At 38.6% G+C, this 115,343-nt stretch carries 111 protein-coding genes and 1 tRNA gene; 39 read left to right on the top strand and 73 right to left on the bottom strand.

Annotation, left to right across the window (positions count from 1 at the left end):
* Nucleotides 1–443: 443 nt before the first annotated feature.
* The 6 genes from FC093_RS17550 to FC093_RS17525 all read left to right on the top strand — a co-directional run bounded on the left by FC093_RS17550 (nt 444) and on the right by FC093_RS17525 (nt 12,548).
* Nucleotides 444–1,424: a dihydrodipicolinate synthase family protein gene (locus tag FC093_RS17550; protein WP_137263112.1), complete on the top strand. Its 981-nt coding sequence runs from the start codon at nt 444–446 to the stop codon at nt 1,422–1,424.
* Nucleotides 1,425–1,474: 50 nt separating this feature from the next.
* Nucleotides 1,475–2,656, top strand: a complete 1,182-nt coding sequence (locus FC093_RS17545) for a sialidase family protein (protein ID WP_137263111.1) — start codon at nt 1,475–1,477, stop codon at nt 2,654–2,656.
* A 290-nt stretch (nt 2,657–2,946) separates the two neighbouring features.
* Nucleotides 2,947–6,327, top strand: a complete 3,381-nt coding sequence (locus FC093_RS17540) for a SusC/RagA family TonB-linked outer membrane protein (RefSeq protein WP_137263110.1) — start codon at nt 2,947–2,949, stop codon at nt 6,325–6,327.
* 194 nt (nt 6,328–6,521) lie between these two features.
* Nucleotides 6,522–8,171, top strand: coding sequence for a SusD/RagB family nutrient-binding outer membrane lipoprotein (locus FC093_RS17535; RefSeq protein ID WP_137263109.1), 1,650 nt, complete (start codon nt 6,522–6,524; stop codon nt 8,169–8,171).
* Nucleotides 8,172–8,348: 177 nt separating this feature from the next.
* Nucleotides 8,349–10,508: a ligand-binding sensor domain-containing protein gene (locus FC093_RS17530; RefSeq protein WP_137263108.1), complete on the top strand. Its 2,160-nt coding sequence runs from the start codon at nt 8,349–8,351 to the stop codon at nt 10,506–10,508.
* Between the two features lie 876 nt (nt 10,509–11,384).
* A complete protein-coding gene (locus FC093_RS17525; protein WP_137263107.1) occupies nt 11,385–12,548 on the top strand; it encodes a glycoside hydrolase family 43 protein in 1,164 nt (387 codons plus the stop codon).
* 68 nt (nt 12,549–12,616) lie between these two features.
* Here FC093_RS17525 and FC093_RS17520 read toward each other — a convergent pair whose 3' ends face one another.
* Complete coding sequence (locus FC093_RS17520) at nt 12,617–13,507, bottom strand: diacylglycerol/lipid kinase family protein (protein WP_137263106.1); 891 nt, start codon at nt 13,505–13,507, stop codon at nt 12,617–12,619.
* 71 nt (nt 13,508–13,578) lie between these two features.
* Here FC093_RS17520 and surE point away from each other — a divergent pair, with 71 nt between their 5' ends.
* Complete coding sequence (surE, locus tag FC093_RS17515; RefSeq protein ID WP_137263105.1) at nt 13,579–14,313, top strand: 5'/3'-nucleotidase SurE; 735 nt, start codon at nt 13,579–13,581, stop codon at nt 14,311–14,313.
* A gap of 485 nt (nt 14,314–14,798) precedes the next feature.
* A complete protein-coding gene (locus FC093_RS17510; protein WP_137263104.1) occupies nt 14,799–15,179 on the top strand; it encodes a LytR/AlgR family response regulator transcription factor in 381 nt (126 codons plus the stop codon).
* A gap of 489 nt (nt 15,180–15,668) precedes the next feature.
* Here FC093_RS17510 and FC093_RS17505 read toward each other — a convergent pair whose 3' ends face one another.
* Complete coding sequence (locus FC093_RS17505; RefSeq protein ID WP_137263103.1) at nt 15,669–16,640, bottom strand: acetyl-CoA carboxylase carboxyltransferase subunit alpha; 972 nt, start codon at nt 16,638–16,640, stop codon at nt 15,669–15,671.
* A gap of 102 nt (nt 16,641–16,742) precedes the next feature.
* Between FC093_RS17505 and FC093_RS17500 the strand changes: the two genes are divergently transcribed.
* The 4 genes from FC093_RS17500 to FC093_RS17490 all read left to right on the top strand — a co-directional run bounded on the left by FC093_RS17500 (nt 16,743) and on the right by FC093_RS17490 (nt 19,267).
* Nucleotides 16,743–16,816: transfer RNA gene (locus tag FC093_RS17500), tRNA-Asp, on the top strand.
* A 249-nt stretch (nt 16,817–17,065) separates the two neighbouring features.
* Nucleotides 17,066–18,292, top strand: coding sequence for a site-specific integrase (locus FC093_RS17495; RefSeq protein WP_240743348.1), 1,227 nt, complete (start codon nt 17,066–17,068; stop codon nt 18,290–18,292).
* A gap of 53 nt (nt 18,293–18,345) precedes the next feature.
* Entirely contained in the window at nt 18,346–18,822 is a 477-nt protein-coding gene (locus FC093_RS23830) for a DUF4365 domain-containing protein (protein WP_170971140.1), read from the top strand.
* 7 nt (nt 18,823–18,829) lie between these two features.
* Nucleotides 18,830–19,267, top strand: a complete 438-nt coding sequence (locus FC093_RS17490) for a DUF4365 domain-containing protein (protein WP_170971139.1) — start codon at nt 18,830–18,832, stop codon at nt 19,265–19,267.
* A 141-nt stretch (nt 19,268–19,408) separates the two neighbouring features.
* Here the strand turns inward: FC093_RS17490 and FC093_RS17485 are convergent, their stop codons facing one another.
* A complete protein-coding gene (locus tag FC093_RS17485) occupies nt 19,409–20,008 on the bottom strand; it encodes a LexA family protein (protein WP_137263101.1) in 600 nt (199 codons plus the stop codon).
* 139 nt (nt 20,009–20,147) lie between these two features.
* Here FC093_RS17485 and FC093_RS17480 point away from each other — a divergent pair, with 139 nt between their 5' ends.
* From FC093_RS17480 to FC093_RS17465, 4 genes are read left to right on the top strand one after another with little or no spacing between them, the layout of a single operon-like run.
* The gene (locus FC093_RS17480) at nt 20,148–21,182 is read left to right on the top strand and encodes a cyclic GMP-AMP synthase DncV-like nucleotidyltransferase (RefSeq protein ID WP_137263100.1); all 1,035 of its coding nucleotides are present in this window, start codon (nt 20,148–20,150) and stop codon (nt 21,180–21,182) included.
* Nucleotides 21,183–22,898: a ThiF family adenylyltransferase gene (locus tag FC093_RS17475; protein ID WP_137263099.1), complete on the top strand. Its 1,716-nt coding sequence runs from the start codon at nt 21,183–21,185 to the stop codon at nt 22,896–22,898.
* Nucleotides 22,828–23,379: a Mov34/MPN/PAD-1 family protein gene (locus FC093_RS17470; protein ID WP_240743347.1), complete on the top strand. Its 552-nt coding sequence runs from the start codon at nt 22,828–22,830 to the stop codon at nt 23,377–23,379. The genes FC093_RS17475 and FC093_RS17470 overlap by 71 nt, the downstream gene beginning before the upstream one ends.
* Nucleotides 23,380–23,431: 52 nt before the next feature.
* Entirely contained in the window at nt 23,432–24,577 is a 1,146-nt protein-coding gene (locus tag FC093_RS17465; RefSeq protein WP_137263098.1) for an SAVED domain-containing protein, read from the top strand.
* Nucleotides 24,578–24,717: 140 nt separating this feature from the next.
* On the opposite strand, the gene FC093_RS24660 is transcribed toward FC093_RS17465, so the two are convergent.
* The 5 genes from FC093_RS24660 to FC093_RS17440 all read right to left on the bottom strand — a co-directional run bounded on the left by FC093_RS24660 (nt 24,718) and on the right by FC093_RS17440 (nt 29,840).
* Nucleotides 24,718–24,876: a DUF4365 domain-containing protein gene (locus FC093_RS24660; RefSeq protein WP_394347977.1), complete on the bottom strand. Its 159-nt coding sequence runs from the start codon at nt 24,874–24,876 to the stop codon at nt 24,718–24,720.
* Nucleotides 24,877–25,080: 204 nt separating this feature from the next.
* The gene (gene mobC / locus FC093_RS17455) at nt 25,081–27,069 is read right to left on the bottom strand and encodes a conjugal transfer protein MobC (protein WP_206106609.1); all 1,989 of its coding nucleotides are present in this window, start codon (nt 27,067–27,069) and stop codon (nt 25,081–25,083) included.
* Between the two features lie 21 nt (nt 27,070–27,090).
* Nucleotides 27,091–28,338: a relaxase/mobilization nuclease domain-containing protein gene (locus FC093_RS17450; protein WP_137263096.1), complete on the bottom strand. Its 1,248-nt coding sequence runs from the start codon at nt 28,336–28,338 to the stop codon at nt 27,091–27,093.
* The gene (locus tag FC093_RS17445; RefSeq protein ID WP_137263095.1) at nt 28,326–28,715 is read right to left on the bottom strand and encodes a plasmid mobilization protein; all 390 of its coding nucleotides are present in this window, start codon (nt 28,713–28,715) and stop codon (nt 28,326–28,328) included. Before FC093_RS17445 ends, FC093_RS17450 begins: the two co-directional genes overlap by 13 nt.
* A gap of 180 nt (nt 28,716–28,895) precedes the next feature.
* Complete coding sequence (locus tag FC093_RS17440; protein ID WP_170971138.1) at nt 28,896–29,840, bottom strand: toprim domain-containing protein; 945 nt, start codon at nt 29,838–29,840, stop codon at nt 28,896–28,898.
* Between the two features lie 156 nt (nt 29,841–29,996).
* Here FC093_RS17440 and FC093_RS17435 point away from each other — a divergent pair, with 156 nt between their 5' ends.
* Complete coding sequence (locus FC093_RS17435) at nt 29,997–30,287, top strand: hypothetical protein (RefSeq protein ID WP_137263093.1); 291 nt, start codon at nt 29,997–29,999, stop codon at nt 30,285–30,287.
* A gap of 75 nt (nt 30,288–30,362) precedes the next feature.
* On the opposite strand, the gene FC093_RS17430 is transcribed toward FC093_RS17435, so the two are convergent.
* The 13 genes from FC093_RS17430 to FC093_RS17370 all read right to left on the bottom strand — a co-directional run bounded on the left by FC093_RS17430 (nt 30,363) and on the right by FC093_RS17370 (nt 44,845).
* The gene (locus FC093_RS17430; RefSeq protein WP_240743345.1) at nt 30,363–30,845 is read right to left on the bottom strand and encodes a JAB domain-containing protein; all 483 of its coding nucleotides are present in this window, start codon (nt 30,843–30,845) and stop codon (nt 30,363–30,365) included.
* A gap of 319 nt (nt 30,846–31,164) precedes the next feature.
* On the bottom strand, nt 31,165–31,482 hold the full coding sequence (locus FC093_RS17425; RefSeq protein ID WP_137263092.1) for a MutS N-terminal domain-containing protein: 318 nt from the start codon (nt 31,480–31,482) through the stop codon (nt 31,165–31,167).
* Between the two features lie 71 nt (nt 31,483–31,553).
* Nucleotides 31,554–32,594 carry a DUF932 domain-containing protein gene (locus FC093_RS17420; protein ID WP_137263091.1) on the bottom strand — a complete coding sequence of 347 codons (1,041 nt, stop codon included), beginning with the start codon at nt 32,592–32,594 and terminating at the stop codon, nt 31,554–31,556.
* Between the two features lie 123 nt (nt 32,595–32,717).
* Nucleotides 32,718–33,125 (bottom strand): single-stranded DNA-binding protein, encoded by a 408-nt coding sequence (locus FC093_RS17415; RefSeq protein ID WP_137263090.1) that lies wholly within the window; start codon nt 33,123–33,125, stop codon nt 32,718–32,720.
* A gap of 29 nt (nt 33,126–33,154) precedes the next feature.
* Nucleotides 33,155–33,364 (bottom strand): hypothetical protein, encoded by a 210-nt coding sequence (locus FC093_RS17410; protein ID WP_137263089.1) that lies wholly within the window; start codon nt 33,362–33,364, stop codon nt 33,155–33,157.
* 49 nt (nt 33,365–33,413) lie between these two features.
* Nucleotides 33,414–33,671: a GIY-YIG nuclease family protein gene (locus FC093_RS24655; RefSeq protein WP_137263088.1), complete on the bottom strand. Its 258-nt coding sequence runs from the start codon at nt 33,669–33,671 to the stop codon at nt 33,414–33,416.
* Nucleotides 33,672–34,262: 591 nt separating this feature from the next.
* Nucleotides 34,263–34,958: a M48 family metallopeptidase gene (locus FC093_RS17400; protein WP_137263087.1), complete on the bottom strand. Its 696-nt coding sequence runs from the start codon at nt 34,956–34,958 to the stop codon at nt 34,263–34,265.
* Nucleotides 34,958–38,185: a type I restriction endonuclease subunit R gene (locus FC093_RS17395; protein WP_137263086.1), complete on the bottom strand. Its 3,228-nt coding sequence runs from the start codon at nt 38,183–38,185 to the stop codon at nt 34,958–34,960. Before FC093_RS17395 ends, FC093_RS17400 begins: the two co-directional genes overlap by 1 nt.
* 3 nt (nt 38,186–38,188) lie before the next feature.
* On the bottom strand, nt 38,189–39,757 hold the full coding sequence (locus FC093_RS17390) for a DUF6119 family protein (RefSeq protein WP_137263085.1): 1,569 nt from the start codon (nt 39,755–39,757) through the stop codon (nt 38,189–38,191).
* Nucleotides 39,758–39,760: 3 nt separating this feature from the next.
* Nucleotides 39,761–41,074, bottom strand: a complete 1,314-nt coding sequence (locus FC093_RS17385) for a restriction endonuclease subunit S (protein WP_137263084.1) — start codon at nt 41,072–41,074, stop codon at nt 39,761–39,763.
* Nucleotides 41,064–42,443, bottom strand: a complete 1,380-nt coding sequence (locus FC093_RS17380; RefSeq protein ID WP_137263083.1) for a Fic family protein — start codon at nt 42,441–42,443, stop codon at nt 41,064–41,066. The genes FC093_RS17385 and FC093_RS17380 overlap by 11 nt, the downstream gene beginning before the upstream one ends.
* Before the next feature lie 4 nt (nt 42,444–42,447).
* Nucleotides 42,448–44,013, bottom strand: coding sequence for a type I restriction-modification system subunit M (locus tag FC093_RS17375; protein ID WP_137263082.1), 1,566 nt, complete (start codon nt 44,011–44,013; stop codon nt 42,448–42,450).
* A 262-nt stretch (nt 44,014–44,275) separates the two neighbouring features.
* Nucleotides 44,276–44,845: a restriction endonuclease subunit S gene (locus FC093_RS17370; RefSeq protein WP_170971137.1), complete on the bottom strand. Its 570-nt coding sequence runs from the start codon at nt 44,843–44,845 to the stop codon at nt 44,276–44,278.
* 285 nt (nt 44,846–45,130) lie between these two features.
* On the opposite strand from FC093_RS17370, the gene FC093_RS24650 reads away from it, so the two are divergent.
* The 22 genes from FC093_RS24650 to FC093_RS17260 all read left to right on the top strand — a co-directional run bounded on the left by FC093_RS24650 (nt 45,131) and on the right by FC093_RS17260 (nt 62,025).
* The gene (locus FC093_RS24650) at nt 45,131–45,376 is read left to right on the top strand and encodes a helix-turn-helix domain-containing protein (RefSeq protein WP_137263080.1); all 246 of its coding nucleotides are present in this window, start codon (nt 45,131–45,133) and stop codon (nt 45,374–45,376) included.
* Between the two features lie 88 nt (nt 45,377–45,464).
* Nucleotides 45,465–45,905 (top strand): Crp/Fnr family transcriptional regulator, encoded by a 441-nt coding sequence (locus FC093_RS17360; RefSeq protein WP_170971136.1) that lies wholly within the window; start codon nt 45,465–45,467, stop codon nt 45,903–45,905.
* Between the two features lie 269 nt (nt 45,906–46,174).
* Nucleotides 46,175–46,414, top strand: coding sequence for a helix-turn-helix domain-containing protein (locus FC093_RS24645; protein ID WP_170971135.1), 240 nt, complete (start codon nt 46,175–46,177; stop codon nt 46,412–46,414).
* Between the two features lie 78 nt (nt 46,415–46,492).
* Nucleotides 46,493–47,062, top strand: coding sequence for a Crp/Fnr family transcriptional regulator (locus FC093_RS17350; RefSeq protein WP_137263078.1), 570 nt, complete (start codon nt 46,493–46,495; stop codon nt 47,060–47,062).
* Nucleotides 47,063–47,154: 92 nt separating this feature from the next.
* Nucleotides 47,155–48,453 (top strand): hypothetical protein, encoded by a 1,299-nt coding sequence (locus tag FC093_RS17345; protein WP_137263077.1) that lies wholly within the window; start codon nt 47,155–47,157, stop codon nt 48,451–48,453.
* Between the two features lie 476 nt (nt 48,454–48,929).
* Complete coding sequence (locus FC093_RS17340; protein ID WP_137263076.1) at nt 48,930–49,418, top strand: hypothetical protein; 489 nt, start codon at nt 48,930–48,932, stop codon at nt 49,416–49,418.
* A 170-nt stretch (nt 49,419–49,588) separates the two neighbouring features.
* Nucleotides 49,589–49,927 (top strand): DUF4134 domain-containing protein, encoded by a 339-nt coding sequence (locus tag FC093_RS17335; RefSeq protein ID WP_137263075.1) that lies wholly within the window; start codon nt 49,589–49,591, stop codon nt 49,925–49,927.
* Between the two features lie 10 nt (nt 49,928–49,937).
* Nucleotides 49,938–50,252 (top strand): DUF4133 domain-containing protein, encoded by a 315-nt coding sequence (locus FC093_RS17330; RefSeq protein ID WP_137263074.1) that lies wholly within the window; start codon nt 49,938–49,940, stop codon nt 50,250–50,252.
* Between the two features lie 3 nt (nt 50,253–50,255).
* Nucleotides 50,256–52,712 carry a TraG family conjugative transposon ATPase gene (locus FC093_RS17325; RefSeq protein WP_137263073.1) on the top strand — a complete coding sequence of 819 codons (2,457 nt, stop codon included), beginning with the start codon at nt 50,256–50,258 and terminating at the stop codon, nt 52,710–52,712.
* Between the two features lie 24 nt (nt 52,713–52,736).
* Entirely contained in the window at nt 52,737–53,123 is a 387-nt protein-coding gene (locus tag FC093_RS17320) for a hypothetical protein (protein ID WP_137263072.1), read from the top strand.
* A 34-nt stretch (nt 53,124–53,157) separates the two neighbouring features.
* The gene (locus tag FC093_RS17315) at nt 53,158–53,829 is read left to right on the top strand and encodes a conjugal transfer protein TraI (protein WP_137263071.1); all 672 of its coding nucleotides are present in this window, start codon (nt 53,158–53,160) and stop codon (nt 53,827–53,829) included.
* A 51-nt stretch (nt 53,830–53,880) separates the two neighbouring features.
* Entirely contained in the window at nt 53,881–54,525 is a 645-nt protein-coding gene (locus tag FC093_RS17310; RefSeq protein WP_137263070.1) for a hypothetical protein, read from the top strand.
* A gap of 7 nt (nt 54,526–54,532) precedes the next feature.
* Nucleotides 54,533–55,162: a TerB family tellurite resistance protein gene (locus FC093_RS17305; RefSeq protein WP_137263069.1), complete on the top strand. Its 630-nt coding sequence runs from the start codon at nt 54,533–54,535 to the stop codon at nt 55,160–55,162.
* A 12-nt stretch (nt 55,163–55,174) separates the two neighbouring features.
* Nucleotides 55,175–56,437, top strand: coding sequence for a conjugative transposon protein TraJ (gene traJ, locus FC093_RS17300; protein ID WP_137263068.1), 1,263 nt, complete (start codon nt 55,175–55,177; stop codon nt 56,435–56,437).
* A 2-nt stretch (nt 56,438–56,439) separates the two neighbouring features.
* Nucleotides 56,440–57,063, top strand: a complete 624-nt coding sequence (gene traK, locus FC093_RS17295; RefSeq protein ID WP_137263067.1) for a conjugative transposon protein TraK — start codon at nt 56,440–56,442, stop codon at nt 57,061–57,063.
* Between the two features lie 11 nt (nt 57,064–57,074).
* Nucleotides 57,075–57,512 carry a hypothetical protein gene (locus tag FC093_RS17290; protein ID WP_137263066.1) on the top strand — a complete coding sequence of 146 codons (438 nt, stop codon included), beginning with the start codon at nt 57,075–57,077 and terminating at the stop codon, nt 57,510–57,512.
* A 10-nt stretch (nt 57,513–57,522) separates the two neighbouring features.
* The gene (gene traM / locus FC093_RS17285; RefSeq protein WP_137263065.1) at nt 57,523–58,812 is read left to right on the top strand and encodes a conjugative transposon protein TraM; all 1,290 of its coding nucleotides are present in this window, start codon (nt 57,523–57,525) and stop codon (nt 58,810–58,812) included.
* 19 nt (nt 58,813–58,831) lie between these two features.
* Nucleotides 58,832–59,650 carry a conjugative transposon protein TraN gene (traN, locus tag FC093_RS17280; protein ID WP_137263064.1) on the top strand — a complete coding sequence of 273 codons (819 nt, stop codon included), beginning with the start codon at nt 58,832–58,834 and terminating at the stop codon, nt 59,648–59,650.
* A gap of 31 nt (nt 59,651–59,681) precedes the next feature.
* Nucleotides 59,682–60,476: a hypothetical protein gene (locus FC093_RS17275; RefSeq protein ID WP_137263063.1), complete on the top strand. Its 795-nt coding sequence runs from the start codon at nt 59,682–59,684 to the stop codon at nt 60,474–60,476.
* Between the two features lie 34 nt (nt 60,477–60,510).
* Nucleotides 60,511–60,780: a helix-turn-helix domain-containing protein gene (locus FC093_RS17270; protein ID WP_137263062.1), complete on the top strand. Its 270-nt coding sequence runs from the start codon at nt 60,511–60,513 to the stop codon at nt 60,778–60,780.
* 341 nt (nt 60,781–61,121) lie between these two features.
* Nucleotides 61,122–61,415 (top strand): hypothetical protein, encoded by a 294-nt coding sequence (locus tag FC093_RS17265; protein ID WP_137263061.1) that lies wholly within the window; start codon nt 61,122–61,124, stop codon nt 61,413–61,415.
* A gap of 67 nt (nt 61,416–61,482) precedes the next feature.
* Nucleotides 61,483–62,025, top strand: coding sequence for a ceramidase domain-containing protein (locus FC093_RS17260; RefSeq protein ID WP_137263060.1), 543 nt, complete (start codon nt 61,483–61,485; stop codon nt 62,023–62,025).
* Nucleotides 62,026–62,036: 11 nt separating this feature from the next.
* Here the strand turns inward: FC093_RS17260 and FC093_RS17255 are convergent, their stop codons facing one another.
* From FC093_RS17255 to FC093_RS17005, 52 genes are all read right to left on the bottom strand, one after another.
* Nucleotides 62,037–63,338 (bottom strand): efflux RND transporter periplasmic adaptor subunit, encoded by a 1,302-nt coding sequence (locus tag FC093_RS17255; protein WP_206106608.1) that lies wholly within the window; start codon nt 63,336–63,338, stop codon nt 62,037–62,039.
* Nucleotides 63,339–63,343: 5 nt separating this feature from the next.
* Nucleotides 63,344–64,591 carry an efflux RND transporter periplasmic adaptor subunit gene (locus FC093_RS17250; RefSeq protein ID WP_206106607.1) on the bottom strand — a complete coding sequence of 416 codons (1,248 nt, stop codon included), beginning with the start codon at nt 64,589–64,591 and terminating at the stop codon, nt 63,344–63,346.
* 6 nt (nt 64,592–64,597) lie between these two features.
* Nucleotides 64,598–65,860, bottom strand: a complete 1,263-nt coding sequence (locus FC093_RS17245; RefSeq protein ID WP_137263059.1) for a TolC family protein — start codon at nt 65,858–65,860, stop codon at nt 64,598–64,600.
* Between the two features lie 9 nt (nt 65,861–65,869).
* Nucleotides 65,870–67,807 carry an efflux RND transporter permease subunit gene (locus FC093_RS24400; RefSeq protein ID WP_137263058.1) on the bottom strand — a complete coding sequence of 646 codons (1,938 nt, stop codon included), beginning with the start codon at nt 67,805–67,807 and terminating at the stop codon, nt 65,870–65,872.
* Nucleotides 67,804–69,090 carry an efflux RND transporter permease subunit gene (locus tag FC093_RS24395; protein WP_137263057.1) on the bottom strand — a complete coding sequence of 429 codons (1,287 nt, stop codon included), beginning with the start codon at nt 69,088–69,090 and terminating at the stop codon, nt 67,804–67,806. The genes FC093_RS24400 and FC093_RS24395 overlap by 4 nt, the downstream gene beginning before the upstream one ends.
* A gap of 3 nt (nt 69,091–69,093) precedes the next feature.
* Nucleotides 69,094–69,366 (bottom strand): heavy metal-binding domain-containing protein, encoded by a 273-nt coding sequence (locus FC093_RS17230; RefSeq protein WP_137263056.1) that lies wholly within the window; start codon nt 69,364–69,366, stop codon nt 69,094–69,096.
* Between the two features lie 51 nt (nt 69,367–69,417).
* Nucleotides 69,418–69,873, bottom strand: a complete 456-nt coding sequence (locus tag FC093_RS17225) for a heavy metal-binding domain-containing protein (protein WP_137263055.1) — start codon at nt 69,871–69,873, stop codon at nt 69,418–69,420.
* A gap of 31 nt (nt 69,874–69,904) precedes the next feature.
* Nucleotides 69,905–70,270, bottom strand: a complete 366-nt coding sequence (locus tag FC093_RS17220; RefSeq protein ID WP_137263054.1) for a heavy-metal-associated domain-containing protein — start codon at nt 70,268–70,270, stop codon at nt 69,905–69,907.
* Between the two features lie 146 nt (nt 70,271–70,416).
* On the bottom strand, nt 70,417–70,803 hold the full coding sequence (locus tag FC093_RS17215; RefSeq protein ID WP_137263053.1) for an HYC_CC_PP family protein: 387 nt from the start codon (nt 70,801–70,803) through the stop codon (nt 70,417–70,419).
* Nucleotides 70,804–70,886: 83 nt separating this feature from the next.
* Nucleotides 70,887–72,869: a heavy metal translocating P-type ATPase gene (locus FC093_RS17210; protein WP_137263052.1), complete on the bottom strand. Its 1,983-nt coding sequence runs from the start codon at nt 72,867–72,869 to the stop codon at nt 70,887–70,889.
* An 8-nt stretch (nt 72,870–72,877) separates the two neighbouring features.
* Nucleotides 72,878–73,492, bottom strand: a complete 615-nt coding sequence (locus FC093_RS17205; RefSeq protein ID WP_137263051.1) for a hypothetical protein — start codon at nt 73,490–73,492, stop codon at nt 72,878–72,880.
* Between the two features lie 10 nt (nt 73,493–73,502).
* Entirely contained in the window at nt 73,503–74,726 is a 1,224-nt protein-coding gene (locus tag FC093_RS17200; RefSeq protein ID WP_170971134.1) for an efflux RND transporter periplasmic adaptor subunit, read from the bottom strand.
* 5 nt (nt 74,727–74,731) lie between these two features.
* Nucleotides 74,732–79,003, bottom strand: a complete 4,272-nt coding sequence (locus FC093_RS17195; protein ID WP_240743344.1) for a CusA/CzcA family heavy metal efflux RND transporter — start codon at nt 79,001–79,003, stop codon at nt 74,732–74,734.
* A gap of 137 nt (nt 79,004–79,140) precedes the next feature.
* Complete coding sequence (locus FC093_RS17190; protein ID WP_137263049.1) at nt 79,141–79,455, bottom strand: DUF6660 family protein; 315 nt, start codon at nt 79,453–79,455, stop codon at nt 79,141–79,143.
* 120 nt (nt 79,456–79,575) lie between these two features.
* The gene (locus FC093_RS24465) at nt 79,576–79,797 is read right to left on the bottom strand and encodes a GDCCVxC domain-containing (seleno)protein (RefSeq protein ID WP_137263048.1); all 222 of its coding nucleotides are present in this window, start codon (nt 79,795–79,797) and stop codon (nt 79,576–79,578) included.
* A gap of 44 nt (nt 79,798–79,841) precedes the next feature.
* Nucleotides 79,842–80,129, bottom strand: coding sequence for a hypothetical protein (locus FC093_RS17180; protein WP_137263047.1), 288 nt, complete (start codon nt 80,127–80,129; stop codon nt 79,842–79,844).
* A 274-nt stretch (nt 80,130–80,403) separates the two neighbouring features.
* Nucleotides 80,404–80,982, bottom strand: a complete 579-nt coding sequence (locus FC093_RS17175; RefSeq protein WP_137263046.1) for a hypothetical protein — start codon at nt 80,980–80,982, stop codon at nt 80,404–80,406.
* Between the two features lie 172 nt (nt 80,983–81,154).
* Entirely contained in the window at nt 81,155–81,928 is a 774-nt protein-coding gene (locus FC093_RS17170) for a cytochrome c3 family protein (protein WP_137263045.1), read from the bottom strand.
* Complete coding sequence (locus FC093_RS17165) at nt 81,925–82,686, bottom strand: hypothetical protein (protein WP_137263044.1); 762 nt, start codon at nt 82,684–82,686, stop codon at nt 81,925–81,927. Before FC093_RS17165 ends, FC093_RS17170 begins: the two co-directional genes overlap by 4 nt.
* Nucleotides 82,687–82,691: 5 nt before the next feature.
* Complete coding sequence (locus FC093_RS17160) at nt 82,692–84,527, bottom strand: 2Fe-2S iron-sulfur cluster-binding protein (protein ID WP_137263043.1); 1,836 nt, start codon at nt 84,525–84,527, stop codon at nt 82,692–82,694.
* Between the two features lie 125 nt (nt 84,528–84,652).
* Nucleotides 84,653–84,805 carry a hypothetical protein gene (locus FC093_RS23825; protein WP_170971133.1) on the bottom strand — a complete coding sequence of 51 codons (153 nt, stop codon included), beginning with the start codon at nt 84,803–84,805 and terminating at the stop codon, nt 84,653–84,655.
* 749 nt (nt 84,806–85,554) lie between these two features.
* Nucleotides 85,555–85,920, bottom strand: a complete 366-nt coding sequence (locus tag FC093_RS17155; RefSeq protein ID WP_137263042.1) for a DUF1622 domain-containing protein — start codon at nt 85,918–85,920, stop codon at nt 85,555–85,557.
* 83 nt (nt 85,921–86,003) lie between these two features.
* Entirely contained in the window at nt 86,004–87,215 is a 1,212-nt protein-coding gene (locus FC093_RS17150; RefSeq protein WP_137263041.1) for a family 1 glycosylhydrolase, read from the bottom strand.
* 129 nt (nt 87,216–87,344) lie between these two features.
* Nucleotides 87,345–87,704: a DUF6799 domain-containing protein gene (locus FC093_RS17145; protein WP_137263040.1), complete on the bottom strand. Its 360-nt coding sequence runs from the start codon at nt 87,702–87,704 to the stop codon at nt 87,345–87,347.
* A gap of 78 nt (nt 87,705–87,782) precedes the next feature.
* Nucleotides 87,783–88,013 (bottom strand): SHOCT domain-containing protein, encoded by a 231-nt coding sequence (locus tag FC093_RS17140; protein ID WP_137263039.1) that lies wholly within the window; start codon nt 88,011–88,013, stop codon nt 87,783–87,785.
* Nucleotides 88,014–88,158: 145 nt separating this feature from the next.
* Nucleotides 88,159–88,788, bottom strand: coding sequence for a hypothetical protein (locus FC093_RS17135; protein ID WP_206106606.1), 630 nt, complete (start codon nt 88,786–88,788; stop codon nt 88,159–88,161).
* Nucleotides 88,789–88,886: 98 nt separating this feature from the next.
* Nucleotides 88,887–89,198 (bottom strand): DUF6799 domain-containing protein, encoded by a 312-nt coding sequence (locus FC093_RS17130; protein WP_137263037.1) that lies wholly within the window; start codon nt 89,196–89,198, stop codon nt 88,887–88,889.
* Between the two features lie 156 nt (nt 89,199–89,354).
* The gene (locus tag FC093_RS17125; RefSeq protein WP_137263036.1) at nt 89,355–89,774 is read right to left on the bottom strand and encodes a hypothetical protein; all 420 of its coding nucleotides are present in this window, start codon (nt 89,772–89,774) and stop codon (nt 89,355–89,357) included.
* Between the two features lie 77 nt (nt 89,775–89,851).
* The gene (locus FC093_RS17120) at nt 89,852–90,361 is read right to left on the bottom strand and encodes a helix-turn-helix domain-containing protein (protein ID WP_170971132.1); all 510 of its coding nucleotides are present in this window, start codon (nt 90,359–90,361) and stop codon (nt 89,852–89,854) included.
* Nucleotides 90,362–90,472: 111 nt separating this feature from the next.
* A complete protein-coding gene (locus FC093_RS17115) occupies nt 90,473–90,871 on the bottom strand; it encodes a hypothetical protein (protein ID WP_137263034.1) in 399 nt (132 codons plus the stop codon).
* A 212-nt stretch (nt 90,872–91,083) separates the two neighbouring features.
* The gene (locus tag FC093_RS17110) at nt 91,084–92,157 is read right to left on the bottom strand and encodes a class I fructose-bisphosphate aldolase (RefSeq protein WP_137263033.1); all 1,074 of its coding nucleotides are present in this window, start codon (nt 92,155–92,157) and stop codon (nt 91,084–91,086) included.
* A 23-nt stretch (nt 92,158–92,180) separates the two neighbouring features.
* On the bottom strand, nt 92,181–94,280 hold the full coding sequence (locus FC093_RS17105; RefSeq protein WP_137263032.1) for a copper-translocating P-type ATPase: 2,100 nt from the start codon (nt 94,278–94,280) through the stop codon (nt 92,181–92,183).
* A 112-nt stretch (nt 94,281–94,392) separates the two neighbouring features.
* Entirely contained in the window at nt 94,393–94,998 is a 606-nt protein-coding gene (locus FC093_RS17100) for a DUF305 domain-containing protein (RefSeq protein ID WP_137263031.1), read from the bottom strand.
* A 328-nt stretch (nt 94,999–95,326) separates the two neighbouring features.
* Entirely contained in the window at nt 95,327–96,040 is a 714-nt protein-coding gene (locus tag FC093_RS17095; RefSeq protein ID WP_137263030.1) for a DUF305 domain-containing protein, read from the bottom strand.
* Between the two features lie 185 nt (nt 96,041–96,225).
* The gene (locus tag FC093_RS17090) at nt 96,226–96,804 is read right to left on the bottom strand and encodes a helix-turn-helix domain-containing protein (RefSeq protein WP_137263029.1); all 579 of its coding nucleotides are present in this window, start codon (nt 96,802–96,804) and stop codon (nt 96,226–96,228) included.
* Between the two features lie 87 nt (nt 96,805–96,891).
* On the bottom strand, nt 96,892–97,833 hold the full coding sequence (locus FC093_RS17085; RefSeq protein WP_137263028.1) for a DUF4396 domain-containing protein: 942 nt from the start codon (nt 97,831–97,833) through the stop codon (nt 96,892–96,894).
* 16 nt (nt 97,834–97,849) lie between these two features.
* Entirely contained in the window at nt 97,850–100,177 is a 2,328-nt protein-coding gene (locus tag FC093_RS17080; RefSeq protein WP_170971131.1) for a multicopper oxidase domain-containing protein, read from the bottom strand.
* A gap of 47 nt (nt 100,178–100,224) precedes the next feature.
* Entirely contained in the window at nt 100,225–101,253 is a 1,029-nt protein-coding gene (locus FC093_RS17075; RefSeq protein ID WP_137263026.1) for a DUF2231 domain-containing protein, read from the bottom strand.
* 270 nt (nt 101,254–101,523) lie between these two features.
* Nucleotides 101,524–101,763, bottom strand: coding sequence for a four-helix bundle copper-binding protein (locus tag FC093_RS17070; RefSeq protein ID WP_240743351.1), 240 nt, complete (start codon nt 101,761–101,763; stop codon nt 101,524–101,526).
* 154 nt (nt 101,764–101,917) lie between these two features.
* Complete coding sequence (locus FC093_RS17065) at nt 101,918–102,601, bottom strand: DUF305 domain-containing protein (RefSeq protein ID WP_137263024.1); 684 nt, start codon at nt 102,599–102,601, stop codon at nt 101,918–101,920.
* Nucleotides 102,602–102,698: 97 nt separating this feature from the next.
* Complete coding sequence (locus FC093_RS17060; RefSeq protein WP_170971130.1) at nt 102,699–103,313, bottom strand: DUF305 domain-containing protein; 615 nt, start codon at nt 103,311–103,313, stop codon at nt 102,699–102,701.
* A 72-nt stretch (nt 103,314–103,385) separates the two neighbouring features.
* Nucleotides 103,386–106,226: a multicopper oxidase domain-containing protein gene (locus FC093_RS24255; protein ID WP_137263022.1), complete on the bottom strand. Its 2,841-nt coding sequence runs from the start codon at nt 106,224–106,226 to the stop codon at nt 103,386–103,388.
* Nucleotides 106,227–106,435: 209 nt separating this feature from the next.
* Nucleotides 106,436–106,897: a heme-binding domain-containing protein gene (locus FC093_RS17050; RefSeq protein ID WP_137263021.1), complete on the bottom strand. Its 462-nt coding sequence runs from the start codon at nt 106,895–106,897 to the stop codon at nt 106,436–106,438.
* Nucleotides 106,898–106,900: 3 nt separating this feature from the next.
* Nucleotides 106,901–107,512 (bottom strand): DUF3347 domain-containing protein, encoded by a 612-nt coding sequence (locus tag FC093_RS17045; RefSeq protein WP_137263020.1) that lies wholly within the window; start codon nt 107,510–107,512, stop codon nt 106,901–106,903.
* Nucleotides 107,513–107,594: 82 nt separating this feature from the next.
* A complete protein-coding gene (locus tag FC093_RS17040) occupies nt 107,595–108,077 on the bottom strand; it encodes a DUF3347 domain-containing protein (RefSeq protein ID WP_206106605.1) in 483 nt (160 codons plus the stop codon).
* A 77-nt stretch (nt 108,078–108,154) separates the two neighbouring features.
* A complete protein-coding gene (locus tag FC093_RS17035; RefSeq protein ID WP_137263019.1) occupies nt 108,155–108,628 on the bottom strand; it encodes a hypothetical protein in 474 nt (157 codons plus the stop codon).
* Nucleotides 108,629–108,790: 162 nt separating this feature from the next.
* Nucleotides 108,791–109,003 (bottom strand): heavy-metal-associated domain-containing protein, encoded by a 213-nt coding sequence (locus tag FC093_RS17030; protein WP_137263018.1) that lies wholly within the window; start codon nt 109,001–109,003, stop codon nt 108,791–108,793.
* A gap of 179 nt (nt 109,004–109,182) precedes the next feature.
* Nucleotides 109,183–109,836 carry a class I SAM-dependent methyltransferase gene (locus tag FC093_RS17025; protein WP_137263017.1) on the bottom strand — a complete coding sequence of 218 codons (654 nt, stop codon included), beginning with the start codon at nt 109,834–109,836 and terminating at the stop codon, nt 109,183–109,185.
* 182 nt (nt 109,837–110,018) lie between these two features.
* A complete protein-coding gene (locus FC093_RS17020) occupies nt 110,019–111,194 on the bottom strand; it encodes a porin family protein (protein ID WP_137263016.1) in 1,176 nt (391 codons plus the stop codon).
* Between the two features lie 135 nt (nt 111,195–111,329).
* Nucleotides 111,330–113,762, bottom strand: a complete 2,433-nt coding sequence (locus FC093_RS17015) for a heavy metal translocating P-type ATPase (RefSeq protein WP_137263015.1) — start codon at nt 113,760–113,762, stop codon at nt 111,330–111,332.
* A gap of 93 nt (nt 113,763–113,855) precedes the next feature.
* Entirely contained in the window at nt 113,856–114,908 is a 1,053-nt protein-coding gene (locus FC093_RS17010) for a sialidase family protein (RefSeq protein WP_137263014.1), read from the bottom strand.
* Nucleotides 114,909–114,910: 2 nt separating this feature from the next.
* Complete coding sequence (locus tag FC093_RS17005; RefSeq protein WP_394347975.1) at nt 114,911–115,291, bottom strand: helix-turn-helix domain-containing protein; 381 nt, start codon at nt 115,289–115,291, stop codon at nt 114,911–114,913.
* Nucleotides 115,292–115,343: the final 52 nt, after the last annotated feature.

Genomic DNA, 115,343 nt, shown 5'->3' with positions numbered 1-115,343 from the left:
TAATTTAAACAGCAACAGTAGATAATAGGTTGACAATTTTGATTTTACAATAAATAATCAAGTATAATCAATTTTCTGTAATAAACCTATAAACTGCAGGATTAAGAGCAGTTTCTTAACTACCGGTTAAGCCTTCAGCTTAATAAATTGTGCATCTTATCATTAAATTTTCTCTTTAAAAAACGGAATAAATGATCGCTTTAAAAGTGTGCTAATATCCTATAATAATAAGCAAAGAAAACGGAATGTTTTGCTTACCTCCTGTGCTATTTTTGTTAGGGATTAGCTTGTTGCCATAATTGAAAGAACTATATTCATAGAGAATATTCAGCGTTAAATATTCCAGACAAACTGCATCAAAAAAACGAGTATTATCGCAGGTCTCGTTAAACGGGCTTTGTACAATTACTACATAAAATGCTTATCTGTAAATAGCCTTGTATATGAATCCGGATGAGAAGAAATTAGTTCCTGTAATGATTACACCGTATAATCTCAAGACTAAAATAGATAAAGATGCGGTACGCAAACTTGTTGAATTTTATATAGCAGCAGGTGCCAAAGGTCTTTTTACCAATTGCCTTAGCAGCGAAATGTATAGCATAAGTGAAGATGAAAGATTGGAGCTTACACGAAGTGTTGTAAAATCTGCGAAAGGCCGTGTTCCCGTGGTCGCTACAGGCTCGTTTGGATTAACCATAGAAGATAAAGCAGAATTTGCAAGGAAGATTTACGACACAGGCATTAGCGCAGTTGTATTAATAACAAGCCATTACGCCAATGTAGAAGAGAGCGATGAAATCCTGCTTAGAAATTTTGAGAAAATGTTGCACCTTACCGGGAATATTCCGTTAGGTTTATATGAATGTCCTGCACCTTATAAAAGGATTATATCGTCTTCTGTTTTAGAAAGTTTAATAACAACAAACAGGTTTTTTTTTCATAAGGATACTTCCATTGAACAGGATTATATAAAAGCAAAACTTGCTGTGATTAAAAACAGTCCTGGGTTTGAGTTTTTTGATGCACATACACCCAATGCTCTGTTTTCCATGCAGTCGGGAGCAAAAGGAATGTCGTGCATCGCTGCAAATTTTTATCCTGAAGTAATAGCATGGATGTGTGAACATGTAAATGACCCGGACAAGCAGGAAGAAGTAAAGTGGCTGCAATCGGCGTTAACAAAGGCAGATCCTTTAATTCATATTGCTTATCCCCTGAGTGCAAAATATTTTCTCAGGAAAAGGGGAGTCCCGGTAAAGACGATCAGCAGGGCACATGTACTTGAGCTTAGTCCTGCTCAAAAGCAAAACCTGGACAACTTGTACGATAGCTTCAATGACTGGTGTGCACGTTTAAAAATAGCACAGGTGAATATAGAAGACGCTCTGCTGCCGGGCGGAAGACTGGATGCTGCTATTTAACCAACTATATTTCCAAATAGCTTTAAACAACCAGTTCTAACAATTGCCTAATGAAAAAAATCGTTCTCTTATTTTTTCTTTTTATAAACTTTTTGTCAGCCCCGGCACAAGAGAGGCAACCTGTACAAACAAAGAATGCACAGTTGATTTTTCCTATGCAGGAAAAACATGTTCATGGCAGCAGTATTGTTAGTTTACCTAACGGCGATCTGCTGGTTGCATGGTTTTATGGCAGTGGAGAGCGAACTGCAGACGATGTAAAAATTATGGGAGCAAGATTAAGAAAGGGAAGTTCTGAATGGAGTCCTCCTTTTGAGCTTGCAGATACATATGGTCTTCCGGATTGTAACCCGGTATTATTCTTAAATGCAAAAGGAAAATTGTTTCTTGTTTGGATAGCTGTTCAGGCAAATCGCTGGGAACATGCTGTTTTACGTTTCAAAACATCTGTTGATTATGATGGAGATAAAGCACCAACCTGGAACTGGCAGGATGATATTTTAATAAAACCTGATGAACGTTTTGCTAAGGAAACAGAAGCAAAATTGAAACAACTTCCGGAACAAGGTAGCGGCTGGTCTGCGTATGCGCCACCTTATGACGAAATGATCATTGAAGCAAGTAAAGACCTTGCAAAAAGAAGCACCGGCTGGATGACGCGCATTCATCCCCTTATCTTAAAAAATGGCAAAATAATTCTGCCTTTATACTCTGATGGTTTTAATATGTCCTTAATGGCAATTTCGGATGATGATGGCGCAACCTGGAAACCTTCGCTGCCTGTTGTTGGCAGAGGCCCTATTCAGCCGGCACTTGCTCAGCGAAAGAATGGAGATATTATTGCCTTAATGCGGGACAGCGGTGATGAACCAAACAGGGTGCAAACAAGTACGTCGAAGGATAGTGGTGCATCGTGGTCTGCTGCTATAAAAACAGATATTCCCAATACAGCAAGCGTAGAAGTTTGTGTTTTGAAAGATGGAAGATGGCTTTTTGTTGGCAACGATATCGAAGGTGGCAGATACAGGCTTTCGCTGTATGTGTCCAATGACGAAGGAAAAACATGGTCTAAAAAGTATACGCTTGAAAACGAAGAAAAAGGCGCAGGAAGTTTTTCATATCCAAGTGTTATACAAACTTCGGATGGTCTTGTTCATATCACCTATTCTTATCATAAAGAGCATGCAGGCAAATCAATCAAATATGTTTGCATAGATGTAAAAAGTCTTTAAGCAACCAGAAAGATGATAGCCATAATGAAAGTGAATTTATTAAAAGAAATTAACCATGATAATATTATACAATAAGATGCTAATGCATTGTATAAATTTTATAATTTATTAAATTAAATTTGTTTTGATGACAGAATCGTTCAGGTAATTTAGCAATAAACAACTGCAAGCGAAATCAGAAACATAGAGCATCTTAGCCATATATACCATAGGAACTGAAGATTTTGAGCATCGGGAAATTGATCAGTCACAGCAATATCTCTTTTCAATAATAAAATATTAATCAGCTTATGAGAACACAAACCAGGCTTTCCCGCTTTGTTGCGTCCTGCATCTTATTATGCTTTTTTACAGCATTATCGCTGCAGCAATCAACAGCCCAAGAAACAAAGAAAACGGTAAGAGGTTCGGTAAGAGATTCCACAGGTGCTGTTGAAGGCATAACCGTTGTTGAAAAAGGCACTTCCAACACGGTTGCTACTAATAAAAATGGTGAATTTACCATCACTGTTTCCGGCGCAAACCCAACACTTGTTTTTCAGGCTGTAGGTTATCAAACACAGGAAATTGCTGTTGGTAACCAAACCACTATAAATGTGGAATTGCAGTCATCTACCAATCAACTCTCTACCGTGGTTGTAACAGCACTCGGACTTACACGAAGTAAGCGTTCACTCGGTTATTCGGTTGCTGAAGTAAAGTCCGAAGACCTGGTGAAGGCTGCCAATCCCAACTTACTTAAATCCTTGGATGGAAAGGTAAGCGGTGTTAACATTGTTAGCTTAAGCAGCGATCCTACCTCTTCTGTGTTGGTGAATATTCGTGGTACTACCACCATGCCTTCACTTAGCAGTGGCGCCGATATTTCTGTAAGATCGCAGCCTTTATATGTGATTGATGGAATACCGGTGGGAACCCAAACTTTTACACCAAAAGATGGTGTTGACTTTGGTAATATTCTGTCACAACTCAATCCCGAAGATATAGAAAGTGTAACCGTCCTGAAAGGCGGAAGTGCAGGTGCATTATACGGTGCAGAAGGTGGTAACGGCGTTGTCATGATTACTACAAAATCCGGCCGTGGTGGCAAAAGGGGGTTAGGCGTTTCTTATACGGCTTCTTCAGTTTGGGATCAGCCTTACCAGTTTATTGAGGAACAAACGTTGTATGGACAGGGTGAAAGGGCTTTTGAATGGCAGTACGACAACACCGATACCTGGGGACCAAAACTGGATGGGAAATTTACTTCGGATTATTGGGATGTGCAGGCGCAGGAATGGAAGACCGGACCGATGCTTTCATCGCATGAAAACAGGCTGAAAACTTATTTGCAAACCGGTAATACTTTAACTAATAATATTAATGTATTTGGTAATTATGATAAAGGTTCGTTCCGTTTATCGTTATCAAAAATGGATAACAAAGGAGTAATGCCAAATACCAAAACAGATCAAACAGGCATTACTTTCAACAGCGATTATTTGCTCACAAAGAATATCAGGGTTTCTGTAAACGCAAGCTATATAAGAACCTATTCGCCCAATAAAGCAAACAGCGTTGGTTCCAACAGTGTTATCAATAATTTATTATTCAATTTCCCAACTAATCTGCAGCCGCTTTCTCAAATGAGAAATTACTGGCTGGATGGTAATGAAAACATCCAGCAGAATGGTGCTATTATGAAAGATAATGGTGTTGACGTGGATACCGATAATCCCTGGTGGACAACCTATGAAAAAATACATCGCTTTACCCGTGATAATTATTTTGGCAAACTGCAGTTAGACTGGCGGTTATCAAACGCATTTTCTTTAATGGTTCGCACAGGCATGGAGAATGTGCGTGAAGATTATGAACTGAGGCAATCATGGGGTAAAACCAACATGAGCGATAAGTTTAATATTGGCGATGGTCAGTATGTTACCGGAACGAACAACAGTTTGATGGTAAACTCCGATGCCATTCTTACTTACAACAACAATTTTGGTAAGTTTTCGGTGAATGTTTCTGTTGGTGGAAATTATGCGTACACCAATAACAACAGTCTTGAAAACACGGCCGGCAAACTTTCCACCCCGTCTATTTTCACTTTAACCAATGCCATGCCGGGGCAGTTGTATGTTTCTTCTTCCAGTTGGGGAACGGGCCAATCTTACAGTGCCTATGGAACTGCAACACTCGGTTATGCCAATCAGCTTTATCTCGATGCTACAGGCAGAAACGACTGGAAAGGGATTTTAAGCGAAGAAAAAATACATTATTTCTATCCCTCCGCATCGTTAAGCTGGGTTGCTTCAGAAACATTCAGCCTTCCCAAAGTTTTCAATCTTGTAAAACCGAGAGTTGCCTGGGCTGATGTTGGCAACGGTTTAACACGTCGTCGTTCTGTAGATACTTATACTTATGATGCCAGCGATTGGGGCGCTATAAAAACGGTAAGCATTAATGCTTCCTTGGTCGATCCATTTATAAAGCCGCAGCATTCAGTAACAAAAGAAGCAGGTATTGATGTGTGGATGTGGAATAATCTGCTGCGATTTGATTTCACTTATTTTATCAAGGATCAGAAGAACCAGATTGATAATATCCCTACCGTTGAAGGAACAGGTTATAGCGGTGTGTTAACCAATATTGGTGATGTGAGAAACAAAGGTTTTGAATGGGGATTAACACTGAATCCGGTCCGTTCAAAAAACTGGAACTGGGATGTTTCTGCAAGCTTTACACACTACAAAGCAACCATTACAAGACTATCTGATAAGTTTGCTCCCAACGGATATGTATTCGCAGATTATGATGGAAAAACAAGGGTAAAAATTGCAGTGGGCGAAGAGATTGGAAATATTTACGAACAAAATCCCATCATGAAAGTCAAGACTGGCAAATATGCAGGCATGTATTTGTTAAACAGCGAAGGTGGAGAGTTTCAGGTATCAGGTGATGAAAGCGACCGTGAAAAGTTAGGCAACTTTAATCCCGATTATATTTTGGGATTGAATACTACCCTTCGTTACAAACAATTTGCATTAAACCTGGTTGGAAGTTTTCGCCAGGGCGGCGAGTATATTTCCGTCAACCAGCAATATCTCGAATCAAACGGCAGAGCATTTACTACTTTAGGTTCAGGACCAAACAATCCATGGTGGACAGGTGGACGTGATTCCGAGCATGGCGGTCTCCCCTGGCCGGCTGAAGGTTCCAGCCAGTATGAAGCCATCAATAATAATAATGATGGCCAACGCTCCGACTGGAACGATGCCAGCTATGCGCATGGTGTTTTTGTAAGACCCGACTTTACAGGTGAAACGCCAACCGATGCTGATTACATTGTTAACGGCGCTGATCCCAACAATACGTTCTATCAAATTCCTTACAATAGTTATGGCGATGTTATCTGGGATTTTTCCCGCACAAGAACATTCGATGCGACCAATTTTAAAATGCGGGAAATTTCGCTTTCCTATACTTTACCCGGTAAATTGATAAGCCGTTACAGGCTTAATAACCTGGTCGTATCTCTGATAGGAAGAAATGTATTTCAATGGAATGCTTCCGGCAGGAATGAGGATCCGGAGTCTGCTTTTACAGGTGTAGGAACCAACCAGGGAGTTTTAAGAGCGACCTTGCCAAGCATCCGTTCTTATGGAGTAAAACTGGCAGTTCAATTTTAATTTTTAATTAGGGTAAAAATTGAAATAGGAAACCGGACATTACTCATCTTACGAGCGGTAAAATGCAGGTTACATCCGACTTTTAAAACAATAAAAAATTTTCAGATGAAACGGAGCATGGCAAATCTTTAACATACAGAGAAATAAAAGATGCGAAGTTCCATCTGACCTATAAAACAATAAAAAATTTTCAGATGAAATCTTTTTTAATAAAAACATTCGTCCTGTTAGCCATTATTGCAGTTGCCTCCTGTAGTAAAGATGCTTTACGGAATGACGATATTCTAAGACAACTCGATGCGACCGAGTCGGTAAATGATCCCTTCCTTTTATCATCCATTATTAAAAATACGACCCTTTTTTACCAGGAAAGAGGTTACGAGAACAGTAAATTACCCGGCGCTGTTCAATATATGGAAAGAAATTTCCAGGGCGGCGATAATTACTATGATGGTTTTAAAACGCCTGCCGATGATCTGTACGCTGCAATGGATATTTTAAAACTGGTTGATGGTGCTATCGGTTTGGCAGATAAAAGAGGTTCGCTTTCGCACAAAGGTATTTTTACCATTTTCAGAGTGTTGCTGTTTTCCTTTATCACTGATTTTTATGGAGATATTTATTACTCCGAAGCGCTGAAAGGAAGAGAAGGCATCCTTTACCCCAAATACGATAAGCAGCAAGATATTTATACCGGTTTATTAAACGAACTGGATCAGGCCAACACATGGATAGCACAGGGCACAGAAGAAATTTCTTCTTCTTATGATCTGATGTTTGGCGGACAAAAAATTCAATGGCAAAAATTTGCAAACTCATTAAAGCTTCGCTTGCTGATGCGGGCTTCTAATAAATTGGCAGATGCAGGCACGCAAATGCAAGCAATTTTAAATAATCCTGCTACACCCGTTTTTACGGAGGCAGGCGATAATGCATCCATCAGTTATATTGGAACAAATGCAGATAATTCGTGGAATGGCGGCACATTGAACTGGGAAGGCAATGAAGAGTTTGATAAGAGAAGACCGGCAAAAACACTTGTTGATAAATTAACGGAATACAACGATCCGCGATTGCAGGTTTGGATTGCACCGGTTGAACAACCCTGGACAAGCGATCCTGCACAAAACGGTGTTTCGCTTGCTATAACCGATCCTAACGGGTTTAGTTATACTTCTACCTGGGAATATATTGATCGCAGTAATCCTGCCATTGCTGCACAGGCTTCAAACATTTTGGATTCAAATAAATTGTATGTTGGCTTTATAGCAGGCATGCCCGGCGATTATAAAAATGGTAACGGTCATTATAACACGCAGGATGGTGGTGTGGTTGGCAATTTCAAAGTGTCCAAATTTTCGCAGCTCTTCCGGCAAAACAGCCATCCTTTACTAAAAGCGATGATCATGAACAGTGATGAGGTGCAGTTTATTTTGGCCGAAGCTGCTGCAAAAGGCATGATAACCGGTGATGCAGATGCATACTATCGCAAAGGCATTACTTATTCCATGCAACGCTGGGGAATTGCAGATACTGAGATAACTACTTATCTCGCACAACCATCTGTTACATTGCCTGCAGATGAAGCAGGAAAACTGGCAAAAATAGCCGATCAAAAATGGCTGGCTTTATTCCTTGTTACTACAGAAACATATCTCGATATACGCCGTACACAATTGCCTTATATTTTCAAAAACGGCAACCTTTCTACTTTCGAGTTCCCATTACGTTACCGTTATCCGGGCAATGAATTAGGCCAAAACAAAGACGCTTACGATGCCGGCGTTGCAGACCTCGTTCCTGCCGTGGATGATGAACATTCAAAGATGTGGTTGTTACAATAAAAATGTAAGCTGCAAGCGTCGCGAACGATGAGCTGTAAGTGTTTTTTCATAGCTCATGGCTCAGCTCGTGCCTTTACATCAGTACAGGTGTGCGACGCAACGGAGTTTAATACTTGTACAAAAGCCAGGTACAAAAAAATGCAAGATTTATAAACCATTTATAAAATCAAGCTACGCATGTGGAAATCTTTTTCTGTTTGTTTATTATTTCTTTTTTCTGTTCTTGTTTCTTCTGTTGCATTTGCTGAGCCTGACACGCTTTTTAAACAGGCCATTTCTGTAAAATATGAAATGCCCGAATCGCTACAGGGAATCACTTTAAAAAAAACAGTAACAGATTACAATGACATTGTGTATGTGCTGGCAGAAAATGGGCTGTACAAAGTGTTTGATAAACAAGTAGCAAAAGACATTCGTTATACACCGCTTGCAAAAAAAATTCCGGTTGATATTGCAGTGCAGGAAGGCGCAAAGCATTTGTATTATTTATATGAAGATGAAGTGCTCACGAATGGTTATGCAGGTGTTCCGTTTTCAAAGCTGCCGAAAGGAAAATACTCCATGCTGGCAGTAGCTGCGAATGGAAATATCCTTTTAACAGGTAAAGATGCAGCCGATATTTTTACCGGTGATAAATGGATACATCTTACCAAACCAAACGTTGATTTTTTATTGGTAACAATAAATGACGGTGTTTTTTATGCGCTTAGTAAACAAGCTGTTTATAAATTGGATGGTAATAATTTCAAAGTACTGCACAAGGGCAACGATCTGCATTCCATGAGTTTTAAAAAGGATGAAATTATACTCGCTACTTCACAAGGTTATTATGGTATTAGCAACAAAAACGGTGATACGTCTCTTACGCTTCAAACAAAAGTGCCGGTTGAAAATATCAATTGCTTGAGTACGGTAAACAATACAATTTGGGCGGGTACAAACGAAGGCGCTTATATGCGTCAACCCGAAGGAAGTTATCATTATTATGCTTCAAAAAGATGGCTGAATGAAGACAAAGTGATAGGCATAACTTCAGACAGTAAAGGCAATGTTTACCTGCTCACACCCACTGGATTGAATAAAATTGAATTCATCTCGCAAACACTTGCCGAAAAAGCAAAATATTTCCAGGATGATATAAGACAAAGACACATTCGTTATGGCTTTATTTCGAATATTACTTTCACCGTTCCAGTCGATATAACCACTTCACAACTTACCGATACAGACAACGATGGCTTATGGAGTTCTTTTTATCTCGGCAGCCAGGCATTCTGCTATGCGGTTACAAAAGACACGCTGGCTAAGCGTTATGCCTGGGAAGCGTTTGAAGCATTTGAAAGACTTATTTCCATTAACCCGTTAAAAGGTTTTCCGGCAAGAACCTTTGAAAGAATTGGTTTCAAACATTCTGATCCTGAACGCTGGCACGAATCACCTAATGGTCAATGGGAATGGAAAGGAACCACGAGCAGCGATGAATTTGTGGCTTATATATGGGTAGCTGCAGTGATGAATGAAATGACTGCAGAAACAGCTGCGGAGAAAAAAAGAGTAGCAAATTTTATGGATAAAATTCTCACCCACATTATTGATAACAATTATTATTTTATTGATGCAGATGGCAAGCCAACCATGTGGGGCAAATGGAATCCCGAATACATTAATTCATTTCCTTCAACCGTTGGCGATAGAAAACTCGGCAGCACAACTATTATTGCGGGCTTGCAGTTGGGATATGCTTTAACAGGAAAAGAACTGTATAAAAAAGAAGCATTAAGATTAATGAACGATCATGGTTATCTTAAAAATATTCTTGTTCCCTGCGAAAATCTCAAGCCTACAAAAGTGGTGTTATCTGAAGGCGTTGTGGTGGGCGAAGACTGGAATCACTCGGATGATGAAATGGCTTTTTTAACCTATTGGGTGTTGTATAATTATGCTTTTAACGATCAGTTGAAAAAGCAATATGCGGATGTAATCCGTGACCATTGGCAAATAGAAAAACCAGAAAGAAATGCGTTATGGAATTTGATAAGCTTAGGCACTTCCGGTGCTTTTGATAAAGAATCAACGCTTTGGCATTTGCGTGGCTTTCCAATGGATCTTATTCGCTGGAATATAAAAAACTCGCATCGTAAAGATATTGTTTTACTTCCACCAAATTTTCGTGAACAGCGTACAAAAGAATTGTTGCCGCCGGATGAAGTTCCCATGCATCGCCATAATACCAATGCTTTTATACTCGATGGCGGTGATGGTGGAAAAGAGGAATTGGCAGGCGATGAATATTTGTTGCCTTACTGGATGGCACGCTATCTTAAAGTGCTGGAATAGTAAAAACCAGTTTGATCTTAGTTTTGAGATATATTTAATTGGTGCAGGAATAACCTTCCTGAAGTAAAGTTTATTGTCTTTTTTGTTTTCTTGTATTGGTTGTTTTTCTTTCTGAATAATTCTCCTTTGAGTTCCAGCCTGTGTGTGCATCAAGTATTATTCGGCTATTGTTTTTTTACCACTTTATACCATTTGTTTGTCGGCAAGTGATAAGTTATAATTATAGGCATTTTGCCATGCCTGTCTTCAACCATCTCCGACACACTTCGCACGCAAGAATAATTTTACATGTCACCTGGCTAACATCAAAATATATCAACCGTATTCAGGATGAACTGCCGTCACCAACCAATGACAGAATTTGCTTACTAAATACAGCCAGCTTTTTTCAGGTCGGGTCAATTAACAGGCAATTTGATGCTTTCGGGTGGCTTTACAACCTTCAGATTTATTAGGTTCAGTTACCCTTTTTTGATGCAAAAACAATAGAAGGATATTCCTTAATTATTCAATGGAAAACCAGTCTTCCCGGAGGACGATTGTTCGTTTTTATTACATTTTTGTTATCTTCTTTAGCCTTAATGCTATATCAATTAAAGGTTGTTTAAATTCTATACGAATCAGGAACCGCTAAGACCTAAAGAAAAGAACCTGCCTGAATGAAGACGGGGTTACACGAAGTATGCTTTATCATTCTTTGTGCCCTTAGCGCCTTTGTGGGTAAAGCAATTATTTCTAAACAGCTTCTTAGACTTAAATAGTACCACATGCGCTTTTAAACTCACGGCTTACCGCCGAGGATTCTTACTGGTAACTAGTGCCTGTTTGAATGCGGTATTAGCCTACATTTGTTTTTTACGAAATACAATGGCCATTATGAAAAATATCCTGCTTTTTTTATTCTTTTTCATAGAAATTTCTTTGCACGCGGCGATAGCTCAAACAACGCAACGTGTTGCTAAGGTCAACGCTACTTTTTCAAATCCATTGGACGTGCAGTTTGGTGACCCTTTTGTGTTGTATACGGGCGATATGTATTACATGTATGGTACCGGAGGCGGAGCAGATAAAGGATTTGCCGCTTATTCATCAAAAGATATGGTGAACTGGAAGCGTGAAGGGCAGGTATATTTTCATGACAATAAAAATGGCTGGAGCGACCCGGCTGCCAACTGGGGTGGTGCGTATTGGGCGCCTGAAGTGTATGAGGTAAAGGGTAAATTTTACCTGTTTTACAGTGCGCAATGGAAGGAAAATCCAACCCATGAAGCGGAGAATTTCCGCATTGGGGTGGCAGTAGCAGATAAGCCTACCGGTCCATTCATTGATTTAGCCAATAAACCTGTTTTTGACCCTGGCTATCCCACTATTGATGCCAATGTGTTTTTTGATACGGACGGCAAAGTTTATCTGTACTACTCCCGCGTAGCTTACAAACACCCGGTGGAAAGCGAAATTGCTGATTGGGCACAAGAAAAAGGCTGGTATAAGGAGATTGAAGAAAGCTGGGTATATAGTGTTGAACTCAGACCTGATTTTTCCGGCGTCATTGGCGAACCGGTTTTGTTGCTGCGCCCGCCCGTTCATCTCAGCGACAAACAGGCAGAATGGGAAAGCCGGTCTGTAACAGCCCACGAAGTGAACCGCCGCTGGACCGAAGGTTCTGTTACGTTTAAAAAAGAAGACACGTATTATATCATGTATTCCGCCAACTACTTCGGTGGTCAGTATTATGCCGTTGGTTATGCCACTGCTACATCACCTTTAGGTCCTTATAAGAAAGCTGCCAATAATCCGGTGCTGCAGAAAAATACAGATAAAGGTGGTACCGTAACCGGTACGGGGCACAACAGCATTACATACTCACCGGATGGCAAAGAGATGTTTTGCGTTTATCATGCAAGAACTACCAAAACAGGCGACGAAAGAGTGGTATTTATTGACCGCATGCAGGTGAAGGATGGAAAAATAACCGTCTTTGGACCTACCACCACACCGCAAAAGCTTCCCTCGGGTGTAAGGAAAATTATTAATGAATGATGTGTTTTTAATACTTTTTATTAAAGCAATTCCCGCATACTTTGATACGCTACGGTAAAGACGGAAAGTTAGGGCGCCAAAAACTCCAACAAACCTGGCTTTACTTCAATTGCTACTTCTGCTTTATCTTTAATTTTTAAAACCTCATCGTCTGCATGTACATGCGTTCCATCCCAGTTTAATGTTACGTTCTTTGCTTTAATTGTTTTAAAGTCATAGTTCTCTTCGTTGCCACTTACTTTATCGGAGATGTAAGCAGCAAACTTTTCTTTATCCTCTTCCGGCAGCAGCACTACTTCCATTTCACCATCACCGGGATCGCCATTTTGCGACAAAAAAAGATTAGGGCCGATAGAGCGTATATTCATTACTTCTGCAAGTAAAAATTTCCCCGAATAATCCTTCCCGTCTATTATCAGGTTACATTTTTTTGGTTCGTACGAAAGGGTAATGTTGTGTAGTTCATGCAATGCCGTTTGTATACGCTGTTCCGGCGTGTCTGCTGATGTTTCTTTTTTCATTACCTGCATGAGGTAAGGAAACAACCCATAGCCAAAGCTCTCAAGAAAAAAGGAAGCATCCTTTACATTACTGATCTTACCTACATCATACTTTTTTATTTTTCCCTTGTGCCACGATTGAATAATAGCTTCTGTACTCCCTGTAATTTGTAAGGTTTTACTGATGTTATTTGCTGTGCCCATAGGCAACAGGGCAATAGGAAATGTTTTATCCAGTACTTTTCTATCTAATAATTCTTTGGTTATTTTTCTTACGGTGCCATCGCCACCGGCAACTATTACAAAATCAACATCCTTTTCAAAGTTGTCCCAAAACCATCCTTTTACAGATGAATACCTGCATTCAAAACCGGCAGCTTCAATTTGCGAAACCAGTTCCTCTTTACCATGACCTTCGTCACCCGCTTTGGGATTATGAAACAGCCTTGCAACTTTCATAGTGGGATCTTTATATCTTGGGTTTTAAAATCATACCAATTTATCTGGCATGAAAATACGGGAGAAAAATTATGAAAATACTTATTTCAAACGATGATGGTATATACAGCCCCGGTATCGCTGCATTGGCTAAGTCAGCTTTAAAATTTGGACAGGTAACGGTTGTAGCACCCGATGTGGAACAATCTTCTATGGGGCATGCAGTTACCCACTCCAAACCTTTGTCTATAAAAGCCGCACCCATAAAATTTGAAGGCATAGAGGCTTTTCGTGTTAATGGCACACCGGGCGATTGCGTGGCCTTAGGTACACATATACATGCCAATACAGATGTAGTATTGTCGGGTATTAATATGGGGCCCAATTTGGGTAATGGTATGTGGCATTCCGGCACGCTTGCGGCTGCGAAGCAAGGTGTTTTGCTAGGGTATAAAGGCATTGCATTCAGTACCCTTGTTGGTAAATCAGAACCTGATTTTGATAAGCTTGTCCCTTTTGTAGAGCAATGTTTAGAGCTGCTGTTAAAAACGCAGGGAAAAGGGCTGTATAATGTAAACCTGCCTGAAAACCCCAGAGATATTAAGTGGACGAGGCAGTCGGTAAGATTTTACGATGGTATTGTAATGCCCGGAACGGACCCATTTGGCAGGAAACATTACTGGTTTAACGTAAGACCATTGGAAGCTGCTGAAGAAGGTTCAGACAGGTGGGCGTTCGAAAATGATTTTGTATCTATCACTCCTTTATGCCTTGACTTAACCGATCATGAACAGCTTAGGAAAGTGCAGGAGCAACAACCACTGTAAATGATTATAAATATTCTCTGTATAAGGCGATATTCTTACCTGTACTAATACTTTAGCCGGTTATATAGCTTGTAACTGCGCCTCAGAGTAGTTGCCATCACTATCTATATGCCATTCATCGGTTGTTTGAAGATCCGTGTGAAATGAGGGCGTTGATTTCTGCTTTTTACTATGTATTTTAACAGTTAGAACTTTCCGGATACATCAAAATAAACTTCATAGGTTTCAGATAAAAAAATTCATGCTTCACGCTTTTATTTTCATCCTTCACTATTTATTTAATCTACGAAATGTGTCGCACTCATCCATTGTATTTTCCGCTCACGTAGAAAAGCCATTACCTTTTGTTAAAGCAGTTAATTTCACAATATAAATAGCTGACCTGTTACGCACCATAAGCAGCATAAGAAAACGCCCATTATTAACGTCTTAAGTGATGATAAAAGAAATGTGATAAAATAGAGAAACATTAAATATTAAAGAAAATGATGACCACTCTAATGAATGAGAAAGACACAAAAAAACGTACCCGTATCCTGGTGAAAAAAGGGGTGGAATATATCTTGCTAAAACTAGAAGACGTAGTCTTTTTTTACACCGAAGAAAAACTGGTATTTGCTATAGATAAAATGAAGCAAAAGTATGTAGTAGATAAAAACCTGAGCATGCTGGAAGCTGGGCTTGACAATACCGTATTCTTTCGTGCAAACAGAAAGTATATTGTCAATATCAATTTTGTAAAAGGCTACAAGCCCTACCAGAAAGTAAAGCTGATAGTGGATATGACGCTGCCCGATTTGAACCACTCAATAATTGTAAGCCAGGAAACGGCGCCCTATTTTCGCAAATGGATTGCAGAGATGTAAAATAAAAAAGTAAGAACAGCAACGTTCTTACTTCCTATATAATTCTCATGTGCTTTTAAATAAGTACAACGGCCGCTATTTCTATAGTGGCCTTTTTATTTTTGAGAAAGTTGTTGCAATATACGAAATTGTATATATAAAAAATAAAAGATAAATTTTTATAACCGGTTTTCAATGTCAGGTAATTGATGCTTTCAGGAAAAGTTTGAAGTTTAAAACATCGCCTTTAACATTGAAAATTTGTACTTGCTAAAATAGAAGAATAGAACCACGAAAATTCAATAAGACGAATTCATCTGTCGGCAGGCAGTATTACATCAAGTACCTTTTATTCTTACTTGTGCCGCTCTGTATTCCTGGTATCTTCTCGGTTCCAAATACTTAACTTTTAATCAGCTTCTGATTGTTGTTGAGGTTAATCATTCCAGCTTGCTACAATAATATAGTGTAAAGTTTATGCCCCTTTTCAGAAAGCTATACATCCATAACCTATTCTTCCCAAAAACCCATTTTTCCAAACTTTTCTATGCGCTGTTCAATACGCGTTTCTGCGGGAATATCTTTTACTTCATTCAGGTTGCGTATGATGGCTTCTTTAAGCAGTTGCGCAGCTTCGTCGTAGTTCCAGTGTGCGCCACCTTCCGGCTCGGGCACTATTTCATCCACTAGTCCAAAGCCTTGCATGTCTTTGGAAGTAAGCTTCAATTGCTCGGCGGCCACTTCTTTTTTCTCCCAGCTACGCCAGAGAATAGAACTACAGTTTTCGGGCGAGATAACGGTGTACCAGGTGTTTTCCATCATTAGCACGCGGTCGCCTACGCCAATACCCAATGCGCCGCCGCTGGCACCTTCGCCAATAATCACGCAAATAACCGGTACTTTAAGGCGTATCATTTCGTAAATGTTGCGGGCAATAGCTTCGCCCTGTCCGCGCTCTTCAGCTTCCGCACCTGGGAAGGCGCCCGGCGTATCTATGAGTGTAATAATAGGTTTGTTGAATTTTTCAGCGAGCTTCATCAGGCGCAGGGCTTTGCGGTAACCTTCGGGATTGGCCATTCCAAAGTTGCGTAGTTGCCGCAGTTTGGTATTGGCACCTTTTTGCTGACCAATAAACATCACCGTTTGCCCGTCCAGTTCAGCAAAGCCGCCCACCATTGCTTTATCATCTCTTACATTACGGTCGCCGTGCAGTTCTATAAAGCTGGTGGACATTTTTTCAACATACTTGAGCGTGTAAGGGCGGTCGGGGTGACGGCTGAGCTGTACCCGTTGCCAAGGTGTGAGCTGCCCGGTTATCTCATGCCTTTTTTCAAGTATCGAATGTTCCAACTGCTGGAGCGTTTGTTCATAATTAATCTTTGGATTTTTGGCCGCCAGCTTTTTAGTCTGGTCTATTTGTTCGTATAATTCTTTAATAGGTTGTTCAAAATCGAGAAACTGTCTGTTAGGATATTGCGGCATAATCTGATTTAGATAAAAGACAAAAGTAAAAATAAAGGCAGAAAGTTTTGCTAAGAAAAATTGTTTCCCCTTATATTTGCACCCCCGAAAGGGAAGAAAGGAGGATCGGTAGTTCAGTTGGTTAGAATGCTGCCCTGTCACGGCAGAGGTCGCGGGTTCGAGTCCCGTCCGGTCCGCAACATTGATATCAAATCGTATTAAAAGCTCACAAACTTATTGGTTGTGAGCTTTTTTTGTTTTCTGCCCTTATCAAAAAGTATCAAAAGAACTCAATCGGAAAGTGCTCTATTCGGTTACCCGAAAATTATTTGGTTCCGGGTAACCGAATTGCGCTGAAACGTAGGCCAGGTAAGCAGTCCAGCAAATGGACATCTTGACCGGCATATACTAACCATTTATTTTTAACCTCAAAAGATAAGGAGGCAATGATGGACACGAAATTGAGTATTCTTTTTTACAGCAAAACATCAAAACAAACCAAAGACGGGCTTACACCAATTTACCTGCGTGTTACTATTAATGGAGAGCGGTTTGAGCAAAGTACACAACGTTATATTTCATCGAGGGCATGGTCCAAAGAAGCGGGGCGTGCAAAAGGCAATTCAGAAGAAGCGAGAACGATCAATTACTTCTTAGATAGTTTAAAACAAAAAGTGTATGATTATCAAAGGGAAATCATACTAGACAATGAGCCTTTTAATCTTCAGGCATTTAAGAAGAGATGGTTAGGTATCAAAGAGCGGACTTATACTTTATTGGAAGTATTCAAGGAGCATAATACGCAACTGTTTGCACTGATTGGAACTGACTGTTCAAAAGCGACCTATTGTAAATATAGAACTACCTATGACCATACTGCGGCTTTTATACAATGGAAGTATGGTATAAAGGATATGGAGATAGCCAAACTCACTTACTCCTTTATTACAGATTATGAATTTTACCTAAAGAGTAAACAGAAGTGCAATCATAATACAACCATCAAATATCTGAGTAACCTCAGAAAGATTGTAAATGTTTGTATCAAAAACGGGTGGTTAGCCAAAGATCCCTTCTTTGGTTTTAAGATGTGCAAGAAAGAAGTAATCAGGGATTTCTTGAGAGAAGATGAAATACAGACATTACTTTCCAAAGATTTTAAGAATGACAGGCTAAATCAGGTAAGAGACATTTTTGTTTTTAGCTGCTTTACAGGGCTTGCCTACATTGATGCGAAACGGCTCAAGCGATCTAATATCTCCGTTGGCATTGATGGTGAGAAATGGATTTTTACTAAAAGAAAGAAAACAGATGCTCCTACACGCATTCCCTTGTTGCCAACCGTACTTCATCTTATAGAACATTATAAAGATCATCCACATTGTCTCAACTCTGGCAGCTTGCTTCCGGTGCCAAGCAATGCAAAGCTAAATGCTTACCTAAAGGAAGTGGCTGATATATGTGGTATAGATAAGCATCTCACTTTTCATATCGCACGCCACACATTTGCTACAACAGTCACGCTCAACAATGGGGTGCCTATTGAAACAGTAAGTAAAATGCTCGGTCATAAAAGTTTAAAAATTACACAGATTTATGCAAAAATTCTTGATCGTAAGGTAAGCGATGATATGCAGGCTTTGCGCAAAAAGTTTGGTGGTAATGGCGGTTGAATAAATTGGTACGCTTACTGAAGATGGGCTTAATGCCACAATGAAATGGAAATATGGGGAATGTTATAGGCAAAAGAGGTGAAAGTATTTTCTCAACCATAATCAGCCGGTATGTTGATCCGGCTGGTTTTTTATTAGATCCTACTTTCTTGGGTGAGAAATTTCCTATAGTGGATTTTTATGTGCATTTATTGAATTACAACATTAAGAAGGCGTTTTTCTTTGCCAGCGTTAAGACTACTACCCTTGGGTATACTGCCGATAACACAAAGCTGAGGATAACTGTTGACAAAGCAGCACTTGCGGAATTAATCAAGTATCCTGTACCTGTTTATCTATTTGGAATTGACGAAAATGAGGAAGTTGGCTTCTTTATCTGTGCAAATCACATGGATACAAATAAGAATTTGAGCGGGATTCCAACCCTGTTTCCAGTGAATGCCATTAATATTGCTCTACTTTGGAAGGAGGTGGCTAATTATTGGAACAATAACAAAGAAATCACGAAATTTGTATCACACTTCAATTAATCAGCAAATGGAGAACAGAAAAGATTTTAATGAGTGGCGGGCTGAAAAATTAGGCTATGTTTATTTCTCACGAATCAAAGATTTAATCATCACAGGGTCAAATGCTGATGATACATTCTTTGATTACCTGATAGATGTTGGTGAAAGCGGAAAACAAACCGGAAGGTTGTTTGGTGTTAAAGTAAAAGCATTGAACGGCACGTCTATTGACATTCAATCTATAATTAAGCAATATCAGCATACATCATTTCCAATGCTACTTATTGCATTCGATAATAAAACAGACCAAGGCTATTTTACATGGATTAAAGAACCTAAAGTGGATGGTCGTTTACTTTTGGATTTCAAGACAAAAGATTGGAACAAATTAGACAATAGCTCATTAGACAAAATAGTTTGTCAAGTAAAAGACTGGTATATACATCAGTCAATACCTTTAGAGTAAAGATCTTCAAATTCTTTGTTACTGCTTTCATTGTGCATATAGAATGAAGTCACTTACACAACTCCGTCTCTATAAATTACTCAGCTGTTTTATAACCATTGTTCTTGCGTTGTTGGCTATATATCTGTAGCAAAACATACTTTATTCGTATTGTAATGTGTTCTTTACAATACCTTCAATCTTCAAATCCTCTTCTGCTATGAAAGGATGATACTCTTCACTGTTAAGTGAATGTAGAATAATATTTTTTCCAGATTTAATAAATTGCTTGATTAATACCTTCCGATTATTGACGCACACAACTATTTCACCATTTTTTGCATGATTCTGCATCTGTGCAATTACTAAATCACCGTTCTTTATTTTAGGTTCCATTGAATTTCCCTTAGCTTCAACAATAAATGCTTCTTCAGCAGGAAACTTTAATAAGCGGGAGGCAATAGGTATTCTGTCGATTGGATTACAGGAAAGCATAGTACCATCAGGACCACATTGAGCCAAGCCATACTTGTTAATGTAGACGATCGCTTTCTCAGGATCGTCCATAATAATATAATCTTTTGAGTTATTTGGATTCCTCTTTAAATATCCCTTCTTTTCTAACTGTTGCAAGTGATGATGTACCACACTTGGAGAGGCAAGCTCAAGTTGTTCCTGAAGTTCACGCATTGTAAGAGGAAATTCAATATTCCCTTTTAGAAGCTTCAAAAGCTTTTCTTGACTGCTATGCAAATCCTTCATGTAGCTAAGTTAAGTGGGATAGAACAAACCATAGAACATGTGAATAAAATGTGCAATCTATGTACATAAAAACATGTTCCACGAAAGATAGTAATCTTAAATTTGTTCTACGATATCTTCTATAATTAAAACTTTAAAAATGGGTAAGATAGTACAAGATCAATTTATCAAGTTTCACAAAAATATTAGGCTTGATATGGATGATCACAGAGATGTTATTGCAAAACGAGATATGTTGATTGAAGAAGTAAGAGCGTATCTAAAAAAGATGTGCGACGAAAAGAAAATTAAGTTGATTCGTTTTGAATCGTTTAATCAGGGTAGTTACTCTATGAGTACAGGTATCAAACCTATAAAAGACGAACATGACTATGACATCGATTGTGGTTTACTATTCGAGATCGATAAAGATAAATATACTTCAGTGCAAGTAAAGCAATGGGTATTTGATGCTTTAGACAGTAACCAGTTTAGAACAGTGGAGTGGAAAAAAGCTTGTATAAGGGTGCAATATAAGCAAGAGGGCTTACCTAGATTTCATGTCGACTTTGCATGTTACTCCAACGCAAATAACGACGGCAAAGTATATCTGGCGAAAGGCAAGCCAAAGTCCTTGCTAGAAGATAAGATATGGGAAGTATCAGATCCTAAGAAGTTGCGTGATTTAATAAACAACCGGTTTTCGGATGATGAAGAATGTAGTCAATTTAAAAGAGAAATCCGTTACATGAAAAGATGGAAGGATAAACAATTCTCCAGTAAGGATGGCAAACCGACAGGAATTGCCTTTACAGCTTTGGCTTACAACGGATTTGTTCCGAGCATCAAGGATCAATTTTCCTGGGCAGTCGATATAAATGATTTAAAAGCAACCAAAGACTTCGTAAATTATGTTTTAAATCAGTTCGGCTGGGATGGTAGGATCCGAGTGAGTTTGCCTGTCCCTCCCGGCAACGATTTATTTATTAAAATGACTGATCAGCAGTGTAAAACCTTCAAAGAAAAACTGGAGTCTCTTAAAGATTCACTAATTGCTGCTGAAAAAGAAGCTGATCCGCACGAAGCTTGTGAAATTTTAAGGAAACAGTTTGGTGATGACTTTCCCGTTCCGCCCAAAGAAGATACCGGTCAAAGTCGTAACAGAGCTGTTGCAGGAACCTCTGAATCTGCTTAAATGGAGAAGGAGAACTTTTTAAATATCCTGCAACAGTCAGAGATTCTTACAGACGTGAAGGAATCAGTATTGCCAGCTCTATCTGCAAGAGGGCTGGCTTTCGGGTTTTCTGGTACAACGGAAGTAGCAGGTTATGAAGTTCATATTTGCATTGGTGCATCGACACACTTTCCGCTTCGCGAACCGATCTTTTTTCTCCTAAATCACAAAGATTTTGAGAAGATCCCTCATGTTGAGGAAGATGGCTATATATGTTATACAAATGATGATAGTCTGGTTTTAGACATTGGAAATGCTGAAGGAATTATACGTGAAAGTTTTGAGCTTGTGAGGCAAACTATCATAAAAGGTTTTTTAAAACAGAACCTGAATGATTTCTACAATGAATATGAGGCATACTGGGCGAAATTAAAGAATCAGACAATAGTTTATACTAACATTTTAGTGGCTGATGAAGTAAAAGGGGTTAAATATACAAGGGTTAGAGAAGCGAGACATTTATTTGCTTCGTCTGATGAGGCAGAGCGAATAAACAGCTTTCACAGATTGTTTAATTCCAAAAACTCTCCACCGCAGTTTCAAAACGGATTATTCATTCCTCTTCTTCCAAATGCTAAAGTTTTTATACCGGAAGGAAATACATCTTTAACCATTGATACGATTAAGCATTTGATAAGCCATCACACATCAGTAGATAACAAGGAGCGAATAAATAAGGCATTAGCCAAAACAAAGATAGACGATTTGATTATTTTTAGCCTTCCCCAACCTAATGGTAAATTTTCATTGTTCGGTATTCGTTTAAAAGGTATCAATCACAGGATACATCCATTATTGAATGCTGATACGAATACGACAATCACACCTTTGCGCGTCCGGCATCTTGATCCAGAATATATGCTTGCAAGAGGAGGGACAGGGCAAACCTTTTTGTCAAAAAAAGTTCTTGTTATTGGAGGCGGTTCCGTTGGTAGTGCTGTTTGTGAAGAAATAATAAAGGCAGGTATTCTAAGTGTAGATATAATAGATAAAGATACTATAGAACCTGAAAATTGCTACAGGCACAACTGTGGTTATAAGTATATTTCTCTCAAGAAAGCAGAAGCAATTAAGACGAAATTAGAATCCTATTACCCTCATTGTAAAGTAACTGCATTTAGCATGTCGATTGAGGATGGGTTCAACAAAAGAAAAATTAATTTGCAACAGTATGATGCTATTATTGTGGCTACCGGCAATGGCACTATCAACCAATATTTAAATGAGGTATTCAGGGCTCAGATACCTGGAATACCTATACTGTTTAGTTGGCTGGATCCTTATGCCATCGGCGGTCATTGCTTACTGACTAATATAACTGATAAAGGATGCTATCAGTGCTTATATCAAAATGGCAGCTTACACAATACAGCTTCATTTTCAGCTCCAACGCAACCAAAAAGCTTTTCAAAAAGTATATCAGGATGTAGCAGCATGTACATTCCTTATGGATCATTGGATGCTTTACAAACAGCCATTTTAACGGTACGAAAGCTCCTGGACGTTTTCCTGAAAAGAGAAGAACAAAATGCGATTTTTTCCTGGAAAGGCAACCCTGATTTATTTCTTTCAGAAGGCTATAACCTGTCTGCAAGATTCCATCAGAATGATGAACAACTTAACTCAGCAAAATACCTTTTTTTACAACCAAATTGCAGAGTCTGTGGTAACAAATGAGCCAATTTTTAATTTAACCAATGGAGGTAAAATCAAACTATCAAAAAGTGCAGTGTACTTAATTAATAAATTAACACAATATGAAGCTCGCTCCCCTGAATCTGGCGGAGTGTTGTTAGGAAGATTTATAAAAGATTCAAAGAACATTGTTGTTGATAAGGTAACGACTCCAATGAAAGGCGACAAACAAACGAGATATTTATTTAAGCGATTATCTCCATTGCATCAATTGATTATTGATTCAGAATGGAATAAAAGCAATGGCACTTGTAATTACTTAGGAGAATGGCACACCCATCCTGAGTTAGTTCCTACGCCTTCAGGGATCGATATAAGAGATTGGAAAAGAAAGCTCAAAACAGATACCTTTTCAAGCCGATTTCTGTATTTCATAATAGCAGGAACCAGAAGCATAAATATGTGGGAAGGTGACAGACGTACAAACGAAATTCGAGGGTTGGAACCAATCAGTGATATATAAGAAGTATTTGCCTACTTATGATTACAAAACGAATATTATTTAAACTATTATTATGGCAAAAACAAATCGGGGAAGTATACCCGAAACGGTAAAATTACAGCTATGGGTAAAATCCGCAGGCAGGTGCGAATTCAAAGGTTGCAACAAACCAGTATGGTATAATGGTTTGACGTTAAGTGCTGGAAATTTTTCTGAAGTAGCACATATTATTGGTTACAGTAAGTCTGGCCCCAGGGGGACTGATAAATCGCACGAACTTCAAAAAGAATTTTCCAACCTTATGCTGCTTTGCTATGACTGCCATAAAGAGGTTGACGACAACCCTGATAAATATCCAGCCGAGCTATTAAGAAAATGGAAGCAGGAACATGAAGGCCGCATAGAAATTCAAACCAGCCACCCAGAAGACATACATAAATCCACGGTATTGACTGGCTCCATCAACATAGGTGATAGAATAACGCCTATCAATTTTGAAGCCGTCAGGAATGCCATGTTTCCTAAATATCCAACCGACTTTAAAGGCATTAAAATAGAAGAAACAAACTTCGATAGATTTGCTGAAAAGGCAGACTGGCAATCATTTGCAGAAAGATGTATAAAAAGGAGATTAGTAAGAGAACTAGAACAAGGAACCGACGACGTCAGGGTTAAACATCTTTCCGTTTTTGCAATTGCACCAATGCCTTTACTCATTTATCTGGGAAGGTGCATTGGAGATACAATTCCATGTGATATTTATCAGTCTCACCGAAATATTGCTAATACCAACAAAACCTGGAATTGGCAGGAAGCTGATGATTCTACAACATCCTTCGAAATCAGTTCTCTAAAACAATCAACAGGAGAAAAAGTACTACTTAAGCTGGCTATAAGCGACACCATTGGTGAAGATAAATATGCCTGTTTATTAGATGATAGTGTCTCAGTTTATGAAATTACGGTTGCCGAACCTAATCCGCATTTTGCTAAATCAAAGAAACATCTCGAGCTCTTCAGCTATGAGTACAGAAAGCTTCTCAATCAAATACAAGCTAAACATGGTAGAAATTGTAAAATAACAATCCTTCCTGCAATACCACTTTCTTTCGCGTTGGAGTGTGGCAGAGTTTTACTACCAACTAAAGACCCGCAAATATTTGTTTGCGAGTACTATACAGATGGTAAGGGTTTTAAAGAAGTTTTACAAGTAAATTAGGCAAAAAATTATTTTGATTAACACTCTTCTCGATATAAAATAGTTGGTAAAAGCAAGCTCTGAAAACTCCTATTCGGGTGATACTCTTATAGCGTGATAGTCAGTATCAAGGAATTGTTTATCCTCTTGCAAGTAGGCTGCTATATTTGCCAAAAAGCTTTCTTCAAATCTGGGGCATATACAATGCCAATTATTGGATTTATGGGGTTGTACCAATAAGCAAGGTGCTGTTTGTTAACTGGTATTTTGTAACCTTTTGAATCTTTATAACTACTGCCACTCTTGATTTGAACAAACACTCCCCCAATTGATTGCTTTATTATCAATAAGAAATTCTATATAGCAATTATTTCCTCGATCATTTTCCAAAGCAATAAATTGGAATATAGGATTCTATTTTGTACAACGCCCTGCACATAACGGATACCTTCAAATTCTGTTTTGAGATTCAGAGTACGATTTATCATTTACTTTTGTCTATAATTAAATAATTCTATTTGTTTTCAATTTTTTACAACAACTAGATTTACTTTCGCCGGATCATTCAAAATAGCTTCCATCTCACTTTCAAGAATATCTTGCACATCTTGTTTTATCTGCTGATAATTGCGTTGTACAACTGCATTATCCACGTGTTTAAAAGCGGGTATTGGCTGAAAATTTGCCCCTTCTTTTTCTAATGCTTTATGGTCATTCACTACCTTACAATGGAAAGCTTTTAAATCAATAACAGTATCTGGATTGTCCGCTACAATGCCTACAAATTCACCACTCGACAAGCCGGAAATAACAGAAGGAGGCACTGCCTGTTCTAATTGCTTTGAACGGCTTACAGAAGTATCACTGGCATTAATAGAAATACTTTCCTTATCCTGCAGAATGCGGCCAAATTTTTCTGATAAAAACTTAGCGGTATCGCCGCTTACCTGGCCAGAAATGACATTGCCCATGATATTCATAACCACTTCTGCCTGTTCGCGGGAATACTCATTCTTCAGTTGGCTGTAATCCTGCACGGCAATGGTAGTAGCCACCTTGTTAGAGCGGGCAGTAGCAATCAGATTATCAATGCCTTTAAAAAAGATAGTCGGGAATTCATCAAATATCAAACTGCTCTTTAGTTTATCCCGTTGGTTTACCAGTTTCGTCATGCGTGAAATATAGAGCGAAAGCACGGCACCGTATACTTCCTGTTTTTGAGGATTATTGGCAAGGCAAACAATCTTTGGTGCTGCAGGATTATTAATGTCCAACGTAAAATCATTGCCTGTCATCACATAGTATAAAATGGGCGAAGCAAGCCGTGCCATGCCGATTTTAGCCGCATCAATCTGGCCTTCCAACTGCTCCATGGAGTTACTTAAATAAGCCGAAATAAAGGGATTGATATAGGCTTCAATTTCCGGTTCTGTTCTAAGTATAGTAAACAGCTTTTCATGGTCGATCTGCATCAGTTCAATAACATGCGGTAAGGTGCAGTATTCGCCCGCTTTATATTTGCGTAGATACCAGATGACCGCCGTTACAAAATTAATAGGAGATTCAATGAAAAACTCTCCCTGCTTCCTTATCCAGGAACGGTTTAGTCCAAGTAGAATCGTTCGTGCCGATTCTACTGCATCTGTAATATCTTTCATGTCTTCGGGATGCAGCGGGTTACAACGGTGGCAACGGTTCAAATCATCGAAGTTGATGATGTAAAAACGGGGCTCAATAGTGTACCCATTTTTATGCTTCAGCAGGTGGTTGTAGGCAATACGGGTAAGGTCGTCATACTTAAAGTCATAAATGAATAGGCTAAAGCCTTTTTCAATGTGCTGCCGGATAATGTGTTGAATGATAAAATAAGACTTGCCGGAACCCGGAGAACCCAATACCAGCAAGCCACGCATAGGATTTATAAAGTTTATCCAGCTTTTACGTTCCTTTCCCTTCAAATTATATTTTGCAGGCAGGTTAATGGAGTATTCATTCTCTAGTAGCCGCTCCTCCTGCGGAAAGGTTTCATTCAGCTTGTTAAATACATCAGTGGATAATTTTACTTTAATTATTCTTGTTAATAGACCGCCACCGGTAAGTATCAAAATGTAGCCTATAACGGTGCAGGTAATATAAGTAATGGACTGGGTAGTAGCGGAGCTAAATATGCTAAAACATAATGCACTGGTAAAATAGATTATCCATCCAAGGATAAAGTAAGCAAAAGCTTTTTTGTAACTCATCTTTTCACTTTTGCGCCCTTTTACTCCAACCAGTGAAAGGAGTAAAAAAGCTGCCGCAATCCACTTTGATTTATAGAAGGAAGTAAACAATCCGGTATGTGCCAGATTACCCAATATCCTATCTCCAATCGGTGCCGTACAATGCCATTGTTTGAATGCAGCATAACAGTAAAAATAGCAGTGCAACAACACCAATACTATACTAATCATTCTTGTTAAATCAATTACTTTTCTCAATCCCTGTTCATTCTCGCCTGTATTCATCGACATACGCTTTAATTTGTTAGGTTATTAATTGAATTTTGGTTTCTTCCGTTTGCGTTTCTGATCCTGTTTCAATTCATTGGCAACCGGCTCTGTTTCCTGCTCGGCTAATGATTGTAAAACATCCGATACCGGCTTGTTTGAAATGGTAATAACGTTGGATGAATTTGAAACCTGCTGATGTACCTGTAACGACTGTTTTTGCTGCTCAGGTTGCGTAATCTCTCCACTGCATCTTTGCTGTATGGTATTTGCACTGTATTGCTTTCCTAAATCACTGCCGTTAAATACGCATTTGTTTTGGTGGTCTATATAGGTCAAACCATAGATGATGCCTTTGTCATTTTGCCTGAGTATTAACTGAATGCGCTCTTTCATTAACGATTGTTGCAAGCTGTAGATACTTTGTGTCGGAAGCTTTAAGAACGAAAGATCAATAGCATTCTTTACTCTTTGCTTGTGCCGTTGCCTGGTTGCATCATTTTGCGGAAATCTTGCCTCTATAGATTTTAGCGTAGGCTTGTTATAAATGAGACTTGCTTTGATTGGCACGCCGATCTTTTCACCCCTGTCATTCAGTATGCGATAAACCAACCCTTCGTTCTTATAAATTCTTGACCCTTCACTTCCTCTGTCTGCCACTATATGGTACTGTTTTAGTATTGCATTCAATTCCGCAAAGGAGGTGTATTTATAGTGAGGCAGTACCCCATCCAATACATTCGTAATTGCCCGTTTGGTTTCGCTTTTTCCATACTGTACTTTTTGCACGTTCACAGGCTTCAATTCATAACCTGTACGTGACTTGCTGAGTGCTCTTACCAGGCCAAATTCTTTTTCTATTTCCTTGCTGGCTTTCATGGAGCGGTTCTGTCCTAAATTGTGCAGTTCAATACGTTTCCCGTTTTCCCTGATGTTGGTCGTAACAATATGCAAATGTGGATGCCCTGCATCGTAATGCTGGTACACCAGATAAGGCTGTTCACCAAAACCAATTTCTATCATGTACAGGTCTGCTATTTCTTTTAATAATTCCTTGCTCAACTTTTCGGAAGGATCAAAATTCAGTGAGATGTGAACACTGTTTATTTTAGTCTGTTGGTTGAGCATTGTGAGCTTTTCCAGGCGGTTTATTTTGTCCTTAAATGAGAGCCATTCTGTGTCCTTTGGATAGTTAGCCGAATGGATGCATTCAGCCACTTTTTGCTTCACCTTATTTTCATTGTAATGGAGCGCATTTCTGAGGCTTCCGCTGTTATGAACTATTGCAACCATTTGTCGGAAATTTGAGCTATTTTTTGTTTTATGTTTTCCACTTTTTCAAGCAACATTTTTCTTGTTGTTTCATAAAGCAAAAGCCATGATTTAAATTCATCTATTTTTTGTAATGTGTGTAGTTTTTTTACTGCCTGATTAAAGTTGTTTTCAACATTGTGCAGCTCATTTCGTAAGCGAATCATTTCTGCCATAAAGGCATCGAGGGATTGGTTGCGCTGATTTATGGTAACCACTTTATCGAGCAGAATTCGCCTTGCGTATTCACTTAGTTTGCGGCAAGTTGATGCCTCAAACTTTTTGTGAATCTTATTGTATTCTTCTTCTTTCAACCGGATATGCAGCCATTTGGAATGGTTCTTTTTTGTTTCGCTCATCACTTATCTTTTACACAGTTTCTAAATTCTTTTAAAGTTTATACGCCCAACGACTTCGGAGTGAACGGGCGGACAGAAGCCGGTTGTGTGATACAATCGTACTTCTGGCAGATTGCGCAAAAGAGGCAATCCGAAGCCTTTTGCATCATCTGGAATATTCCTTTTGATTGTCTGTACTCTTTAATCAGGTTGCCCAATACTGTTTTCGGTAGTCTGCTGTATGTTATTACAGTTTGTTTGTGGGGCTAAGTTTTTAGGTATGCCAAAGTTCATCAGCCATTCATTAAGATCTTTGTTACGATGGTATAGATGACTTTCATCCTGTATATGGCTTCCCAATAAAAGAAGTTCCAAGGTGCAATTTTGTCCTTTTGTATCACGGTCTAAAAAGAGATGTACCTGATTATAATTCTTTAATAAAGGTTTAGCCTTGTTTAAAAATGAAAGTGAATTCAGAATTAAACAATCTTCAATTAAGTATGCTGAATATTTGTAAATTGTTAGGTAGGAAAGAAAGTCAAAAAAGCCTTCAAATACTACCAACTTTTGCTCTTTGCCTTCAATTGTTGTGATGCCTTTTGGCTGGCTGCTTCCTTTGAAAAATTGGTTGCGTAATTCGTAGCCATTTGCATCGTTTTTAAAGCCGATAGCGTAATATTTTTTCTTGTACAACTCAAACATTACTTCTTTGCAAAATGACTGTGCAACTTCAGAATCAATTTTTCTATGTTTTAGATAGTGGAATAGGACCGGAGAAGAGAGCTTTTCTACTTTCAAAATTGTAATTAATCCTTCCTCTAACTTTTGGCGTTCAGGAGGTAAAATATGTGGTTGATGTTGAAGAGATGTGAGCGGTAGTTGTTTCAAAAACTCACTTACAGAACACTTAAAATATAATACACCAAAGTCAATTAAATTACCTCCACGCCCTTCTCCGAAGTCATACCATTTGTTTAATGCTCTGTTTACTTTGAAAGAGGCCGTGCGTTCATTACGGAAAGGCGAAATATACCAGTAATGTTGCCTGCTGATTCTTTTTGGTTCAAAGCCTAATGATGCTAAATAATCTACCATGTCCCTGCTTTTTACTTCCGCACAGGTGAGCGGTTTGTTGCTGATGTTCATTGTCCACATTTTTCTTATTCACAAATCAGATTAACAGGTGTGAAAGTAGAATGTGAAGTGAACAATGACCTATTCAAAAAATGAAGAGGATATGCCCCATATTCCTCTATATTTTTACCATCGTGAAAATGATTTTGTGAAATAAAATTTTGACTTATGCTATCAACAAAAGACATCGCCATTGTGTATGAAACACTGCTCATTTCTCCAGGTATGAATGAATCGGTAAAAGTTGCGCTGAACATGCCAAGGAAAAATATATTATTGCTTGCCAAAGTGATTGAACTGGGCTTGGCAAATAAAGAAGGAGGAGGGGGCGAGCAAACAATAGTAAATATTGCCAGCAAGGAAACACTTATCGAATTAAGTGCATTATCGGATGAATTACTAAACAAAGCAGGCTTGCAGGAAATGAACAGTAAACTGATTGCATTATCTGCTAAGTGATAGCTTGCAGTTTGAATGAACAAAAAAATAGCAGCAAGCTTTCTAAATCTACTTTAAATAGCTTGCTGCTTTAATTTACATCCATCCTTCATCAGCAAAGGAGTAATAACCGTCTTTGGAGATGATTAAATGATCCATTACTACTATCTCCAGCAGTTTCCCACCTTCCTTAATTTTTTGAGTAAGCTGTTTATCCTGAATGCTCGGATTTAAATTGCCGGAAGGATGATTATGAGCTAAAATGATATGGCTTGCTGCTACTTTTAAAGCGGCTATGAAAATCAACTTTGGATCGGCTACTGTGCCTACAAGTCCACCTGTAGATATTTCGTAAATGCCTAATACTTTATTAGCCCGGTTGAGCAATAAAATTTTGAACTGTTCAACAAATTCAATCTTATTTTCATCCCAGTGTCTTTTCAATAGCTCATATACCTCTTTTGAAGTACTTACCTGTAATCTTTCAGTAGCTTTTATTTTGGTTTTATACACCAGTTCTACTTCACTTACCTGCATACCCTCTTGTGCTGTGCAAAGGCCTTCCATAATCTTTTTCATAGTTTTAAATTTTATTATGGTGCACCATCAGCCCCGGCGCAATAAAGGCAAAGGAGGAACGGAATAAATGTTCAATGCCACGCAAAACTTATCCTGTTAAGGAAGCAATGGGTTTATGCCGGAAATTCCCTTGCCGCTTCAGCAGCGCCGTGGGCTAACTTTGTAGCAGAATAAAGGAAGAAACCAATAACTTTTTAGTAAGGTTTATTTGAAAAAACAAAAGACTCAACCAGCGGTTGCCTTCTGGCTATCTTTTCTTTGCCAAGCTTTCTTTTAGGAAAAGAAAGCGGCTCTGTACAGAGCCGCTTTCTCACTTCAACTAACTTACCCCTTTTAGTTTAAAGTATAATGGCTCGCCTAATGCAACCCGGTAACCTGCTTTTACCAGCTTTGGCAACAGCCAATCTGTATAATAGTATGGCAGACGGCAGGTAATTCTTTCTTCGCCGTCTTTAACAGGTTCTATGTTTAACAAACCGGCTACTATTTCGGCATCGCTACCAAAAGTGTAGTATTCGTTTTCGTGTCTTACTAAAATAATAGCATCCATATATTTCATCTTGATATGTTGCCATGCAAGAAAGCTGTTATTACGCAGGTTGGCTTCTCCATCCTTGCTGATGATATTTATGGTCATGTTTTTTGATTTAAGTGGATTGATAAATAAGTTTAAAGGGAGCAGGTATAATTCCCTGCTCCTCTATTATCTTAATTCAACAAAAATGCATCTGCACCTTTGCTCGCGTAAGCGGTGCATAGGTTAAAGGCTGCCTGTGTTCTTGCCTGACCAGTACCGCCAAGTAATAACGACTTCATTTTAGCCTCCTTGTCCTTGTAGTTCCGCACATTTTGAAAGTATCCTGTTACACCATTATAGGCGCCAAACAAAGTGCCTCTTGTGGTTTCTAACTGTTGTGTTTCATTGCCCAAAGCATATTCATAGGCATGATTGCAGGTGTTGAGAAAATAGGTAGATAGTTCGTCTTCTCTTCCTCTTTGAATGTTTTGTAATACCTCCTTATTGGGTATCAATGCAAGCTGGATTAATTTGTACACTTCTTTATCAGTAATGCGCACCTTAGACCAGTTATTAAAGATGGTTTCTAATTGAGAGGAAAGGGTGTTGGTAATGCCCATTAGTTGATGCGCCTGTTCTAATTTTTGCTTTGCATTATTGGTATGGCGTATCTTAACGCTGTTGCTTTTATTCCTCAGCGCAGCATTGAGCGTATTGTTGCAAACGATACGAATGGGAGTAAAAGCGGCTGTGATGCTGCCGGTGCCATCATGCGAGGTCGTAAGAAACAAATATTGTTCAATCAAATCCTCCCTTCCAACAGTGATGTAGTTGGGCAATTTAGCAGTTATGAAGATACGTTCTCCTTTGCCTAATGCACCGGCTGTTTCGTACAGTATGCCCTCACCTTGTACAATAGCATCAAAAAAGGTAAACGCATCTCTGTTTTGTACTACTTCATATTGCTTACCCACAACTCCCAAAACAGCCTGTGTATCGGTGCGTACCGTAGCAAAGTGTTCGGGTACTATCAAGTCTGCATTGCCGTTATGCTTGTTGACAGTGAAGAGCCCTCTTTTCTCTACCTCAAAATCCAATCTTGCAAACTCCAATGCTTGTTTGCTGGTAGGGTAATCTTTTACAATTTTACCTAAGCCATGCCAGGGCTTTTCCTGTACGGAAAAGAAGCTGTGTTGATTTGTTGCTTCGTTAAAATGAATGTTATGTGCCATAGTATATTGCCAAGCTTTTATTTCTATCCCGCAGGCGGTCCTGCTGCGGTTTTGTTGGTTGATAATTAAATGATTAAGAAATGTGTTTTATAAGGGTTGAGGGCTGACGAAAAGAAATAGTAATTAGAACGGGATATCGTCCTCCGGTTCCATTTGTGCAACCATATTTTCAACTGGTGCTTCTGGCTTAGCTTCCTCACTATTTCCATGCTGTTTTTTACTGCTGGAACCATGTACTTTAATGCTGTTGCAATGAAGGTTCAAAGAGGCTTTGGGTTCGTTATCTGTACCTATGTAAGCTCTAATGTACATCCTGCCACTAACCTCAACTATGGTACCTTTCAAAAGCTTTGCTGCTACGCCTGTACTTTTCCAATAGCTGCAAGACACATATAAGGTAAATTCTTTACCTTCTGCCGCACCTTTTGGACGGTGGTAATCATTGATGGCAATGCTAAAGTTTACCACTTGTCTTTCGTCGGGTAATGCTTTAATAACTGCATCCGCTGTTAATCTTCCTGTGAGTTCCATAATTGTATATTTTAATTGTGAATAAATGATTATTGATTAGTGAATAATGAAAGTTCTGATGGTTCAGTTTTATTTGGATTGTAGCTACGTGAATGCCTCCGGACGAGATAATAGATAGTGATGTCTTCGTTTAGCATGATCGCCCATGCAGCTACCATTGCTTTGCTACGGCTGCAATGCTTTTTATGTTGTATTTCCCACGACAGGTACATAAGTCGTGATAATTGTTGTGTTTGCATAACTTATATAGTTTACAGTTGCAGGTGAATGATGTTTAATGATAATGAGTTAGCTGCTACTACGGCAAACAGGACAAAAACAGCGAGACTTTTTACAGTTTTTCAACCGGCGTTCTAACTCGCGATTACCTTCTTCCCACACTCTTACGACTTCCCACTGAATGCCTTTGTTGTTTACTGCTATTAACAACTTAGCTCCCTTATTACTTCTATGCATTCTGATGCGTTGTTTGAGGTTATTATCAACATAGCCAATGTAATGTTGAGCATGGTGTAATTTCTCTTGGAAGTGAATCAGGTAAACCATAAAAAACTGTTTTGTAAAAGAAAAAACGGAAAAAAAGAAAGCTGTTGAGAGGGCAGGCTGGACACAAAGCCAAAAGGAAACGGAATAAAATCGGGAGTGTAGGAAAGGGCTTGAAATGGTTTATGCCGTAGTCTTTTGGCAGCATTTAGCGCAGGCTTTTACAATGGCAGCCTGCACAACTTTGCGTCTCTTTTTATCCGTTGTTCGTTACAAAACAGCGCACTTAATTAGTTCTGAAAAAGTGAAGTATTTGATTAAGGATTATAAGTGGTTAAATATCTTACAAAATGGTTCCTTTCTTCTGTTTGAAGAATTCTTTAAAGTTGAAGTAGTTTGTCTTATCAAATAGTATAGTAAAAGAAAAGAAGATAAAATAGCAGCAGTAAGAATGAAATTAAAAGAAGCTATTCAATAAATAGTGGCTAAGGTGAATAGTATAAATGTTCAGGGCAGAATTAATCAGCAGTAATCAGTCACAAGCAATAATCTTCTGATTTTATTTGTAGGTACCGGAAGGCTCTGACAACTTTGGTGAGCAAAGCCAATACCATTGTTAGCAGCTACTTTAAATTACTTTTACAACAGTCTTTTCTATGCCAGCAATTTTTCCAACTTCATCTTCCATTGCTGCCAGTCAGGCATTTCTTTAACTTGTAAGTCTATAAATTTTTGCGTGTGGTCACGATGTATCAAATGACACAATTCATGAATAATCACATACTCTATACAACCTCTTGGTGCCTTTATTAATTCAGGATTCAAAATGATTTTTCCTTTAGGTGTGCAACTTCCCCATCGTGTGGGCATTTCGCGCAAAACAATAGACGATGGCTCAACACCATGTTTTCTAAACCTATGAATAAGCGGTTGAGATATCAATTGAAATTTCAACTTAGCATTATTTAGATACCACTTTCTTATTAATTGCTTAGATCGTGATTGTGAGGTTGTGATTACTACAAGAAATTTTCCTTTCAGCTTTACAGATTCCTCATTTCCTTGTTCAATTTTCAAACGATATTGCCTGCCAAGATATAAATGAGTTTCACCTGCTATATACTTTTTTTCAGGTGTTTTAGGTTGAAAGGATAAAAAAAAGCTTTGTTGTTTTATTATCCAGGATGCTTTATTATACAGTTTTTCCCTTATCTTATTGATGGATGTATTAACTGGTGCTTTTACAATAACCGCTAAGTCTGATGTAACGGTAATGCCTAAAGATTTTCGATTAGAATACACTAAATGAAAACCTATTTTCTTTGAACCAAATTCAATATAATCAATCATTACTTATAACGGATTTTTGCAACCCCAATATATTTATTGGCAATCTCGTCCATCTCGCTAAACGATAAATGGATATGGTATTTGTCTCTTACTTCATCAATCAAATAGTCTCCGATTTCAATTACCAGTTTACCAGTAATACTTGTTTTATTTTGCCAATCTATAATAGGCTTGCTATTTTCCAAAACTGCATCTTTGATATATTCATCAACTTGTAATGCAACCTGAGTTGCTACCTCCCTCAAAACAACAGGATCTTGCAATTTCTCATGTAACGACTCAACTGTTAATCCATAGAATGCTTTAGCTATGTCTTTATCTTTTAAAGCTTCAGGTACATCTATATCAGTGTGCGCCAATACATTATTCATTATTTTTTGAACTTGTTTCAAATACTGTGTTTCGGTTAAGCGGTTTGCTTCATACTCAGAGATAGTTTCCTTTAGCATCTGCGAAAACTTTTTATAAAAAGCAGGATCTTCCTCCATTTTCTCTGAGATGTGTTTGGCTGTTCTGCTTGCAATCTTATCTGCTTTAGCTGCCTTTCCAGTAGTGTTTTCAACTTCCTGCTGAAACTTCTCTTTATCAAAGATGTTGACCAATTCAGTTATAGTCTCTACCTTCTCGCTCGTAACATGTGTATCAATCAACTTTTGTATTTGACCTTCATATTGTTTATAATCTACCTGATCACTATATCGTTCAATCACTGCTATTCTTAGCTTCAGAAACATGGTTAAATCCTCTTTGTACCGATCAAGTAGCCTTTCATCTGTTTCCTTGTGAAATTGAATAGAAGAAAGTGCCAGCTTTAAACTTTTGGCAAAAGCTGCCAGCTTATCATAAAATACAACTCGTATAGCCTGATCTTTCAGCAGTACTTGGTAAGCTTCTGCATCCCTTTTATTAGCTATTGTTTTGAAAATATCCCACAGTTCCGAATGTTTTTGAGGAAGCTTTTTTATCTCATCCGAAATATTCACAAGTGTACCTTCCAAATCTTCTTCATCAAAGTCCTCAAGGGCAGAGTAAAGCATTAACGCATCATCAAGGTTTTTTATTACACCATAGTAGTCAATAATGTATCCAAATTCTTTATCCGGATAGACACGATTCACCCTTGCAATCGCTTGTAAAAGTTTATGCCCTTGTAAATTTCTGGCAAGGTATAAAACAGTGTTCTTAGGTTCGTCAAAACCGGTAAGCAGCTTGTCCACTACAATTATGATTTCCGGGTCTTTTTGATTTTTAAATCTGTTGATGATATTCTTTTCATACGTCTTTGCATTTCCATGTTCATCCATCATTCTTTTCCAGAACTTATTTTCCTTTTCGGATGACTTCTCATAAGCACTATCCTCACCCTCTCTTTCATCAATAGAAGAAATTAATACGTCGCTGCTTACAATACCTATTTCATCCAGGAACTCCTTAAACCGGATAGCATTTAACTTTTTGTCACATACTAATTGCGCTTTAAACGGCGTTCCTTGCCAGTTGTTACGAAAATGCCTGCTAATGTCCCATGCTATGGCATATATCTTTTGTTCTGCACTATTTAACTGGTCTGCACGGCTAAATTTCTTTTTAAAGTCTGCTTTCTGGTATTCAGTTAATGGTTCCGATACCATTCCAAAGAATGTATCCAGCGGAGCTTCATTCACAAGCTGCCTTGCCAATCTTCCTTCATACAATAGCGGAACAACTGCTTTATCTTTAACTGCCGTATCAACGGTGTATGTATCAATAATACCTCCGAATTTTGCTGCTGTGCTTTTATCCTTTTTAAACAGGGGGGTTCCCGTCAAAGCAATAAAACAGGCATTCGGCAATGTTTTTTGCATTTCAATGTTAAAGGTTCCATGCTGCGTTCGGTGCCCTTCATCAACCAGCACAAATATGTCATGACTGAGCAGCGGTTGCTTAATTTTCTTTACTGCAGCAGTAAACTTATTAATGATGGTGGTAACTACCGCGTCACTTTTGCTTTCCAACAAATCCAGCAAGCGTTGCCCTGTAGTAGCATTCTCTACAAACTTGCCACACTTTTTAAATGTGCCTGTTATTTGGTTATCAAGATCAGTTCTGTCTGTTACCAAAACAATTTTTGGATTGCGAATAGATGGCTCCATAGCAATTGCTTGTGCAAGCATTACCATAGTTAAAGATTTACCACTGCCTTGTGTATGCCATATAACACCGCCCTCTCTTTTGCCATCCTTAATTTGAAGGATACGCTGCATTGCTTTTTTAATGGCGAAATACTGCTGATAACGGGCAACCTTTTTCTCACCATTGTCAAATAAAATAAAGTTGAATACAATATCCATCAACCTTTCTGGCCGGCATAGGCCATATAGATATTCATCCTGAATAGTCGGTAGTACAATCTCTTTTTTCAGTTCATCAAAGTACTGCCTAACGTACCTGAAGCGATCAGCAAACAATTTATCTTTTTGAGCGGGTGTAAGTGGCTGGTTTTTGATCATTTCTAAAGTATTCCTGTATGCTGCTGCCTCCTCATCACTTTGAAATTTTTCTTCCCAATGTGCCCAAAACTTTTCTGGTGTGCCGTTAGTCGCATACAAAGCATTGTTGCAACTTAATGCTAAGATCAACTGCGAATAAACATACAAGGAACGTATGCCATCAGATTGTTGATTGCGTAAGTGCTGGCTGATTGCCTGTGCCAATGGCTCCTTCATGTTTGGACGTTTGCACTCCATAATGCAAAGCGGAATGCCGTTTACAAATAAAACCAGGTCGGGTATATAATGCTCTTTGCTGGTACTGCGTGTTACACTGAATTCTTCCGCCACATGAAAAACATTGTTTTCTATGTTTTTCCAATCAATGTATTGTACAGAAATACTTTTGATTTCTCCGTCAAAGCTTTGTTCAAAAGTTTTACCTAAAGTAAGAATGTTATAAACCGTTTCACTGGCAGCAATATATCCTTCGTTCAAGGGTAATTCCTTCAATGCTCGTATTGCATTCTCAACATTTGCATCGCTGATATAGGTTGTTTTAGTAGAGCTAATCCGCTTTTGGGCATTAATTTCCTTTAGCTGCTTTCTCAAAATTTCATCCAGCAATATATTGGTTGTTTTACCTCCGCGAATCTTATCTATCTCTTCCGGGCTTAGATAGGTATAACCCAGCTTTTGCAACATTTGCAAGGCAGGTATCTGGCTGATATGATCTTCTTTGAAAGATGGCGTTTGCATAAACTATATTTTTGGAACCCATTCTAATCTGAATTTAAAGCCCATTAATTTTATCTTTTTATGTGTATCGATTAGAACAATCTTTGAAAAAAATGGAAGTGAAAACGCAGATCCATTTCTTAATATTCTGTATACGACAGTATATTTTGTAGAGTTAATCGGATTAATTATTGTTTTTAAGAGTGTTGTATAACCTTTTAATTTTGATGTTAAATCTGTTCTGAAATTTGAATCATTAAGAAGTAACGAGGCAGAAACAAATCCTTGGTTGAACAAGTGGCTTAGCTTGTTGGAAGAACTACCTTCTTTTATATGAATGAACTCTTTTGTTGAATTGTATATATCACATATCTCAATTGCATTGGTTGTACCATAAGTATAGGATAAGCTACGATCAAATATTTTTTCATGCCCGCGCTGTGCAGTATAGCTTTTAATATAATCAGCCTCATTCTTATGAGGTGTGGGAGTAAGTGATAAGTATTCCGTTGGGTGGGAAAGAATTGAATTAACACTACTGGTTACTAAATTAAAATAATTTGAACTTATTTCAAACCATTCACCTTCAGAAAAAATGTATTGTGTACCACTTATTATGCTCTCATATACAATCCAATCCTTTAAAGACCAGCTATTCAAAAAATTATCATCATTATCAAAAGCTTCTATTCTAAAATTTTCTAAGTTTTTGATTGTGATAGATGTTATACCTTTTAATTGAAGATCGGCTACTAAACTTTCAACTTCAATAAAGCCGAAAGTTGTATTTGAGCGATAACCAGTTAATTTGAAATAAGCAAGAGTTGTATAATCCACAACTTCTGGACAAGCGATATATAAATTAGAAGGACTGCCTGAAAGTAGATTGTTAAATGAGGTGAGTAAATCATTATCTAAACTTGGCAACAAAAATCCGTCTTTGACATTTTTTATATTGTCAACCCAACTGTAGTTAGTTTGATAATTAGTAGCAGTATAATAGTTGTAAATATCAGTAACCTTTGTCTGTAAATTTCTTACGTTTAAATCACAATTCATATTTAAGCTATCTGATCCTGCGATAGCAGAAGCAAAGCTGCTTGTAGTAGGTTTACCTGCGACATGCCTTAAAAAATCCTTATTAACTTCAAATCCAAAATCCTCAATTCTGTTTTCTTTACTTAATTGTGTACGCCTGTTCATAACAACAGAACCCATAATCTTGGAATCAATACTTTTGATTTTAGAAGGATCAACAGTATTTAAAACTACTCTTAACCCGAAATCTCTTTCAATTCCAAATCCAGATAAATGTTGGTTACTATATCCAAAACAGAACATTATGTAACGATTGTTAATTGGAATAAACAACAATGCTGCTGCTCCTTCGTTCTTTAATGCCGGTAGTGATGAATTAGTGCCTGTTAAGATAAAATTTATCCAGCTTGGCTGCCCCGCATAAGAGGTTCCATGATATAGTTCGCTTCCTTTAATACCACCCCAGTCCATAATGGGACCTGTTAAGGAACTTGTAGCTCGTAATAGCTGTTTTACAGCTACATTTGGTTTAGATAGTCTCGCTGCTACTTTCATTTATTATGTAATTTTTAGTCTTTTCTTTCCCGTCAAAAGCACCTGCATCATACCCTTCTTTTGCTCTTTAAGCTTTTCAGTTTTTGCTTTAAGCAGTTGCAACTCTTTATCAACTGCTAATAACACTTGCGCAATAGCTGTTTGTTCTTCATATGAGGGTACAGGTATATTGAGCTTTAAAAACTCTGATTGTCCTAATGTTTTGTTCCTCCCGGCACCACCAGGAGAAGCAAGCTCAAGCAATTGTTTGCCACGTGAAGATTTAAAGAAGTACAGCAAATAGTCTAAATGAAGCACTCCTTCTTTTGGCTTAAACATTGGAAAGCGATGAGAAGCAATCATGCCTGTTTCTGCTTCGGTTGTTTTTGCAACTGCATGCTCCCATGCAAAAACAATATTTGCAATAAAGCAATTTGGCTCTACCCAAAAAACACTTTTATTGCCAAGTGCTGCTCCGGTAACTTTCTCTTTATAGAATAAACCTTTTCCATGGGAACGAATTCCTATTTGTTGGTATAATTCATCTTGAATCGGATTGAGTGCTCTTTTAACAGGAGTAACAAGCTTTTTTAAAGTTTTGTTTTCCCAATCTTTAGTGTACCCCGTTAGCCTTATCTTACCTGTTAATAGGTTCTGCACCATCCATTTTTTGCGAAGTTCTTTTTGAGTAATGAGAAGATTGTTACTGGTAATTGAGCTATCCATTAAACTCAAGATGTGAGCTATTGCTTTTTGTTCTGCAAGAGGTGGGAGAGCAATTTTTAACTTTGAAAGGCCTATTTTAGAAATACCATTTACGGAAGTCCCAGTTACTATTCTTCGCAACTCTCTAATTACCTGTTGATGACTTAACACATATGCTCTAAAGCCTAATGCAATACTACTTTCGTTTGCTCTTGCTGCAAACGTATGTAAACCACCAATCACCTTTCTTCCGTTAACATTTTTCAACTCTATACAGCCACAAATACCTGCGTAATCTTCGGAAACATCAGCTATAATTAAATCGCCGTCTTTTAGGGCCGGAAATTCGCTATTTCTAATACTTTCTTCCCTTATCAATCCATCAGCTAAAAATGGAATGAACTCCTCAATTTCGAAGTCTACAATTTTATTTTTAAATGTTGCATGAATATCTCCGTAGTGAATATTGTAGATTTCATCCTCAGTTTTTTTGCTGGTCAATTGCTCTCGTGAGTGTGAAAATGTTTTTAGAAAATAAAATTCTTTACCAAACTCAGGGGTATCCCAATCGCTTGGAACAGTTGTGGTGTAAAAAGTCTTTATGCTTTGCAAATGGTTGCGATTAGAATTCAAGGTGCTTTTCTTTTATTTCGTTAATAATATCATTGGCAACTTTTGATACAATTAAGTTTATATCTTCTTTTGCAAGTTGTTCTTCGTAACTGCATTCAAAGTAATTGTCAGTATCGTTAAAAGTTGTATCACGTAAAATTTGATAGGAATAATTATCAAATCTGAAGTACACGTAAACACCTACATTAAAAGGCGGCGTAGATAATTTATATCCCTCCCAATAAAATTCAATTCCGAAACTTATGAAATCCAGATTGCCTTTTTTTTCAATCCAGTTCACAAATGAGTCTGGAAATTGCTCATCTATCGCGCGCATATAACCCTCCATTCTTTTTCTTATGTCGTAAAATTTTCCTTCCTGATTTGAAAATATAAAGCGGGTTTCTGTTTTATGGAACAAATCATTAAACCTTGATAAGGTCTTAATTAGCCTTTCAATTAAATAAACACCAGAATGGGTTAGAATAGAATGTATATGTTCAAGTGCTCTTATTTTATTACTTTCATTCTTTTTGCTTAAAGACCTTTTGAATAATTCTATCTGCTTATCAGTATCATCATCTTCTTCTATACTCTTGCCATTAATTGCATCTAATATTATTTGCTGTGATCGCAATACCAAGCCGGCTGCAAAATCATAAAACAAGTCAGGGCTACCTCCATACCCCTGTATATCGGCTATGTACTGGTTATATATTTTTCGTTCGCCGGTATTTATCCAAAACGGTGGATAACCAAAAGAGATCAGTAGTAAATTGGTAAGTATCCGTGCTGTTCTGCCATTACCGTCGTAAAAAGGATGAATGAGCACATAATCCAAATGAAACTGTAAGGCTACATCCAGCGGGTGCGGCGCATCCTTCTTTCCCTGCTGAATGGCATCAATAGCTGCATTGGTTCTATTCAATAACTCATGCATAAGTTCTGGTACATCTGCAGGCGGAGCAAAATCAAATCTTTCCCCCTTATAATTGATAACATAGTTTGGTTCCGTTTTCCATTTGCCTATTTTCTCCCGCTCTGTTTCATTTTCTTCATACATAATACCTTTATGTATATCGCGTATCCTTCTTTCAGAAAGCCGCACTTCGCTTTTGCCTATCCGCAGTATCTCGCTTATTACTTCATCATGTCCCTTTATCTCCAGCACATCTTTTATAGGTTTGCCTCCAACAGTAAGGTTGCCTACCATTACACTACGGGTCTCTTCCATAGTAAGGGTATTGCCTTCCATACTATTGCTGTAGTAGTTCCAGTCGAGCCTGAACTTATAGTTAATCTTCTTTTTAACTGTAGCCCTTAACTCTCCATAAGCATTTATTTTTTGCTGGAGTTCATCTACCTGCTGTCTTTTTTCGGGGTAAATCATTGTGTTAAGATGTGAGTTCGGTTAAATATTTTGCTATTTCTGCCTGTACTGTTTTCAATTCATCCTCCAGTCGGTCAATCTCTTTTTGTACCGCTGCAATATCTACTTCGGCTTCTTCTTCAAAGGTGTCTACGTACCGGGGAATGTTAAGGTTAAATTCATTCTCTCTTATTTGTTCAAAAGTGGCTACATAGCTAAACCTGGCTTCTACTAAACCGGGCTGCAATTGCCCTGCATTAAACTTCCTGTAAGTATCAACGATATGGCTAATATCCTGTTCGCGAAGCCGGTTCTGGTTCTTGGCACTCTCATAATGCTTACTGGCATCAATAAACAACACGTTCTTATTGTCTCCTTTGCCTTTATTAAAAATCATGATTGCGGCAGGTATGCCGGTACCAAAAAACAGGTTGGCAGGTAGCCCAATAACTGCTTCCAATATGTTTTCCTCGATGGTTTTCTGCCTTATCTTTCCTTCACTGGCACTACGAAACAATACACCATGCGGCACCACCACGCCTACTTTGCCGGTGCCTTCATAAGTCGTCTCAATCATGTGACTGATAAAAGCCCAATCGCCTTTACTTTTTGGTGGTATTCCACGCCAAAACCGGTTATATTTATCCGTTTCAGGGTCGAAGCTATCTGCTGACTTATTCTCTTCCCTGTCTTCTGTCTTTCCCCATTTATCTAAGCTAAAAGGCGGATTGGCCACTACCGTATCAAACTTCATTAGTGCATCGCCCTCCTTTAGCTTTGGATTACGGATAGTATCGCCCCAACGGATAGTAGCATTATCAAAGCCATGCAAAAACATATTCATCACTGCTAATGCCCATGTACTGCCATTAGCCTCTTGCCCGTACAGCGAAAAATTATCCGAACCAACTTCCTCACCCGCCTTAATTAAAAGTGATGCAGAGCCGCAGGTGGGGTCACAAATACGTGAGCCGGGGGCGGACTTGGTAAGTTTGGCAATAAGTGTTGAAACTTCTTTTGGGGTAAAAAACTCACCCGCTTTTTTACCGGCATCGCTGGCAAAGTTTTCAATCAGGAACATGTAGGCACCACCAATTATATCAGTACCTGCCAGATGCGATGGTCGCAGGTCAAGACTATTTTTATTAAAGTCAAGTAATAGGTTCTTTAGTCTTGTATTTTTATCTTTTGTATCCCCCAGAACACTACTGTTGAAGCTGATATTTTGGAAAATGCCTATGCCGTCTTCACTATACAATTTCTCCCGGTTAGCCTCTTCCAAATCCTCCAGAGCAATATCAATCAACTCACCTATATTGGCTTCATTGCGGTGGTCAAACAAATATTTAAAATGGCTATGTTCTGGCACCACAAAGCGTTCATACTTCATGGCACGCCTGGCCCTTTCTTCATCGTTGTTATATTTTTGGCGGTACGCTTCCAATTTATCATCATGTACATCGCTGAGGTACTTAATAAACAGCATCGTAAGCACATAGTCTTTGTATATGCTGGGATCTATACTGCCGCGAAACGTATCGCAAGCTTTCCAAACTGCATCGTTGATATCTTTTTGAGTTATTTTGACCATTGTGTATTAGTTAAAGCATTGATGATTCATACTGTTTAAATTAATATCAAATCTGGAAGCAAGGCAGTTTGCTATATCAGTTTCAGAACATTGATGCTTTTCATAAACCGGATTCGCGGAAGTGGCATGTATTATTGCGACTTCAAACTCACCGCTTCCATCGTTACACCTGCATATTTCAATCTGCACCTTTTCACCTGATTTAGTGGTTGCTTCGCAATACTGGCAACCGCAGCTTGGACATGGTATATCTATCTTCATATCATTTGTTTATGGCATTAATAATCTGTTGTTGCATCTTCTTTTCTATAAGAATTTCAAGCTCAGCTTTTAATCTTTTTTCTTGGTCTTTCAATTGTGCAATTTTTAAAACTATTTTCTGTGTTTTTAAATCAGGAACTGAAATTTGTAACTCCTCCAAAGTTGTTTTTGATATAGAAGGAAGAGAAGTACCTGTAGCTTTCCCTTTTAAGAATTGCATGGAGGCAGGCTGATTTAAAAACCAAACGAGATACTCCGGTAATACTTTGCTTTGAAAATTTTCCTGTAAACGAATGACAAAAAATGAGGTAGATGCGACTGCAGGGATATCCATGCTTTCATATAATGTTGAAAAATTCTTTAATCCCTTGGCGGCAAACAAAACGTCACCAGGTTTGAGCAAATGCCTATTTGTTTGGTTATTCGGCTTCAAATCCGGATAAAGGACAGATGTCAATTGTCCATTTTCATCAAAATGTTTACTTTGTAAATAAGCAATCTCACCACTCTTTACCGGTTTTGCAAAGACGCCAGTTTGAAGTATTGCTATATTTTCTAAGTTTAGTTTCAAATTTTTTCCTTTGTAATACAGCTACAAAGATGCAAAAAGTAATTATAGTTTCAAAATTATTTTTAAGTAGGGAATATACAAAATTTGTGATTACTACTTAAGAATAGTAAAGTTTTATTTAACTCGGTCCTTAGGACTTGCTTATTAAGGTCTATTCTGAAAGAAATAAAAAGGGTATTTCGAGCTAAAAGTGAATGAATTCCACACAATTAGTAATGCTAAAGATTAAAAAAATAGGGAGTATTCTCCCTTGTACAAGTTATTTGAATTTCATCTCTTTGGTATATGGTAAAAAGTAATTCACAGAGATATTATAGGGATGAGCAACTGCTGGCATTCATTGGAGCCAAAATGAAAGAAATAAGATTATCTAAAGATATTTCCATCGGAGTGCTTGCAAAAGAATGCAAGGTGGATGACAGTCAAATAAGCAGGATGGAACATGGGAAGGTTAATTTTAGTATGTCTATGCTATATCGGATTGCAGAAGTTTTAAAGGTTGCTCCAAGGGATTTACTTCCGCCGTTGTAATATGGAAAGGGTTACAGATCAACATCGCCTACCATTTATATTCCTCCAACTTACTTCGATATTTTATAACAAATAGAAAATGTGTTGTATGGAAAAGGTACTTCAGTTATTAAACAGCATATCGCCGTTATCGCCTGCACTCGAGAGCCATCTACAGCATATTCTTAAAAGGAACAGCTTTCAAAAAGATTCCTACTTGCTGCAGGCAGGACAAGTAAGCAACTGTATTCATTACATAGAATTAGGTTTGGTGCGGGGTTTCTACTACAATGGTGCTCAGGAAATAAATATATGGTTCATGCAGGCTGGAAATGTAGTAATATCAGCAGTGAGCTTTATGCGTCAGGTTAAGAGTAGTCAATACATCCAGGCTGTAGAAGATTGTATTACGTGGTCTATTACCTATCAGCAACTACAGGATATATACAAGAGGTACCCGGAATTTAATCTACACCGGGCCACTCTTATCGAGAAATGCTTTGTAGCAAGTAAAAAATGGCAGCGAATGCTTTCACTCAATTCTGCATGAGACCAGTATACTCAATTACTGGAAATTATAAATGATATTTTACTTCCCCTCTAAATACATAGCCAGACCTATTTAAATATTGATGAGGTTTAATTAAGCAGCATAAAGAAAAACGCTAACTGACTTAATATTTATCAATAGGTATATCAACCAATAAGGCTGTGTCAACGGTGCTTTGCTCGTTTTCTAAAATGGCTTCTATAAATAAATTTTAAAATCAAGGCGAATTCGCTCTTTTTTATACTCCTTTCTTGCTTTCTTTTTGAAGTGTGCCAAAAGCAGTTTCAAATAGATATTACAGAGACGATGGTTTTCTTTCAGCGGTTGGCTTAAGGATTCGGGAAATCAGGCTATCAAAAGACATCACACAAGCTTCATTAGCCTTTGATTGCGGGATTCCTGATAGCCAGATCAACCGTATAGAACTTGGCAAGGTGAATTGTAGTCTCTCTTATCTGCCTCTCATTGCTCAGGCACTGAATGTGAATCCAAAAGATTTGCTTCCTTAATGGACATTTTTCTTTCCTACTTCCTTCGAAAACAAGCTAACCTTTATTAATATTTTGAGTGAAAAGGAATTGTGTTGTATGGAAAAGTTGATTCAGATGTTAAACTCGATTGCGCCATTATCTACGGCTTTACAAACTCATCTTAACAGCGTATTAAAGCGTAATACCTTCAAGAAAAGATCGTATATTTTACAAGCCGGGCAGGTAAGTAACTGCATACATTTCCTCGAATCCGGTATAGTGCGATGCTTTTATGACAGAGATGAACAGGAAATTTGCATTTGGTTTATGGATGCAGGTAATGTGGTTATTTCTGTTGAAAGTTTTCTGCGGCAGATTAAAAGTTACCAGTACATTCAAGCAATTGACAATAGCATTACCTGGTCAATTACCTATACCGAGTTGCATGATATTTATAAAAAATATCCCGAATTCAATTTTCATCGGGCGGTTCTACTGGAGAAATATTATGTTGAAAGTGAAAAAAGGCAGCGTATTCTTTCACTCAATACAGCTTCTGAACGGTACGCGTTGCTGATGGAAACGCAACCTGATATCACGCTGCAACTTCCGGCTAAATATATTGCAAGTTATCTTAATATTGATGAGTCTTATCTTAGTAAGATCAAGGCAAAATTCGCGAGTTAAAATCTTGTAATTTTCCAACTCAATTTCTTGTAATTTTCCAATATAACCTTCACATACTGCAAGCTAATTTTACATCATAAAAGCAGATAGAAATGAAACACCTGATTGTAACTATGGCAACTCTTTTAGTTGTTACGTCTTGTAGGAAAGAGATGGGTTTGCCAATGAATGATATTGTAACTACCAGTAACACATTTTTCCAGAGAGTTAAAACTCAATTGAAAGATAGCCTTTCCCAGAGCGATTTCTCCAAAATTGATATAAATCAATTGTTCAAAAGCAAAGATGCACAAAGCGATGGCTACTTTGTAAGAGGTGCTTTCCAGAAAAAAGATATAGCTACGGATTTCTTTTTATTAAAAACAGATAGTTTAGGAAACATCAGGCAAGGTAAAATCATTCATGTAAATAAAGCCAACAACAACCGCAGCACGAAAAATACTTCATTTCAAGGGCAAGTTGTAATCAAATCCCTCAATGGGAGCAATAAGGTTACGAAAGAGGTTGTAAATGGCAGGTGGAAGAAACAATCCAGTACGAACTCCACAATGAAGGCAGAAGAACCGGCTGGTGAGCAGGAATTACCGGAAGTGGTGGTTACTTCTTATAAATACGATGGCAGCTATACGGGTGATTGGTACTGGTATGACTTCTTTTTTGATGATTATAGTTATGGTGGTGGCGGTGGTTATACTTATGGTAGTGCTGGGGGCGGTGGAAGTAGTTATAATGATGGCAGCAATGATAATACAATCATCATTGAAGTAGAATCCAATGATGACATGCCGATTAAAGTAGAAGATTATGTCAAATGCTTCAGTACAGTTTCAGACTTAAATGCTACTTACCAAGTAGCAATCTATTCAGATATTCCGGTAGATACTGACCCATCTGAAATGTTTAACTGGGCCACTACATCTCCGGGGCATAGCTTCATTCAGCTTACAAAATCATCAGGTGGAATAAGCGTCCAGCAAAATTTTGGATTTTACCCTAAGGTCGGCTTCAAGGTTTTGGGAAACTATCCAACAGAGAGTAAAATTGTAGATAATGGTGGCCATGAGTTTAATGCTTCTCTCACTAAAACACTCAGCAGCACTCAGTTTCAAACAACAATTAATAAATTGGAATCTTTACAGACAACAGATTATGACATAAACACGTGGAACTGCACCGATTTTGCACTTAGTGTATATAACGCTTCATCCTATATTCAATTGTCAATTCCCAAGTACATTACAGCAGGGAGTTACGAATTAATGAACACCCCACAAGGGCTTTATAATGAAATCAAGCGCCTGCAAGTTTCTGGAATCACAACTCAAGGTACTCCAAACGTTCCGAGCTCTGCAGGAAAGTCAGGAGATAGTCATGGAAAATGTGGCGAATAAAAATTAATTTTATGAAATCAGCATTCAAAATTTTGGTACATCCGGTAACCATTTGCCTGCTATTTTGTTTTCTAATAATCAGCGGTAAATCCACTGCGTTCTTTTACATATTTGTTCTATTATTGGGGTTGCCACATGGTGTGTTGCATTCCATACTCGGTATGCTTGGTATGGTACTATTATTGTCTTCAATCTCTATCAAAAAAAGAAGTACAGTTTACCTAATACGATTAGCCGGCGCATTATGTTTTATTTTCTCATTGCTTCGGTTCTTTACACAACCAGGTGCAAGTTATAACTACAATACACTCCGGGAATCTGTTCCCTTAGTGTTATTAATACTCTTCTCATTGTTACTACTGCTCTTTATTGTGAATCAGCTAAGGATGTTGATTTTAGAAAGAAAGCCGCCTCTATCGGCTTAGGTCGGATTGTAATTCTACTGCCTGATATTGTGAAATAAGAAAATGTGTGTTATGAATATATCATTGACATGGGCGAGCTATGCCCTGATAGTAAGTGTATGTTTGGCTATCTATTATTTTGTTGTGCTGTTTTTCTATCGAAAGAGTTTCACCCGGGTTTCGACAATGAAAATAGCTGATACTTCACATTCAATATCTGCTTTATCCACAGAAGAAATGAAAATTGCCAATAGCACAAGTCTTAATCTTTTTGGGGAAGCAATGGAGGAAGAAGAGCTACAGCCCAAGGATGAAGATCAGGATTTTACGCCTGGTGCACAAGCTTTTGCAGATGAAATACAGGCTTATACTTGTTCGTGTGGTGATGATATTGTCAAGGAAGAATTAATTCAGCATCTCCAGAAAATCATTCAAAAATATCCTTCTTTAATCGGTAGCGATTCGCAGTATGAACTCAGCCAGTTAATCGCTATCTCTTCAGAAAATAATTGTTCCATTCATTTAAGTGCAGATGAATTAAGTGAGTTGTGGAATGGCTGAATGGAAACAATAGCCCTGCATAAGTGAAGAGCAGAAAGTAAAAGTGCGTGTGTAAAACACTATGCAAGGGTAATTATGCCTGTTTGTCTTCCTGCCTCTGTTTGCTGGTTTAAGAGGCAGGAGCAACAGGTTAATTAAGTAGTCTATTATTAAATCATAAACAAGAGAAAATGAAAAAGTGTATTGGAAAAGGAATGAGGAAAGAGAAGAACAGCCTTAAAAGAGCAGCAATGATAATGATTGCTGCCGGATTAAATTTTTATGCGCAGGCGCAGGATGGCAATGCCGGTATCAATCAGGCAACCGATATGGTGAAAAGTTACTTTGACTCCGGGACAAACTTAATGTATGCCATAGGTGCTATTGTAGGATTAGTAGGGGCTGTTAAAGTGTATCAGAAATGGAGTAATGGTCATCCTGATACCGGCTCTACGGCGGCTGCCTGGTTTGGTTCCTGTGTGTTTTTGGTAGTGGTGGCTACCGTATTAAAATCATTCTTTGGTATATAAACGGTAAGGCATGGGTAACACCATTTACACCATTAACAAAGGCGTAAACAAACCACTTGAATTCAATGGTTTGAAAGCACAGTACATCTGGTATTTAGCTGGCGGTTTAGTAGGGCTACTTATTCTCTTCAGCATTATGTATATAGCTGGCTTAAACGCTTACTTGTCTGTGCTAACCGGACTTAGTTTGGGAGCTTTATTATTCTACTATGTATATAAGCTAAATAATAAGTACGGCCAATTCGGCTGGATGCAAAGAAAAGCAAAGAGAAGCATTCCAGAGAGGCTTAAAAGCAGATCAAGAAAATTTTTAATTCAACATTAGTGTATGGAAAAGTGGCTGGAAGAACAGATTCCGATTGCAACAGTAGAGCACAATTGTATAGCATCAAAGAATGGAGATATTACTGCTCTTTTTCGGGCAGTTTATCCTGAATGTTTAACCCGTTCTAATGAAGAATATGAAAGGCTTAACCAGGCAAGAATCAAAGCAATTAATTCATTGCCGGACAATAGCTTGTTTGTACAACAGGATCATTACAGAAAGAAAGTCTTTTCAGGTAACACAATAGAAGCGAGCTTTTTAGCAACAGCCAGTAATACCTTTTTTAATGGCAGAACTTATTTTGAACATGAATGTATTATTAGTGTTGTCAAGATGCCTGTCAACAGGCGCATGTCTGATTCAGGATTCAATAACCTGCTTCGTTCTTCTGTTGTTCCTGAACAGACAATAAGCGCTAACCTGCTGCAGGAGTGGGAAGGCAACGTCAATCAATTCAAAAGATTGATGCAGGAAGCTGGCATACAATTGCAAAGATTAACCGATGGTGAGTTATTGAGTGATGATAAAAGGGCTGGTATTATTGAACAGTACTTGTTTCAGATTGGGGATCAATATAAGCCGTTAGTGAAGGATATCGATTTGGAAGAGGGAGTTAAGATTGGAGATACTATTTGCCGGTTCTTTACACTTGCGGATATAAACAGTTTTCCCACTTTTTGTTCTTCCCGGATAACACATGACGCATACAGTACCGATAAGAGCTTATTCCCTGTTAGCTATGCTTCTTATTTAGGAATGCTTTTGCCGGTGGATCATGTCACCACTACATATGTTCTCTTACATAGTGCAAACGAAAGTAAGCAACGCAATGAACGCAAGGCAAGACATACCTTTTCACTTGCCCGGTATTCGCGTGAAAATGCCATCTCCAATCAGGCAATTAATGAATACTTACAGGAACTTACGGCAGACAGTAAAAGACCTTGCTTTTTGAATGTAACAGTAATGACAATTGCAATGGACCGTAACGAAGCAAATATGCAGGTTGAAGTAGTTAGAGCTGCATTTGCACAAATAGATGCTGTTCCAAAGTTCGAAACAGTTTGTGGACCACAGTTGTTTTTTGCAGGCATTCCCGGCAACGCTGCTGATTTACCGAAAGATCATGTAATTGAAACATTCACAGATCAGGCCTCCTGTTTCCTAAATAGTGATACAGCTTATATGGATGGCAAACATTGTTCAATACGGTTGGCTGAGCGTTTATACGGCAGACCAGTAAACGTTGATTTGTTTGATGAGCCAATGGAAAGGGGGATTATCACCAACCGGAATATGATTGTTGTTGGTGGCTCAGGTGGTGGTAAATCCGTCTTCACCAATCACCTGTCCCGCTCATTGTATGATGCCGGTGCTCACGCAGTAATAGTAGATATCGGAGGCAGTTACAAGGGGCTGTGTACCTTATTAAATGGCTACTACTTTACTTATACCGAAGCAAACCCCATCCGGTTCAATCCTTTTTATATAGCTGCCGGTGAACCATTGGATACAGAAAAGAAGGAAAGCTTAAAAGCGCTATTAGTCTCCCTTTGGAAAAAGGAAAATGAAAGTTTTAATCGTGCCGAATATGTAGCCTTGTCTAATGCCTTGCAGGGATATTATGACTGGTTATTTCAAAACCAACATGTCTTTCCTTCATTCAACACCTTTTACGAATACCTGGAAGAAGTTTATGTACTGGTTTTGAAAGATCATCGGGTGAAAGAAAAGGATTTTGACATCAATAACTTTTTATATGTTCTCCGACCGTATTACAAAGACGGTGAATTTGATTATTTACTAAACGCTACAGAGAACCTCGATTTATTGCAACAACGGTTTATTGTTTTTGAACTGGATAATATTAAGGATCATCCCATACTGTTTCCTGTTGTAACACTCATTATTATGGAGCTTTTTATTTCAAAAATGAGGAAGCTGAAAGGCGCTCGTAAAGTATTGGTGATAGAAGAAGCATGGAAAGCAATAACAAAGGCTGGTATGGCGGAGTTTATAAAGTACGTGTATAAAACGGTTAGAAAGTTTAATGGGATAGCAGTAGTTGTTACACAAGAATTAGATGATGTGATTAGCTCGCCGGTTATTAAAGAGGCTATCATTAACAACGCTGATATTAAAGTACTCATGGACATGCGAAAGTTCATGAACAAGTTCGATGCTTTGCAAGCAGCTTTAGGGTTGTCTGATAAAGGCAAAACGATCTTATTGTCTGTTAACCGTAACAATGAGCCAGGAAAGAAGTATAGAGAGGTGTTTATTGATCTTGGCGGACAGGTGATGAAAGTATATAGGAACGAATTATCACCAGAAGAATATTTCACGTACACCACTGAAGAACGGGAAAAATTGAAAGTACAGGAATATACTGAAAAGTACGGCAGCATGGAAAAGGGTATTAAAAGACTTGTTGCAGATATAAACAGGACAACACTATAAATTTTATCATTTAAAAATAAAGCTATGAGTCACTTAAAATTAATTTGTATCACTGGTTTGATCTTTTGTGCAGGATGTGTAGATGCATGGAAAAGAATGGATAATACCAAAAGGTTTATCCCCGGTACTTACGTGAAGGAAGTAAAAAACGAATTCCTGATTGCGTACGACACATTGATTATACAATGTTCAGCAGGCAATGACTACCTTATTGTAAACAGAACTGCTTATCAGCGCATTCGCAACAATAAGCTTTTGCCGGAGCAGCATTCAGAAGAAAATTGGAAAGCAATATATGATGAGAAGTCCCAAAATTTATATGAGCAAAGGCTCGGCAAGACGTTTTCTTTTGATCCCGGCAATGGGAGATTGTTTGAAGGTGGCAGCGAATACACCAAAGTAATCCCTTGATAACCCTATTGTTCACCAAGTAAATTAAAATTGTATGCAAAGGCTTATGATCATTATATGTATATGGTTACTCGCCTGCATAGCTCCGCAAAAGGGACAGGCTCAAATTCCTATTGCTGATGTTATTAAACAGGGCGTTACCAAGGTTATAAAAGCAGTAGACTTGAAAGTCCAAAGGCTTCAAAATAAAACAATTTGGTTGCAAAACGCACAGAAGGTTATTGAAAACAGCATGAGTGAATTGCACCTGGGCGAAATAACCGATTGGGTTGAAAAACAGAAAGACTTATATAGCGATTATTACAACGGTTTATCCCAGGTGAAGTCAGTCATTATTTATTACCATCAAATTAAAGATATCTCAACCAAACAAGCGCAATTAGTAGCTGAATACAAACATGCTTGGAACAATATGCAACATGATAAGCATTTCAGTGCGGCTGAGCTAAGTTATATGTCGCAGATCTACTCGGGTATCTTAGAGGAAACTGTAAAAAATGTTGACCAGTTGATGATGGTAGTAAATTCTTTTGTTACGCAAATGACTGATGCAAAAAGGATTGAGATTATCAATAGCGTGGCAGAAAAAGTTGATAAAAATTACAGTGACTTACACCAGTTTAATAATCAAAACGTCCTACTGTCTTTGCAACGGGCAAAAGATGCGAATGATGCAGCAAGTGTAAAGTTGATGTATGGCTTATGATAGTTTGAAGTTTTGAGGTGACAATTTTTGTGAATATTGAAAATGTGAAGAATGAAAAAAATAATCTTATTTCTTATTGTCTTGTACGGTTCAATTGTTAGTATATATGCCCAAACCTATGATGAATGGTTCCGTCAAAAGAAAACACAGCTTACGTATTTAGCGCAACAAATTGCAGCTTACCAGGTATATGCAAATTACCTTAATAAAGGATACGATATTGCTAAGCAAGGATTAACTGCCATTAGCGATCTAAAGAATGGTGAGTTTAATTTGCACCAGGCATTCTTTTCTTCTTTTTCAAAAATAAATCCTGCTATTCAACATTACTCCCGGATAGCGGATATCATAACATTGCAATCTGCTGTTTTAGCGGAATACAAAAGCAGTTATAAAAATGCGCAGCAGAGTCAAATGCTAAATAGTAATGAGGTAGCATATATTTATTCTGTTTTCACTGCTTTATTAAATAAATGTGCAAATGACATTGCTCTTTTGATTTCAATCACTACAGATGATCAGTTGCAATTACAGGATGACGAGCGATTGCAGCGAATTGACGCTATCTACAAAGACATAAAAAGTAAATATCTGTTTGCTAAGAGCTTTAATAATCAATCAGCTACACTAGTGCTCAGCAGGCAGCAAGAGCAGAACGAAACCGCTAGAGTTAAAACTTTATACAACCTCAAATAAGCCGTATATGAATGTAAAGATGATTATACTGTGCTTATTATTAGCAGGTATACAACAAGTTGCAGCGCAATCTTATGAAGCAAAACAATTATTGCTTGATTGGAGCAAGTTGGAGCAAATGAAGGGAATATTGAAGGACATGAAAGAAGGTTATGAAATTGTATCAAAAGGGTATTCCACAATCAGGGATATTTCACAAGGCAATTTTAATCTGCATGAAGCTTTTTTGGATGGCTTGTGGCTGGTTAGTCCAACAATTCGTAAATACTGGAAGATACCGGAAATCATTAATGACCAGCTTCAGATTGTAAAAGAGTATAAATCGGCATTCAACCATTACAAGCAAAGCGGCTTACTCAATCCTGATGAAATAATGTACTTAGGTCAGGTCTATAACAATCTGTTTAGCCAATCTCTCAAGGGCTTAGATGACCTAACGATGTTAATTACCGCTAATCAACTCCGCATGAGCGATGATGAACGTTTGTCAGGCATTGATAAAGTATATAATGATATGCAGGACAAGTTGCAATTTCTTCAAAGTTTCAATAATAAGACATCTGTTCTCCTCTTGCAGCGCAACAAGGAACAAAGCGAAGTACTGCAAATGGATCGCCTTTATGGCATAAAAAAATAAATCAAACAACATATGAAACACAACGTAAAAATTGCCCTTTGGGCAGTTACGGGGATAGTATTGCCTATTCTATCCCAGGCTCAGGATGATAGCGGTGGCTTGACAGATGAACTATATAGTTTGCATGGTGTACTGGACGGGTTATATAATCAAATGATTCCCCTGTGTTCGCAGCTTATTGGTGTAGGGCAACTTATAGCAGGCTTTGCAGCTTTATGGTATATAGCAGCGCGAATATGGCGGCATTTGGCAAGTGCAGAGCCGATTGATTTCTATCCCCTGTTCCGACCGTTTGCTATTGGTTTTGCAATTATGGTTTTCCCTTCCGTTATCGATATGATTAACGGAGTGATGCAGCCAACAGTTGTAGCTACCTCCGCTATGGTTACCAATTCTGATGAAGCAGTTGCTTTTCTATTAAAACAAAAAGAAGAAGCGGTAAAGCAGTCCTATCTGTACCAAATGTATGTTGGTGAGTCGGGCGAAGGAGATCGTGACAAATGGTATGAATATACACACCCCGGCAAAGATGTTTCCGATGAAGGCACATTTGAAAGCATTGGAGATGACATCAAGTTTGCCATGGCAAAAGCTACCTACAATTTCCGTAATTCAATAAAGGAATGGATGAGCGAGATTTTGCAGGTGTTGTATGCTGCCGCTTCTCTTTGCATCAATACTATTCGCACCTTCAACCTCATCATTCTCGCTATCCTTGGTCCGCTTGTCTTTGGGTTCAGCGTGTTTGATGGCTTTCATCATACGCTTCGCCACTGGCTTGCACGGTACATCAATGTGTTCTTATGGTTGCCTGTTGCCAACATATTCGGCAGCGTTATGGGGAAGATACAGGAAAATATGCTGAAGATAGATATTGCGCAGGTGAATACCTGGGGTGAAACCTATTTCAGTAATACGGATATGGGTTATCTCATCTTCATGGTCATTGGTATCATCGGATACTTTTCTGTTCCATCTATTGCAAATTATATCATGCACGTTGGCGGTGGAGGTGATGCCATTGGTAGCAAAGCCACAGCGTTAACAATGGGTGCTGCCGGTGGTGCTATTTCAGGCGGTACTTCAGTTATTGCTAATGGCATGAACCGTCTGAATCAAGGTGAGCAAATGCTTATGAATTCCTCTGGTAGCCTACGCGATGGCTATAACACTCCGTCAAGTGGTACTGGCATGTATCATCATGCCGGAAGAGCATTTGGTAAGCTGCAGGGGTATATGCGAAATAAATTATCCGGTGACGATAAAATGGAATAATCATGTTTACCAAGATGAAGAATATAGAAACGGCTTTCCAACATGTTAAGATGTTTACAGCAGTAGTGGTAGTGTGTTGTTTTCTGCTATGTGGATTTGTGCTGTTTAAAAGCTATCAATTAGCTGCTATTACTCAAAGCAAAGTGTATGTGTTAGCTAATGGTAAAGCATTGGAAGCATTGACTGCCGATAGAAAAGATAATATACCGGTGGAAGCAAGAGATCATATCAAAACATTTCATCAGTACTTTTTTTCATTAGATCCCGATGATAAAGTGATACAAAATAATATTACGAAAGCACTGTATCTGGCAGATGCAACTGCAAAACGGCAATATGAGGATTTAAAGGAGAATGGGTATTATTCAAACATCATTGCAGGTAATATTAGTCAACAGATTGATATAGACAGTGTGCAGGTTGATGTAAATACATATCCCTATTACTTCCGGTGCTTTGCTATACAAAAAATTATCCGCACCACCAGCATTGTTTACCGCTCACTCATTACGGAAGGGTACTTACGAAATGTATCACGGAGTGATAATAATCCACACGGTTTTTTAATAGAGCGTTGGATTACCGTTGAGAATAAAGATATAAGAACGGAAGCTCGTCAGAATTAAAAATAATATTTATGCTTACCCAATTTAAAAAATTGAAAGATGCAAAGCAATGCGGCAGGAGTATTACCACTAATCTTACCATGTATGTAAGTAAAAAGCTGCAGCAGTTTGCTATTTACCTAACTAAAAAAACGAATCATATACAACCGCGCAGATTAGCAATATTTATACTGACTTTTTGTGTTATCGTTTCACTTGCACTGTCTATTAAGTTGCTTTATTGCTTTAACCATAAACCTGAAATTCACTTTCAATATATCAGTACACCCGTACTAAAGCCGGCTACAACCTATTCAGGTGACGCAACTACATTACACCGCATTAAAAACTTTCATCGCCAATTAGATAGTTTAAAGAAAAATAATTTCCTGCGTTATGACAGCATTATGAGGTGCAGACCTCATCTGCTGGATAGCATCATTATGGTTGAACGACTTACAAACTTTTAATTCATTAATCATGAAACAATTATCAACAATAGGTACAGACAAGCAAAAGAAAAAGCGGCAATTTCTATTGATAATGCCATTAATTGTTCTTCCATTTCTCACTTTTTTGTTTTGGTCATTGGGTGTGATAGGTGCTGATGAGGCAAAGGCGTCTGCTACAACCAGTGGATTGAATATGCATCTTCCGGATGCGAAGTTGAAAGAAAACAAAAGCTGGAATAAGCTCTCCTTTTATGAACAGGCAGAGAAAGATTCTGCGAAGTACCGGGAAGCTATTAAAAATGATCCTTTCTTTCATATGGGGAAAGATAGTGTAAACACGCCACCAGCGTATGAATACAATTCATCTTCTACTTATAATCCTATGCCACAAAGCTTTGAAGACCCTAATGAATACAAAGTGAATCAAAAGCTTGCTCAGTTAAATGCCGTTTTAAATAATAGTAATAAGGAAGAGAAAGTTGATGTTCATCAAGGTGCGGTGGAGCAAAGAGTTCCTGGCATTTCATCAAACGACGTGAAAAGACTTGAACAAATGCTGCAAGTTATTAACCAACCAGATTCAGAGGCTGATCCGGAAACTCAACAGTTGAATGGCATAATGGATAAGATATTGGCTATTCAACATCCTGAACGAATTACGGAAACGGCTCAACAAACGTCAGAAAAAAATAAAAAATCTGTTTTTCGGGTTGTGTCGAGAGATGCAGATAATTATTTATCGCTGTTACAAGCTCCCAAAAGAATCAAAAAGATAAGTAGTAATAAAGAAAATAAAGATGTAAAACAAAATGCATTTCATTCTTTGGAAAATGATACTGTCACTGAGGAAAAACAAAATATTATTGAAGCGAAAATACAGGAAACACAAACTATCATTAATGGCTCGACTGTTAAGTTGTGTTTAGCGAATGATATTTATGTAAATGGCATGCTGGTGCCTCAAAGCACATTTATTTACGGCACCGCATCTCTGAATGCAGAACGATTACGGATTGCTATCAACTCCATTCATTATCAAAATAATCTGCTGCCGGTTGCTTTATCTGTATACGATTTAGACGGTATTGCCGGCATATACATCCCTGGCTCTGTAAGCAGGGACGTTGCTAAACAAACAGGAAGTGAAGCAGTGAACAATTTTGGAATTGCTTCTCTTGATCCTTCTATTGGTGTGCAGGCTGCTAACGCAGGCATCACAGCAGCTAAAACGCTTATTGATAAAAAGGTTAAACAAATCAAAGTAACTATCAGGGCAGGATATAAGGTTCTACTTAAAGACGATAATCAGCAACAGTAATATTTAAAATAATAAATCAATGAAACAGTTAATTGCAATAGTGTTGATTGGAGCACTGTGTTTACTTCAACAAACTACTTTGTTTGCTCAGTATTTACCTAAAAGTATTACGCCCTATAGAATCAATATCAGTTATGACAAGACCAGCAACGTAATATTTCCATTTGCAATAAAAAACGTGGATATAGGAAGTGCTGCAGTTCTTGCACAAAAAGCACAAGGTGTTGAGAACATCTTACAACTAAAAGCAGGCGAGCAGAACTTTAAAGAAACAAATGTAACAGTTATTACCACCGATGGACACTTTTATTCCTTTATAGTCAATTTCAATGCAGATCCTCCGATATTAAATTTCTCCTTTGTGGGAGACAGTACGGAAAAGGCTGTTATAAAGAATCTGCCACTTGCAGAAGCGGCATTTACAACAATTGCAACCACCATTAAAAGCAAAAGACATGCATTACATAAACATGTTTGGGTGCAAAACATAAGGATGTCGCTGAATAATATTTTTATTAAAAATGACCTGATGTGGTTGCAAATCGGAGTAACTAATAAATCATCTATCTCCTTTACACCTGTTTACGCCCGCTTTTTTATACAAGATACCAAAGCGGCAAAACGCACGGCAACACAACAAATTGAAATAACGCCTTTGTACAAAACCCCTTTAAAAAAGGCCGATAACGACTTTACCCAATCCTATGTATTTGCTTTCTCACCGTTTACGGTTCCGAATAGAAAAGAGCTAATTATTCAAATAGGAGAAAGCTCAGGAAGTCGATTGCTGACGCTTACTATCAGTCATCAAACGATGCTTAAGATAAAATCACTTTAAAATACCTATTCAAAACTTTAAAAATTATACTATGAATGAGAAGAATTATGAATACCTGAAAGAACAACTAAAGAACACAGGTTTTGGTGATACGTTTAATGCAGATTTAGCTAACAAAATATCTCAGGGTGCACCCGAGTTTCAATTGGCACAAAAGAAGACCTTCGGAAAAGATGATGTGATTGCAACATTGCATTTCAAAAAAGGGGCTGATTCCGAAATGTATTTCTTTAACCGGTATGATTTGCAGTTATTAAATGACAAGCAGGAAATCAGGGCAAGGCAAATGTTCTACATCAATAAGGGCAGTTCTATCACGCTGAAGGAAGGTTATAATCTGCTCGAAGGTCGTGCTGTTCATAAAACACTCACCAATAAACAAGATGAAAAATATGGAGCCTGGTTGCAGTTGGATTTTAAAAGCACAACGCAAAATGGCAATTATGAAATGAAGCAGTATCATCAAAACTTTGGATACGATTTAGAGAAAGTATTAGCTAAATATCCGATAAAAGAATTGGCTGATGAGCAGAGCAAACAACAATTAATCAGATCGCTGGAAAGAGGTAACCTGCAGGCTGCTGCATTTGAGATTGCAGGCAAAGAAGAAAAGCTCTTTATCACTCCGAACGTAGCATTTAAAACACTGTCAGCCTACAACCATGCCGGTCAACGGGTTTCTTTAAAAGATCTGTTTCAAAATCAGGAGCAATCTGTTAAGCAGGAACAAAAGTCAGAGCAGACACAAAAGGAAACAAAAGCAATGAAACAGGAAGGAGACAAGACGTTGAAGAAGCCCAAAAGACAACGTAATGTGCAGAAGTGAAAATTGTATATATCAAGCAAATAAATGAGGTAGTATGGCAGTGCAGATTGTTACGTGGGAAGATTTGCAAAATTTCAGAATTCAGTTATTAAACGACATAAAAGAGATTCTAAGTTATGATAAGCAATCCAGTAATGAATCAATTGAATTTTTAAAAACAAGTCAGGTTAGGAAACTATTAAACTGTTCTAACGGAAAAATTCAATCATTACGTATTACCGGAAAGCTTAAATCGAAAAAAGTTGGAGGTACACTATACTATAAACAAGAAGATGTAAAAAGAATTTTAGAACAAGATAATTAACATGGAAACAGCAAAAACAGAGATTGACAGTAAAATGGTAGTATTCATTAGCAACATTCGGAATGATCCCCGTATTGCTCCATCACATATTAGTTTATTTGTTGCTATTATACAATATGCTAAAGAACATAACATTGTAAATCCCTTAGTTATACCTAAGAGGGAATTAATGTATTTGGCAAAAATCTCCTGTGAGGGAACATATCACAAGAATATTCGACAGCTCCATGAATACGGGTTCATAAGGTATGTTCCCTCCTTTAATCGTTTTGAGGGTAGTAAAATCTTTTTGCTTTAGTTTAAGAATTCAAAGTCTTTGATTGCTCCAAAATACTTTTAGGATGAATAATTTAGGTATCCTCTTTAAACACCTTGCCACAGATGAAAGGATAAAGATGCCTCATCTTTGTCTTTATGCCGTTCTTTACCAATATTGGGAACAAGGCCATTTTATCAACCCAATAGTAGTTAAGCGAAAGGAATTGATGCTGCTGTCAAAAATTAATGCAAAAACTACCTATCATAAATGTTTAAGAGAACTTGAGCGTTATTCTTATATCATATATAAACCTTCTTATCATCCTACAGGAAAAACAGAAGTTTATTTTTTGCCACTGCATAACGGGATATTATAGACTAAGCGAGTCTACGAAAGTTATTGACATAAGGTTGTGTACATTTTATAATACCTAATTACCTAACATGAGGATAAACAAAAGCTACATTCTTCCATCTATAGGGTTGCTAATTATTATAGCTTTGCTAATTCATGAACCGATAGCACAAAATCCCTCCTATCACAACTTTGCTGACAGCCGAACGATGTTCGGAATTTCAAATTTCTTAAATGTAATAACAAACCTTCCTTTCGTATTTATATCATTATTAGGTTTAAGCATCACCAGGAATATAATAGAAAAAAGGCTAAAAATTATCTGTGCTTCTATCTTCATTGGCTTTTTGCTTCTGGCTATAGGAAGCGGCTATTATCACCTCCACCCAAATAATTATTCGTTGGTGTATGACCGTATTCCTATAACCATAATCATCATGTCTTTGTTCTCCTTTATTATTTACGATAGAGAATATGATCAAAAAGGATATTCAGCTTTTATCATTCTGAATATTTTAGGTGTGCTATCTGTTGTTTATTGGATAACAACAGAGCAGGCAGGAAAAGGGGATTTACGTTGGTATGGAATGATACAATTTCTTCCTTTAATTGCAATACCACTCCTTTTATGAGGGACTTTCACCTACATCTTCATGCCTGCCATTGGGTCTGAACCATGTTCAAAAATATATTCACTATTCAACAAATAAGCACCACTTGTAACTACTACATCGCCTGCACTAATACCAGATGTTATTTCTACTGCATTATTTTCGGTCATACCCGTTTTTACCATACGTACCTCATACACTCCCGATGCTGTCTGTACCCAAACAGTCGCTCCTTTGCTGTCTCTTAATACAGCGTCAGCAGCAAGAGTGATAGCATTACGTTTTTTATTATTGACGATTATATATGCCGGCATACCGGGATGCAATTGGTTATCCTTATTGGGAATAGTAACTCTTACCAGATTTATTCTCGTTTCCGGATTTATTTCAGGATTGATAAAGGTTATTGTTCCATTAATTGTCTTATTCAAATCAGGAATTTGCACCGATACATTTTCACTTTCATTAATAAAAGCCATTTGTGTGGTATATACCTGTGCTTCTGCCCAAATGGTAGAAAGATTGGCAAGCTGAACAATAGGACCTCCTTCCATTACATATTCCCCTTCATTCACGTTAATGGTAGTAATGAATCCTACTTCTGTGCTGTAAAAGGTAGTAAGAGAGGATGCCTGTTTTGTTCGTGCAAGGTCGACAACTTGCCCTTCCGTCATTCCCCACAGCAACAATTTATTTTTGGCACTTTCCATCAGTGCCTCATAATTGATCAATGAATTGCCCATTACACTTTCCTGTTCTATTACATGAACATACTCCTGTTTAGCATTGTTAAGCTGCTCACTATATAGATCATACAGCTTTGCTCCTTTGACAACATAGTCACCTGTCGTTTTAAAGTAAAGCTTTTCAATCCTTCCTTCTACTCTTGCACTTACAGTAGAGAGCTTGTCCTGGTTAAAGTTCAAGGTGCCGGTTAGAACCATCTGCTCGCCAATATTTCCTTTGCCAACCGTATCGGTTTGAATATTTCCAAGCTTTATTTGTTCTTCGCTTAGGTGAATTTGCATATTATTACTTGCACTTGTTTTAGGAACAGCAATCAGTTTCATTCCACAAATCGGACAATTGCCAGGAAGTTCTTCATGTACCTGCGGATGCATGCTGCAAGTATAATACACGTCTTTATTGGCAGTTGTATTTGTTTTCGCCATGTCTGCACCTGCTTTGCCTTTTTGTTCTTTGCACGACGAGAAAAGCAACACAACTAATAAAGTTCCGCTAAGCATCCATAGTATTTGTTTGCAGTGCAAGAAGGATTTGATAACAGAAATTATACCACCCAACCAATGTGTATTTAAATAATTTCTTCTCATAAAATTTATTTAGAGGCAGTTTGTATAAAGCTTTCACTATCTATTAGATACTGCGCATTAGTTGCAACAGTGTCAGTAGCGTTCAATCCTGAAAGTATCCGCACTTTGTCGTCTGTACGAGTACCTGTTGTTACTTGATGTGCTATAAAACCGCCATTAGATTTAAGAAACGTAACCTCACTCCTTCCCAGCGCAAGCACTGCGGTTTGTGGCAGCCATAAACCTTGCTGAGCGCCTGTATAAATGTTTGCCGTTACTTGGCTACCAATAGGCAGCATTTCCATGTTGTGAAAATATACACGTGCAGTAAGGGTTTTGCTATTACCTCGGAAGAAAGGTTCAATAAAATCAATGGTGCCATTAATTACAGCATTGGTGTCTGTTTCAGGAGTGATGGTTACCGCATTGCCCTTTTTTATTACCGATTGTTGATTTGGAAAGATTTGCAAAGCTGTCCACGCCTTATGATGATTCATAATCATAAACAAGGTTTGCCCCTTATTTACATACATGCCTTCTTTCAACGATAGCTCTTGTGTGACAGGTGCAGCATTATTCATCTCGTTTTCATTTCCATTACTACTCATGCCCGCATCATGTACATGGCCAGTATAGTTGCTATATATGCTAACACTATACAAAGGCTCACCAGTTGTAACTACTTTATTTAACTCCGCTGCACTCATGCCTAACAGCAGTAGCTTTTGTTTTGCCGCGTTGATAAAAGAAGTGTTTTGTGCATCATTCTTTAGCAGGAACAACAAATTTTCCTGTGCGGTGACTAACTCCTGTGAGTATATTTCAGCTACTTTCTGCCCTACTTCTACCTTTTGATAGCGGTAACGCAAATACAATTTTTCTATTCTTCCTTCCACTCGTGCAGCAATAGAGCCGGCTGCTCTGGTATCTGCTTCAATAGTGCCGTAAGCTTTTACACGCATATTGATACTACTATCCTGCGGTGTGGTAACCGGCAGGGATGCCACTACAAACTCATTGGTTGGCTTAAGTAAAGTTTCCAGTCCTATATTATTCAGCGCAACAGGTATCGCGTTCTTCTTAATCAGCTTCATGCCACAGATAGGGCAATTGCCAGGATGATGTGCTATTACCTGCGGATGCATGGAGCAGGTATATACATCCTCAGATGAAGACGTAGTATTTGTCTCTTTGCTCACCTTACTGTTACAAGCTGATATAATGGTAGCAGTAGCAATAAAAGCAATAAGGTATATTAAAATTGATTTTTTCATAACACGTCATTTAATCTCTAATAATTTCTCCAAATCAACCTGCATATTCAACAATTGCTGCACCTGGTCTAAATACTCAAGCTGTGTATTGTTCAATGTTTCCCAGGCATCATACAATTCAAACAGTTCCTCTGTATTTTGTTCATAGGCCAACAGATTGCTTTGATAGTTCTTTCTTAAAGCAGCTAAAATATTGTTCTCATACAATTGCACCTGTTTTTTCTTTACCGTAATATCCTGCTGCATTCCGTAAGCAGCGCCTGCATATTCGTTTGCCATAGCAGCTTTCTGCTCCTGCAGCGATTGCGCTTTCCAGTGCAGGCTTTCAATGTTTGCCCTGTTCATTCTGGTTGACCAGTTCACCGGAATTTTTACCATGCCCATCAGATTGAACATCTGGGGTGAACCTCCAAAGCCAAACATGTGTGCGTATTGCACACCAAACTGCGGTTTCAGGCTTTGCCTTTCCGCCTCCTGGTTGAGGTTGGCAACCTGAATGTTTTTATCAATTGCATTTATATCGCTGCGTTTATTATAAAATAAAGTGCTATCAAACACCATGGTTGAATAATCTTTAATTACATAATTGGTATCAATAGAGAAAGGAGTAAGTTGGTTACGGTTCATCAACGTGTTCAGTGCAATGCGTTTTTGGACAATTGCATTTTCTAATTCTACGCGCATATTTTCAATGTTGCCAAGCGATGCTTTTGCTTTGTAATAAGCGCTTATTTTGCCCAACCCGTTTTTATATCTTGTTTCGGCATTCGTTATTATAAACTGCAGCAGCTTTTCATCATCAGCGAGTACCGATATTTTTTTCTCCAGAATAATCCATTCATAATAGTTCTTCTTTGCAGCAGCAAAGAGATCATTTAAAGCCGCTTCTTTATTTTCTTTCGTAACAGAAGACATCGCTTTCATGTATGCTTCATTCGCATCATTGTACTTTTTGTTGGGAAACATTTGCTCCGCACTTATCATGTAGCTGCCCATGCCATTCTGTGCAGGCATGTTGCCATCTGCTTTCGCGCCGTTCCAGAGGCTCGTATTATAGGGCGTCATCCATAAGCCTGTTGAAACCTGCGGTGGCATCCAGTTCCTTGCTCCTTTTGCTGCGGCATCCAATGATTGTATTTCAGCATCATACATTTTTAATGAAGGATATGATTGCTGAATGGTATTTAAAACATCGGTCAGTTGTAATGCTTGTGCTGATGTTAACTGATACAGCAACAGCACTGATATTATTATAAAAAATCGTTTCATTGTTTTTATTTAATGCTTTGTTTCGGCAATTTCTATCTTACCAAATTTCTTCAGCTCATATTCTTTGTTCATTAAAAAAATAAGTGGTGTTACAAGCAGAATATAAATGGCGGAAGTGAGCACACCGCCTACCATTGGCAATACAATAGGCTTCATCACATCACTGCCTACCCCGGTACTCCATAAAATAGGAACCAGTGCAAAGAGTGATACACTCACTGTCATAATTTTTGGACGTAATCTTTTGGCTGCACCATGAATGGTGTATTCACGCAAGTCTTCTTTGGTAATAGTTTCTTTGGAATTGCCTTTTTTAGCAATGAGTTGTTGCATAGCATCATTAAGGTAAATTACCATTACAATATTGGTTTCTACCGCAAGCCCAAACAAAGCAATAAAGCCCACCGCCACTGCAACTGATAAATTGACATCCCAAAACCATATCATATAAGCCCCGCCAATGAGTGCAAACGGAAGGGAGATTAAACTAAGCAAAGCTTCGCGTGCAGAATGGAATGCGAAATACATGCTGATGAAAATAACCAGCAGCACAACCGGCATAATCAGCTTCAATGTCCTTTCACTGCGGATAAGATTTTCGTACTGTCCGCTCCAGTCTATAAAAAACCCTTTGGGCATTTTACCGATAGCATTGTTTAATTTTTCCTGCGCTTCCTGAACCGTGCTTCCTAAATCTCTTTCTCTTACATTGAATAAAACTGTGCCGCGCAATAGCGCATTTTCGGAGTTAATCATGGGCGGACCTTCCGTGATTTTTATATCTGCAACTGCCGAAAGCGGTACAGGACCAAAACTCATTGTTTGTACCTGCAAATTTTTTAAAGCCTCTAAATTGTTGCGGTAATCCTGTGCAAACCTTGCATTTACTGAAAACCGCTGTCTGCCCTCAACAGTAGTGGTTATCTGTGCGCCGCCTAATGCACTTTCAATCACTGCATTTACATCATCTATGCTGAGATTATAGCGGGCAAGTTCTTCCCGGTTAAGTTGTATATCAATGTATTTACCGCCTGTCACCGGCTCTACATACAAATCTTTTACTCCCGGAATACCTTCCAGGTCTTTTTTTATCACCTGAGCAAAAGCATAGATGCTGTCCAGACTTTGTCCATACACTTTTACACCTACGTCGGTTCTGATGCCGGTGGAAAGCATGTTGATGCGGTTGATGATGGGCTGCGTCCAGCCATTCGTTACACCAGGTATTTGCAGCCTGCTGTTCAGTTCATTGATGATGCTGTCTTTGGTCATGCCTTTACGCCATTCACTTCTTGGCTTCAGCACCACAATCGTTTCAATCATGCTGATAGGGGAATTGTCTGTGGCGGTGTTTGCTCTTCCTGCCTTGCCCAACACGGAAGCTACTTCGGGCTGTGAAGCCAGAATTTTATCCTGTACCTGCAGTATTCTTTTTACTTCGCTATTGGATACATCTGGTAAGGTAACCGGCATAAACAAAATGCTGCCTTCATCCAGTGGTGGCATAAATTCGGTACCCAAACTCATCACCATTGGAATGCTGATGAGGAGTGCAATAATCATTACACCAATCGTTGTTTTACGCCATTTAATGCAGGTGCGTATCATTGGCTCATACATTCTTTCCAAAAAACGATTAACAGGATTGGCACTTTCCGGACGAAACCTGCCCCGCATAAAAAAGGAAATCAAAACGGGTGCAAGCGTTACTACCAATATGGCATCTACTACCATAATAAACGTTTTGGTATATGCCAACGGATGAAACAGTTTGCCTTCCTGACCAGTCAATAAAAACACCGGCAAAAATGAAGTAATGATAATAACGGTTGAAAAGAATACACCGCGTGAAACCTGTTTGCAGGCACGTTCAATAATGGACAATCTTTCACCTTCCGGAATTTTATAATAATTCCGTTTCCACCATTTGTTCTTTATATCTTTCATTGAGATTGATTTGCTGAATGACTGTTTTGCCATTCTGATAAACTCCTGTATGCATTCTCACTCATGATAATGCCATTATCCACAATAACACCGATGGCTAAGGCGACACCAGTTAAGGACATAATGTTGGAGGATAAACCAAACGTATTGAGCAGGATAAAACTTACCGCAATGGTGATAGGGATTTGTATAATGATGCTCAGTGCACTGCGCCAATGCAGCAGAAACACAATAACAATAATGCAGACAATGCCTATTTCTTCTATCAGTTTGTCTTTGATGTTATCAATAGCCGCTTCAATCAATTGGCTGCGGTCATAATCAATGTTAAAAGAAACACCTTCGGGCAAGCCTTTCTGCACATCCTCCATTTTCTTTTTTACATCCTGAATGACTTTATCTGCATTTTCGCCATAGCGCATCACGACTATCCCGCCTACCGCTTCGCCGTTTCCGTTCTCATCAAAAATGCCGAGGCGTATATCTCCGCCCATTTGCACAGTACCTATGTCCCTCACCCGTACCGGAATACCGTTGTTGTTGCTCAATGCAATGTTTTCTATGTCTTCTTTATTTTTGATGTATCCCAAGCCGCGGATGATATACCCTATGCCAGCCATGTCTAACTTTCTACCACCTACATCATTGTTATTGGCTCTTACCCTATTCATTACATCCATCATCGAAATGTTGTAGAACTGCAGCTTCACTGGATCAACTACTAACTGATATTGCTTTTCAAAACCACCGAAGGATGCCACTTCGGCTACACCCGGCACTGTTTGCAGGGCAAGCTTGACATACCAGTCCTGCAAGGCTCTTTGTTCTCCTAAGTCCATGTTGGGGGCGTTTAAATGATACCAAAAGATGTGGCCTACACCGGTACCATCAGGCCCCAGTGTAGGTGTTACGCCTTGAGGTAATAAACGTTGTGCATAGTTCAGTTTTTCCAATACCCTTGTGCGTGCCCAGTATATATCCACATCATCCTCGAACACCACATACACAAAGCTCATCCCGAACATAGAAGTACCACGGATGTCTTTTACTTTGGGAACACCCTGCAGGTTACTTACTAATGGGTAAGTAACCTGGTCTTCCATGATCTGAGGGCTTTGTCCCATCCACTCTGTGAAAACAATCACTTCATTTTCGCTCAGGTCAGGAATGGCATCTACCGGGTTGCGTTGAATGTTATAAATGCCCCACACCAATAAACCAAGGGCAAGCGCTAATACAATGTAGCGGTTGCGAAGGGAGAGTTCAATTAATCTGTTTACCATTATTTACTCTTTTAGCTTCACATACGTCCCTTCTTTTATCATTTTTTGTTGTTCAGGTGTTAGCTTTTGCTTCACCAGATGCATCCCGCATTTGGGGCAATCGCCTGGATGCATGCTGATTACGTCCTGATGCATGGTGCAGGTATAAGCAGAGTCGGACGTCAATAGTGCATTTTGGTCAGTACTATTACTATTATCGTTGTTATTGGATGAACATGCAGTAAACACCATCACGAATGACAATAGCAGTACAGTTACTATGAATATCTTTTTCATAATTTAAAAAGTTTTAAGTTGTGGCAGCTATAAGACTGCCACTGATGAATTTTACTGTTTAATTTTAGAACTATCGCTCTGAGTAGTTTTTACCTGCAGCGTCATGCCGCAGATAGGGCATGTACCTGCCTTGGTTACGGTAACGTTCGGGTGCATAGAGCAGGTGTAAATGACAGTTCCCTGCTTAGTGCCTCTCCTGTCCACCACTAATTTGGCACTACAGTATGGGCAATTGCCGGGATTGGCACTTACGAGCTCTGAATGTGTAGGGCAGGTGTACGTTTTTGTCACCTCCCTTTTCATTTGTTCTTTCTTGGAAAGGGTTAGGTCCATGCCGCATTTAGGGCACTTGCCTTGTTTGTCACTTATTACATCAGGGTGCATGGGACATGTATATTGTACCAATATGGTTCCTGAATTTTTAATAGCTGAATCAGCTTTACTCTTTTGTGCGAAGGTTGTAGCAGTGCATACTACCAACAACATTAGTATAATGACTCTTTTCATATTATTTGATTGTATTGTGTAATAAATTATTTTAACTATGACGGTAATGACAACAATCTGGTAATGCATTGTAACTTGTATCACTTGCTTTTACAATCTGATTATCATGACCTACAAGTGCTATCTTATTTGCCACATTTTCAAAGGCCTGTTTCTTAAAAAGATCGTATTTAACTATAAGTTTTTTCGTGTCTTCATCCCAAATAGCCGATTTTACTCCAGCTACTGACCATGCAGCGCTTTCAATACGCTTTTTACACATGCCGCAGGTACCATTTACATTTAGAATTTGGGTTTTAATGCCAATTGTTCTTTGTGATTTATCGCTTTGTGCATTGACTGTCTGAAATACTAATAAAGCAGCTAAAGCCACTATTAGTGCTTTTAACGTTTTCATGGAAAGATTTTTTAATGTTTATGCCAAGGCAGTAAACAAACTACCAGGTAATTAGACGTAAATAATAAAATTGAGAAGTTGAGTAACTCAAAGGGAATAATGTGTATAACAGAACGCTATACAGCAAGTTACAAGAAAAGAGAAAATCAAATTCTGAAAGCGCAGTTAGTAATATAGATAGGAACGGCAGAAATTATAGGCGGTGCATGGCTTCCGTTAATTACATCTATCTTCTTTGGTAGGAGTGAAACTGTATGGAACGATAAATTGGTTGGAACTAATGCTATGCTATACTTAAGCGGCAAAGAGGGATGTACTGAAGCAAAATGCTTATCTTTTACCTGTAAAAACTGGTATTTGGATTTACAACAATCGTCTTTGCTGTCCCCCTTTTTACACTTGTCCTTTCCGGTATCTACCAATGAAATAGAGATAGATGTCAGCTTGCCACAGCAATAAAACTCTTTCAAGCCTACGCCAAAAGTTGAAATAGCATAGATAAGAATGAGTAGTATGAGGGCAATTTTTTTCATTTCGCTATTGCAAATTTACGTGCATTTGGGATATATGGTTTACATGATTATGCTAAATGATTATGTAAAAGTCGGATAGTTGACTAAACCGTTATTCTTTGTATTCGCACTGCGTTCAGGATTGCTAATAATGCTACACCTACATCCGCTATAACTGCTTCCCAAAGTGTTGCTACACCGCCTGCACCTAAAATAAGCACAATAACTTTTATGATCATTGCTAAAATGATGTTCTGCCAAACAATGTTTCTTGTAATCTTACCTATTTTAATGGCAGAAACAATCTTGTAAGGCTGGTCGTTCTGAATAACAACATCTGCGGTTTCTATCGTTGCATCACTTCCCAAGCCTCCCATTGCTATACCTGCATCTGCCAGGGCAACTACCGGAGCATCATTCACACCATCACCCGCAAAAGCTATCCTTCTGCCTTCATTCTTTAATTGCTGCACTTTCTCTACTTTGCCTTCCGGCAACAAATCACCAAAAGCCTTATCTATTCCAATGCTTTTTGCCACCTGGTCCACTACACTTTGCTTATCTCCTGAAAGCATGACTGTCTGAATATTTAGCTTATGCATTTCTGCAATTGCCTTCGCTGCATCTTCCTTTACCTCGTCTGCTATGGTTATGTAGCCTGCATATTGATTATTTACAGCCAATACTACAATGGTATCAACCACCTGTTCTAATTCTTTCGGGTAATCAATGTTGAACTTCTTCAGCAGCTTTAAATTGCCTGCCAATACTTCCTTGCCTTCTACCTTTCCTTTCAACCCATAACCTGCAATTTCCTCTACACTCTCTGCTTTAACCGTACCATTATTACCTGCATATTCGGTAACTGCTTTTGCAATCGGGTGGGTTGAATTTTGTTCTATAGCGGAAGCATACTTGCTCAGTTCCTCTTTGCTGATGTTGTTGGGAACAACCTGCTGCACTTTGAAAACGCCTTTGGTCAATGTTCCTGTTTTATCCATAACAACTGTATTTACTTTGGTCATTACATCTAAGAAATTGCCGCCTTTGAAGAGTATGCCATTTCTGGATGCCAAGCCAATGCCGCCAAAATAGCCTAACGGAATAGACACGACCAATGCACAGGGGCAACTGATAACCAGGAACACCAATGACCTGTAAAACCAGGTCTGGAAACTATAATCTTCTACAATGAAGTACGGCACTACGCACACTGCAAGAGCTAAGAAAAATACAATGGGAGTATAAACCTTTGCAAACCGGGAGATGAATAACTGAGTTTGTGATTTCCTTGCTGTTGCATCCTGCACCATCTCCAGCACTTTGCTTAGCTTACTGTCTTTAAACAAGGCGTTCACCTTTACTTCTGCAACCGTGTTCAGGTTTATCATCCCTGCATATACTGCTTCCCCTTTGTACTTTGTATCTGGTTTACTTTCGCCTGTTAGTGCTGCGGTATTGAATGATGCACTTTCCGAAATGAGTTCCCCATCTAAGGCAACTTTCTCACCCGGCTTTACCTGTATGCTTTCTCCTAACTGAACCTTTGCAGGGTCAGAAACTTCCGGCTTGCCGTTTCTTAATACCGTTACTTCATCAGGTCTGATGTCTAACAAGGTTTTTATGTTTCGCTTAGCATTGCTTACTGCTGCATCCTGAAACCATTCACCAATTTGATAGAATACCATTACCGCAACACCTTCTTCATATTCCCCGATCAGAAAAGCGCCGATAGTGGCTACTGTCATTAACACAAACTCGTTGAAAAAATCGCCCCTTTTAGATTTCCTGAATGCCAGGTCTGCTACTTTTCTTCCTGCCAATATCCAGGCGATGAAATTGATGATCAGTGCAGGAATATTGGGCAGGGTGATTTTAAAGCCATATTCCAACACCAACAGAACGATCAATATTGCCAATGCCAATAGCAGGTCCCAGTGTGCTTTCCATCCTGCTTCTTCCGCTTGCTCACCGTGATCATGTCCATCATCTTCAGAATGTTCGTGCTCTTCGCTATTATCCGTTACTTTTTCAAGCTCGTCTAACTGTAAGTCTTCTGCTTGTTCATTTTTGTGATTGTGTTCCATAAATTCAATTATTGAATAAAGAAGGTTATTAATCCGGTGGCTACCAGTGTTAGTCCTGTGATGATTCCTGCATTGTGTTCCAATGAATGCCAGTTGAGTTTCAGCAAGCCTTTATAGGCAAATCGTACCAACAGTAGCATGCCTGTCGTTGTTATCAATAGATACAACAGTGCAAGAAGCCCGACAAGCCAGGTGGCTTGTGCTCCTGCCAGAAGAAAGTAGGCTTCTATCTCCATACAGGGAGAAAAGAACATGGCAATGACCAGTGCTGTTATAATGGCTGATTTAGTTCTTTTCCTCTCAACACCCTGATCTATATGAAAATGCCTGTGCCGGTGATGCCGGTAGATAAACACCAAGCCTACTATAATCAAAATGCCGGGCGCTATAAGGCTTGTAAAATGACTGATATTACTATCCAGTTTAGCGCCAACAACACCCAACACTGCACCTATCAGAATGGTACTGATGCCATGTGCCAGCGCACAGATAAAAGTGACTTTTGTAACTTCAGCTATTGTCCACTGTTCTTTTCTTCCTATAGCAATTACAGGCAACCAATGGTTAGGTATAACTGAATGAAGCAAACTGATGATTAAACTGCCTGTAATGATTGAATACATCTGTTTATATTTATTCTTCTTCTCCTGTGTTGGTCATTTTTGCATTGGCGAAGAATGCACCCTTTGTTATTATTCTTGTAGCTGGCGGAATATCCCTTACAAGCGTTATTTCGGTGTAACCAATATCCGAAACGCCTTTCACTACCTGCATTCGCTCAAAGGTCATTGCTGCTTCCTGCTGTTCCGGCTCTTTCTTACGCTCCTTATTTTCTTTTTCTTCCTGCGGTTGTTGTGGCTTATGATCAGTTAAGGTAAATATGTAATCCTGCCCCTGATAGGTTACAATAGCATCATCAGGAACGGCAGGCACTACCGCTTCTCCAATGCTGATCACTGCTGTAATATTCATGCCCTCTATCAAACCTGTTTTATCGCCCTTTACAATAGCATGAACCGGAATGGTTTTCGTTTCATTGGCGAAAGCTGTACCGATAGAATATACCTGTGCATCATATTCCTTACCCGGATTGTTGGTTAAAGTGAAATGAATGGTCTGATCAGCATGAAGTTTCGGCAGATCCTTTTCATAGACAAATAAATCCAGGTGCAGTTCCGCGTTATTTACAATTTCAGCGATAGGAGTAGAAGGGTCAATGTTGGACCCTATCAATGCAGAAACATTACTTACTGTGCCGCTGATAGGTGCGGTAACAGCTATTGTTGTAATGATGTTTCCCCTGCTCACGCTTGCTACTGAAATACCCATAGTGCTCAGTTGCTTTTGCAAAGCATTTCGGGTAGCTATTAAGGTTGCCAGCTCTGTTTGTACCCGCTGAACATTCTTTAAGGGTGCCGCATTACCTTGCACCAGTTCCTGCTGCCTGCTCAGTTCTATTTCCGAAAGGTTTATTTGTGCGTTCGTCGTTTGCAGATCCTGCTGCAGTCTTGCCACATCTGGGTTTACAATAGTCGCAATAGTTTGACCTTTACGAACAAAGCTACCCGGCTGTATCAGCAAGGTTTTAATAACGCCACTGTTTACCGAAGTAACGAGAGCTTTGTTTTGATTAGGTACGGTAAGCATTCCATTTGCTTTGATAGAAGTTTTTAAGTTCTTCCTTTCCAGCGTGCCTAATTCAATATCTGCTGTTTTCATTTGCAGATCGGTAAGGCTAACAAAGTTGGTCTGCACTTCCTCCTGGTGCTCTTCTGCTGCTGCTGTATTTTCGGCTTGCTTGCTGCTACAGGAAGCAAACAATAGTAATATGCTGATGATAAAAACAAATCTGTTCATCTGTGTTAACGGTTTAGATAAAAGTTTAACTGAATGGCTGATAGATTATACTGGTTCAGCACCTCTAAATAATTCTTCTGAATGTCTATCGCTTGAGACAGGAACTGAGTAAGTTCAGCAAAGCCTATTTCTCCACCACGATAAGCCAGATTGGAAGCCTTTATTATGCTTTCTGCCTGAGCTAAGCCCGTTTTTTCATAGTAGCTTAGTAGCTGCTCGTCTTTTAATAGCTGCTGGTAGGAATGATTGTAGCTTGTTAACAACGAAAGCCTTTGATAATCCAATGTACTTTGCTGAAAATTCTGTTCTAATTGCGCTGCCTTAATCCTGTTACGATACGTACTGCCGCCAAATAAAGGAACGCCCATCGTAACAGAAAAACCAGAATAAGGATTGGATAAGCCATATAAGCGTTGCGAGAAAAATCTTCCTTCAAAACTTGGTTTTCTGCCTTGCTGCTGCACACCCAATTCTGCCCTTGCGATACTTATGTTTTGCTGCTGTAGCTGCAGTTGCGGGTGGTTGTTTATGGTGCTGTCTAATAGCGAAACCTGCACTTTTTGCAGTAGGTTCAATTCAGGAAGGTAAGAGGTTGTTGTGTTCAACAGCCTTTTCAAGTTTTCCTGCTGTGCCTGTATATCCCTTACTAACAAGCTCAACTGCACCGTTGTTTCATTTGCTTTTGCTACTGCTGCAATACTGTCTAATCCTGCGCTTTCTCCTGTTTTTACCCTTAACACGGCTGCTTTTGCCAGGGAAGAGTAAATACTATCTAAACGCTGCCATAAAAATTGTTTGCTCTGTAGATACCAAAGTGTGTAATAGGTAGTTTGAACATCTCTCCTGATTTCCAATGCCCGTACCTGTTTTTCAATTTCTACTGACTTTACCTGCTGCTGTAACAGGTTTTTTCTTGCCCGGTAAACACTCAGCCATTCAATAGTTTGAGATAAGCCTATTTTTAAAATGCCTTTCGGGTCTTGTGGATTCATGTCTTCATTCTCTACAAAAACACCTGTCTTTGGAATATCCAGCCAGGTGCCCTGCAAGGTTCTGCTGCGCTGAATCTGAATATCGCTTGAAAGTAACTGCAGGTTGCTTTTTAGGGCGCTGTCGTAAGCTGCATGGAATGTAATGCGATTGCCAGTATTTATGTCCTGTGCAAAGGAGATTTGAGAAATTGCCAGTAAAGCCATAACAGTAACTACTTTAGGAATGGCTTTTTGCGCTTTTATTTTTGCTCCTGAAAAGAAAATATATAGCAATGGCAAAACTACTAATGTAAGTAAGGTGGCGGTAATCAATCCCCCAATTACTACGGTAGCTAAAGGCTTCTGCACTTCCGCACCTGCACCTGTTGAAATTGCCATTGGAAGGAAGCCTAATGATGCAACGGTCGCTGTCATCAGCACCGGGCGCAAACGAATACTGGTCCCTTCTTTCACTCGTTCAATAATGTTATTCCATCCCGCTTTTTCTAACTGGTTAAATGTGCCGATCAGAACAATACCGTTTAATACTGCCACGCCAAATAGCGCGATAAATCCTACTCCTGCGGAAATGCTGAACGGCATACCTCTTATTAAAAGGGCAAATACACCGCCGATTGCAGACATAGGAATAGCGGAAAAGATCAAAGTTGCCTGCTTCACGGAATGAAAAGTAAAATACAGCAGTATGAAGATTAAGAGCAACGCGGCAGGTACGGCTATGCTTAACCTTGCCGAAGCTGCTTCCAGATTCTCAAATGTTCCTCCATAAGTAAAATAATATCCTGTAGGCAGTTTGAATGATGCTAACTTTTGCTGTATCTCTTTTACTACCGATTGAACATCCCTTCCTTTTACATTAAAGCCAATCACAAGCCTGCGTTTAGCATCTTCCCGGCTTATTTGTGCCGGACCTTCCTTGAAGGCAACCGTTGCAACCTGGCTTAAGGGAATCTGCGAACCGTTGGCAGTAGGTATATACAGGTTGGCAACATCTTCTATGGAAGTCCGGTAAGTACTATCTAAGCGAACTACCAGATCAAATTTTCTTTCATTTTCATATACTACACCTGCTGCCTGACCTGCAAAAGCTGTACTGACTACCTGATTTACATCTTCTATGTTTAAGCCATAGTTGGCTATACGGCTTCTATCATAGGTAATAGTAACCTGCGGCAAGCCTTGTATTCTTTCTATCTGTGGCTCTGTAGCTCCTTTCACTGACTGAATAACTCTTGCCACCCTTGGAGCTAATGCGGTTAAGGTATCAATGTTTTCTCCAAATATCTTTATCGCAACATCCTGCTTTACACCAGTCATCAACTCATTAAACCGCATCTGTATGGGCTGCGTTGCCTCGCTTACTGCACCGGGAATAGCTTCTAATCTCTCCTGCATCATGGAAGCCAGTTCCTTATAATCATGTGTAGTGGTCCATTCTTCTTTTTCTTTCAGAACAACAATCAGATCTGTTGCTTCCGGTGGCATCGGGTCTGTCGGTATTTCTGCGGCTCCGGTTCTCCCGATTACCTGCTTTACCTCCGGGAACTGTTTTAAGATTCTGCTTGCCTGCATGGAAGTTTCAATGCTTTGGGAGAGGGAAGTACCCTGCGGCATAAAAAAAACAAATGCATAATCTCCTTCTTCCAACTGCGGAATGAACTCGCCGCCCATTCTGCTAAATACGATTATAGTAAGTATGGTTAATGCACCTGCAATAGTTACAACTATGTATTTTGTTTTGATGGCTGCTTCCAGCACAGGCTTATATAGTTTCTGCAAGAAATTCATCATTCTATCAGAAAAGGTAATTTTATGTGCAACCTTCTTTGATAAGAACAATGCAGACATCATGGGGATATAGGTAAGTGAAAGGATTAATGCCCCTAAAATGGCAAATCCTACGGTCTCCGCCATTGGTCGGAACATCTTACCTTCTATGCCCTGTAAGGTGAGAATAGGTATGTAAACAATCAATATGATGATTTCACCAAAAGCTGCACTGCTTCTAATGTTAGAGGCGGATTGAAAAACCTCTTCATCCATTTCTTTTTGAGTGAGTACCTGATTTTTTCTGCTTACAGCGATATGGTGCAGTGTTGCTTCAACAATAATTACTGCACCATCCACGATCAACCCAAAATCTATTGCTCCTAAACTCATCAGGTTGGCAGATACATCAAACACATTCATCAAGCCTAATGCAAACAATAAAGCCAGCGGAATGGCTGATGCCACGATTAAGCCTGCCCTTACATTTCCTAAAAAGATTACGAGCACAAAAAGGACTATTAAAGCCCCTTCGGTAAGATTTGTTTCTACCGTTGAAATGGCTCGGTTTACCAGGCTGGTTCTGTCTATATAAGGTTCTATTTCTACATCGGACGGCAGTGATTTTTTAATCGTTTCCATTTTGGCTTTCACACGGGAAACCACATCTGCACTGTTTGCGCCTTTCAGCATCATTACAATGCCACCTACTACTTCACTTTGCCCGTTTCTGGTCATTGCTCCATAGCGCACGGAATGACCAAAGCGAACATTGGCTATATCTCTTATTAAAACAGGGATGCCATTTACGTTTTTGACTACAATTCTCCCAATGTCATCTAAAGTAGAAACGACACCAATGCCCCGGATAAAATAGGCATTTGGGTTTTTCTCTATGTAAGCACCACCTGTATTCTGATTATTCTTTTCCAGTGCGGTAAAGATTTCAGGGATGGTAACATTCAGTGCTTTCAGGCGGTCGGGATCAACGCCTACTTCATACTGTTTCAGCATTCCGCCAAAGCTATTAACCTCTGCAATACCCGGAGTGCCGTAAAGCTGCCTTGCAACAATCCAGTCCTGCATAGTTCTCAGATCGCTTGCACTGTACTTACTTTCACTGCCTTTCTTTGGGTGAATAACATATTCATAAATCTGCCCTAAGCCTGTAGATAATGGAGCTAATTCCGGTTTTCCCAAGCCTGCCGGGATCTGGTCTTCTGCTTCCAGCAACCGTTCATTTATCAATTGCCGGGCAAAATAAATATCTACATTGTCTTTGAATACAACGGTAATTACTGAAAGCCCAAACCTTGAAATGGAGCGAACCTCTTCCAGATCGGGCAGGTTGGCTATACTTTGTTCTATGGGATAGGTAATTAACTGCTCTACCTCCTGACTTGCCAGCGTGGGAGCATTAGTAATGATCTGAACCTGATTATTTGTAATATCAGGCACGGCATCTATGGGAAGCCTTGTAGCACTCCAAATGCCCCAGGCAATGAGTGCTAATGTCATTACGCCAATGACAATTTTATTGTTTATACTGAATCTTATGATCCTGCTTAACATTACATAACCTTTCTAATGAGTGAACGAATAGGCGCACCATGCCTTGAAAGGGCACATGCATGCACATTAAAAAATAAAAAAGGCTATGATAATTGAGGAGGTTGCCAGATGGGCAGGGCTATTTTTATAGGTTCTGAGGGTAAAAAACTACCTGAAGGATTTGCCTCAAAAAATATTAAATAAGTAATTCTAACAATAGTATGATTGATAGGAAAACCTGTACAGCAAGCACATTGGCAGAAAGGAGAACAATCGTCACTTTTTGGACAGTCTTGCTGGTGATTTAATTCGGAGACTACAGCTTTTGCATTTTTATTTACAGCAGCAGTGACATCTGCACAGGGCATTACGCTCAGTGCCAGTACCATTACTGCCATTATAAAAGCAAAGATTTTCATCGGTCGCAAAGGTAAACGCTCTTTACTGTTAAACACAAAACAAAAAATGCTACCTTGTTGCAGAGCAAAAAGAAACCGTTTAGTAGATACTAAGTAAAATACCGAAGACTCAAGAAGTTACTAAGACTGTATACAACAACTTTTGTTCATTTGTATCGGTGGACATTTTACAGTGCCGTAGCTGCAAAATATACAACAATCACCTTGTTTTGGCTTTAACATAGTTTGGCAACTTGTGCACTTATAGAAGTATTGACAAGCATCTATAGGCATAGTTTCTTCCCTTTGAAAGCCACAATTAGGGCAAGTGACCGCTGATTGTAATGTTATTGATTTTTCCATTGTAAATTCTGCTCAATTGTAAGCTTAAAGGATTTTCACAAGTACTATCTCTGGCTCATAGTAGACAGTTGTAAGTATATAATTATCACAATCAAAAGTATCAAACATATCCATGCTGAAATCCATAACCACTTCGCAATCCCTAAACTCCTGCTGCTTTGCTCTTTCATTTGCATGATATACATGCCCCAGAAATGTAAAATACCTCCTGCAACAATGACCATACTAGAGTAGCTCGCTATAGTATTTGCAAATTTTGCACCTATCCCAAAACCTAAAATACCTGCACCCAAAGCTGATGCAGATTGAGCCAAACGAATATAATCTTTCATACTTGTAAGTATTATGATTTTAAATAAAACAAGGGTAAAATAATCCTGATTTAATCCCCGTTTATTCAATAAAGGATTTTAAAATTTAAGAATGTTCCTCTAACAGCCAGTTTAACTTATAGATGTGTAGTTCATTATCAATGTCAAACTGCATGTCTAAAGCTGCAGCATGAAACTTGGGATTGTTTGGAAACGCTGCTTTAAGATTTGCTCTTGTTAACGCCTGTGGAGCATTGGATGCATTAGTGCTAAAAATGCTTTGTATCTATACCTCTTATTTTATCGTTATCTGATAAATCCAGTTAATTTTATACACACTATGGTACTTATCATAGGCAGCTAATTCTGTGTTGTATTTAAATTTTCTGTCTATTTCATTAACGAACTTTTGATTTGCTGCATATGCTCTCTTTAGGTTTTTCTTAGTGAGCAACTGAACAGGTGAAGTAGCATTTATGCTGAAATAATAACTGGTGACATTTGTTAATCCCCTCGTCCGATTGGGAATGTGGCTGTAAATAAGAATTTGTTCTGCCGGGTTTAATAATAAAAGGTCTTTTTCGCCATTAAATCTGTAAATGTTGCCATTGCACATTTTATAACCGAAGAGGTCTTTCTTCATAAAATTGTAACTGCTGTCATTATGCTTTACAATTATGTATGGCTTATTGAAAAAATCATTTAGTTTTATTTTATGCTCTTCCGTTGCACAGTTAATGGCTAATGATAATTTTCCACTACTAAAGTCATTTCCATTGACATAAATACCACTGCTGTCATTTTGTGCTGCTACGCTTTCATTGAATGCTAATGAAAAGCTTAGTATTATCAATAAGAAATAAATATTTTTCATCTTTTATTATTAAAGTACATAATACCTTTCAAGCAGTTCTAAAATTAATACACTAAAGCTATTGTGTACCAAAGCATTATATCATGACTTCAGACATTAGAAAAGATGATACTCGTCATATATAAATAGTGTATTCATTTATTTTAACGCCCTTATGGTGATTAAAACTACTTCAATGATGCTTGTAATACCCAACTCCCTGTATGTCGTTCCATGATGTGGTTTTATGACATGAGTAGCATTGGCTCACAATAACGCCTTCACAACAACCGCTGCCCTTGTCATTGGGTCGGGCAGCTATTCTTTTTGAAATCATGTCAAAATGTTCCATGTAATGGCTGGGTGGCGCCTGATGACATTGGGCGCAGTCTATTGAATTCACAGATGGATGCTTGAATGCAGAAATTGTCCACTGCGTTGTTGCATGGCAGGAAGCGCAGTCTGGACCAAATAAACCTAAGTGTTTATCTTTTGTGCTATGGCAACTTGCACAATTAAGTTTTGATTCAAGAGACGAAATAAGCGCATTGTTTGCCGATACAATCCCGTCAGTCGGATCATTGGAATTGTTATCGGAAATCAACTTTTCGCCAATTTTTGCCAGTGCTGTATGATTCATTATAGTCAGGTTTGCATTAAAACCCTGATGCTCTACATGACATGAGGCGCAATTACCAATAGTTGCGTGAAATGAAGTTGGCTGACGCTGTAGTAAAGCTCTATTGTTTGCATGGCAACTGATACATTTCTCATCGGCCACCCCTTTAATAGCAGTGTGGCATGAGGCACAGTTTGTTTCTAACTGTGCATGAGCTCCAGACAATTTACCCGGACTTACTTGACTCTGCCAGTTAATGCTGTTTTTTGCGATAGCATCAGGCTTGATAACATAAAGAAATACCGAAACGGACAGTACAAGTAAAATTATTATACTGGCTTTTTTCATTTAAACCAATTTAAACCGTAATAAATACTTGCCCACACATGAATAAGTAATAAAAGATAAAAAGCAAAAGAGGTAATAATATGAAAGTTTAGCCAACGAGCAGTACGTCGTTTTGCTACTTCGTGTGTTTTTATTGCATATTCAAGATCAGCAATTGATTCTGCAAGCCGCACCGCACGGATAGATAATGGGGTCTTTGCTTCTATCAGAACATCTTCCGTTCCAAAAAAACTGTTGAATGCACGGCGTATAGAACCATGCGAAGCAGCATATGCTATTTCAGCACCTGGCTGCTGTGCTATTTCGCCAACAATTTTATTGTATTCATAAGCTAACAAATTCAGCATATCCTTTTTCTCGTGCAACTCTTTGGAGGAGTAAGCAAGAAAATACCTGCCAATAAAACCGCTTAAAACGGTCAACATCATCATTGTTGTAAGCCAAATTCCAAGATTACTTTCAAAGCGGTGACCTGTATGTAAAATCGCCAGAATAGAACCAATGATGCCAGTATAAATATGCCATGTTAGAAGTGTCCCTAATGAAATACGCTTTGTGATTTTTTCTTTGAACGCTTTAGTTCGCTTTGCTGCTGAATATAGGAGTGGTGGAATAACCATAAGCAAAGCGGCTATAACTGCCAGCACACCACCTGTAAAGCTGCCAGGAAAGCGCGGTGAGCGATGCACTAAAAAACCCAGCCATAAAATAAGCTGGAGCACAAGCAAGCCGCCAACGATAGTTCGTTCCTGTTTCATATTATTTACGCGTCAACCGAAACATCTTCGGTCGCTTTTGCCTGGCAAGCCAGAATTATATTATGGTTCTTATCATCGTTGGTTAGTGCATCCTCCACATCCATTTTTACTCTTCCCGCAAGCAGCCTGGTTTTACAAACTCCGCACGTACCAACCCGGCATGAATAATCAATGTTCACACCCACATCTTCAGAGGCTTCAAGTATTGTTTTTTGCGGCGGCAATACTGCGGTTTTCTTTGATCTGGCGAATGTGACAACTGCCGTTTTACCGGCTTCTTCAGGAGTGAGGGGTTCAGTCTTCGTTGGAGGTAGCTTACCGGCAAAAATTTCCGTTATAACATTCTCTTTAGGTACCTGCAGCTCTTCAAGCATTTCCTTTACTGCATCCATCATAGGTGGTGGACCGCAAATGTGAATTCGGCGGGAAATGATTTCAGGTACATGTTCATATAAAACTTCTTTAGAAATGCGCCCCTTGATAAATGCATTTTTGGAATTATCCTCCACTTCATTTAGGATAATGAAAACGTGCAGATTGGGAAATCGCTTTTGAAGATATTCAATTTCTTCCCGGAAAATAATATTGTCTTCGTCCTTGCAGCTAAAGAAAAAATAAATATCACCCTTCCATGAGCGGTCTGTAAGGTAGCGAATGACACTCATCATAGGCGTTACTCCTACACCGCCGGCAATCAGTACAATACTGTCTGCTTCCTGCCCCGTAAAAGTGAATTTGCCGGATGGTCCGGTGAGTTGAAGCAAGTCCCCTTCATGTACTTGTGTATGCAAATAATGCGATACCGTTCCTTTTTCTTCGTGCTTTACCGTGATTTCACAGCAATCCCTTAGTGTTGGAGACGAAGCAATGGTGTACGAACGCTTGACAGGAACTCCATTAGCACTTACAGTTACAGTAACAAATTGCCCCGGCAAGTAATTGAAAGGAAGCTTACCACTTGCAGGATCTGTTAAACGAAAGGTTTTGACAGTTGGTGTTTCTACAAAAATTCCAGCTACTTTTAGATTACCCGACCAGGAATTTGATTTTGACGGAGCAATATCAGGATTGACTTCAACCGGTTCATTTTTAATACCTGTAAATGCTGTAGGAGGCAGCGCTTCACCCGGTAGAGGTATATTTTCAGTGGAGCTTCCTGCTAATCTTACCACCAGCGCATTAGCCCGTTTCATCTTATGGAAATACATCAAAATCATTGTAATAGCAAATAAGGCAAACAGCGCCATGATCATGTAATGAAACCATGAAAGCCCAAAAAATCCATGTGGCTGCTTTGTTTCTGGTTGTGAAAGATTCATCTCCTGTTTGAACCATTGCAAAGCAGTGTTACGGAGGTCTTTATATCCGGATAACGCCTGCTGAGCCGCAAGCCCGCTCTGAAACAGAGATTGACCAAGCCGGATTTGCTCGTTCGCTTCCTGGATTTCTGTAGCATTTTGATTTCGGACAGCAGCTTTTAATTTTTCTAGTCCCGAAGACATTAAAGCTTCTCCTTTGTTCACTCTTTCTTTTGCTAATCGTTTAATTTCATCCATTTTTTCCGGTGTCATATCTGGCACCTGCATCATAGAAGGATACAGCTCCCTTTTAGGCGGCACCCCCATTTCCTCCATCATCTCACCCATTCCGCTCATGCCTCCTTTACCGGCATTGTTAGCGCCTGAGGTCATTGAACCAGTTGAATCAGCCATAGACGATTGCTGTTGTTGCGGATGATGCTTTGCATGTTCATCGGGCGTTTGGGCAATAGTGGAAAATGGCGCAGTAATGAATACTGCCCATGAAACAAGGATGGAAATAAAAACGTGAAAACACTTCATTATAAAGATTATTACTTGTAAGAACGAAGAAAGACAAGTGATGAATCATTTAAGGACATGGAGCTATGGAGAACTACATTTCTTATCTTTTATTAGTTGGTATTTTGGCATAGTGTCTTTGTTCATTAAATCAGCTTGTTGTCTTGCATTTTACCAGTGCTCTTGTCCATCATGTTTATACCCTTATCCATTATTGCTATGCTTCTTTGTATCACAGCGTAGTCGTTGTCGTGTCGTGCATTATCCATTAACTCTTTGATGGAATTTACCATTTCCATTCCCCGGTGTCAGCACTATTATTCCCGGTATAGTTGACGAAGAATGAACCAAACGCTATAATGAAAAGAAAGTAATTTTTGGTCTCGTTGTCATTTTTTCTCTTATAATTGAAATCTCACCCGAAGCTAAAATTTTTTTAATTCTATAAAAATAGATGTGTTCATAGTTGTATTTTTGTTTATAGTTAACCGCTTTAAAGTCTTAGATTTACTTAACTTTCCTTACTAGTGCCTTCCATGATGCATGATATCCATATTATGGTGAGTGCTGTCCATACCTCGTCTGTCATCACCCATTCCTTAGCTTTCGCCTTCCCCTCCCTGGTTATTTGGTTGAACAAATACAGTATCGGTTTTATTTTTACTACCATCTGAGCTGTTACTACCATTGCAGCCGGCAATGAAAAACGATGCAAATGCAATAAAGACTATGCAAATAATTTTTGTTTAATTCCTCAATATTTCTTCCATGTTATTTTGCTTTTCTGGAGTTATGAAAAAACCACATCAAGTCTCCAAAAATAAAAACGAGCAGAATGGCGCTCAGAAGAATTTGGGTTCCCGAGAAAGAGTAATTGCCAGAGGAATTCCCGTTGTGGTTACCCACTCCCTTATCCTGACCTATTGCCACTACACTTAAGGTAATGACAGCAACCAGGCTCACTATTTTTTCATGTATAAGATTCGCCGCTTCCAGCACTTTGCTGCTGGTTGTTGATTAAAGAATCATAAGCATTTTATTATACTTCTTAACCACTCTGGAGATCGGGCTTATTTGATTTGATACTTGCCAGTTCTTTCAGCAAAAAGAAATTTATTATTGATCTTATTCCAACAATCATTGCTAACACATACAACTCTTTTAAAACAGGATTATGTATAGTGTGGATAATATCGGCAGCTAAGGTAAAATCGAGTCCCAGTAATAGGTACGCACCGAGTTTGTGTCTTATAACTTCACTGCCATTAGCTAACTTTGGGTTTACTATTTTATCTTTTTCAAATATCAATAGACTGAATATCGTTATAAGAATACCCCATATAATAATAATACTCCCCGCTATGCTGATGCCTATAGCTATATAATTAAATGCATCCATTATGCCTGTGACCATACCTCGTTTTATTTTTACTTTTCTGAAAACAATCAAGATGATATAATGGCGGCGGTAATCATGGTGTTACCTTCCTTTTGCAGCTAAAAATTATATATGTTCAAACCATAACATTCAGATGTCAGTACTTCCTGCCACTTACTTATAAGTGACCTGTATGCTTCACCTACCGGCCTTATCTGCCGGTCTAAATCATATAAGCCAAACTTATTAACCTGGCTATTATTCTCGCGTAATGCTGTATCCCAATCAACTTGGTCAGTAAGGCTATACCAGGTAAAACCTATAATAGGTACACCATCTTGCTTAAGCCGATATACATTCGCCCATTCTTTTTGCAGCCAGCTTACGGCCTGTGGTTCTGAAATATTAGTTTCTGTGTGCATAACAGGTAAGCGGTAACGGCTAAAATACTGATGCGTGATAGCATAATATCCAAATATTTCCCCTGAATTGCTGATGCTTCCGTCATGATGAACCATGTGCTCATTAGATAAATAATAATCGTTTCCCATCACACAATGCTTTTTTATCATATTTGTGCTGAACCATTCATATTCTTTCCGGGTCATGCAATTATCCATTAAATAGTTATAGATTAAAGCTGAAACAGGATGCCCGTAAGTCAGGTCAAAGGATAAAAAACGTTTTTCGTTTAAAAATGCTGCTCTCTCCAAACAGCACTCATTAGGTTCTTCTGCATGAAAGTATTCTGTAGTCTCACTTTGGATAAAAATAGCCCTTGGCTGAACTTTAAGAATGGCATGCATAGCCATTACGTTGGCTTTGCATAAATTTCTAAGGGCTGTAACAAAAGCTTTATCACTTGTGAGGCGCTCATTCCACCATCCTAATAAAGCAGAAAAAGTAGCTGTTACATGAATTTCATTAACAGGTGTATAAAACTGCAAGTAGGGAAAACGTTCAGCAAAGGCTTGGGCATATTCTGCGAAGTAATAAGGCCACTCTGAATTTTGAAAGTTTTCAATCCAATCGGGTACTCCAAAATGGCAAAGATCAACGATAGGCGTTATGCCAAGCTCTTTGATTGCAGCAAATGTTTTATCAGTAAAGTCCCAATCATATTTACCTGGACCAGTATGCGTAGCGTAATAAGAAGGACCATATCGCAAAAATTCAATTCCCAATTCTTTTACAAGGTAAAAATCATCTTTCCAGAATGTATAGTGCCCAGCCTTTTGCATCTCATCCACGCGAAAGATCTTTCCATTAGGTAGCTGGATAGTGGGATAACTGTTTTCTATACCTGTAGCAAATATAAATTTGTTTAGCATCGGACTGGGTAATACCCTTTTTAAATGTAGCAGACCTTTCCTTTGTTGCTGCATCCTGTTAAGAATAAAACTGTTGTAACAAAACAAGTAATAGCCACAGTTTAGTAGCTCTTACTTTTAATGATTACTTTACATTTTCATCTTACCCATTTTCATCTTTGGCATCTTGCCCATCTTCCCATCCATGTATATCATATCACCCTCTTTCATCTGCATGGTTGAACCGTCTTTCATTTTGCACATTCCATTTTTCATTACCTCAGTGCCGTTGCTTAATGTCGTGTCTTTGTTCATAAGCATTGTTTTACCATTTTTCATCATCTGCATCTTGCCGCCCATCATCATGATGTGGTCTTTCTTCATATCCATCTGCTCGCCCATTTTTCCCATTGCAGAATCTTTTTTGTCCATTTTTTCCATGTGGTCTTCCTGGGCAAATACACCTAAACTTAATGTTAAGGCTGTAAGCAAAATCAGTAGCTTTTTCATATATACAAGTTTGTGGCTTCCACAGCTAAGCTGATGGTTACCGGTTAAAAATCGTTTGATATTTATATTTAAATATGTTCAGTTTTGTTCTACTAAATCATTTTCAAGAATTTTTTTCTTCTCCTGATATTCTTCAGTAGTGATTTGACCGGAAGCGAATCGCTTCTGTAAAATGTCAAGTGGTGACTCCTTCTTCTTGCGCTGACCAGGGATATCATAAGGGGTTGCGAAAATCCAGAAGATTAGTATCATCCAGACGAGCCACCAGAACAGGTGCATTCCCCAGAATTGATAATTATTATTGAACATAATTTATGATTTTTAAATTTTTTAGATAATTATTAAAGCTCATTATTGTAGAGTCTTAAAACATTTTAATGTTAAACAACTTCTTGAATTGTATCTTATAGTTTTATGGATACGATGCTTTGAGATTTGCTTTTGTTGGAGAAAACTACATATCGTCATCTTTCATTGGTTGGTCTTTTGGCATAGTGTCTTTTTTCATTGAGTCAGTTTGCATTGCCCCCATTTTCATCATATTGTCCTGCATTTTATTTGCACCCTTGTCAGTCATATTCATACCCTTGTCCATCATGTCCATTCCTTTATCCATCATATCCATATTCATACCTTTCTGTGCTGCACTATCCACCATTCCTTTGCCCATGTTCATCATATCCATTCCCTTATCCATCATATCCATTCCTTCATGCATGTGCATGTCTTCCATTTTCACGGATGTATCCTTTCCCATCATCTCTTTGCCCATATTCATCATTTCCATTCCCTTATCCATCATTGTAATGCCTCTTTGCATCATAGCTTTGTCGTTGTCGTGTTGTCCATTATCCATTAGCTCTTTGCCGGAATTCACCATTTCCATTCCCTGATGAATCATGTTCATACCTTCGTGAGCACCATCATGTCTGGCATTTATTTGCTTTGCAGAATCTGTTGATTTACTTTGGGTTACAGAGTCAATAAACTTGTTGGCGTCGGCTTTATTATTATTGGAGTTGCAGGCTGCTATTACAGCAGTTATAATCGCAATGATAATTAACGACATAATTTTGTGTTTCATAACATTCATTTTAGATTTCTAATAATCATTGTACTCTTTCAAAGAGTCAAAATAATGTTTACATCTATGCTTGACTTTGTATAAATAGGTTCAATGGATTACATTTTGCCCATCTTTCCATTCATATATATCATATCTCCATCTTTCATCCTCATTACTTTTCCATCTTTCGTTTTTACTTTTCCGTCTCTCATAACAACTGTACCATCGCCCAGTTTAATGTCTTTGTCCATCATTGTTGATTTTCCACTTTTTATTATCATCATCTTACCACTCATCATCATAATGTGGTCTGTACTATGGTCAGTTTGTTCCGTTTTACTTTCTGTTTTTTTGTTTAGTCTATCGGCTTGGGCAATTACAACAATGCATATAGTTAACGCAATAATTAAAGTAAGTAATTTCTTCATATATTAAATTTTAATATCTTTTCAATCTTCGCTGGTGTTACTACTGCCTGTATCCAATAGTACCTTCAGGACTCTAATCATTTAAACAAAACAATATTGTCAGTAATTATAAAAGCTTTTAGGAGTTGCCTGATTTTCAGGCAACTCCTAAAAGCCTTATTTAGCCTTGCAAATTGCCATTTTATCCATTGCTCCACTCTGGCAGCATACCACGTCATCATTTTTCTTTACACTCTTTTCATGTTTTACTGCCTTAGTACTGTGGCTTACTGCCATATCTTTTTTTACCACTTGGGTTTTCCCATTGTTAACTGTTGCAGATTTAGGTTTGCTTTTCATTGCCATTGCAGGAGTATTCACGGGGCCCATTGCTGCCGATTTGCTATCCATCTTTATAACACTGTCTTTACCAGGTTTGGCAATAACCGGCTTGCTCTTCACTGTTTTACCAGGAGGTTGTACATGACTGTTGTGATTCGCCTTCTCAGCCATTTTTTTACTCTTTCCGCATTGCGCAAAAGCGCTTGAACTTAAAGTAAGAACTGCTACTACAAATAAAATCATAAGTTTTATCATACATTAATATTTGTGTTCAAAACTCGTAATAAGTCTATTCGTTATTGTTAGTTGAGATGAGTAAAATGTTTGAAATTTTAACCTGTCAATCTATTGAGATGAACTCTTGCCGGCGTTGGATCCTGCTTAAACATTAATGGAGTTTTTCCGGTAGCTTTTTTGAACTGTGTGGAAAATGTTTGAGAACAGCTATAACCCAGTGAGTAGGCGACATCGGCGATATTAACATCATTCTGCAAAAGAAGTTCTTTAGCTTTCTCAATCTTTAATAAAAGTAAGTACTGTTCTATGGTCATTTTTTCACTTTCTGAAAAAAGCCTGCTTAAGTAATGATATTTAAGCCCCACATACTGTTCAACATAAGCCGAAGCTTTTCTTCGCTCATTTTGTTGTAAGACATTATTCAGATACTCAAAAAGCGCAGTTTTAATTTTAATAATTGTAGTCTCTTTTAGAGATCCTGCAATAAAAAAACCTTTCGTTAAAAGCTTTTCATTTAGCGATCTGTTTTCATCAGCATTCAATGTTCCTTTTATAACTACTTCTCCAAGTGAAACTGATTTAACCGGATAATTAGCTTCACTCATTAATTGCTTCACTGCGGCTATGCAGCTTGTGCAACACATGTTCACAATATACAATTTTGTGTACTTGAGCATATTGATAAAGCTAATGTGGTTGTTTAAATGGATTTATGATTAATGCGAATGCTCCTGCAACAGCCAGTTTAGCTTATACATCTTATGATATGTGTCATAGTTGTGCAATTCTTCATCAGACCTGAAGGTGGCATCAATAGCCTCATGGAAAGGGTGGTTATCAGGAAAGGCTTTCTTTACATTGTCCTTTGTTAAGGGCTGCAGCACATCAGAAGATGCAGTAGTAAAGAAATAAGCAGGTGCATACTTTTCTGTCTCTTTAGGAGAATGTGCACGATGCTGATACTTGTAAATAGTTATTGCACCTTCTTTGTTGAGTACAGTATAGCCTCTGTTTTTTGTAGCTGATGCAGCAGTAATAGGTTCCTTTTGTGCGTTTACCTGATTGAAAGAAAGTAAGCAAAACATTGTTACAATCAGTACGGATAGCTTTCTCATAATTAACTCTTTTGTGTATTGATTTAATACACTAAAAGTATTCTGTGCCAAACGCTTTAATCATGACTGGAATCAATAGAAAAGATGATATTCGTCAGCTGAAGGTTTTGCTGCAAACAAAAATTGTGCTTTAATTTCCGATAGGGTATTAAATTCTTAATTGCTGGTTAGTGGGATTTTCTTATTTAAAAATGATCATTCTCTATTCCTAATTATGCAATATCAATATCCTTACACAAATACACATCCTGTATAGCTTGCAACAGCATCACACCTTCTTCAAACGGACGCTGAAAAGCTTTTCTTCCCGAAATAAGTCCCATACCGCCAGCCCGTTTGTTGATGACGGCTGTTCGTATAGCTTCCCTCATGTCGGAAACTCCGGCAGAAGCTCCACCCGAATTAATAAGCCCTATTCTTCCATTATAACAGTTCAACACCTGGTAGCGGCATAAATCAACGGGATGATCGGAGGTAAGCTTGCTGTACATGCGCTCGTCCAATTTTCCATAGTTGCTGCTTCCCATATTCAAGGCTTTGTAACCACCATTATTTTCCGGGAGTTTTTGTTTGATAATGTCTGCCTGTATTGTTACTCCTATATGGTTTGCCTGACCGGTTAAATCTGCTGCTACGTGATAGTCTTTACCACCAACTTTGAAAGCATCATTGCGCAAATAACACCACAGTATAGTTGCCATTCCAAGGCTATGTGCTTCTTCAAATGCTTTGGATGCTTCTATAATCTGCCGGTCAGCATTGGAAGAGCCAAAATAAATGGTTGCCCCTACCGCCACTGCTCCCAGATTCCATGCATCCCGCACGGAACCAAACATAATCTGATCATACTTGTTGGGATATGTCAATAGTTCATTGTGGTTAATTTTTACTATAAACGGAATCTTATGTGCATACTTACGAGACATTAGCGCCATTCCTCCAAAAGTGGTTGCCACGCCATTGCAGCCACCCTCAATGGCAAGGCGAACAATGTTCTCCGGATCAAAGTAAATAGGGTTGGATGCAAAAGAAGCACCTGCACTGTGCTCTATTCCCTGATCAACGGGCAGGATAGACAAATAGCCGGTGTGCGCCAGCCGGCCAAAATTGTATAGTTGGGCAAGGCTCCTGAGCGTTTGTGCATTTCTGTTTGATAGTGCAAAATTGTAATCTATAAAATCAGGTGATGGCAGATGTAGATATTCTTTAGAAACTGCTGCGCTTTTAAAAGATAAAAGTGATTGTGCTTCATCACCTAATATTTCGGATATTTTATCTATTGTCATAATGTGCTCCTTTAGTGTAAAAACTACTGTTTAAAATCTCTCTTCAATAATTGCGCATTAAATGCTACAATAACGGTACTCAAACTCATCAGCACAGCACCCATTGCAGGACTTAATACAAAGCGTGGATATAACACACCGGCAGCAAGGGGAATGGCAATGAGGTTGTATCCTACTGCCCAAAACAAATTCTGAATCATTTTGCGGTAGGTAGCCCTGCCAAAGGCAATCATATTAGCTACATCTTTAGGGTCGCTGTTTACCAAAATTATATCGGCGGTTTCGGCTGCCACATCTGTTCCGCTGCCTACTGCTATCCCCACATCTGCTTGCGCCAACGCTGGTGCATCATTTACGCCGTCACCAGTCATCGCCACCACTTCACCTTTGATTTGGTACTCTTTCAGCTTTTCCTGTTTTTGATGCGGAAGCACGTTTGCTAAATAACCATCCATTCCTAATTTGCCTGCAACAGAGGCTGCAATTTTTTCGTTATCGCCTGTAAGTAGAAAAGATTTTATGTGCATCTCCTTTAACTCCTGAATAGCAGCAGCAGCACTTTCTCTTATGGTATCAGCCAGTGTAATAATGCCCGCCAGCTCCCCCCCAATCAACACAAAGCTTACGGTTTCGGTGTTCTGATCCACTTCAGTTGGTATTGGAGGTAATGGTAAATTTTTTTGTTTGAAATAGTTAGGACCACCAACTACTACTTCTTTACCACTGACAGTAGCACTTACGCCTACTCCCTGCTCATACCTGAAGTTTTCAGATTTCCAAAGCGGAAGCCCTTTTACTTTCAGCTTTCGCAACATACCGCGGGCTATATAATGCTCGGAGCTTTGCTGGGCAGCAGCAGCATATTGCAATACCTCATCGGAGGTATAAGCATTATTGATAGCAATCACTTTTTGCACTTCGTGAGAGCCTTTGGTGAGAGTGCCGGTTTTATCAAAAATAATAGTCGTTAGCTTGCGGGCATTTTCAAACGCAGTTCTGTTTCTGATTAACAGACCGCTTACGGCTGCTCTGGTAGTAGAAATGGCAACTACTAAGGGAATAGCCACACCCAGCGCATGCGGACACGAAGTAACCATTACTGTTACAAGCCGTTCTAAAGCAGCGGCTAAATCACCTTCCTTGCTGTACCAGAAAATAAAGGTCGCTATCCCTACCAGAATGGAGATGATGGTTAACCATTTTGCAACACGATCTGCCAAATTTTGCGTATTGGATTTTGCACTTTGTGCAGATTGAACGAGGTTGATGACCTTATTAAGATAGCTATCTTCACCAGCTCCGGTCACTACAGCTCTGATAGAACCATCGCCATTTAATGAGCCAGCAATCAGCTTTGCATCCTTTTCTTTTTTTACCGGCACGCTTTCGCCCGTAAGCATGCTTTCATTCACGTAAGATGTACCATCAATTACCATAGCATCGGCAGGTACTTTTTCGCCAGGTTTTACTACAATTACATCCTCCTTTTTCAGTTCTTTTAAATCAATATCTTTTACTTCGCCATTTCGTTCTACATGCACTTCGGAAGGCAACAACGCAACGAGGGATTGTAGGGCATTAGAAGCTGCCATTTGTGAGCGCATTTCCAGCCAGTGCCCCAGTAGCATAATATCTATCAGGGTTGCAAGCTCCCAAAAGAAGTCCATACCCTGCAGCCCGAAAGCTACTGCCACACTATACACATAAGCTACAGAAATAGCTAAGGCAACAAGCGTCATCATTCCAATATTGCCATACTTGATTTCCCTTACCATGCCGGTAAGAAAAGGTGAGCCGCCATAAAAATAAATGATGGTTCCTAATGCAAGCAATACGTAGTTTTTACCCGTAAAGTTGATATGAAAGTTAAACCAGTGCTGAATCATTTCAGAAAGCAACAACACGGGAATGGTAAGTAATAGACAAATCCAGAATCGGTTTAAGAAATCTTCCGTATGGTGCCCGGCATGTTTATCGTGCATGTTGCCCTCTGCAGCCTTACCTTCCTGCTCCATTGTATGGTGGTGCTCATTTGAGTGCTGTTGAGCTTCTTGCTTCATTGCAGCAGTGGATGCCTCTGCATGTTCATTGTGCTGATGATGTTGGTGATGTGATTGTTCCATGTTTTTACATTAGTTTATTATTAAGGTTTGCCACATCAGTTCCATTGCAATTTCTTCGGCTGTTGCATTTTCATAAGAAATGCACAAATAATATTTGCTCCTGCAAGAGTATCTATCTTTTATTATCAATCAACCAGTTGGACAGCTCTAATATTTCGGTATTCTCTAAATCAATAATTTCATGCGCTATTGTTCGGATAGAAGAATCAGTACCATAATTTAAATAGGAATTACAAGTTGCTATTATAAGTTGCAGATGAGGTATCATTAATGTAGCATAATCATTGTCAACATCTCCGGTAATTAATTGAGTGTCAGCAACTTTTGACATTACTTCTAAATTTTCCGTTAGCTCGGCTTTGAATGCAGAATCGCTATTATAAACAGTGATTGAGCTTAAGTCAATTGAATCATACAAGAGTACATGCAGGTTCAGAAATCGATTTTCTGCTATTTGCATTAATTCATTGTTCTTGTTCTCGTGAAATAGTGCGCCAGACATATTTCCACCATGATGAAGAACTTTCATAACACTTATAAAATCTAATTCCAAGCCATTTGAGAACGAAATTGTATCTACATCATTCATCATATCGTGTAACGATGCCATTGTTTCGTTCTCATCATGCGATTGTAAATTCAGTTTGCCATCCTCTTTAGTACAAGACAAAATAGTAAATGAACTAATTAAGATTGATAGTAAAAGGATATTTTTCATACCTATTCTTCTTTCGTGATTATTTTATGAAAAGCTGTAAAATTTATTTTTAATGGTTCTTTCTTCTGAAAGATTCTTAAGGTCTGTAATCGTTCCGATTTGGGCTTACTCTTACTAAGATTCATCACATGTTATCATGCTGTATTTTTCGTAGCTCCATCTTCTTATTGCTAATCCATATCCTAAATTTTCAATTTTAGAGCACCTTAAAATTAAGTAATCGGTCTTAAAGATCAGCATTCTTTACAAGTAGGATGGAAAATAAGGAAGAGACAACAAATAAATGTTGCCTCTTCCTTTTTAATATTAACATTCAGGTAGTTAATGACTACTTTGAACCGACATGCTGTTTAACAAATCTACCAAGTTCCACTATTTCTTTAGCCTGTTCTTTGATAATCATGCTCGCTTCGCTTAATGTAGCGTGATCTCTTCCCCATTTCAGTTCAACTTCCGACATACCTAAAGCACCTGCATGGTGAGCCATCATCTGGCTGGCAAAATCTACATCCACATTTTTTATATTGGAAGCTTTGTTCATGCCCATCATCATTACCTGCATAGACTTATCCAATTGTTTCATGAACATCATGCACTCCATTTCAGAAAGTGGATGATGCGTTGGATTAGTAGCCAGGTAAGCTTGCAATCTGTGTTTACTTTCCATATTACCTTCTCTGGTTTCGTGTGCTATAGCTTTTGCTTCCGCGTCATGACCATACATTATTTCTGCATCTGCCATCTGAATACCTGCCTCATGATGCATAATCATCATGTGGGCAAAGTCAATATCCGGGTCGCAGGTCATATGCATACTGTTCATCTGCTGCATCATGTTCATCATGATATGCATGGCTGCTGAATCAAAAGCCATATCTGCATCTATGTTAGGCATTTGGTCAACTGCTTGTGCAGTGCCGGACTGCGTTAAGGTCTGCTGCTCTGGACCGGCTGCCTGTTCTTTCTGGCAGCTTGCAAGCAAAAAAATGCCACTCACCAAGGCTATGGCAGTGGTTCTGAAAAATAAAATTGGGCTTTGCATAAGGTGTGATTTGTTATAGTTAGAAAATAAAGACACTATTGCAATTGAGTAAAAGACAGCTATTAATAATTAAATTTTGAAATTTCCTCCTAAGCTGTAATACCAGCCATACTCCTGCATTTTTTAATTACAAATACCAAACCTTTATCTTAACATTTTTATACAATTATGGGGAAATTGTATATCTAAACACTTATTTTAGAGGTAACATTGTCAATTGATCTTCTATCCTTGAATCCATATTTTTTTATATCTCTGGGTGAATACCCCGTCATCTTTTTGAACTGCATTGAAAAATGCTGGCAACTACTGTAGCCTAAGCTTGTTGCAATTTCTTTTTTAGTCATTTGCCTGTACAGCAACAGTTCTTTGGCTTTTTCAATCTTTTGCAGAATGAAATACTTCTCAACCGTATCGCCTTCCACCTCCGAAAATATTTTTGTTAAAGTAGAATAGTCTTTTAGAAGGTTGCTTTTGAGGTAAGTGCTTAACAAAAAATGTGGTTCTATAGAACTGCTTTGAACTTTTTGAATAATCAGTGTTTTTATCTTATCCACTATTTGCTGATTTGGTTCGGAGAGTAATTCAAAGCCTATTTTTGATAAAGCTTCATTCAACTTTTGGAACTGTTCTTCATTTGGCTTTCCATACAACTCTACTTCTCCTAAAAAAACAGATTTCGCCTTTAATCCCAACTGCTCAAGCAACTGTTTAACTGCTATTATACATCTTGGGCAGACCATGTTTTTAATAAAGAGCCTCATATACAACATTTGTGGATTAAAACCTTTCTCAATTAAAGTATTTAAATGATTTTAGTACTGTACTTTTTGATTTACACTCATAAACTTTTACATTTTTTTATTCATCTTCATTGGTCGGTTATCTTGTGGTTTCATAGAAAAATCACCCCAGTAACCTGCTGCTGAAATACCTATTGCTAATACGATTATTGAAATTATGGCAACAGTAATTTTTGTTTTTAAAGAAACGTAACTGTTCATATCCATTCTTTTCATATTATCACCAGTTTTAGCAGCATGCATACTATGGTTAACACCTTTATCAGTTGCTTTCATATCCATTCCCGGCATGTCCATACCCATTTTATTTTCATTATTTTCTTTAGCACCACCTTTGCCTAATACTCTTTCTGTACCCATTCCATGTTTTAATTTATTCTTTACCATCCACCAGTTTACAGGTATTGCGAGCACACCACCCACCAATGATGCAAGCGACATAATACCCCAAAAACGTAGTGATTTAACTTCCATATTTCGCATATCACCAGTCATTAAAATAATCATTACCGGTATCATTCCTGCCATTACAAAATTCATGGACATCCATTCCGGATACCAGGTTTTACGAACGGCTTCTGCATAGCTTCCTCCCAACATATCCTTCATAAAAAGAGACTGGAAGATGAATAGCCCGAAAGCGAAGCCGGCGATGTATTCAAGTATACTGTCTATACCCATAGGTAAATTGAGTAATGCGGTAATAAAAGCTACCACTATCACTCCTGTTGCATCGCCTGCCATGCAGTGTATGGTTGAGCCGACGGTTTGTTTCCAGAGAGGAGCGACAAACTTTTCATGTGTGCCGGGCGAGGGTTCACGGCAGGATAAAATATAAGTGATTAATCCGAAAATTCCTGTGTATAAAGTTACCACTACCCAACCCCATTTCATTACTTTCATTTCGGGGGTTCGTACCATTAAGTCGTAGGCAACATAAGCCACAGATACTGCTGTTAATATAAACCAGATGACAAGGAATGTTTGCATTGCTTTCTACTTTGAATCAATAATGAAGGGTTAGTCCCGCACCCCACTTATAGTCGCTATCGTAATTGGTGCTAATGGAAAAATACCGGCTGAACTGGTAACGAAAGCCTACTGTATATTCTTTATCTGTATTCACCCGCAAGTCGGCAAAGAAATTATTACTTAATGCTAAGTCTCTTCTTTCAAGCTGCAAACGCAAGCGTCCGGTATTATCTATTCTCCATTCTGAACGCACCAGCATGGGTAGCAGATAATAAAACCCTGCATCAAATACATTACGGTTATCTGTTGAATTGGGTTTTGAGTACTCGGGATGAGTTCTGTTTCTTCGGTAATCATACCCTATAAAGGCAGCTAAATACTGCTGCTTGTCTAAATAGCGAAGCAAATGGTTTTCCGCTTCCACATCCCCTTTGTAGGTGGCGCGGCTTTCTATTTCTAAGGCATTTTTGTTATTAGAAAAGTTGAACTGCCCCCACACACCCTGTGAGTGAACAGAAATATCTGCCCACGGATATATCTTCCTGTCTTCTCTTTTTAACTCTTTGTATCCTGTTTGTGCAAATTCATTTTTCTCACTGCCTTCATAGCTCACTACTCTTGCCATACCGCTCACCATGTGGAACAAATTATGACAATGAAAAAACCAGTCTTTTTCTTCATTTGCGTAAAATTCAATAGTAACAGTCTCCATTGGTTTAATGTCAAATGTGTGTTTCATTGGCGAGTATTCACCCTGTGCATTTACGAAACGGAAAAAGTGACCATGCAGGTGCATCGGGTGCCGCATCATAGTAGTATTGGTCAATATCATACGGACATTTTCTCCATGATGGATAAGAATATTATCAGACTCGGAAAGAGTTTTATTATCAAAAGACCAGATATAGCGAAGCATATTGCCCGTTAAGGTGAGCTTAATCTCGTGGATTTTTTTTGTTGAGTCTAAAGTAGTTGGATTGATGCTTCTCAACATATCATAATTTAGTTTGATGCCTTCTGGTCCCATGCCAGGCATAAACATTCCGGGCATGTTACCGCCGGATTGCATATTGCTTCCGTTCATGTCCATGCCTTCCATTCCTGCATTATCCTTTTTATTCATATCCATTCCCGGCATGTCCATGCCTTGTGTGTTGTTCTTGTTAGCTGTGTCTTTTTTGTCGTTCATGTTCATTCCCTTCATATCCCCGCCACCCATATTCATTCCCTTCATGTCTTTCATGCCCTTCATGTTCATGCCGCCGCCACTCATATTCATATTACTCATCATGCTGTTCATTTCCCGCATCATAGCAAAGTAGTTAAGCTTAGGCAGCGACGGTGCATTTACCTCCGGTCCGTTTCCCAGAAAAACAGAACCATACCCTGTTATATCCCAGGAGGTAGCCCTGAACTCATAAGCAGCGGTATCTTCGGGCATCTTAATAAGAACGTCATAAGTCTCGGCAGTTGCAAGTTCAATTTTATCAACCATTAAGGGCATTACATTAATGCCATCGGCAGATACAACCTGCATTTGCCCCCCTGCAAACTGAATGGTAAAATAAGAAGAAGAGCCACCGTTTATAACCCTAAGTTTTATAATTTCCCCAGGCTTTGCATCTTTAAAATAATTCTTATCCTTTCCATTAATAAGGAACCGGTTGTAATACACATCTGCCACATCCATTGGTGTCATCCTTTTCCATTCCTGATGCAGTTTGTCTTTGAGATAACCGGCAGCAATGGCTTCGCCGTAGCTCTGCAAAGCACCTTTCTTAATGGAATACCATTCTGCGCCTTTTTTAAGGTAGCGTTGAATCTCACGCGGTTTTTCATTAGACCAGTCGGACAATACAAGCACATATTCTTTCATCTTTGGTTCATCTGGTCTTTTGATAACAATAGAACCATAAAGACCAGCTTGTTCTTGCAGCATGGTGTGAGAGTGATACCAGAATGTGCCGCTTTGTTTGATGGGGAAAGTAAAAGTATGAATAGTGCCCGGCTTGATAGGGGCTGTGTTTAAATAAGGCACTCCATCTTCAGAATTGGGTACGAGTACACCATGCCAATGCACAGAAGTTTCTTCTTTCATAGTATTGTGTACCCTGATAATAGCGGTATCGCCCTGGGTAAAATATAAGGATGGAGCAGGTATGGAGCCATTTACTGCGATGGCTTTTCTTTTTTTGCCGGTGTAGTTAACCATCGTATCGGCAATGTATAAATCATACTCTACTCTTTTGCCTTGATATTTGGAAGGTAGCTTATTACTTTCACCAGCAGTTTTTGTTCCACCTGTTTGTGCAAATAAAAGAGTACTAAAAAAGCAGGTTCCTATAACAGCTATATATCTCATATTCATTTTCATCTTTCCCTGTATTAAATGGTAGTTGAAGTACTTTACTATTTATCCCTTTTAGCAGAATCAGTTCTTTCCCTTGCAGGATTATTATCATAGGGTTTGGATGAATCAATGAGTTTCATGCTTTTCATGCCCTTCATGTTACCCATATCTTTCATATTCATTGAAGAATCCATGCCCGGCATATCCTTCATGTTGTTCATTCCCTTCATATCATTCATACTGTTTTTTTTACCGGATGTATCCATACCCGGCATGTTCTTCATATTGTCCATGTCTTTCATGTTATCCATGCCTTTCATATCTTTCATCTTGTTTTTATCCGACTTATCCATTCCCGGCATATCTTTCATGTTATCCATACCTTTCATGTCTTTAATTCCCTTCATGTCTTTCATATTGTTTTTGTTATCCTTTTTGCCCATACCCGGCATGTTTTTCATGTTATCCATGTTATCCATGCCATTCATATCCATTGAAGAATCCATGCCCTTCATGGTATCCATAGAAGGCATATTATTCATGCCCGGCATACTATCGCTCATCTTCTTTGCAGAATCCATTTTCATATTGCCCATATCCATAGTACCGTTTTCCATATTCTTTTCATCTTCCTCCGTACCTAAATATTTACCCATAGGACCCACACCTTCTACATGTGTAAGCCTTGCACCATGATGACCTGCTACGGAAAGAAATATAGCTGATATAATTGCGGCTATTAACACTATTACATCAAAAGAGCGACGGTTGATTTTATAAAAATCACCTATGCCTTTTAATAGTAAAGTACCACCTGCCATCCATAAAGTATATTGTGCGTACTTTTCATGCGCTTTAAATAGGATCAAGGCTGATTTAGGTGCATCCGGCGAAATCATTGCATGAAATAAAGTGCTTGCTGCCCATGCAGAAAAGAAACCTCCTGCCATAATAAACAAGGCAGTCCAGCGTATCTGTACCCAATTTGGTTTCCAGATAACAATAGCCTGAAAAGGAACAGCAAGCAGTAATAGCACTATAGGAAAGTGAATAGCCAAAGGATGGAGTGAAGGATAGTCTTTGAACATAAAGAATGTTTAATTTCTTAACTGGATTATAGCGATTCAGGTATTACTGGTTTATTAAGTTTTAAGTTCCGTGCTTTTTAAAATTTAAAAATGAAAAGCACTTAATAACTTTCAATTCCAAACACTTCTGATTTTTTCAACTGCTTTATAAAACTCAATTGTATGATTCTCTATTCTACTGGAAGGATGTACAGATTATAAGCTATGTAAAAAAGTTCTATTTCAATTAATAAAAGATGCAGGTGTACACACCTGCATCTTTTATAGATGCTACTGATTAATGTGATTATTGCAAGCCTCGGCACATGCTCTGCAAGCTTCTGCACAAGTCCTGCAATGCTCCATACCCATACTGGCATGTTTTTCACATTCTTCAGCACAGGCGTTACAAACCTCAATACACTCTTTTAGGAGGTGATGCCCATGTTCGGAACCCCGGGCTAAAAGCGTAGCGGTGAGGCTGCAAATAGCTGCGCAATCCAGATCCAGCTTAATGCATCTGGAAAGCATTTTAACATCCTGTTCATCTAAGCAAACCGTAGCGCAATGATTACATTCGGTGGCACAATCGTAAAGTGATGTGATAATTTGGCGATGATTTTCGTGACTCATTTGTTTGATATTTATTGGTTAAGAAAAACTATTTGTTACAGGGCTACAGGTCTTACTTATTTGCAGACATCCAGCTTTTAAATTCATCGATCTCTTTGGTTTGGTCACTTATTCCCTTTTGAGCCATTTGTTTCAATTGTGCATTCATTCCATACGATAATTCGTCTTTAAACATCTTAACTGCACTTTCATGGTGAGGTATCATCATCGTTGCAAAATCTTTATCGGTATTACCAGTCATTTGCATACTGCTCATTGAAGCTTTCATATCAGTCATTTCTTTACTTAGTTGATCATGCTGCCCCATATCCATTTTCATAATCTTGTGATTTTTTACAAAATCCTTTAATTTGCTTTGCTCTTCTTTTTGCTCAGTAATTATCTTTTGAGCCATTGTTTTCATTTTTTCATCCTTGCCTGATTTAAGTTCTTCTTCGCTCATATCTATTGCGCCCTGGTGGTGTTCAATCATCATATTAGCAAAGTCCATATCAAAATCTCCGGACATTTGCATGCTGCTCATTTTGTCCATCATACTATTCATAGAACCCATCAATCCACTATTCATTGAATTGGTATTACCCATATCCATTTTCTTGTCCATTGTATCACTATTCATGTTACTCATTGTAGTAGTATCTGCTCCATTTTTGTCAGTTGCAGTACCATTGTTGCAGGCAGAGAAAAAAATTACTCCGGCTGTAAGCGTGATTGCTAATTTGATTTTGTTGTTCATGATGTTTGATTTTTATTGATTAAATTGAAAGAAACCTTTCAAGGAAGGAGAAGGTGCAGCTATGAAAATTGCACCTTCAATTGTATTTCGCCTGTTATTATCGCTTGTTAGCCTTTAACCAGTCTGCCAGTTCCTGTATTTCCATTGTTTGAGCCTTTATAATATTGGTAGCAATCATTTTTAACTGCTCATTATTACCGTGATGCAGATACGCTGATGCATTGTCTATGGCTGATTGATGATGCCATATCATCAATGTTGCAAAATCATTGTCAATATCACCTGTTATAAGCTGTACATCGGCGGCTTTACTCATTTTACCCATATTGTCCATTTGCTCCTGCATGAACTCCATATCCATATTATCCATGCTAAGTGTTGCTAATATGGATTCAAACTCCATTATCTCTGCTTGTTGATCGGTAATTACTTTTTGAGCAAACCTTTTGAGTGAATCATTTGCTCCATACTGCAGTTCTGCATTAGCCATATTTATTGCTCCCTCGTGGTGCATCATCATCATGTTTGCAAAATCAACTTCGGGGTCGTTTGTCATGGTCATGGCATTCATTCTGTCCATTACAGCGTGCATACTATCCATCATGCGGTTGGCATCATGAGCTTGTAAAAACTGATTGTTGTCATTACTTTTAGTGCAAGCCGCAAATATTATAACTACTGCGCTTCCTAATACTAATACTGTTTTTTTCATAGCTGTTCTTATTTTATTTGATGTTAAAGATTTGATATGCGTGTTCATAAGAGAATGGATTAAAAAAGTACATCAATATGTTATTGTAATACCTGCACCCCACCCCATGTCGCTATCATAGTGGCTGGAAAGATTGACGTATTTTGTAATGATGTAACGCATGCCGAGGGCGTATTCCTTGTCTGTATTAACCATGAAGTTGGCGCGAAGGCGTGGTGTTACCGGAATATCTTCCCGCATTAACTGAAAACGCAATTTGCCATAGAGGTCCGTACGGAACTCAGATATAACATTCATTGGCAATAAATACTGGATGCCTGCTGTTATCGTGCTACGATTATTTTTATTACTTAACTGACCAAGCATATTGTACTTATCATTGCCAAAGATGTTATTCCCCATTATTCCTTTTTTAATTTCCTCCCCGTTCGGTCCTACTCTTTTGTAGTGATAATCATAACCAATAAAAGGTCTCCACCACTGCATTCTGCCGAGGTATCGCCCTACTGTAGTTTCGCTTTCCTCGCCATGCTCAGGATGAAGGCCCAGGTGCCACGCCGTAGCAATTGTATTGCGTGTATTTGATAGCATAGCCATACCATCGCTACCGGCGCTTTCAATGCCTATCCTTGCCATTGAATGGAAGTGGCGGTCGTCTGAATTCAATTTACGTTTAGCTAAACTGGCACTTGTAATATCAGTTTTATCTACCAGCGTATCCTGGTAACTAAACACCCGACCCATGCCACTCATCATGTGGTATAAAATATGGCAATGGAAAAACCAGTCGCCACCGGGTTCTGTTGCAGCAAATTCTATGGTGTCCCGCTCCATAGGCATAATGTCTATGATGTTTTTCATAATAGAGTAATCTCCCTGTCCATTCAATAGCCTGAAGTCATGTCCGTGCAAGTGCATCGGGTGGCGCATCATAGTATTGTTATACAGAATGATCCTTACGTTCTCACCTTTTTTTATTAAGATTTTATCTGCTTCTGAAACCACTTTGTTGTCTAAACTCCATACATAACGGTTCATATTACCAGTTAATTCAAAGCTTAGTGTTTTCAACGGCCCGGGGCGCAGGGTGGTCTTTTCAGGTGCTTTAAGCATTGTATAGTTTAGGGTTACAATATCGCTGCTTGTGTTACCCATGTCCATGCCCTCCATACTATTATCCATCTTCACGCTACCCTTTTCATCTGCTTTGTTCTTCCTGTTTTCCGTTGTCCCATTCATGGACATTGTGTTGTCTGGGTCATTTTTGCTTTCGTTCTTCATATCCATGCCTTTCATGTCCTGGCTGGCTGTATTGTCTGTTTCACTGCTGCTGGTTCCATTGTCACCTTGTGAACCTTTGGTTTTGCCTTTATTTTCGTAGCCGGTTATCTCAGGGTACATAACGGTGTTCATGTCCATACTCTGATTGGACATTTCCATGCCTTCCATTTGTACCATGTTACCCCGCATATCCATCATGTCATTCATCATCTTCATGCCGGCAAAGTATTTGAGCGTGGGCAGCTTTGCCGCTGGTACTTTTGGCCCACTGCCCAGCCATAAGGAGGCTGATTTGGTACGATCTTCAGGCGTAACTAAAAACTCATAACTTTTGTTCTCAGGAATAGTTACGACCACATCATAGGTTTCGGATACTGCTATTATCAGCCTGTCCACTTCCACCGGCTCTACATCATTACCGTCCGTAGCTACTACTGTTATTTTTCCTCCTGAATAAGTAAGCCAGAAATAAGAAGAAGCACCTCCATTTGCAATGCGCAATCTTACTTTATCTCCCGCCTTAAATTCCGGATGGCTACTTTGATTTTTTGCGTTAATTAAAAAATTATCGTACGCGACATCACTTACATCCATAGCCAGCATGCGTTTCCATTCGTTGGTAAGTTTGGTTTTCAAATGGCCCGTTTTTATCGCTTCCGAATAACTTTGTATGGTGTTTTTCCTGATGCCAAACCAATCTGTTTGATTGTGAAGACTACGGTTTACCTCACGTGGGTTCATATCTGTCCAATCGCTTAGCACAACTGGTATGGTGGGAATATCCCATTCCTTTCTTTTATTCATGATAAAAGCGCCATACATACCAATTTGTTCTTGTAATCCCGAATGGCTATGATACCAGTGGGTGCCATGCTGAATGATAGGAAACTTATACAGGTATGTTGCGCCAGGCTTAATAGGCATTTGAGTTAAAAAGGGTACGCCATCCATTTTATTAGGCAGAAACAGTCCATGCCAGTGGAGCGAAGTTTCTTCATTCAATTCGTTGTGTACCCATATCTCTGCGGTATCACCTTCGGTAAATGTAAGTGTAGGCATAGGTATCTGCCCGTTCACTGCAATAGCACGTTTTGGTTTTTTGCCAAACATTACAGTGGTATCTCTTATGTATAAATGGTACGTTACAGTATGCGGAGGCGTATTATTGACAATTGTTTTTATGGGTCCTAAATTTACTTTTGGCATATCCATATTGTCCATTTTCATATTGCCTATGTTCATTGTTTTTCCTCTGGATGAATCGCCTGACATTTGCGTATTATCATCCATATGTATACTGTCTTTGGTGTCCATGCCCATCTTCATTGGCATAGATGTATCTTTAGACATGTGCATTTTACTGCTGCTATTTGCTGGCTTGGCTACAGTTTTCGATTTTTCTTTTACCAGCTTCATTCCGCACTTTGGGCAATTGCCTGGTTTAGGAGAATGAATTTCCGGGTGCATAACACAGGTGTAGGTTACTTTTTCTTCAGATTTATTATCATTACTTTTTTCACCCGTTTTCTTTGTTTCGCTTTTGGACATCGGCATTTTCATTCCAGGCATTTCCTGTGCAAAAGCAAAGGAATACAGCACCAAGCCAAAAGCTATTAAGACTATTCTTTTCATTTTGTTCTTTCTATTTTTTTACTTTCAACATACTTGCATTAATGATTATAACTGTGGTACTCACAATCATCAAACATCGCCGGCAGCAGGTTGTCCTAATGCTACCGGCTGATGTTTGATAATATTCATTTGCAGCAATCTTTTTTTCGGATAAATATTGCTTTGAAAATTTTAATTAATATTCTCTTTACTTCATTCATATACAACCTCTACTTTGCCGAAAGACTGTCTTTTGTTTTCATTGCCCAGTTGATGATTAATGCTTTTTCATCCTTTGAAAGATTGGCATTTTTGTGCATCAGCATATAAGAAGATAGTGGCATTTCACCATCATTTATCTGACTTGCTATTGATTTTAATTTGCTCTTCTGCCGCCTTGTTGTGTATAAACCAAACTCACTAAAATTAAGTTCCGCCTTGCCGTTTTTAATATGGTTTGCCATTAGCCAGGCCATTGGTTGCATATTAGAATACCATGGATAGCTGGTGTTATTGCTATGGCAATCATAACAGGCATTCTTTAAAGCAATCTGAACGTTATCGGGAACGTTATAGATTTTTGTAATATCTGTTGACATTATCTGGGTGCTTTTGTTATGAGCAGGTTGTATAAATTGAATTAAAATAAATACAGCCAATAAGGGCAACAGAACTTTTTTTACCAGGCTCATGGCTTATTTCATTTCTTCTTTTACTTCGCCACAGGTTGGCATTTTCTTTCCGAGATATGGATTTTTAATTTCTTTTGTTTCACTTAACCAGAATGCGCCTTTATTATCATTGTACATAGGGCAAAAGTCTTTATACAGGCTTTGACCTGCACCATACTCTTTTACCATATCATACAAATCCTGGCTTAACATATCAAAATGCTCACGCTGATGATCTATCTTACCTGCATTTTCACCAATATGCTCTGCATTTTCTTTCATCGCACTTTCCATGTCTTCATAATCTTTCTTTTGTTCAGCAGTAAGAGAAGATTTGTCAAACTTTTGCATGGCAGCCACTACTGCTTTACCGCCATTCGCCGCTTCTTTGCTATCGTCATTTGCTAACGCATTTTTTAATTGCAGGTAGCCCGTAACAATTTCCTTGATTGATGCTGCATTGTTTGTTTGCGTATTGCTCGCTTGCCCGCTTGTTTCGTTTGATGCAGCAGGCATTGTTGATTGGGAAGTATCTGCAGTACTATTACTATTATCGGTTGATGGATTATTTCCGCTGTTGCAGGCAGCAAAAGCTATTACCGCTATAGCTGTACTCACGATAAATAAATTTTTCATATACTTTTTGAATAATTAGTGAAATGGTTGATGCAATACAGTCAGGAACATATAAATTCCTGGCTGCTACAATAGAAAATGATTACTGATTGATTGTTTCAACGACTTTGCCACAGGTAAGCATGGCGCTACCGAAATAGGGATTTTTAATTGTTTTGTCTTTGCTAAGCCAATAAGCCTTCTTCATAGGGCAATAGGCTTGATAAACAGGCTGATCAGTAAGCTTGCCAGCTTTAACAGCGGCTACCATATTGGAAGACAAACCGGTGAAATGTTCACGCTGATGTTTAATATCTTTAGTCTCTGCAATGCTATTTGCATCTTTTAACAGAGCAGAAATATTGCTTTCGGAAATAGCTTTGGAATCAGTACTGTTTAAGGCTTTTATAAACTCCTGTGCACTCAATGAAGCAGCATTAGCATCATCTGTTACCAAAGCATTTTTAATATTGTAATAGAGAGAAAGTAATTGAGAAGATTGAGACTGTTTTGCACTATCCTGAGCAAAACTATTTTGGGTAACTGCCAATACAAAAACGGCAGCTATAAGAAATAACTTGTTCACTTTAAAATGATTTAATGTTATAGAAAATAATTACATACATGGGAATGCCATGCAGACAGAAATAACATTAAATCAAATCATATCTGGAAGGATTGGATAGCTATGCGAATGTCTGGTATGGGAGGATGGTAACTTCGGACAAATTGTTTAATGTCGTTGGTAATACCAGTAGAAGGAAGAATTTCAATATTATAAAAAGTAGAAACTAAGGCTGTAAAGAATACCGGATGAATACCGCTATAAGCTTGTGGAACCGATTTGTCAAGTTGTGCAAGTTTCGTTACTTTATCCTTGCAGCAATTATTGTCATCTTTGGAGGTTTGGTTGTTTGCTTCGTCATGATGATGTGAAACAGGCTGATTATGATGAAGATGTTTACTACCATCAGCATGAACGTGCTCAGTAGTCTGTATTGATTCATCATCTTGGTGATGATGTGAGTTAAAGCCCATATCGATGCCTATGGCACAAGCAAACCCCACCACCATGTTCAACGCGAATACGGTAAGGAGGAAAACTGCTTTTAATTGTATGGAACTATTCTTTTTCAAAAAATTTGGATAGTACTCTTTAAATTACACTTTTTCTTAAACAGACACTTTATAACTACAATAAGCTACGAAATTTAATCTTGCTAAGTTTCTAACAAAATTAGAACTATTTGTAAAATAACAAGCCGGGCAAAAACCTTGCCCGACTTTATAACACTTTGTTTAGGATAGTTTTTCAGCTTTGTAACCAGCCTTGGCTACCGTATTAATAACATCTTCTTCGTTAAGGGTTTCCGTAGCTACAGATAGTACTTTTTTGGGATTTTGTGTATCTACTTTCCAATTGCCCTGACCTACTGTTTCATTTAATGCAGAAGTAACTTTTGCTATACAAGCGCCACACATAATGTTTGTCTTTAATTCTATCGTTTTCATAGCTGTTTATTTATATTTACAACGTAAAATTAAGTTGAGTGCGCAAGGTGGCTGTTACACAATTATTGATTTGATTTATACAATTTTGGGTTTGTTGTAATATCTTGAGCTACCCTTTCTATAAGGAGACAGGTATTCACCGTACTCTAAGATCAGTCCTTTCATTGCTTTCAAATGTTTTATATATTAAAAGACTTTATTAAATAAACTGTGCCATAGGCAGTACCAAAGCTTTGTGTTATTTTAACTTCCTGGAAACCTCCTTCCTTAATAAATTCAGGTAATAACCCAAGTGCATTTACCCTTGTGTTTTCTTCTCCGTCAAACCTGCGGAATATTGCAAATGCCAATTTGGTATATAGAGAACTGGCTTTTCCAAAATCCGCTATGTGAAACTCGCCTTTTGGTTTTAGAAGTTTAGGCAGTTGACCCAAAATTATTCTTTTCCGCATTGTAGATATGTGGTGAAATACCAAAGAAGATACAATCTTGTCAAAACAATGGCAGGCATTAAATGGTAAGTCCTCGCCATCGTATTTCTTCAGTTCTATAATTTCACCAGCTTGTTTTATTTTTTCTTCTGCTAATGATAAGACTTTATCATCTACATCAATTGCAATAATCCTTACACTAGGAAAATTCTTCTTTATCATAATAGAAAGCGTAGCAGTACCGCATCCAAAATCAAGGATTGTTTCATTTCCAGTTAAGTTTAATTGCTCAATTAGCGCTTGTTTTATTTTCTTCTCCGGAAACGTGATACCTAAAAGAAAGTCGTAAAATCCAGTTAGCCAATGATAGCGTAATGCAGGAATGTAGGATGAGGTTTTCATTAGTATCGTTCAGCTAATTGATGTTGTAACTAATAGCAAAGCGGATGAAATTTTTCAGAATGGCTTACCATTCATAAATTATTGAAGCTTCAGTTCTATATCCTTTTGGCATTTCAGTAGCGATTACCGGAGCAAATTTTATATGCTGACTAAAGGAATATGTTCAAAATTCAAATAAGAAGTTAGTGCAGTGTTCGGGTAACGCCTAAAGTCACTCCTGTTCTCATAATTGGCATACTTCCGATGCCCATACCACCTAACGGAACTTTAAAATAAGGTTCAATTCTTAAATGGTTGGCATTGTTCAACTTTAGCTCGTAACCTCCACTAATATTTAAAACAGAAAACAAATCATTTCCAGGGTTCCCGTAAGCTTTATTTTCACTATGTAGATTGCTTTGATGGTCAGCTACATAATTGTATTTTTCTTTTTTCATCAAGTAGGAAGATAATCCTGCAACAGCAAAAAAGTTTCCCTTTTTACGTTGATCAAAATCGTATTTAATGTTCAAAGGAACTTCCAACATAGTACAAGCACCATTGAGTTTAATAATTTTTTCATCATTTGAAATACCAGTTCCCGCCTTGTTAAAATACTCACCTGTACTGTAATAGTTCTTCTTAACAAAGTTCAACCCGCTTTCTACGGATAAGTGTTTCGCAAACCTATACGCTGTAATCAGTCCAAAGGTGTAGCCTATATTTCTAATCTTTTGAAATTTCACAGTGCTAAAATCAGGTCCTGCAGCAATGCCTATACTGAAATCCCTATGCTTTTCGTCCTTTGGCTTTACAACATTGTTCTTTACATATAGAATACTGTTGTTTTCCAGACTATCTATTGAAATACGCTTACTATCTGCTATAACAGAAGTATTCACTATTGAATCGCGAACAAAGCTTGTTTTGTTGTCTTTTTGTAACTCTTCATTTGAAATAAATTCTTGCTTATCAATTATAATACTTGTATTAAAGGATTCTGTCCTTTCATTTAAACTCTCTAAGGTAGAGCTTTGCTTTCCTTGATTGTGTTTTATATCCTTAACAGCAAATTCGTTACCGGCGTTGGTTATGCCGGCACTTCCAATAATTTTGGTAGCTTCTTTACTGAGAATCTTTGCTGTTTTATTTACTTTGAAATTCTTTTTGTTTTGAGTTTCTTCTGCCAAATTGCTATTGTTTTTAATAGGATCCACAACTCTTGTACATATTAGGATGAATGGTAATAGCAGCAATAGCCATATAAGTTTATTGTTCCTCCTTCTTTCATCTTTGAGGACATTGGAAATCTTTTCCCAGTCAGCGCTTGATGTTTTTAATGGATAATGTGCTGCTGCTTTACGGAATATTTTATTCATAGAGTCTTGTGGGTATTATGTATCCAACCCTAATTCAATTGATTTGAACAATACTCAAAGAATATACGTGATAGAAAAGATTTAGTTGCCTCACCTGATTGCAACTGGTAGGTTCAAGAAATAGCTTATTTTGAGTTAAAGGTGTTTGGACCTTAACCGCAAACTATTGCTCACGACACTCACAGAGCTTAATGCCATTGCAGCCCCAGCGATCATCGGGTTTAACAGAAAACCGTTTATCGGAAATAAAATACCTGCTGCAATGGGAATACCTATAAGATTGTAGATAAAAGCCCAGAACAGGTTTTGTCTGATAGCGGTAACTGTATATTTAGATAGCTGAATTGCCTGCGGAATTTTAGCAAGATCTGATGAAATAATGGTCATCTTCGCCACATCCATTGCTATGTCACTACCTCTTCCCATTGCTATACTTACGTCTGCCTGTGCGAGGGCATTACTGTCGTTAATGCCATCACCTACCATTGCCACTACTTTACCCTGTTGCTGTAATTCCTTTACAAAGTCGGCTTTATGTGCCGGCAGTACTTCTGCCTTGTAATGTTTTATGCCTAGCTGGGCTGCAATAGCTTTTGCAGTTGCCTCATTATCTCCTGTTAACATGTACACCTCAATACCAGATTGTTGTAAGCTCTTGACCGCATTTACAGAGGTTTCTTTTACCTTATCTGCAATGGCTATAGCTGCCAAAGCGGTGGTATGGTCTGCCAGAAAGATAACTGTTTTGGCTTCCCGCAGCCACTCATCAGCTTTTATTTGCAATTTTGGCGCAATGTGCATTCTCTTTTCCTGCATCATTTTATAACTACCCACATAATAGCTGTTGCCATTATACATAACTGATATACCGGCACCGGTAATACTTTCAAAATGGTCCAGTGCTACTTTCTGAACGTTTTTATCTTTAAAATAATGAGTAACAGCCTCTGCTAACGGGTGTTCTGACTGAGATTCAATAGTATATAATAATGAAGTTAATTCTGGAACGCCAGCTTCGGCTTTCCATATAATATCTGTTACAACCGGTTTGCCTTCGGTAATGGTGCCTGTTTTATCAAGAATGATTGCATTTACCTTTTTAGCCAGTTCCAAACTTTCCGCATCCTTAATCAAAATGCCGTTTTCTGCTCCTTTACCTACACCAGCCATAATTGCGGTAGGTGTTGCCAACCCCAAAGCACACGGACAAGCAATTACTAATACGGTAACCATTGCCAATAATCCCTGCGTAAAACCATTATCACCACCCAATATAACCCATACTATCATACTAAGAACAGCAATCAGGATAACTACCGGAACAAAGATGCCTGCAATTTTATCCACCAGCTTTTGAACAGGTGCCCTGCTTCCCTGCGCTTCCTGAACCATTTTGATAATTTGTGCCAGTACAGTATCTCCACCTACTTTTTCTGCTGTAAACTGGAAACTGCCTTTCTGATTGATCGTACCTGCAAATACTTTTTCACCCTGTTTCTTCTCTACTGGTATTGGCTCTCCGCTGATCATACTTTCATCTACAAAGGAATTGCCTGAACTTACCGTACCATCCACTGCTATTTTTTCTCCCGGCTTTACCAAAAGGGTGTCACCCACTTTTACATTGGCTATAGGCATCTCCATCTGGTGTCCTCCATGATTTACAACGGTTACCGTTTTGGGTTGTAAGCCCATCAGCTTTTTAATGGCGGATGAGGTGTTACCTTTGGCTCTTTCCTCCAACATTTTTCCAAGCAGAATGAAGGTAATCACTACGGAGGCAGCTTCAAAATAAACATGCGCATGAAGCCCTTTACTGTGCCAATATTGAGGATAAACAGTATTGAATACACTAAATAAATAAGCTACTCCCGTACTTAAGGCTACTAGTGTATCCATATTAGCAGAATGGTGCTTTGTTTGTTTCCAGGCATTAATAAAGAACTGCCTTCCAAAGATGAGCACCACCGGTGTTGCCAAAGCCCACATTATGTAATTAGCGAAAGGAATATTCATGAAAAACATTCCGATAACAACAACGGGGATGGAAAGCAGTATAGAACCAATAGTTTTCTTCTTTAATGTTTGAAACTTTTTCCGGTGCAATTCTTCCAAGCTCTCTTTAGCCTCTTCGCTTTCATCAATCATCAGGTCATAGCCAATGCCTTGCAGCGCTGTCCTCAATTTTTGAGGATCTGTTATGGTGGGAATATATTCAACCTGGGCAGTAGCATTGGCATAGTTGACAGCTACATGTACTACACCCGGCTGGCTTTCCAAAATGCTTTGTGAAGAGCTTGCACAGGAAGCGCAAGACATATTCAGCACCGGAAAGCTTTTCTTTACCGTATCTACATCGTAGCCTAAGTCACGGATAGTTTTAACAGCATTGGGCAATACTTCCAAATCGCCGTTTGTGTTGATAACTGCCCTGTTATTATTAAGTTCTACTTTATGCGCAATAATGCCCGGAACTTTGCTTAATCCCTTATCAACGATTAAAGCACAATGCTCGCTCTCCACGCCCTCCAAAGGGAGGGATATTACATGATCATTTTCTGTTGCCATATCCAATTTATTTTTGGTATGACAAAGCTACTGCCAGCCTTTGGGCGGGCTGTTACACAATTATGGATAAGATTTGTAAGATTTTTGAATTTATTATAATTGAACAATAGCCGCATGTATCTGCTTCTCATTCTCCCAAACACAGGCAATATGCTGATTATCTAATGCCTTTAAGACAGGCAAGCTTCCTTTACCAAGTACTTCACTTTGTCCTCCAGGTTTCATAATCACAATGTCTCCGTTATCAGTCCAGGCGTAAACGTTTTTACCATCTACTGTCTCCAGTGTGCATCCCCTTCCTTGTCCAATCTCTTTTTCAACTGAATTTGGCATTGCGGCATACACTTTGCTTTCTCTCCTCCAAACCGTTTGTACCATTCCTTTTTCATCAACTGCTAAACCGCCGCCATCCATCGGGCAGCCATTCAGCTTCCAGGTGCCGATTCCTAATTTTTTTGCTACATCAAAATGATTACCATCCGACGATTGAGCCAGGTACAAATCCCTGCTACCTTGTAGCCAGTTCCTAAACATTACGTAAACATTGCTTCCTTTCACAGCAACAGAAGGTTTGCAGCACTCACAAACGGTTGTATCAGGAGAGGTATAGACCATTACATTCTTTGACCAGATTTTACCACCATCGCTTGACTTTGCTCCATAAATTTTATTTCGCTTATTGCCTCTTACATCAAGCCATACAGCAAAAGCATTATTACCATCCGCACTTAATGCCATAAGTCCTTCTTTTGCAATGGTATCTACATCATTCACTCTTTTACCCTGTACCCACGCCCCTTCATTCTCTTTGTAAAAGGAATAAATATTACCTAACGATGTACAGGCAGTAATGACTATCCCACCTTCCGTAGCTGCAATTTGCGGTCCTCTTGTTGCAAACGTATATACGTGTGGCAGCACTGAAACCAAAGCAGGCTTTGAAAAAGAGGCTGCATTATCCGATGAATAGCAATAGAGTATACTATCGCCACTACCATACACTAAATGGATGTTATTGTCTTTGTCCTTTACCATATTAGGCATCTGACCTTGTGCAACAACAAAGTCATGTTTAGTTTGGATTTTCTTTTCAGAACAAGATGAAAGTGCGCAAAGAAATAAAAGGAAAGCAAGCATTTTTTTCATAGTTATACTTTATCTAATGGTTTACGTTTGTTTTGTCCTACCTGTTTGAAATGACTTGGGGTAAGTCCTGTTACTTTTTTGAATTGATTGGAAAGATGTGCAACACTACTGTACCCTAATTTATACGCAATTTCGCTAAGGCTTAATTGATCATAGATGATAAGTTCCTTTACTTTCTCAATTTTTTGATTGATGATGTATTTTTCAATGGTAATGCCTTCTACTTCTGAAAACAGGCTGCTTAGGTAAGAGTAATCTTTGTGCAGTGATTTGGATAGGATGTCGGAAAAGTTGTGATGTTCTTCGTCCTGTTGTATCCACCCCTTATAAACTGGACAAAGTTTGAAAAACAGTTTGACTTTTTTGCTGGTGTTGGTATCCAAAGATAGCCGGCTTTTGGTTATTAAATATTTTATCCACTAAACGGCTCTCTTC

Origin of the sequence: Ilyomonas limi (assembly GCF_005233845.1) — a bacterium.
GTDB lineage: Bacteria > Bacteroidota > Bacteroidia > Chitinophagales > Chitinophagaceae > Ilyomonas > Ilyomonas limi.
This window is presented reverse-complemented; position numbering and strand designations above follow the sequence as displayed.

What these genes read in the sequence shown, in the direction of transcription:
- FC093_RS17080 (WP_170971131.1), bottom strand. Translation starts at nt 100,177, where the DNA reads ATGAGATATATAGCTGTTATAGGAACCTGCTTTTTTAGTACTCTTTTA.
- FC093_RS17420 (WP_137263091.1), bottom strand. Translation starts at nt 32,594, where the DNA reads ATGGCACATAACATTCATTTTAACGAAGCAACAAATCAACACAGCTTC.
- FC093_RS17540 (WP_137263110.1), top strand. Translation starts at nt 2,947, where the DNA reads ATGAGAACACAAACCAGGCTTTCCCGCTTTGTTGCGTCCTGCATCTTA.
- FC093_RS17270 (WP_137263062.1), top strand. Translation starts at nt 60,511, where the DNA reads ATGGCAGTGCAGATTGTTACGTGGGAAGATTTGCAAAATTTCAGAATT.
- FC093_RS17025 (WP_137263017.1), bottom strand. Translation starts at nt 109,836, where the DNA reads ATGAAAACCTCATCCTACATTCCTGCATTACGCTATCATTGGCTAACT.
- FC093_RS17395 (WP_137263086.1), bottom strand. Translation starts at nt 38,185, where the DNA reads ATGCAAACGCCATCTTTCAAAGAAGATCATATCAGCCAGATACCTGCC.
- FC093_RS17550 (WP_137263112.1), top strand. Translation starts at nt 444, where the DNA reads ATGAATCCGGATGAGAAGAAATTAGTTCCTGTAATGATTACACCGTAT.
- FC093_RS17030 (WP_137263018.1), bottom strand. Translation starts at nt 109,003, where the DNA reads ATGAAAACGATAGAATTAAAGACAAACATTATGTGTGGCGCTTGTATA.
- FC093_RS24465 (WP_137263048.1), bottom strand. Translation starts at nt 79,797, where the DNA reads ATGGAAAAATCAATAACATTACAATCAGCGGTCACTTGCCCTAATTGT.
- FC093_RS17130 (WP_137263037.1), bottom strand. Translation starts at nt 89,198, where the DNA reads ATGAAGAAATTACTTACTTTAATTATTGCGTTAACTATATGCATTGTT.
- FC093_RS17305 (WP_137263069.1), top strand. Translation starts at nt 54,533, where the DNA reads ATGAATGTAAAGATGATTATACTGTGCTTATTATTAGCAGGTATACAA.
- mobC (WP_206106609.1), bottom strand. Translation starts at nt 27,069, where the DNA reads ATGTCGATGAATACAGGCGAGAATGAACAGGGATTGAGAAAAGTAATT.
- FC093_RS17110 (WP_137263033.1), bottom strand. Translation starts at nt 92,157, where the DNA reads ATGACAATAGATAAAATATCCGAAATATTAGGTGATGAAGCACAATCA.
- FC093_RS17105 (WP_137263032.1), bottom strand. Translation starts at nt 94,280, where the DNA reads ATGGAACAATCACATCACCAACATCATCAGCACAATGAACATGCAGAG.
- FC093_RS17170 (WP_137263045.1), bottom strand. Translation starts at nt 81,928, where the DNA reads ATGAAAAAAGCCAGTATAATAATTTTACTTGTACTGTCCGTTTCGGTA.
- FC093_RS17220 (WP_137263054.1), bottom strand. Translation starts at nt 70,270, where the DNA reads ATGAAAACGTTAAAAGCACTAATAGTGGCTTTAGCTGCTTTATTAGTA.
- traN (WP_137263064.1), top strand. Translation starts at nt 58,832, where the DNA reads ATGAAACAGTTAATTGCAATAGTGTTGATTGGAGCACTGTGTTTACTT.
- FC093_RS17535 (WP_137263109.1), top strand. Translation starts at nt 6,522, where the DNA reads ATGAAATCTTTTTTAATAAAAACATTCGTCCTGTTAGCCATTATTGCA.
- FC093_RS17045 (WP_137263020.1), bottom strand. Translation starts at nt 107,512, where the DNA reads ATGAAAAATTTATTTATCGTGAGTACAGCTATAGCGGTAATAGCTTTT.
- FC093_RS17390 (WP_137263085.1), bottom strand. Translation starts at nt 39,757, where the DNA reads ATGAAAGTAGCAGCGAGACTATCTAAACCAAATGTAGCTGTAAAACAG.
- FC093_RS17230 (WP_137263056.1), bottom strand. Translation starts at nt 69,366, where the DNA reads ATGAAAAAGATATTCATAGTAACTGTACTGCTATTGTCATTCGTGATG.
- FC093_RS17090 (WP_137263029.1), bottom strand. Translation starts at nt 96,804, where the DNA reads ATGAGGCTCTTTATTAAAAACATGGTCTGCCCAAGATGTATAATAGCA.
- FC093_RS17345 (WP_137263077.1), top strand. Translation starts at nt 47,155, where the DNA reads ATGAAACACCTGATTGTAACTATGGCAACTCTTTTAGTTGTTACGTCT.
- FC093_RS17095 (WP_137263030.1), bottom strand. Translation starts at nt 96,040, where the DNA reads ATGCAAAGCCCAATTTTATTTTTCAGAACCACTGCCATAGCCTTGGTG.
- FC093_RS17335 (WP_137263075.1), top strand. Translation starts at nt 49,589, where the DNA reads ATGAAAAAGTGTATTGGAAAAGGAATGAGGAAAGAGAAGAACAGCCTT.
- FC093_RS24650 (WP_137263080.1), top strand. Translation starts at nt 45,131, where the DNA reads ATGGTAAAAAGTAATTCACAGAGATATTATAGGGATGAGCAACTGCTG.
- FC093_RS17435 (WP_137263093.1), top strand. Translation starts at nt 29,997, where the DNA reads ATGCTATCAACAAAAGACATCGCCATTGTGTATGAAACACTGCTCATT.
- FC093_RS17350 (WP_137263078.1), top strand. Translation starts at nt 46,493, where the DNA reads ATGGAAAAGTTGATTCAGATGTTAAACTCGATTGCGCCATTATCTACG.
- FC093_RS17135 (WP_206106606.1), bottom strand. Translation starts at nt 88,788, where the DNA reads ATGAAACACAAAATTATGTCGTTAATTATCATTGCGATTATAACTGCT.
- FC093_RS17375 (WP_137263082.1), bottom strand. Translation starts at nt 44,013, where the DNA reads ATGGTCAAAATAACTCAAAAAGATATCAACGATGCAGTTTGGAAAGCT.
- FC093_RS17200 (WP_170971134.1), bottom strand. Translation starts at nt 74,726, where the DNA reads ATGAACAGATTTGTTTTTATCATCAGCATATTACTATTGTTTGCTTCC.
- FC093_RS17085 (WP_137263028.1), bottom strand. Translation starts at nt 97,833, where the DNA reads ATGCAAACATTCCTTGTCATCTGGTTTATATTAACAGCAGTATCTGTG.
- traJ (WP_137263068.1), top strand. Translation starts at nt 55,175, where the DNA reads ATGAAACACAACGTAAAAATTGCCCTTTGGGCAGTTACGGGGATAGTA.
- FC093_RS17310 (WP_137263070.1), top strand. Translation starts at nt 53,881, where the DNA reads ATGAAAAAAATAATCTTATTTCTTATTGTCTTGTACGGTTCAATTGTT.
- FC093_RS17380 (WP_137263083.1), bottom strand. Translation starts at nt 42,443, where the DNA reads ATGATTTACCCCGAAAAAAGACAGCAGGTAGATGAACTCCAGCAAAAA.
- FC093_RS17325 (WP_137263073.1), top strand. Translation starts at nt 50,256, where the DNA reads ATGGAAAAGTGGCTGGAAGAACAGATTCCGATTGCAACAGTAGAGCAC.
- FC093_RS17430 (WP_240743345.1), bottom strand. Translation starts at nt 30,845, where the DNA reads ATGAAAAAGATTATGGAAGGCCTTTGCACAGCACAAGAGGGTATGCAG.
- FC093_RS17100 (WP_137263031.1), bottom strand. Translation starts at nt 94,998, where the DNA reads ATGAAAAATATCCTTTTACTATCAATCTTAATTAGTTCATTTACTATT.
- FC093_RS17215 (WP_137263053.1), bottom strand. Translation starts at nt 70,803, where the DNA reads ATGAAAAAAATTGCCCTCATACTACTCATTCTTATCTATGCTATTTCA.
- FC093_RS23830 (WP_170971140.1), top strand. Translation starts at nt 18,346, where the DNA reads ATGGGGAATGTTATAGGCAAAAGAGGTGAAAGTATTTTCTCAACCATA.
- FC093_RS17340 (WP_137263076.1), top strand. Translation starts at nt 48,930, where the DNA reads ATGAATATATCATTGACATGGGCGAGCTATGCCCTGATAGTAAGTGTA.
- FC093_RS17175 (WP_137263046.1), bottom strand. Translation starts at nt 80,982, where the DNA reads ATGAAAAATATTTATTTCTTATTGATAATACTAAGCTTTTCATTAGCA.
- FC093_RS17190 (WP_137263049.1), bottom strand. Translation starts at nt 79,455, where the DNA reads ATGAAAATCTTTGCTTTTATAATGGCAGTAATGGTACTGGCACTGAGC.
- FC093_RS17360 (WP_170971136.1), top strand. Translation starts at nt 45,465, where the DNA reads ATGGAAAAGGTACTTCAGTTATTAAACAGCATATCGCCGTTATCGCCT.
- FC093_RS17210 (WP_137263052.1), bottom strand. Translation starts at nt 72,869, where the DNA reads ATGGAACACAATCACAAAAATGAACAAGCAGAAGACTTACAGTTAGAC.
- FC093_RS17065 (WP_137263024.1), bottom strand. Translation starts at nt 102,601, where the DNA reads ATGAACAACAAAATCAAATTAGCAATCACGCTTACAGCCGGAGTAATT.
- FC093_RS17145 (WP_137263040.1), bottom strand. Translation starts at nt 87,704, where the DNA reads ATGAAAAAGCTACTGATTTTGCTTACAGCCTTAACATTAAGTTTAGGT.
- FC093_RS17075 (WP_137263026.1), bottom strand. Translation starts at nt 101,253, where the DNA reads ATGTTCAAAGACTATCCTTCACTCCATCCTTTGGCTATTCACTTTCCT.
- FC093_RS17250 (WP_206106607.1), bottom strand. Translation starts at nt 64,591, where the DNA reads ATGAAAAAATCAATTTTAATATACCTTATTGCTTTTATTGCTACTGCT.
- FC093_RS17195 (WP_240743344.1), bottom strand. Translation starts at nt 79,003, where the DNA reads ATGACATTAGCACTCATTGCCTGGGGCATTTGGAGTGCTACAAGGCTT.
- FC093_RS17070 (WP_240743351.1), bottom strand. Translation starts at nt 101,763, where the DNA reads ATGCTTTCCAGATGCATTAAGCTGGATCTGGATTGCGCAGCTATTTGC.
- surE (WP_137263105.1), top strand. Translation starts at nt 13,579, where the DNA reads ATGAAAATACTTATTTCAAACGATGATGGTATATACAGCCCCGGTATC.
- FC093_RS24655 (WP_137263088.1), bottom strand. Translation starts at nt 33,671, where the DNA reads ATGGTTTACCTGATTCACTTCCAAGAGAAATTACACCATGCTCAACAT.
- FC093_RS17115 (WP_137263034.1), bottom strand. Translation starts at nt 90,871, where the DNA reads ATGAGAAAGCTATCCGTACTGATTGTAACAATGTTTTGCTTACTTTCT.
- FC093_RS17290 (WP_137263066.1), top strand. Translation starts at nt 57,075, where the DNA reads ATGCTTACCCAATTTAAAAAATTGAAAGATGCAAAGCAATGCGGCAGG.
- FC093_RS17205 (WP_137263051.1), bottom strand. Translation starts at nt 73,492, where the DNA reads ATGTATTCAATCATTACAGGCAGTTTAATCATCAGTTTGCTTCATTCA.
- traK (WP_137263067.1), top strand. Translation starts at nt 56,440, where the DNA reads ATGTTTACCAAGATGAAGAATATAGAAACGGCTTTCCAACATGTTAAG.
- FC093_RS17440 (WP_170971138.1), bottom strand. Translation starts at nt 29,840, where the DNA reads ATGAACATCAGCAACAAACCGCTCACCTGTGCGGAAGTAAAAAGCAGG.
- FC093_RS17520 (WP_137263106.1), bottom strand. Translation starts at nt 13,507, where the DNA reads ATGAAAGTTGCAAGGCTGTTTCATAATCCCAAAGCGGGTGACGAAGGT.
- FC093_RS17315 (WP_137263071.1), top strand. Translation starts at nt 53,158, where the DNA reads ATGCAAAGGCTTATGATCATTATATGTATATGGTTACTCGCCTGCATA.
- FC093_RS17545 (WP_137263111.1), top strand. Translation starts at nt 1,475, where the DNA reads ATGAAAAAAATCGTTCTCTTATTTTTTCTTTTTATAAACTTTTTGTCA.
- FC093_RS17480 (WP_137263100.1), top strand. Translation starts at nt 20,148, where the DNA reads ATGGGTAAGATAGTACAAGATCAATTTATCAAGTTTCACAAAAATATT.
- FC093_RS17450 (WP_137263096.1), bottom strand. Translation starts at nt 28,338, where the DNA reads ATGGTTGCAATAGTTCATAACAGCGGAAGCCTCAGAAATGCGCTCCAT.
- FC093_RS17485 (WP_137263101.1), bottom strand. Translation starts at nt 20,008, where the DNA reads ATGAAGGATTTGCATAGCAGTCAAGAAAAGCTTTTGAAGCTTCTAAAA.
- FC093_RS17425 (WP_137263092.1), bottom strand. Translation starts at nt 31,482, where the DNA reads ATGACCATAAATATCATCAGCAAGGATGGAGAAGCCAACCTGCGTAAT.
- FC093_RS17410 (WP_137263089.1), bottom strand. Translation starts at nt 33,364, where the DNA reads ATGCAAACACAACAATTATCACGACTTATGTACCTGTCGTGGGAAATA.
- FC093_RS17475 (WP_137263099.1), top strand. Translation starts at nt 21,183, where the DNA reads ATGGAGAAGGAGAACTTTTTAAATATCCTGCAACAGTCAGAGATTCTT.
- FC093_RS17510 (WP_137263104.1), top strand. Translation starts at nt 14,799, where the DNA reads ATGATGACCACTCTAATGAATGAGAAAGACACAAAAAAACGTACCCGT.
- FC093_RS17255 (WP_206106608.1), bottom strand. Translation starts at nt 63,338, where the DNA reads ATGAGAAGAAATTATTTAAATACACATTGGTTGGGTGGTATAATTTCT.
- FC093_RS17150 (WP_137263041.1), bottom strand. Translation starts at nt 87,215, where the DNA reads ATGCTAAACAAATTTATATTTGCTACAGGTATAGAAAACAGTTATCCC.
- traM (WP_137263065.1), top strand. Translation starts at nt 57,523, where the DNA reads ATGAAACAATTATCAACAATAGGTACAGACAAGCAAAAGAAAAAGCGG.
- FC093_RS17020 (WP_137263016.1), bottom strand. Translation starts at nt 111,194, where the DNA reads ATGAATAAAATATTCCGTAAAGCAGCAGCACATTATCCATTAAAAACA.
- FC093_RS17465 (WP_137263098.1), top strand. Translation starts at nt 23,432, where the DNA reads ATGGCAAAAACAAATCGGGGAAGTATACCCGAAACGGTAAAATTACAG.
- FC093_RS17320 (WP_137263072.1), top strand. Translation starts at nt 52,737, where the DNA reads ATGAGTCACTTAAAATTAATTTGTATCACTGGTTTGATCTTTTGTGCA.
- FC093_RS24395 (WP_137263057.1), bottom strand. Translation starts at nt 69,090, where the DNA reads ATGGTAAACAGATTAATTGAACTCTCCCTTCGCAACCGCTACATTGTA.
- FC093_RS17445 (WP_137263095.1), bottom strand. Translation starts at nt 28,715, where the DNA reads ATGAGCGAAACAAAAAAGAACCATTCCAAATGGCTGCATATCCGGTTG.
- FC093_RS17155 (WP_137263042.1), bottom strand. Translation starts at nt 85,920, where the DNA reads ATGGTCACAGGCATAATGGATGCATTTAATTATATAGCTATAGGCATC.
- FC093_RS17140 (WP_137263039.1), bottom strand. Translation starts at nt 88,013, where the DNA reads ATGTTCAATAATAATTATCAATTCTGGGGAATGCACCTGTTCTGGTGG.
- FC093_RS17265 (WP_137263061.1), top strand. Translation starts at nt 61,122, where the DNA reads ATGAATAATTTAGGTATCCTCTTTAAACACCTTGCCACAGATGAAAGG.
- FC093_RS17260 (WP_137263060.1), top strand. Translation starts at nt 61,483, where the DNA reads ATGAGGATAAACAAAAGCTACATTCTTCCATCTATAGGGTTGCTAATT.
- FC093_RS17060 (WP_170971130.1), bottom strand. Translation starts at nt 103,313, where the DNA reads ATGAAAAAAACAGTATTAGTATTAGGAAGCGCAGTAGTTATAATATTT.
- FC093_RS17245 (WP_137263059.1), bottom strand. Translation starts at nt 65,860, where the DNA reads ATGAAACGATTTTTTATAATAATATCAGTGCTGTTGCTGTATCAGTTA.
- FC093_RS17180 (WP_137263047.1), bottom strand. Translation starts at nt 80,129, where the DNA reads ATGAAAGATTATATTCGTTTGGCTCAATCTGCATCAGCTTTGGGTGCA.
- FC093_RS17495 (WP_240743348.1), top strand. Translation starts at nt 17,066, where the DNA reads ATGATGGACACGAAATTGAGTATTCTTTTTTACAGCAAAACATCAAAA.
- FC093_RS17160 (WP_137263043.1), bottom strand. Translation starts at nt 84,527, where the DNA reads ATGAAGTGTTTTCACGTTTTTATTTCCATCCTTGTTTCATGGGCAGTA.
- FC093_RS17525 (WP_137263107.1), top strand. Translation starts at nt 11,385, where the DNA reads ATGAAAAATATCCTGCTTTTTTTATTCTTTTTCATAGAAATTTCTTTG.
- FC093_RS17165 (WP_137263044.1), bottom strand. Translation starts at nt 82,686, where the DNA reads ATGAAACAGGAACGAACTATCGTTGGCGGCTTGCTTGTGCTCCAGCTT.
- FC093_RS17490 (WP_170971139.1), top strand. Translation starts at nt 18,830, where the DNA reads ATGGAGAACAGAAAAGATTTTAATGAGTGGCGGGCTGAAAAATTAGGC.
- FC093_RS17330 (WP_137263074.1), top strand. Translation starts at nt 49,938, where the DNA reads ATGGGTAACACCATTTACACCATTAACAAAGGCGTAAACAAACCACTT.
- FC093_RS17050 (WP_137263021.1), bottom strand. Translation starts at nt 106,897, where the DNA reads ATGAGCCTGGTAAAAAAAGTTCTGTTGCCCTTATTGGCTGTATTTATT.
- FC093_RS24400 (WP_137263058.1), bottom strand. Translation starts at nt 67,807, where the DNA reads ATGAAAGATATAAAGAACAAATGGTGGAAACGGAATTATTATAAAATT.
- FC093_RS17530 (WP_137263108.1), top strand. Translation starts at nt 8,349, where the DNA reads ATGTGGAAATCTTTTTCTGTTTGTTTATTATTTCTTTTTTCTGTTCTT.
- FC093_RS23825 (WP_170971133.1), bottom strand. Translation starts at nt 84,805, where the DNA reads ATGGAAATGGTAAATTCCATCAAAGAGTTAATGGATAATGCACGACAC.
- FC093_RS17470 (WP_240743347.1), top strand. Translation starts at nt 22,828, where the DNA reads ATGATGAACAACTTAACTCAGCAAAATACCTTTTTTTACAACCAAATT.
- FC093_RS17275 (WP_137263063.1), top strand. Translation starts at nt 59,682, where the DNA reads ATGAATGAGAAGAATTATGAATACCTGAAAGAACAACTAAAGAACACA.
- FC093_RS17010 (WP_137263014.1), bottom strand. Translation starts at nt 114,908, where the DNA reads ATGAAAAAAATGCTTGCTTTCCTTTTATTTCTTTGCGCACTTTCATCT.
- FC093_RS17125 (WP_137263036.1), bottom strand. Translation starts at nt 89,774, where the DNA reads ATGATAAAACTTATGATTTTATTTGTAGTAGCAGTTCTTACTTTAAGT.
- FC093_RS17505 (WP_137263103.1), bottom strand. Translation starts at nt 16,640, where the DNA reads ATGCCGCAATATCCTAACAGACAGTTTCTCGATTTTGAACAACCTATT.
- FC093_RS24255 (WP_137263022.1), bottom strand. Translation starts at nt 106,226, where the DNA reads ATGAAAAGAATAGTCTTAATAGCTTTTGGCTTGGTGCTGTATTCCTTT.
- FC093_RS17225 (WP_137263055.1), bottom strand. Translation starts at nt 69,873, where the DNA reads ATGAAAAGAGTCATTATACTAATGTTGTTGGTAGTATGCACTGCTACA.
- FC093_RS17015 (WP_137263015.1), bottom strand. Translation starts at nt 113,762, where the DNA reads ATGGCAACAGAAAATGATCATGTAATATCCCTCCCTTTGGAGGGCGTG.
- FC093_RS17400 (WP_137263087.1), bottom strand. Translation starts at nt 34,958, where the DNA reads ATGATTGATTATATTGAATTTGGTTCAAAGAAAATAGGTTTTCATTTA.
- FC093_RS17120 (WP_170971132.1), bottom strand. Translation starts at nt 90,361, where the DNA reads ATGAGTGAAGCTAATTATCCGGTTAAATCAGTTTCACTTGGAGAAGTA.
- FC093_RS17415 (WP_137263090.1), bottom strand. Translation starts at nt 33,125, where the DNA reads ATGGAACTCACAGGAAGATTAACAGCGGATGCAGTTATTAAAGCATTA.